Origin of the sequence: Pelomonas sp. Root1217 (assembly GCF_001425705.1) — a bacterium.
Classification (GTDB): Bacteria; Pseudomonadota; Gammaproteobacteria; order Burkholderiales; family Burkholderiaceae_C; genus Pelomonas.
In genome coordinates, this window is sequence record NZ_LMDC01000028.1 from 15,461 (window position 1) to 130,803 (window position 115,343).

Consider the following 115,343-nt stretch of genomic DNA (forward strand, 5'->3'; position numbering starts at 1 on the left):
CCATGACCGCGACGTCGCCCCGGAAGGCGCCACGCCGCGCGAGAGCCACGAGAACTTCCTGCGCATGGTCGACGTGCTCGGCGAGAAGCAGCAGGCCACGGGCTTGAAGCTGCTGTGGGGCACGGCCAATCTGTTCAGCCACCGCCGCTTCATGAGCGGTGCGGCCAGCAACCCCAACCCCGAGCTGTTCGCCATGGCCGCGCTGCAGGTGCGCGACGCGATGGACGCCACCAAGAAGCTCGGCGGCGAGAACTATGTGCTGTGGGGCGGCCGCGAGGGCTATGAGACGCTGTTGAACACGCGCCTGGGCCAGGAGCTGGACCAGCTCGGCCGCTTCCTGAACATGGTGGTGGAGTACAAGCACAAGATCGGCTTCAAGGGCNGAGACGCTGTTGAACACGCGCCTGGGCCAGGAGCTGGACCAGCTCGGCCGCTTCCTGAACATGGTGGTGGAGTACAAGCACAAGATCGGCTTCAAGGGCGCCATCCTCATCGAGCCCAAGCCGCGCGAGCCGTCCAAGCACCAGTACGACTTCGACACCGCCACCGTCTACGGCTTCCTGGTGCGCTACGGCCTGGAGAAGGAAGTCAAGGTCAACATCGAGGCCAACCACGCCACGCTGTCGGGCCACAGCTTCGAGCATGAGATCGCCACGGCCGGCGCCCTGGGCATCCTGGGCAGCCTGGACATGAACCGGGGTGATCCGCAGCTGGGCTGGGACACCGACCAGTTCCCCAACAACGTGCCGGAGACGGCGATCGCTCTGTACCACGTCATCCAGGCCGGCGGCCTGGGCTCGGGCGGGTTGAATTTCGACGCCAAGGTGCGCCGCCAGTCCATTGACGCCGAGGACCTGTTCCACGGTCACATCGGCGGCATGGACGTGTGCGCGCAGGCGCTGCTGATCGCCGAGAAGATGGTCAACGACGGGCGGCTGAAGGCTGCCGTGGACAGCCGCTACGCCGGCTGGGACGCGGCTGCCGGCCAGGACATCCTCAACGGCCGACGCTCGCTCAACGACCTGGCTGAGCAGGTGCTCATNCCACGGCCACATCGGCGGCATGGACGTGTGCGCGCAGGCGCTGCTGATCGCCGAGAAGATGATCAACGACGGACGGCTGAAAGCCGCCGTGGACAGCCGCTACGCCGGCTGGGACGCGGCTGCCGGCCAGGACATCCTCAACGGCCGACGCTCGCTCAACGACCTGGCTGAGCAGGTGCTCATTGCCAACACCGACGTGGCCCCCGTGTCCGGCCGCCAGGAGGTCTTCGAGAACCTGGTCAATCGCTTCTGTGGTTGAACCTCGCAAACCGGAGCCATCTCGATGACTTGCATCAGCCCGCATCTGACCGATTTCATTCGCGGCGTCGCGGCCTCCTGCCAGCAGCTCGGATTTGAAGAGCCCACGGAGTTGAATACCAGTTTCGCGGGCGGTCATTGCCGCCCAGGCGAACCGAAAACCGTCGTGACCACGCCGCCGCTCGTCGCATCGCCTGTCAGGGCGATGTCACTTTGAGCGCCCGCCCCGCTCCAAAACAGACCATGATGAAAAAGACTGTCCTCGTCGCTTCTCTGCTCGCCGCCATGCTGGCCCTGCCAGCCGGCGCTGCCGAGCTTCCTCGTCTGGTTCAGCGTGACGGGCACCATGCCTTGCTGGTGGACGGTAAGCCCTTCCTCATGCTCGGCGCCCAAGCGCACAACTCCAGCAACTACCCCCGCGCCCTCAGCAAGGTGTGGAACGCGGCCAAGGACGCACACACCAACACAGTGCTGATGCCCGTGGCCTGGGAGCAAGTCGAGCCTGAGGAAGGCCACTTCGACTTCAGCTTCGTCGACACCCTCGTCAAGGAGGCGCGTCAGAACAAGCAGCATCTCGTGCTGCTGTGGTTCGCAACCTGGAAGAACACCAGCGCCGCCTACACGCCCGCCTGGGTGAAGCTCAACCCGAAGCGCTTCCCGGCCATGCTGGACCGCGATGGCAAGCCGAGCTACTGCCTCAGCCCCTTCGGCGAGGAGACGCTCAGGGCCGACAAGCGCGCCTTCGTTGCGCTGATGACGCACCTGAAGAAGATCGACGCTGACAAGCACACCGTGCTGATGGTGCAGGTCGAGAACGAGGTTGGCACCTATGGCCTGGTGCGCGACTTCTCTCCCGTCGCGCAGGCCGCCTTCGAGCAGCCCGTGCCGGCCGCCGTGCTCGCCCGCCAGAAGCCGGTAGCGGCCGCTTCAGTCGCTACGTCAGGCACCTGGCGTGAGGTCTACGGCGACTATGCCGACGAGTACTTCCATGCCTGGGCCAAGGCCCGCTACATCGGCGACATCGCCAAAGCCGGGCGCGCCGTGTACGACCTGCCGATGTACGTCAACAACGCGCTGCGCGACGCGCTGGAACAACCACCCAAACCCTGGAAGAACAACTTCGCCAGCGGCGGACCGGGTTGGGACGTCATCGACATCTACAAGGCCGCCGCGCCCGCCATCGACATCGTCGCACCCGACATCTACACCTCGGGGTCCGAGGCGATCCTGGCCAATCTGCGACTCTTCCAGCGCAAGGACAACGCGCTGTGGATTCCCGAGATCGGCAATGCCGAGGGCTATGCGCGCTGGATCTACGCCGCCCTGGGTCGCGGTGCTCTCGGGGTAGCGCCCTTCGGCCTGGACTACTTCAACTACAGCAACTACCCGCTTGGCTCACCGCGCACCGACAAGGGCATGGCCGAGCCCTTCGCACGCGTCTTCGGCGCCTTCCAGCCGGTGCAGCGCCAGTGGGCGCAGTGGGCCTTCGAGGGCCGCACGCGCGGCGCTGCCGAGGGAGACGACCGTAAGCCGCAGACGCTGGAACTACCGGGCGGCTGGGTCGCCAAGCTCAACTACCGCCAATGGCAGTTCGGCGAGATCGCTATGGACAGCAACGAGAAGCGTCCGGCCGGCACAGAGCAGCCCGGCGGCGGCGTCGCCATTGCGCAGATCGCCGATGACGAGTTCCTTATCGTCGGCCAGCGCACCCGCGTTCGCATCGAGCCAGGCCCCGGCGTGAGCGGCTTCATGCTGCGCGCCGAGGAAGGCAGTTTCGACGACAAGGGCCGCTGGCAGATGGAGCGCGTCTGGAACGGCGACCAGGTGGACCACGGCCTGAACCTGACGCCAGAGCCCATCATGCTCAAGGTCAGAATGGCGCGCACGCGCTGAACGCTGACGCGGCATGAATGCCGCGTCAGCCTGGCCTCATCCCAGCATCTTTTGCAGGGTGAGATGGTGCAGCGGCATGCGCTCCACCGAGGCGGCGATCGCCTGCTGGCGGCTGCGCAGCGCTCGCCCTGCGCGCTCGCCCGGGATCTCTTCGCACACCGGATCGTGCCGCTCGGGCCAGTAGTCCATGCCGGCATAGATGGCCAGCCAGCTGGGTGCGTAGAAGGGGTCTTCGTCGTACTCGTGCAGCACGCCGAAGCGGCGCCACAGGTCCATCCTGAAGGTCAGCGTCTCAGGCAGTTCCATGGCCGCCACGTAGCGCCACAGTTCACTGTCACGGCGCCGGGTCAGGTGGTAATGCAGGATGATGAAGTCGCGCACTCGCGTGAAGCGCCGCATGACGAGTTCGTTGAACCGTGCGGGGTCCGACGCGTCGAGCGGGCGCCCGGCCGTCAGCGATGACATCAGCCGAAAGATGCCGTCCTGGATGAGAAAAATGCTGGTGGACTCCAGCGGCTCCAGGAAGCCCGCCGACAGGCCGATGGCCACGACGTTGTGCACCCAGAAGCGCTCGTGGTGGCCGGTGGTGAAGCGCAGCAGCCGCGGCTCGACCAGCGGCTTGCCGTCCAGCCGGGCCAGCAGTTGCTCGCGCGCGCGGTCCTCGTCGATGAAGCGGCTGGAAAAGACATGGCCATGGCCGGTACGGTTCTGCAATGGGATGCGCCAGGCCCAGCCCCCCTCCAGCGCCGTGGCTTGCGTGTAGGGCGTGAGTTCCTCGCCGGTGCGCTCGCAGGGGCAGGCCCAGGCGCGGTCCACGGGCAACCAGTGGCTGAAGTCGACGAAGGGCTCGCTCAGCGCACCGCCCAGCAGCAGCGAGCGAAAGCCCGAGCAGTCGACGAATAGATCGCCCTCGATGCGGCGGCCGTCGTCCAACTGCAAGGCGGCCACGCCGCCATCGGGGCGGCGCAGCACCTCGACAATCCGCCCCTGCGTGTGCCGTGCGCCGCGCTGCATGGCCAGCTTGCGCAGGAGGGCGCCGTACTGGATGGCATCGAAGTGGTAGGCGTATTTGAATTCCTCGCGCCCGTCTTCCTGCAGGCCAAAGCGGCCATTCATCGCCATCACCGTCGGCAGGCACTGCAGGCCCAGAGGCTCCGTCTGCCCCATGCGGCGGTGCTGGGCCCACAAGGTCTGCGCCCCGGTCAGATTGCCGAACTCGCCGAAGGTGTGGAAGTAGTCCTTGCCAGGCTCCAGCCAATCGCGGAAACGTGCGCCCAGCTTGTAGGCGCCGTTCGTTGCCCGCAGGAAATCGCGTTCGTCGATGCCGATGAGCTGGTTGTAATCGCGGATAGAGGGAAAGGTCGCTTCGCCGACACCGACGATGCCGATCTCTTCGGACTCGACGACCTCCACGATGGCACGTCCCTTCAACCCGGTGACCAGGGCCGCCGCCGTCATCCAGCCGGCGCTGCCGCCGCCCACGACGACGATGCGATCAAACTTCTGCGACATGGCAGACATCCTTCAGTGCATGAACACGGATCAACCCAGCACCTGCTTCAGCATGCGATGGTGCTGGGGCATGCGCTCCACCGAGGCGGCGATGGCGGCGCGGCGACGGCTCAGCACAAGCGCCGCGCGCTCGGCTGGGACCTCGGCGAACACCGGGTCGTCGCGTTCCGGCCAGTGGTCCATGCCGGCATGAATGGCCAGCCAGCTGGTCGCGTCGAAGCTCTCTTCGTCCTGCATGTGCAGCACGCCGCACTCGCGCCACAGCGCCAGCTTGTAGGCCAGCGTCTCGGGCAGCTCCATCGTCGCCACATGGCGCCACAGTTCGCTGTCGCGGCGGCGGGTCAGACAGTAGTGCAGGATGATGAAATCGCGGATGCGCGAGAAGCGGCGCGCGGAGCCGTCGTTGACAAGGGCCAGCTCGTCCTCGTGCAAAGGCCTGCCGGCCATGAGTGCCGTCATCAGCCGGTCGATGCCATCCTGGATGAGGTAGATGCTGGTCGACTCCAGCGGCTCCAGGAAGCCCGCTGACAGGCCGATGGCCACGACGTTGTGCACCCAGAAGCGCTCGCGGTGTCCCGTGGTGAAGCGCAGCAGCCGCGGCTCGACCAGCGGCTTGCCGTCTAGCCGGGCCAGCAGTTGCTCGCGCGCGCGGTCCTCGTCGATGAAGCGGCTGGAAAAGACGTGGCCATGGCCGGTGCGGTTCTGCAATGGGATGCGCCAGGCCCAGCCCGCCTCCAGCGCCGTGGCCTGGGTGTAGGGGGTGAGTTCCTCGCCGGTGCGCTCGCAGGGGCAGGCCCAGGCACGATCCACCGGCAACCAGTGGCTGAAGTCGACGAAGGGCTCACCCAGCGCACCGCCCAGCAGCAGCGAGCGAAAACCCGAGCAGTCAACGAACAGATCGCCCTCGATGCGGCGGCCGTCGTCCAGCTGCAATGCGGCCACCCCGCCATCGGGGCGGCGCAGCACCTCGACGATGCGCCCCTGCGTGTGCCGCGCGCCGCGCTGCATGGCCAGCTTGCGCAGGAAGGCGCCGTACTGGATGGCATCGAAGTGATAGGCGTACTTGAAATGCGCCTGCTCCTGGGGCAACACAAAGCGGCCCTTCATCGCCATCACCGTCGGCAAACACTGCACGCCCAGCGGCAGGCCCTTTTCCAGGCGCCGGTGCTGGGGCCAGAGCGTCTGCGACCCGAACAGGTTGCCGAAATGCCCGAAGGTGTGGAAGTAGTCGTGCCCCTGCGCCAGCCAATCGCAGAAGCGGATGCCCAGCTTGTAGGTGCCTTGGGTGGCGCGAAGGAACTCGGCCTCGTCGATGCCCACGCGCCGGTTGTAGTCGCGGATGGAGGGGAAGGTGGCTTCGCCGACGCCGATGATGCCGATGTCCTCCGACTCGACCACCTCCACGCCGGCGCGCCCCTTCAGCCCGGTGGCCAGGGCCGTGGCCGTCATCCAGCCGGCGCTGCCGCCGCCCACGACGACGATGCGGTCAAACTTTTGCGACATGGGAATGCTCCGGATCGTCAACGGGGGTGGGCATCACGGCGAGACGTCACTGCGCATCGAACTCGAGCACGGCCACCGAGTACGCCGGCAAGGTGATCACGAAGTCGCGCGAGATGCCCTTGAACTCGCTGGCCTTGGGGACGACGCGCGTGGGTTCGTCCAGCGAATTGCCGGCATCGGGATCGGCCGAACTGAGCACGGTCAGCGTGCCGCTGTGCGCCACCTTGCCAACGCCGCTGAGCAGTACCCGCACGGGCTGCTCGGTTGCGGCGCGGCTGGCGAATTTGATCTGGATGCGGCCGCCCTTGCCTGCGGCATCCTTGCGTGTGACGACCCAGTGCAACGACGGGAAGCTCTTGTTGTCCGTCGTCGTCCATTGCGGAATGGCGCTGCCCGTCGATTCCAGCACCACGTCGCCGCGGTGCTCGGAGAACAGCTTTTGCACGTAGTAGGTGGGCGTGCCATAAGCCCGCAGTGCGTCGTAGCCGATCATGTTGGTGGCCCACTGCAGCGAGCGTTCACGGCTGTGGCCGGTCACCTGGCTGAGGTTGGCCAGCAGCGGCGCATAGGCCGCCATCGCCACCACGTCGGCATTGCGCTCCAGGCTGGTGAGGTAGGCGGCGTCGGCCACGGCGGCCTTCATCGTGGGCATGGGCCAGCCCTGGTGCGTAGCCCATTCGCCCACGAAGACCTTGGACTCGCTGCGCGGCCGCTTGTCGTAGTCGTTCAGGTGCTCGTACATCTGCGCCTCGCCCCAGGCATAGGTGTGCTCGTCCACCATGTCGGGCCGCTGCGAGGGTGTAGCGCTCGGGGCCATCGTCGAGATCAGCTGCAGCTGCGGGTACTTGGCCCTGATGGCCTTGTGGAAGATGGCAAAGCGCTTGTCGTAGGAGCCCGACTTGTCAAAGAAGTCTTCGTTGCCAATCTCGACGTAGCGCAGCGGGAATGGGTCCGGGTGACCGTCCTTGGCGCGCTGCGCGCCCCAGGTGGTGTTGGCGTCACCAATGATGTATTCGATTTGGTCCAGTGCCTCCTGCACATAGGGCGCGAGGTCCTCGGCTGAAGACAGGCGTTCGCCGCCCAGTGCATAGCCGGCGAAGATGTTGAGCAGCGGCTCCATCTGCAGGTCCTCGCACCACAGCAGGAACTCCAGCATGCCCATGCCATCGGTGGACCAATAGTTCCAGGGGCTGCGGTGGCCGGGGCGCTGGGCCGGGTCGCCGATGGTCTTCTTCCACTCGAAACGCTGGGCGATGGTGTCGCCCTCGACGTAGTTGCCGCCGGGGAAACGCAGGAACTTGGGGCGCAGCGCGCCCATCATCTCCATCAGGTCGGGGCGCAGGCCGTTGGGGCGGTTCTTGTAGGTCGGCCCGAACATCGACACCTGCTGCAGCCACAGCTTGCCGGGCCGCGCCGCCGTGAGAGTGAAGACGTTGTCCCTGGACACCGCCACCCCGTCATCGGTGCGCAGCGTCAACTCGAACTTCTTCCAAACGGCGCCGACGCCCTGCACGCTGCCTGACACGATGGCCGCGCCGCTGGCCTTGGCCAGCGAAACAGTGAGCGGGCCGACATCGCCTTCGGCCTTGGCATAGAACGAGACCTTGTAGGTGGTGTCGGGCTTGACGGCGATACCCCAGTAGCCCGGGTTGCGCAGGCCGGCGGGCTGCTGCGCCGTGGCGCTCTTGATCGTCAGCGCCAGGCTCAGGTCCAGCGCATCGTTGAGTTTCTGCTTCTTGTCGAGCTCGATCTGCGCCGCGCCGATGGGGCTCCAGTACACCGGCTCCTCCGCCTGGTAGGCATAGCCGGCCTCGCCCTTGAAGCTGCGGTTGCGGATCAGCTCACCGTAGAGGCCGCCCTCGTAGGCGAAGTTGATCTCCTCGGTCATCAGACCGTACAAGTCGGGGTTGATGCGGGCCTTGACGCGGTCGGCCGCAATGGTGATCGTGGGCGTGGCCGCTGAAGGCTGCGCGGGCGTGGCGTTGGCGCATACGGCCAGCATCAGCAGACCGAGCGTGGATGGAAAGCGGATTTGCATGCAATGAGAAGAGGCGGCGGCGCCCTTGTGAGAAGAGTTCTTGAACAGGAGCAGATTCGCTCTCCTGATGGCAAAGCGGCCGGATGCGAGGGCACGCCCTTGCATCCGGCCTCAATGAGCCGGGGCCTGGGCCCCAGCGCAATCAGAACGAGTAGTTGCCGCTGAGGTAGTAGCTGCGGCCCGGAAACCTCCAGCGCGTGCCCATCTCACCAGAGGCCTGCTGCAGGGTCTCGCGCACCATCACCTTGTTGAGGTTGGAAACACTGAGCCCCATGCCGAACTTGTCGGTGAAGCTGTAGCTCAGGCCGCCGTCCCACTGTCCGTAGGCTTCCTGCCACTTCGGAATGCCGAACCACGTGTCGGTCTTGCCCACACGCGCCGGGTCGGAACTGCTGCCGTTGCCGCCGGTGTAGATGCCCAGCATCACGCGACTGTTCCAGTTGTACGCCAGACGCGCCGAGAAACGGCCCCTGTCGTAGCGCAGCGCAAAGTTGGCGGCGTGCTTAGTCACACCCTCCATCGGCAGCTTGCTGTAGGGCTGGCCATTCGTGTCGCAGCCGTAGGACTTCATTGCCGAGTTGGTGATAGACGACTCGGCGGGGCAATACGCCAATTGGGCATCACGGTAGAAGTGCTGGGCGCTGTCAACGTAGCTGTAGTTGGCCGACACGCCAAAACCCTTCACCCAATCGGGCAGCTTGTCCTTCAGGAAATCAAAGTGGTCAAGGTAGCTTGAGGCTGAGATTTCAAAACCGGCAGCCTCGGCCTTGGCCATGTTGGCGGGGCCGCTGATCGTGAAGATCTGCGGCGTGCCAGCCGCAGTGTTGAACGTGCGCGTGTAAGCAGAGTCATAGACGAGGTCCTTCACCTTCTTGTAGAAGACCCCGCCAGTGAGCGACTGGCCGTCTTTCGGATACCACTCCAGCGTCACGTCGAAGCTGTCAGCCGTCAGGGGCTTCAGCTTGGCGTTGCCGGAGTTTTTACCCGTGTAGGTGACCTGGTGGTTGGTGGTGTCGATCTTTTGTTCAAGGGTGATCGACTCCTGCATCTGCCTGAAGTCTGGCCTGTAGATGCTCCGCGCCATTGCGATGCGCCCTTGCAGGCGGTCGGTGAAACTGGCCTTCAGGTTGAGGGAAGGAAGCCAGTCGACGTGGCTGGCTGCCACATCCAGCGGCTGGGTGAACTTGTCGAACACCGGGACATCAGGCGGCGTGGTTGTGCTGTAGGAAGGATCGAAATTGATGTTGCCGTGGGAGACGGCTGAAACATAAGCGGCACGGACACCGATATTGCCTTCCACCGGAATCTTCCACTCGTCGAAGCCGAAGCGCAGATTGGTATAGATGGCATGCGTCGTCAGATTGGCCTTGCCAATCCGGTTGCCGTTCAGGCTTTGGCCATAGACCAGCGTGCCGTCGAAGGGCTTGCCGTAATTGGTGTTGCAGTCCTTGGTCGCCTGGACAGGGTCTGAATTTCCAAGCCCGTTCTTCACGCCGTCCAGACATTGCTGCAGCCGCACGTCTGTCATCAGCTTGTTGTAGGCGTTCGGATAATCCCTCATCAGGTCGTAGGTCGGGAACACCACGCTAGGCAAGTTGCCAAACTTGCCATTATTGATATTGGCGAAGCTGAACACCTCCGTCGGGTATTGATACTTAGGATCACTCAGATAAGCAAAATTGCCGCCCCGTTGCCAGGTCGCCTGGTCAGAGGGCTTGGGCACCTGACCAGGCGTGTGCGTTTGCCCGACGTTCCAAGGCTCGGCAATCGACTGCCAGCCGCCGCTGCTGGGATCCGTCAGGAACGTCGCCTGCTCACGGTACGAATTGCGATAACTGCTGCGCCAGCCCACGCGGACGTCGCGTAGCACCGGGTCATCAAACTTGAACTTCACGTCCAGCTTCGCGGCATACAGGTTAGAGTCGCCCTTCAGCCGCGTGGGTTGAATCAGGTTCCAGTAGTAATTGGCCGAATTGGCCAGGAAGTCCTGGGTTTTCTGGTCGTAACTGAATTGCACCGGATCGCCGCCATGGACGGCGATATCCATGCTGGGCATGAAGGTGGCCAACTGCACTTCGTGACCATTGGTCTCGAACTTTGAATTCACCCACTGCAGGTCGGTCTGGATACCCAGGCGATCGTTGACGGCCCATTTGAAGTTCCAAGCCAGCTCACCCGTCTGCGAATGGTGCTCGTTGAACGACCGACTGGTACCCATGGGGATGCCGCCATCGACGAAGTTGTTGGCGCCCTTGCCGGCGAAGTTGTAGTCGACCGAGCCGTCCGGATTGGTTCCCGTGCGGAATGGATAGCTGTAGTGGCCCGATACCACGGCGCCGTTTTCGTCGACCACCGCGTTGTCCACCTTCACATGGTAGATACTCGTCGCGAGGTTGCCGTCATAGCCCGTATACATGTTCGAGCCGGTATCCCGGTCCAGGCCCTTGGACAGGAAATAGCTCACGGACGACTGCTTGTCGTTCTTCTTCCACTGCAGCGCGCCGTAGAAGCCGTTGCGCTTGGAATCGCCCACATTGACCCCCCAGGAGGCGCCTCCGGGAATGTAGACGGTCTTATTCGGAACGATGTCCGTGCGTGGATAGTAGGGATTGAGACTCAGCGACTCCGACTCGTAGGTTGACTGGTTTCTGGCCAGATCGACAACCACGCCCCAGCGCCCAAAGTCGTTGTCCCATGAGGTGGCATACAGCCCCGAAACCTGCGGCGAGAACTTGCCGGTGCTTTCAATATAGCTGCTGCCAAACGAGACGCGGCGCGTGGTGCCGCTGCCGTAATCAAAAGGCAGGCCGGTGCGCAGGTTCACAATACCGCTGACTGCGCCTTCAATCTGCTCGGCCGATGGGTTCTTGTAGGTATCCACGCCGACCATCAGCTCGGGGGTCACCGCCCCCCAGCTCAGATCCTTGCCCGGCCAGCCCGCCGAGAAAATTTCCCGGCCATTAAGGTTGGACAAACCCCAACCCAGGCCGCGAATGCGAATGCCGGAGCCCTCTTCCGAGAAATGCGACGCATCGTTGTTGATCGTCCGCTGGCGTTGAACCGTCACGCCGACCACGCGCTGCAGCACCTCGGTGATCGACCGGTCTGGCAGTTTGCCAGCTTCATCGGCGACAACGGAATCTACGATTTCGTCTGCGTTGCGCTTGATTTCCTGCGCGGTCTGCAGCGCCCTGCGCTGGCCGGTGATGACCACGGTGTCGAGCGTTGCGGGCGCGGCGGGCGCAGCAGGTGCAGTCGCCTGCGCAAAAGCGGCCCCACCCGCACCCAGGAGGGCCAACTGGACCACGCCGCGATAGATTGCGGTGGTTCGGAACTGGTTTTTCATGGAAGTCTCCGTTTTCCTTAGATATCTCTGGCGGAGCAGCCTGATGTCGGCGCTACCGCTGGTTTTGGCAACACATGCCTTGGCGTCAAAAGTCGTGTGAGCGTCTGCTGGAGGCGAGTTGCCGCACATGCTTCAAGCCGGCAACCGCCATCGCGACCGAAGTGAGTCGCCTTGTTAAGCAGAACAATCACGCCTCGCAGGACGCTGGCAGGGTTACTGGATCAATATGGGCCCCTTGATCGTCACGTCGGTGACCGCAAAACCGTTTGCCCTCTTGTCCCAATTGGGATCCAGCACCCAGAAATGCGTTCGGACAATGCCGGACGATTTGAGAAGGGTGGTCGCCGATGCCCGCGCGGCGGCGTAGGCAGGTTTGTCCAATGCCGCTCGATACGCTGCCAACTTGTCATCGCCACCCCATGGCGTCGGTACGTTGCGGACATCGCCTTCGGATATCTTCGCAACGCCAAGCCCGCAGTCATCAGTAACCGCAAAATCACTGAGGCCGATGAAATAACTTTGCAATCCAGCCGCCATGGGCCAGAGCTGAGCACGGAGCTGGACATTGCAGCCGCCGCCGTTGCTCTTGCCCAGATCAATACCCACGAGCACGGGTTTTCCGGCCAGGTACAGCTCAAGATTCACGCCCAGCGTGAATCCCAACACCGTTTCGGTAGTTACCTGAAGCCCGCCCGTGGTGTCGCCACCCCAATTCAAGCCCGTGATCCCGGGCGTGAAAATGTCGATCTTGTTTTCGCCGGTCCACCACCCCGACAACTTCGATTCGGGAACGTGGAGCGCAGACGTCATGCCCGAGCCATCGGCGGAGACCGTCCGATAGCACCAGTCGCCGTTGCTCGAATCGCACGATTGCCAGCCCATGGTGTTTTGCCAGGGAATGGCCGCGACAGCGCCACCTTGCTTGGTGCGCATGGACGTCGACGAGCCCTTGCCCGCAGATTCCGGCGTAAAGCCATCCGCCACGATCAGCGGATCCACGGCAACGTAGCTCTGCGTCTTCAGCGCTGAATAGTCCGCGTCTCCCGGCTGGGTGGCCTCTACGAGGCACGCTCCCTTTTGCTTCAGTTGCAGGGTGGTGCCAGTGATGGCGCAGGTCTGCGGCGTACTGGTTGTGTACGTCATGGGCAGACCGGAGTCAGCAGTCGCAGGGAGTTGAGCGGATGTCGTCTGCGCACTGACCACATAGGCCGGCAAAGTCACAGCCTGGGGATGCTTCAGCACATTGAACACCTGAGCGGTCTCGTCGGCAGCCGCCCACTGCCTGCCATCTGCTGATTTACCCCCCGGCTGATTCGCGTAGACAAGGCACTCGCCCACTTTCACGAGGGTGACTTCGTCGCCAGAGACGGTGCAGACCTCCGGAGTCCCCGCCTTGAAGGCCACGGGCAGGCCCGAAGATGCCGTCGCCTTGAGCTTTACGGGGCCCGCTTTCAAGGTGCCGCCGCCTGGATAGTCAAAGCTGATGCTCTGAATGAGCCCGCCGGTGCCCCCGCCGCCTCCGCCGCATGCCGCAAGCGACATGCATGTCGCCAACAACGTCAATTTGAACCCGTGCCCACCGCGATCCTGTTTCACATTGGTCTCCTAGCTTTTGCGTATTTATCGATAAATTCATTAATCGCCTGACCGATTGAATCGGTAAGACCGGCGACCCTCGTCAGCGCCACGGTGGCGCCCCGCGCAGCAGCTATCGGTGCAGCACCGCCGATTGCAGGAAGTGCATGTGACAGAGGGTACGTGCTCTAATGTAATTTAACCCTCAATCACGCTCCACCTAGGGCAAACGAGGTGGTCTGACCAAATCAACACAAATGGAGTCTCTTTTTTGCGAAACGGCAACCTGCGCAAGATCGTGATCGTTGGAGGCGGTACCGCCGGCTGGATCACGGCCGCGCCCCTCGCACGCATGCTGTGTGGACAGGCAGAGGCCGGCCAGCACTGCCAAGTCACCCTGATCGAATCGTCCGAGATCGGCACAGTCGGTGTCGGCGAGGCCACGTTGCCTACCATCAGGTTCTACAACCAGATGTTGGGCATTGGCGAAGACGATTTCGTCCGCAAGACGCAGGCAAGCTTCAAGCTCGGTATCGAATTCCGCCACTGGGGCCGCCTCGGCAACCGCTTCTTCCATGGCTTTGGTGACTTCGGTCCGGCCATCCACAACCGACCGCTGTGGGCCTACTGGCTGCGCATGCGCGCTCAAGAGCCCACCCTGCCCTCCTACGAGGAGTGGTCGACCGCCACGATGATGGCTGCAGGCATGCGATTCACGACACCGCAGCCGGGTGAGCAGTCGCCCGCCAACGCCTTCAACTACGCCTACCACTTCGATGCCTCGTTGTATGGCGCCTATCTGCGCGAATACGCGCTGGGCCATGGCGCGCAGCGCATTGAGGGCACCATCGTGCGGGTGGAGACCTCGCCTGAAAACGGCTTCGTCGACGCTTTGCATCTGAGCGACGGCCGCCGCATCGAAGGTGATCTCTTCATCGACTGCTCCGGCTTTCGCGCGCTTCTGATCGACGGTGCCATGAACTCGCCCTACGAGGACTGGAGCCACTGGCTGCCCTGCGACCGGGCGCTGGCCGTTCCCTGCAAGCGCATGGATCCGATGACGCCCTACACCACGTCGACGGCACAGTCCGCCGGCTGGCAATGGCGAATTCCCCTGCAGCACCGCACTGGCAACGGTCTTGTGTATTGCAGCAGCTACCTTGATGACGACGCGGCGGCCAACGTGCTTCTCGGCAGCCTGGACGGCGAGCCGCTCGACCAACCGCGTCAGCAGCGTTTCACGACGGGTCGCCGCAAACAGGCTTGGGTGAAGAACGTCGTGGCCATCGGCCTGTCCTCCGGCTTCCTGGAGCCGCTGGAGTCCACCAGCATCCAGTTGATCATGGACGGCGTCAGCCGGCTAACCGCCCTGCTGCCGGATCGAAGCTTTCAGCCTGCTCTGGCTGCCGAATTCAACCGCCAGATGGCCTACCGCTACGAATCGGTCCGCGACTTCATCATCCTGCACTACAAGCTCGGTGAACGCGACGACAGCGAGTTCTGGCGCTACTGCTCAAACATGAGCATCCCGGATGATCTGGCGCATCAGATCACGCTGTTCCGGCAGACGGGCCGCGTGGCCATCCTGGAGCCCGAAGGTTTCGAGGAGCCATCCTGGGCCTCGATCCTGCTCGGGCTCAGCGTGGTGCCTCAGCGTCTCGACCCTTATCTCGACCTGGTGGACCCCAACCTCGTGCGGCGGCATTTGATGGGTGTGCATGATTCGATCAGCCGAACGGTGCGGTCCATGCCAACCCATGCCTCGTTTCTCGCGGAGATGGGCAGGCGCTGAAGACGCAATCGGGCATGCCGTGCATGCCAAGGTTCTCGGTCTGTCCCGCCTCAGGCGATCAACAGGTCACTTCGGCGCGGTCCCGCCAGCGTGGACCGATCGATGAGTTCCGTGGGCAACACTTCTTCTTCCACGCCTGTGTATGAGCCGCCGATGCGGCGCGCATCAATGAGCTTGAGCAGGGCCTGTACTGCGAGCCGACCCAGCTTGCCCAGTGGCTGCGCCATTGTGGAGAGCCGCGCGGCCCGCGCATAAAGCGTGTTGTCAAAGCCGACGATGGAGACATCCTCAGGAACGCGCAGTCCGCGCGCCTGCAATCTCTCGATGCAGCCCAGCGCGATCGCGTCGCTGGCCGCAAAGATGGCTTCGGGCAGGCGCTTGCCTCGGTGCAACTGCAGCCAGTCCTCGAGAGCACCGCTGCCGCCCGCCGCTGTGTAGGCGCCGCGAACGGCATGGTCAGGCGGCAACTCAATCCCGGCCTCCCGAAAGGCACGCTCATAGCCTTGCAGCCGCAGGTCGGCGCCCACGGAGCCCTCGGGCCCACCCACGTGCAAGATGCGACGGTGGCCCAACTGCAGCAAATGGCTCACGGCCAGAAACGCGCCCCCCTCGTCATCGGATCGAAAGTTCGGCACCCCAGGTACTTGGTAGTTGGGATGCACCGCCACAACGGGGGCGTGCTCTGGCAGCCACTCGCTGGCAGGCGCGTCGATGATGGGTGCAAGCAATATCAGACCGTCGACGCGGCCGTCGCAATACATCCGTACCTGGTGGTACGCGTCTTGCCAGCTTCCGACGTTGAACACGGTCACGTTCTGACCCCGTGACGCCGCTTCCTGAGAAATGCCGTTGAAGACTTCCAGGAAGTACAGGTTGGGCTCGTCGCCAGCCAGGATACCGACCAGACCTAACGTGTTCATCCGCCGGTCTGCAAGGCCGCGGGCCGTCTGATTGGGCCGATAGTTCAACTTCTGCGCCGCAGCGAGGACCCGCTCCCGGGTCTCGCCAGAGATGCGCGTTGAGGTTGTCGGAGCATTGAGTACAGCCGAGGCGGCCATCGCCGACACGCCGGCCTCTCGTCCAACATCCGCCAGCGTCGCCGCACGTCGTACGCGGCCCGAAGTTGGTGTGTCAGACATAAATCAAAGTAAAAGTGGATCGTCGTTGCTCCGGTATGCAGGGTTCCGCCCAATGGCAATTCAGACTTGGCGGTTGGCAACGGTTCATTTCGACGAGCGCCAAACAGGCCATGGAAGATTGCTATGCATAAGTTCGCACATTTAACGGGCAATCATATCAAAGGGCTACTAGGCAAAAAGTGGCTTCGCAATGTACGGCGGCCGCGCTTTGCGATGCCGTAGGTTGCAGGCGCGATCTCGGCTGGCCTATCCCTCTGGATGACAAAAGGTTCTGTGCAAACCCGCGGGACGACAAAAGAATCAACGTCACCTGGGACGGAAACCGTTTGTCATCCCTAGTTTTATTTTCAAATAAAAACATAGACTTAGCGTGTCATGCATGGAAAAGGAATGTCCATCCCACTCGGTTAAGGATGACCTTGCTGGGTTGAAGCCGTACAAACTGCTCCGCTGCACAAGCCCGGATCCGCAAGCCACTGCAGCATCGCCAGGCGGCTGCAGCTTAGGAAGGCCCAACCATGACTCCAGCAAGCGTGCCAAAGCAGTTGCCTGCTCGGGCGTCAGCAACCGACCGCCGGCCGGTGCAGCAGCCCAAGGACGCCTTGGCCGGCATCGTCGGCCCAAGCGCCTCGCTCAGCGCATTGCGGATGCGGCTCCCGATGCTGGCGCGATCGCAGTGCAGCGTGCTGGTCACCGGCGAAACGGGCACGGGCAAGGACTGCGTCGCCCGCGCCCTGCATGAACTTGGCGACAGGCGCGCCGGGCCCATGGTCAGCATCAACTGCGCTGCGCTGCCGGACACGCTGCTCGACAGCGAACTCTTCGGCTACGAGCGCGGCGCCTTCACCGGCGCCCATGCGGCGTATCCCGGCAAGATTTCGCTGGCAAGCGGCGGCACGCTCTTCCTCGACGAGATCGGCGACATGCCGCTGCATGCCCAGGCCAAGCTGCTGCGCGTGCTCGAGACGCGCGAGGTGTTTCCCATCGGCGCGCTACGCAGCCGCCACGTGGACGTGCGCATCGTCGCGGCGACGCATTGCGCACTGGAACAGGCGGTGCGCGGAGGTCTATTCCGAGCGGACCTGTTCTATCGGCTCAACGTGGCCCGCGTCGAGTTGCTGCCACTCAGGCAGCGGCCTGAAGATGTGGCGCCTTTGTTCGAGCATTTCGCGAGTCAACTGGATGACGGCAGCGGCGCCGGCCCAGTGCGCGTGACCGCTCCGGCGATGGTGCTGATGCAGCAGCACGGCTGGCCGGGTAATGCCCGCGAACTACGCAACCTGGTTGAGGCCGCAGGGCTGGTGTTCGACGGCCGGCCACTGGAGCCCGATGAACTGCCACTGTCCGGCGCGACGTCGTTGATCAACGATGAGTCGAGCCGCGTGATCGAAGCCCTCGAGCGTTGCGAATGGAACCGCACTCGCGCAGCCGAGATGCTGCATTGGTCCCGCATGACCCTGTATCGCAAGATGAAGCAGTTCCACATTGCGCCGGAGCCGGTCCGCAATGCACGTGCGCCGTAACACGCCGCTGTGACACCGCAAGTGCTTGATCCGCTGAGGTTTTCGTAGCGCAACGTCACATCGCTCATGTGACATCGTTCACGGCCGAACACGCAACTCCTTGATTCATAAGGGGCGGCGGCCACCGCCGAGCATGGCACGCCACTTGCGCAATACAGCGCATGAAGTCGCCAACCGACGTTCGACGTGACTGGGCCGCCGAGGGTTGCCCGGTCGCCGCCTCATCGGCCGGCTATCACTATGCCAACCAGTTCGAGGTCGGCTTCAGTCGCAGCGAAGTGCTGTTGCGCATGGCCCAGGCCTATGAGGGCGAGGCGCTGACGCACGGCATGCCGACCCGCGTGGTCATGACACCGTCCTATGCCATGGCCCTGCTGCAATTGCTGTCCGAAGCCATGCAGCGCTACGAGGCGGAGTACGGTCCGGTGGTCCCGGTCGGCAACGGCATCGTGGCGCAGGACTCCACGTTCTGACATGGCCAACGAATCCGCCCTCCTGTCCCTGGCCGAGTCGCTGGCCCGAAGGCTGGACAACGCCTGGACGCCCGAGCTGCGCGCGCGGCATGGCGACATGAGCTTCCAGGCCATCGGCAGCGGTGGGCTGCTGGCGGACCTCAACGTGCAGGGCGCGGTGCTGTCGGTCTGGCCCTATCGCGTCACCGTCAACGAGCAGATGCGCAATCTGAGTGCGAGCGATGCACGCCGCACACCGGGCTTGTCCAACCGCCCTCTTTCGCTGGACGTGCACCTGCTGCTGTCCATCTGGTCGGCCAACGCCGCGCTGGAGCTGGCCGCGTTTGCCTGGGTGCTGCGCGAGCTGCACCGCGAGCCCATCCTTGATGCGTCGACGCTGTCCAGCAACGGCGGCTGGTCGGCCGAGGAGGTCGTCCAGCTGATCCCCGCCGAGATCACGGTGGAAGACATGATGCGCATCTGGGACGCCATCACGCCCAGCTATCGGCTGAGCGCGCCCTATGTGGCCCGCATCGTGCAGCTCGACGTCGAGGCTCCAGACGCTTTGCCGGTCGTGGCGCGGCGCTTCGACTATGGGGGCGTGCCCGCATGAGTGCGGTCTTCCACGGCATCGAGGCGGACGTGCGCCGCGTCTGGGGCGCGTTGCGCTTCATCGACGCCATGTCGGGCCACACCATCGACAGCCCGTTGCGCGTCGACCTGCCGGGCGCCCGGCTGCAGCGCAACCGCAGTGGCTTTTTCGTCGTCACGGCGCTGGACGATGCTGCCAACCTCGAAACCCGGCGCGACTACGAAAACGCCTTCGATCCCATCCCGGCCGCCCCGGCGCTTTTCCTGCCCGGCACGGTGAGCGACCCGGCCGGCCGCTATCTGCCGCGTCGTTTCACGTTGGCATTGCCCCGTTCGCCACTCCCGGCCGCGCCGAGTGAAACGGCTCCGCTGTTCGAAGCCGCCACCATCATCCTTGACCCCACTACCGCCACCGCCCTCCTCCCCACCTGGGCCGCGCTGCGCCTGAGCGTGCGGCGCGCTGGCGCCCCCGCGGCGCAGGCGGCCATCCGCGTGCACCGCACCGGCAGCGAGGCTGTCCTTGGCCGCGGCCTGACGGATGCGCGCGGCGAAGCCCTGGTGGCCGTCGTCGGCGTCGCGCAGGTCACGCCCGGCGCCGAGGAACTGGTCGTCGAGACCGAGATCGCCGTCGACATCGTCGTCAGCGCCGACACCACCCTGCCGCCCGGCGCTCTTGTCGACCCCGACCTGCTGGCCGCACGCCCCCTGGGCGCCGGCCTCTCCCGGCTGATCGTGCCGCGCAACCTCGCCAGCGGCCGCATCGAAGTGATGACCCTGACGCTCCCCTGATTGAAGGAGGCAAACCATGCCCGAATACCTCGCCCCAGGCGTGTACGTGGAAGAAACCAGCTTTCGTGCCAAGTCCATCGAAGGCGTGGGCACCAGCACCACGGCATTCGCCGGCCCGACGCGCAAGGGCCCCATCGCCACGGCCGAGCTGTTGCCCGAGATCCTGACCAGCTTCGCCGACTTCGAGCGCATCTACGGCGGCACGGCCAATCTCGACCTGCAGGCCGACGCGATCAACTTCCTGGCGCATGCCGTGCGGGCCTATTTCAACGAGGGCGGTTCGCGGCTCTATGTGGCGCGCGTGTTCCTGGCGCGCGGCGCCAACGACTCCGGCCTCGCGAGTACCGCTGACCTGCGTCCGGCCGCCGTCTTGCCCGCCGTACTGCCGGCCGAGGACGACACCAACCGCATCCGCTTCGTCGCGCGCTTCCCTGGCGCCAGCGGCAACGGCGCAGTGCCCACCCGTGAGCAGCCCCAGCTGCGCGGCATCCAGACGCGCGAAATCATCGCGCCGGCCCCGCAGCGCGTGCTGGACAGCACGCCCATCGGTTCGCTGGCCCGCAGCGGTGTGGCCGCGCCTCACAGCTACTTCGTCAAGCGCGCCGATGGCTGGCATGCGCTCACCGACGCCGGCGATGGTGCCGTCACCGCACCCGACGCTGCCGCCCAGGCCGCCATCGCCGCCGCCGGCAACCAGGTCCAGCGCGACGCCGCGGCAGCCCTGCTCGCCTCCGTCTCGCTGATCACGCTGGCCGTCATTGCGACCGATGCCGATGGCGGCAGCCTGGCCATCGACGACCTCGGCTACGACCGCGGCCACCCACGCTGGCTCGGCACCGTGATGCCGCCGCAACCCAACCGCCGCGTCGACCAGATCGAGAACCTCTACGCCGCCAACCTCGGCAGCGCCGTCAACGCCTTCCAACTGCTCGCCGCCCTGTTCCCGACGGCCGCCAACGCCACCGGCCGCCGCGGCTCCTTCGCGCTGACCGGCGGCAACGACGGCGCCGAGCCCATGGACGCCAGCTACATCGGCGCCTTCGCCGCCCTGGCCAAACTCGACGACATCGCCATCGTCGCTGCCCCCGGCTCCAGCGCCTATGCCGCGCGCGACGCCATCCGCAACTCGCTGATCACCCACGCCGAAGGCCGGCGCATGTACCGCATCGCCGTGCTCGACACCAACACCGGCCTCAACGCCGGTGCCGCGCGCGAAGCCCGCGCCACCATCGACAGCAAATACGCCGCGATGTACTACCCCTGGGTCGTCATCGCCAACCCCAATGCGCGACCCGGGCGCGACGACATCCCGCGCGAGATCGCGCTGCCGCCTTCGGGTTTCGTCTGCGGCATCTACGCGCGCAACGACATCGAGCGCGGTGTCTTCAAGGCACCCGCCAACGAGATCGTGCGCGGCGCGCTGCGCTTCGAGCGCGACGTCAGCTTCGGCGAGCAGGAGGTGCTGAACCCGATCGGCGTCAACTGCCTGCGCTACTTCCCGGGCCGCGGCTATCGCGTCTGGGGCGCCCGCACGGCCAGCAGCGACCCCGAATGGAAATACGTCAATGTGCGGCGTTACTTCAACTACCTGGAAGCCTCCATCGACCGCAGCACCCAGTGGGCCGTGTTCGAGCCCAACGGCGAGCGCCTGTGGGCCAACATCCGCGAAACCATTGCGCAGTTCCTCTACAACGAATGGCGCAATGGCGCCCTGCTGGGCGGCAAGGCCGAGGAGGCCTATTTCGTGCGCTGTGACCGCTCGACGATGACGCAGAACGACCTGGACAACGGCCGCCTGGTCTGCCAGATCGGCGTGGCGGCACTCAAGCCCGCCGAGTTCGTGATCTTCCGCATCGGCCAGAAGACCGCCGACTCGCGTGATTGACCAGCAGCAGGAGCACTTCCATGGCACGCAAAGTCCCCTACGGCGCCTTCAACTTCCTCGTCAACTTCGACGGCGCGGAAGCCTTCGGCGGCTTCTCCGACGTCTCCGGCCTCGGCTCCGAAATCACCGTGGCCGAGTACCGCTACGGCAACGACGCGGAGAACCATGTGCGCAAGATCCCCGGCGTCCACAAGGTCGGCGACGTCACGCTCAAGCGCGGCATCATCAGCTCCAAGTCGCTGTGGGACTGGGTCAAGGAGACCCGCACCACCGGCGTCAATGCGCAGAAGAACATCTCCATCACCCTGCTCGACGAGGCCCGCAACCCGGTGCAGGTCTGGCTGCTGCGCAACGCCATCCCGCTCAAGTACACCGGCCCGACGCTGGCCGCCAAGGGCGGCGGCGACGTCGCCATGGAAGAGCTGGTGCTGTCGTCCGAAGGCCTGGAGATCGAGGCCGCGTGAGCGGGCCGCTTCCATGTACGGACTGAGCTTCGAGTCGACCCGCCCTGTCGAGCGCCCGCATCCGGCCCGCGCCGACATCGCGCTGTTCGTGGGCTGGACGACGCGCCGCGCCGGCGTGGCGCTGCCGCGGACGGTGTCGGACTGGCTCAACGCCAGGGGCTTCAAGGACGCCGCCGTGCGCGAGACCCTGCTCGGCATGCCGGCGCCCATCGACACCTGGGACGCCTTCGACAGCCTGTTCGACTGGCATGCCCGCGCCGTGCAGGGCCGCAGCGAACTCGCCGACGACTGGCTGGGCCTGGCGGTGCGCGACTTCTTCGCCAACGGCGGGCGCAAGGCCTATGTGCTCTGCCTGGGTCTGCCTTGGCCGCTGGGCTCGACACCCGCCGTGACGCTGTTCGACGCGCTGGATGTCGCCATGCAGCAGACCTGGACGCTGGAGGACGTCAGCTTCGTGCTGGCGCCCGACCTGCCCGAGCTGCACGCGAATCTGAACCAGCCTCCCATCCCCGGCGACCCAGGCGTGGCTGCCGTCGTGCCCGAAGTCTTTGTCGAATGCGGCACGCCCACCTTCGCCACGCCGCCCACAAACGGCGTGCGGCAACTTGCGGCGCCGCGGCTGTCCGACGCGGCCTTCGAACTCTGGAACAGCAATGTGCTGAGGCTGCGCAACACGCTCGCGCGACAGCGCCGCGACGTCATGCTGCTCGTCGCCATGCCTCTGGCTGCGCGCGACACCCGGGCGGCGCGCCAGCTCAGCGACGCCCTCACGCTGCAGACCAGCATGGTGGAGTGCGCCACACCCTGGCTGCTGCCGCTGCGCGAGGTGCGCACGCCCGAAGGCCTGATCCCACCCGACGGCGCGCTGGCCGGCCTGATCGCCGCCTCCGTGCTCGCCCATGGCCCGGTGCGGCCGGCAGCAGGCCAGGCGCCCCTGGGCGTGCTGGCCGTCGTGCCGCAACCGCGCGATGAAGAGCTGCGCTCGCCGCCGCGCGGGAAGTTCGCCGGCTATCTGTCCCGGCTCGACAGCCGCCGTATAGGCTGGCCGCTGGCCGAGACCTTTGCTCTTTTCGGCCCCACGGCCAACGGCATCCGCCTGCTCAGCGACCCGTCGCTGAGCGCCGTGCGCGAATGGCGCAGTGCCGGCGTCGTGCGCCTGCTCGGCCAGTTGCTGCGTACGGCCCGCATGGTCGGCGCGACCCTGGTCTTCGAGACCTCCGGCGAAGCGCTCTGGGCGCGGGTGCGCAGCCGCTTCGAAGACATGCTGGCCAGCTACTGGCAGGCCGGCGCCCTGCGGGGCAGCACTGCGACCGAAGCCTTCACCGTGCGCTGCGACCGCAGCGTGATGACCCAAAGCGACCTGGACGCCGGTCGCGTCATCGTGCTGGTGCAGTTCGCGCCGCAAGCCGCCATCGAGCACATCCGCATCGAGCTGGCCCTGGCCGAGGACGGCAGCGTCAACTGGCAGGACGCCGAACCCCTCGCCCACACCGCGGAGGCCGCATGAGCGCTGATGCACGTGGTGCCCCGATCGGCGTCTTCAATTTCCATGTGTCGTTCAGCCGCGACCCGGTGGACGGCAGCGGTGGCGATGACGCCACGCTCTGCCAGGGCGCCTTCAGCGAGCTGACCGGACTGGAGGCCACCATGGAGCCGCGCAGCATCCGCGAAGGCGGCCGTAACTGGGGCAGCGTGCAGCGCCCCGGCGGCGTCAACTTCGCCACCGTCGTGCTCAAGCGCGGTATTACCCGCTCGCGCGACCTCTGGCAGTGGTTCGAGCTGCTGGGCCAGGGGGGCTATGTGAACCGCCTCAAGGCCGAAATCGAGATCCGCAGCACGACCGGCGAACGCGTCATGGGCTGGACCCTGCGCCGCGCCATGCCCATCAAGTTCAAGGCCGCCGACCTCAATGCGCGCGGCACCGACGTGGGCGTAGAAGAGCTGCACATCGTCCACGAAGGCCTGGAGCACTCGACATCATGACCGCACCGAATGTGGTGAAGGCCAAGATCGTCCTGCAGCGCAATGGCCAGGACATCGACACCGTCGAGGTGCACTTCAACCCGGTGTCGCTGCAGGTCGAGATCACCAATTCCACCAGCCCGCAAAGCGGCAGCGGCAGCACCACGCAGACGGCCACGCAGTCCAGCGCCAAGCTCGGCCTGGACCTGCTGTTCGACACCACCCACACCGGCGAGGACGTGCGCACCATCACCCGCCGCCTGCGCGCCGCCGTGCGTTCGCCGGATGCCGCCGGCACGCAGAGCGCCGAGTCCAGCGCCGCCTTCACACCGCCCACGCTGCGCTTCGAGTGGGGCACCTTCACCTTCACCGGCATCTCGGACAGCTACCGCGAGACCCTGGACTTCTTCTCACCCGAGGGCGTGCCGCTGCGCTCCAGCGTCGCCCTGGCGCTGAAGGAGCAGCCCAACGAGTTCAGCGCCCTAGAGCGCGACAACCCGGCGGCCGCCAACGCATCGCGCGCCCGCAGCAGCGCCTTCGAGGTAGCGGGCGGGCTGGGTGGCGCGGCCGGCATCGCGGGCCTGGGTGGCGACCTGCGCGCCGCCCGCGCCATCGCCAGCATGAATGGCGAGGCCAGCCTGCGCTTCTCGGCGGGCGCGACGCTTGCGGTGGGCGCCAAGGTCGAGCTCAAAGCCGCGGTGTCATTCGCCGGTGGTGCAGGTGTGAGCATCGGTGCCGGCGTGGGTGCAGGAATCGGCGCGGGTGCCGGCATTGGCCTCTCCGCCTCCGCGCCGACGCTGCGTTTCGACGCCGGTCGCCTCGCCCCGCCACCAGCGGCCCAGCAACTCGCCACCGACGTCGGCGCCGGCTTCAGCATCGACGGCCGCGCCCTGCCCGCCGGCGCGGCCGGCCTGCGCGCCAATGTCGGCCAGGCCCCGCGCGCCTTGCGCTTCGACGACTGAAAAGGAGCACCGACATGCCCGTCTTCATCGATGAAATCGTCGTCGACGTTCCGCCGCCGGAGAGCACCGCCGGCCAGCAGTCCCGCGACGCCCAGGGTGCGGCCAACGCCACGCCCACGCCGGCCTGGACGCCCGAATTCGCTCACCAGCTGGACCAGCAGCTCAGCGTCGCCCTCGAGCGCCGCGCGCGCCTGCTGGCCGACTAGGACACACCGGTCATGCCTCCCGAAACCACCGAACGCCCCGTCTCCTCGCGCACCGCCTACAGCGCGCGGCCGACGCTGCGCGTGGACGGCCAGGCCCTGCCCGCGCTGGATGACCTCGTGCGCACCTTTGCCGTCACCGAGGCCGAGGGCGGCATGAGCAGCTTGTCTCTGGGCATGGGCAACTGGGGCATGGTGGACGGCAGCCTGGGCCTGGTCTTCGACGCCGGCAGCCCGATCAAGCTCGGCGCCCGTGTGCAGCTCTATGCCGGCGAGACCTCCGGCCCCACCGAGATCTTCGACGGCCAGATCCACGCCATCGAAGCCAGCGGCTCGGTCGGCGCGCCGCCGAGCCTGCTCGTACTGGCCGAAGACAAGCTTTTCGCCGCCCGCATGAAGCGCCGCAGCAAGAGCCATGTGGATTCGAGCCTGGAAGACGTCGTGCGGGCCATTGCTGGCGACCACGGCCTCACCGTCGACGCCAGCGGCCTGCCCGGCGGCACTGGACTGTGGGTGCAGTTGAACGAAAGCGACCTGTCCTTTTTGCGCCGCCTGCTGGGCCGTTGCGACTGCGAGATGCAGGTGATTGGCAGCACGCTGCAGGTACGCAGCAGCGCCGACATGGACCGCGGCACGCTGGACCTGACGCTCTACAGCCAGCTGCAGGAGGTGCGCGTCATCGCCGACCTGTCCAGCCAGGTCACCGAGGTCATGGCCCGCGGCTTCGACCCGGCCGCCGGCAGCGACTTCACCAAGACCAGCACCGGCGCTCAACCCGGGCCGGGAAGCGGCCGCACGGGCGCCTCGCTGTTGTCCGATATCGGCATCGAGCGCAGTGAGAACCTCGGCGCCCTGCCCTGCCGCAACGACACCGAAGCCCAGGCCCTCGCCGACGCCGCCTTCGACCAGCGCGCCCGCCAGTTCGTGCGCCTGCACGGCCGCACCGAGGGCAATGCCGGCCTGCGCGTGGGCAGCCGCGTGAACCTGCACGGCGTCGGCCGGCGCTTCGACAACTGCTATGCCGTGATCGAAGCGCGCCACCGCTTCGACCCCACCAGTGGCTATGTGACCGAGTTCGTCGCCCAGTCGGCCTTCATCGCCGACAACTGATATGGACCGCGCTCCCTTCAGCTTCGCCCCCGCTGGCAACCCGCCGGCCCTCGGCCCGGCTTGGCTGGGCGGCGGCGTCTTCATGGCCGACGTGACCGACATCAAGGATCCCGACAACCGTGGCCGCGTCAAGATGCGCGTCCATGGCGTCGACGAGCAAAGCGGCGACGCCGAGCTCTGGGCCATGCTGGTGGCTCCCTTCGCCGGCGACAACCGCGGCTCCTGGTGGGTGCCCGATGTCGGCGACCTCGTGGCCGTGGCCTTCGTGCAGGGCGACGCACGCATGCCCATCGTGCTGGGTGGCCTCTGGCACGGCGCCGCTTCACCGCCCGAGAGCATGGACGGCGCCGGCAACAACTATCTGAAGGTGCTGCGCTCGCGCAATGGCGTGAAGATCACCCTCGACGACCAGGACGGCCAGGAAAAACTCATCCTCGAAACGCCGGGCGGCCAGAAGCTGACGCTGAAGGACGGCCCCGGTTCCTGCGAGCTGGTCGACTCCAACGGCAACAGCATCAAGCTCGAGAGCAGCGGCATCACCGTCACCGCTTCGGCCACCGTCACCGTCAACGCGGCGACGGTCAAGGTCAGTGCCGGCATGGTGAATGTGGATGCCGGCATGTCCAAGTTCAGCGGCGTCGTCCAGTGCGACACGCTGATCACCAACGCCGTCGTGTCGTCGAGCTACACGCCCGGCGCCGGGAACATTTGGTGAGGCCGGCAATGGCAGCCGTCATGGACCCCCACACCCACCACGCCGTCGCCGTGGGCGGGCCGTCGCGCCAGCATCCGCATGCGCCGGCCGTCCTCGTCGACATCGAGGCCGGAGACTTCGTCGCTGCGCTCAGCGACGCGATCACCTCAACCACGTGGCCCCGCTTTGGCTGGCCGGCCTCGCTGCCCATCGCCCGCCTGCCCGACAAGGGTGCGCCGCGCGCGCTGTTCCAGCCCATCCACCGCCGCTTCAACCTGATCCTGTTCGACACCCACTGCGAAGTCTTCGGCGCGCCGCGCCTGGACCCGAAGAAGATCGAGTCCAGCGGCTTTGTCGTGCGCCGCTGGGCCGGGCCTGACGACCTGAACGGGCAAGCCATCGCCGATCCCCACAACTGGCAGGCCTGGCAGGCCGACGGCTGGCGCGCCCTGCCCAGCGCCGCCGCCTTCGACGCCGATCCCGACCCGGCACGTCGCCCCACGCCGCGCACCGGCAACCCCGGCGTCGATGCCCGCCTGGCGGCCCTGCGCGCCGTGCATCCGGCCGAGGCCGTGAACCCGCTGCATGCGCTGATGCCCGAGGTCTGCAACGCCGCCCGGCGCAGCCTGCTCTATGGTCTCGTGCCCACCAGCGAGGCCCTGCGCAAGCCCAACAACGCCGCCGTGGATTACAGCGCCGTGCGCACGCCGGGCTCGCCAGCGCGTGACAGCTTCATGGCCCATCTCTCGCCCTATCTGTCCCGCGCCAGCATCCGCCCCCTGCCCGGCGCAGACGCCCGCTTCGACGCCACCTGGCTGAACGGCAGCGAGCCGGTGGACGCGAGTGAGCCCGACAGCGGCGACAGCGCCGCCATGCGCGAGCAATTCGCCGCCTTCATCCGCCAACTGGCCTTCGAGTTCGACATCAACGGCCGCGGCACCAGCCTGCGGCTGCTGCTCGACGAGCTGCTCATCGGTCGCAACATCACCACCTTCGGCGTCACGACCCGCGTCGCCATCGGCGGCGCGGCCTTCCTGCAGGCCTGCGTGCACGTCGCCACCGACGTTGACGCCGGCGGCGTCGACATCCCCGATGACTTCGGCCCCGTGCCCGACGGCTGGCTGGACCGCTTCACCAACGCAGCACTCACCGTGCTCGAAGGCCGCGCCGCCGAAGCGCGCACGCTGGAGGGCCGCTTCGACGACGCCGAGGCGCTTTACGCCATCCGCGCCTTCGTGCGCGTGCGCGGCGAGCCTGGTTGCCCGACCCGGCTGGTATGGAGCGACATGACGCCGCTCTACCGCGTGGCACCCTGGTTCGCCTCCACCGGCACGCCCCAGGCTCGCATCGCCCTGCCCGCCTTCGACCGTGCTTCGCTGGCTGCCATGAAGCCCAACGTCGCCTTCGACGTGCCGCCGGGCCTGGCCAATCTGCTGATGCGCAACAAGCCCGAGGACTTCATGAAGAAGCCCAAGGCCGGCAGCGAGATCGGCCTCGGTTGGCTGTGCTCCTTCTCGATTCCCATCATCACGATCTGCGCCTTCATCCTGCTCAATGTCGTGCTGTCCCTGCTCAACCTCGTGTTCTTCTGGTTGCCGCTGGTGAAGATCTGCCTGCCCGTGCCCAAGAAGAAATAGAGAACAGCCATGGCCCGCAAGCTCGCCCCCGAACTCTCCCCGCCCATTGGTTTCCCGCTGCTCGGCCGGCCCGACGCCGACGGCCGCTGGGCCTGGCCGGGCCTGGCGCGCAGCGTGGCCGACGGCCTGCGCTGCGTGCTCGCCACGCGGCCTGGTGAGTTGCTGATGCACCCCGACTTCGGCGCCGGCGTGCAGGACTTCCTGAACCAGCCCAACAACCTCACCGTGCGCGCCCGCCTGCACGAGCGCATCGGTGGCGCCATCACCCGCCTCGAGCCGCGCGCCCAGGTGGAACGCATCGACGTGGACGAAGACCCCGAAGACCCGCGCGTCGTCCACATCGCCGTGCACTACCGCTTGCGCCGCACCGGTGAACCGCAGCGCATGGCGCTGGCCTTGACCTTGGGAAGCTGAAATGCCGCTGCCCATCCCCCTGCTCGACGACCGCCGCGCCGACGACCTCGTCGCCGACCTGTTGGCCCGCATCCCCGCACACACGCCGGAGTGGACCGACCCGCGCGTGGGCGACCCCGGCCGCACGCTGATCGAGCTGTTCGCCTTCCTCGGCGACGCCCTGCTCTACCGCGCCAACCAGGTGCCCGAGCTGCAGCGCCGCGTCTTCCTGAACCTGCTGGGCATGGGCCTCAAGCCCGCCCGCATGGCCCGCGGCCTGGTCACGCTGCGCCTGCCCGATGAAGCCCGCGAGGCGCTGGACCTGCGCGAGCGCGCCACCATCAGCCGCCCGGTGCCCTTCGAAACGGCCCAGGAGATCAGCGTCGCGCCGGTCACCGGCGAGGTCTACCTGAAGCAGCGCGTCACTGCCGACGACCACCCCGAGCTGGCCGACACCCTGGCCCAGCTCGGCGCCCTCTACGGCGGCCGCACGCTGGACGCCTACCAGACCCAGCCGCTGTTTGCCGACGGCGCGGTGGACGCCGGCGTGGACATCGTCGCCGACAGCGTCGACGGCTGCCTGTGGATCGCGCTGCTGGCGCCCAAGCCGGCGCGCGGCGAGTCCATCGCCGCACTGCGCGACCGCTGCGCCCAGCAGCTGGCCCGCAACACGGCCGGTGCGGCGCGCCTGCTCAACATCGGCCTGGTGCCGGCGCTGACCGTGCCCGACGACCAGGAGCTGGTCGGCGAGCGCGAGCGCATCGGCGTCAGCTGGGAGATCTCCGTCGGCGGTGCCCGCGCGACCGACTACCAGACCCTCGACCCCTCGGGCAACGACACGACTGACGGCCTGCGCCGCGCCGGCGTCGTGCGCGTGCTGATGCCCGGCCCCGAGTTGATCGGCGTCGGCGACTCGGCCCGCGGCATCGATGCCGTCTCCGGCGTGGACGAAGAGCCACCGCGCCTGGACGACCCCGACCGCGCCCAGCGCCTCGTCGCCTGGCTGCGCATGAAGCCTGCCGCCGGCGTGCAGCGCCTGCGGCTCAGCTGGGCCGGTCTGCACGCCGTGCAGATCGAACAGGGCGTGACCAGCCAGGGCCTCGTCGTCGCCCAGACTTCCGGCCGCCCCGGCGAAGTCATTGCCCTGCCGGTGCGCAATGTGCTGCCCGACAGCCTGCAGCTCGAGATCGCCGAACCTGGCATGCAGTACGCGGCCTGGACGCGCGTCGACGACCTGGCCCTGGTGTCTCACCGCGCCGAAGTGGCCCGCGATGCCCGCGCCTACGAGCTGGACGCCGAGTCCGGCCAGGTGCGCCTGGGCGATGGCATGCGCGGCCGTCTGCCGCCGGCGGGCTCGCGCGTGCGCATCGTGTCGGCCCGCTCCGGCGGCGGCCGTGCGGGCAATCTCGCACCCGGCACGCTGAAGGACATCGTCGCCAACAGCATCAACGCCAGCGGCCTGCCCGGCGCCGTGATCAACACGCTGAAACTGTCGCAGCCGGTCGGCACCCAGGGCGGCGAGGACGCCGAGGACGTCGACGCCGCCCAGCAGCGCATCCCCGCCATGCTGCGCCACCGCGAGCGCGCCGTCACGGCCGACGACTACGCCAGCCTGGCCCGCGAGACGCCGGGCATGGACATAGGCCGCGTCGAGGTGCTGCCGCGCTTTGCACCGCGCACGCGGGCCTTCGGCATCCCCGGCGTCGTCGCCGTCATGGTGCTGCCGGGCACGACCAGCGGCGAGGTCGGCACCGCGCCCAACCCGCGCGCCGACCGGCCGCTGATCGAGGCCGTCCACGCCTGGCTGGAACCGCGCCGGCCGCTGGCGACCGAGCTCAACGTCATCGGCTGCGAGTACGTGCCGCTGTCCGTCTCCGTCGCCGTGGGCCTGCGCGACGGCGCGCCGCGCGAGGAGACGCTGGCGGCGGTGCGCGGGGTGATCCGGCGTCTGCTGTGGCCGCTCGCTCCCGGTGGTTTCGACGGCAATGGCTGGCCGCTGGGACGCGCCTTGGCCGATCGTGAGCTGGAAGTCGAAGCCGCCCGCGTGCCCGGCGTGGCGACCGTCGCCGGCGTCAATCTCTTCACCGGTGGCCCCGGCGCCTGGGCCTTGGTCGGCCGGGATGGCAGCGGCCTGCAGCGGGCTGCCCTCGCGCCCTGGCAACTGCCGGAGTTGATGCAGGTGCTGGTGGAAGTGGGCAGCACGCCGGCCACCCGCGTCGGGCCGGACGCGGCTTCCGGCAGCGGCGCCAACGGCAGCAGCCGCGTCGCCGTGCCCGTCATCGTGGACCTTTGCTGAGATGAACAAGCCCCCACGCTCACTTCGCTCGCTGCCCCCCGAGGGGGCGCGTCAGTGCCTTCGGGCGGCCGGGCGGTACTGACATGGACGCCAACTCGCAACGCTTCTGGCTCTGGTCCCGTCCCGAGGACTGGGCGGTGGCGGAAGGCTGCGCGATCGCGTCGCGCGACGCCGAGCATGGCGGCGTCGCGCAAGTGCTGTCGCTGGCCTCGGAGCTGGGCGTGGCGCCGTTGATCGCCGGTGTCTCCCGCGTCACCAGCGCCGAGACCGAACTGGCCATGCTGCCTTTGCTGCGCGACCGCGTCGGCAGCTACGCCCGCTGGGACCCGCGGCCGACGCCTGAAGGCCCGGGCGGCTCACTGATGGGTTTTGGCGCCTTCCCCGGCGAGGTGCCGCGTTATGCGACCTCGGCGCCCGGCGCGCCCGCGGCGATGGCCCTCGATGCCGATGACCGCATCGTCTTCGCCTTTGCCGACCGCGTGGAACTCTTCGACCTGCGCGACCGCCACGAGCCGGTGCGCCTGGAACTGCCGCCGCTGTTCACGCCCCAGGCCGTCGCCTGTGACGCCCAGGGCGGGCGCTGGCTGCTGGACCGCGGCAACCGCCGCCTCGCCGTGCTGGCCGGCACGCCTTTCCCCGAACGCGGCGACGTGGTGCGCGATGCAGGCACCTTCCGCCCTCAGCCCGAGAACGCCGACGACGCGCGTCTCGAGCTGCTGCCCGAGGCCCTGCTGGATGCCGCCCTGCGCCCCATCGCGCTGGCCGCCAGCCCGCAAGGCCGGCTCGCGGTCATCGCCTGGGGTCCGGATGGCGAGCTGAACCTGATCGTCATCGACGGCGAAGCGCGCAAGAGCGCCATCCTCGAGGGCGCTGCCTACGCCCACGCCATTGCCTGGCTGGACGAGGCCGACGTCGCCCTGCGCGTGTCCGACCTGGCCGAGGCCCTGGTCTATCCGGCGGACGCAGCGCCCCGGCAGAAGCCCCTGGGTCGCCGCTACCCCAGTGCCGACGCGGCGCCTGGCGGCTTTGTCGCCTCGCAGGACTGGCCGCCGCATCTGCCGCTGGTGCGTCCGCAGGACGTGCCCGAGGCCGCGGAAAATGCGACCTTCAGCCGCACCCTCGTGCCGCTGTCCTGGCGCGGCTTTGCTGCCAGCGGCATGGCCGAAGGCCACACGGTCGACACGCAATCCATCGACCTGGTCTGGCACCGCCTCTACGTCGAAGCCGTCATCCCGCCCGGCTGCGGCGTGCGGGTGGAGTTGCGCGCCTCGGACGAGAACGGTTTCAGCGGCGCCTGGTGGCCGCACTGGTTCGGCGACGCCAGCGCCTTGCAGGCCGACCTGCAAGCCGGCACACCGCGCGCCGCCTGGCTGGCCTGCCCGAGCGAACTGCCCCATCACGCCAGCCTGCTCGGCTGCGCGCCGCTGGCGAATCGCGTCGGCCTGTTCGGTGCCCTGGTGCAGCGCGCCGGCATGCAGCTGCGCGAGCTGCGCGGCCGCCGCCTGCAACTGCGCCTGACGCTCTACGGCAACGGCCGCGCCACGCCGCAGGTGGCGGCCGTGCGGGTCTGGGGCGACCGCTTCTCCTATCTGCGCCGCTACCTGCCCGAGCTCTACCGCGACGACCCCGTCTTCGACCGGACTGCAAGCGGCGACGCGACGCGCCACGACTTCCTGGAGCGCTTCATCGGCCTGTTCGAAAGCGTGCTCACGCCGATGGAAGACCAGGTCGCCGACGCCCGCGTGCTGACGGCGCCCACCAGCACGCCGGCCGACGCGCTGGACTGGCTGGCCCGCTGGACCGGCGAGCGCTTCCCGTCCCGCCTGCCCACCGCGCAGAAGCGCGCCTGGCTGGCCAATGCACCCTTGCTGCGCCGGCTGCGCGGCACCCGCGGCGGCCTGGCCCTGGCGCTGGACATCGCCACCGACGGCGCGGTGAGCCTGGGTCGCATCATCGTGCTGGAAGACTTCCGCCTGCGCCGCACGTTGGCCACGCTGCTGGGCATAGACCTGGAGCGCAGCGACGACCCGCTGCTGCCCGGCCTCGTCGTCTCCGGCAATTCCTTCGTCGGCGACACGCTGACGCTGGGCGACGCAGACGACGACCAGGCGCGCCGCGAGTTCCTGGCCCTGTTCGGCGAGGAGATTGACTCCGGGGCCGAGCGCGAGACCGTGGCCAGCGTCTACGAGCGCACCGCCCATCGCGCCACCATCCTCGTTCACGAGGGGCTGGACGAAGACCTGATCGCCATGGTGCGCAACCTCGCCGAAGAGATCGCACCGGCCCATGTCCTCGTCAAGGTGATGGCCGCCCGCGAGCCCTTCATGGTCGGCATCGCGGCCCTGGTCGGTGTGGACAGCTATCTGCGCGCGCCGGTGCCGCTGGAAGTGGCGCGCATCAACCGCAGCGGCGTTGGCCGCGGCGACCGTATCACCGGCGGCGGCGCGCTGGACTGGCGGCTGGACGACAGCAGCGGCCTCGTCGCCTTCGACGGCGCACCCAAGGCCCATCTGGACGCCGTCGCCATCGCCAGCCCCGGCGGCAATCTGCTGCTCGACGGCCGCCGCTCCGAACCCCCGCCCGACGGCGTGATCGCGCGCTGGCGCTTCACGCGACTTCCCGATCCCGAGTAGACCTACCAAGGAGTGCCACCATGGCCAAGTTCGAAATCAATGTCCCCTTCGAAACCGACCAGCCGACCGTCGTCGTCGAGGTCGACCCGCGCAGCCCGCTGGCCCGCGGTCGGCACAAGTTCCAGCTCGAGGTCATCGACGACTCCGGCAATGTGTCCCTGCCCGACACCGTCGACGTCATCGTGGCCGACCGCGAGCGCCCCACGGCCGTGCTGGCCGGGCCACAGGTCGCCGACCTCGGCAAGAACTTCGAGCTCAACGGCTCCAAGTCCTTCGACATCGGCGGCGTCATCAAGAGCTACCGCTACACCTATCTCGGCCCCGTGCGGTGAGCGACGCCATGGCCGTGCTGCCTGTCGGCAAGACGCTGGAGCAGGAGAAGCCGGTGCTGCTGGTCGAGAACAAGCTCGCGGCCGGCAAGCACCGCTTCAGCCTCGTCGTCGTCAACGAAAGCGGCGTGGAGAGCGAGGCGGTGTCGCTGGATGTCAGCGTGACTGCCGGTCGGGTCCTGCCCGTCCGCCCCGTGACGCCCATTGATACAGGACTGATCCGATGAACGCCCTCGATGAAGTCGATGCCCTGGAAGCCGCCGATCGCCTGGACCGGCCGGATCGTCCCTTCTACGACACCGGCGTGCTGCTCGGCAGCGACGACTTCCGCGACGAGCAGACCTACCACCGCTCGCGCCTGGCCCGCGCGCTGGCCTATCTGGCCGGCGCCGGCACGCTGATCGGTCTCAAGGCCGAGGCGGTCGCCAACGAAGCAGGCACAGAGCACGAGCTCAAGGTCGGCGCGGGCTTGGCCATCGATCGCCTGGGCCGCCTCATCGAAGTGCCGCGCTCCTGGTGCGTGCGCCTGGAGCCCTGGTTCCTGGCGCAGCCGGCCGACGCCATACGCGCCGCCCATGGCGCGCAGGGCGTGGTGGCCGACCTCTTCCTGCGCTTCACGCCGCAGGCCCGCGGCCGCACGCCCAGCTTTGCCCAGGGCGCCTTCGACGCGACCGACGCGCTGGTGCCCAACCGCGTGCGCGATGCCTTCCGCTTCGAGCTCATCCTGCGGCCCGACGCCAGGGATGCACCGGCCACCGACTTCCTGCCCCGCTCGCGCTTCCAGGCCGTGCGGGCGCTGGCCCCAGCCGATCGGCCCGACGCCCTGCGCGACGCCTTGCTCGACGGCTGGAACGACGCGACCAACCCGCATGCCCGCGACCTGGCCCGCCCCGACGGCGAAGCCTTGCCACCCCTGCCCGAGCACGGCGCAGCGGCGGATGACTCGGACTCGCTGGCCGACCCGACCTCGCTTTTCATCGCGCGGCTGCTGATCCCGACCGTCGAAGCGCCGGCGGCCGTGCCCGCAGGTACGCGCCCCACGCCGATCTTCACGGCGCTGGACGCCGCCCACATCGACAACACCAGCCGCCGCTTCGCCTACCCGGCGGATGCCTTGGCAGCCGTCTTCGGCATCTGATCGGGAGACTCACCATGGCCATCCAGAAAGCCCCCCAGGTCTCATTCGGTGCCGCCAGCGGCACGCAGCGCACCGTCGTCAGCGCAGACACCGCGCGCACGTTGCGCGAGGCCAACCTGATGGTGGAGGAGTCGCATCGCGTGCGGCCGCGCTGGTTCGACGGCAAGTTCCTGGCCGCGCGCGACCTGACCCGCGAGCAGTCCTATTTCCTGGCCCGCCAGGCCGGCTTCGCGCGCGCCCTGGGTGCGGGCGTGGTCGAGGGGCTGGAAGTCTCGCAAGGCAGCGTGGCCACCGAGTTGCAGGTCAGCCCCGGCTTCGGCTACACGACGGCGGGTGAACTGGTTGCCCTGACCGGGCCGGTGCGCGTGTCCCTGGCCCAGCTCTTCCAGCTGCAGACGCTGGCCCAGCAGCTCAGCGGCAGGAAGAAGCTGCTCACGCCGCCGCTGCGCAACCGCACCGGCATCTTCGTGCTGGGCCTGCGCGCGCTGGAGTTCAGCGCCAACCCGGTCTCCAGCTATCCGACGGGCCTCGACGCCGAACGCACCGTCGAGCCGGGCGACATCGTCGAAGCCAGCGCGCTGACGCTGCATTACGTGGCCGACGCACCTGGCGACCGCGCCGACGCCCTGCGTGGCGAGCTGGCACGCCAGATCTTCGTGCAGCAGGCCGGCCCCAGCCTGCCCGCGGAGACGCTGGCCCTGGCCCTGGTGGCGCTGACCGGCGACACGGTGCGCTGGATCGACGTCCACCTGGCCCGCCGCACGGCCGGCCAATCGCATGCCGACGTGCTGGGCTTCGGCTTCGCACCACGCCTGCTGCGCGAGGCCCATCTGGCCCAGTACCAGGCGCAGCTCGACGATGTCATGAAGCGGCCGCTGGGCGCCCGGCCCAGCGCGGCCCAGTTCTTCTCCGCCCTGCCTGCCGCCGGCCCGCTGCCCGCCGCGGCCGTCAACACGGCGGACTTCAGCCAGAGCTGGCTGCCCGCCGGCATCGACGCCGAGCTGACGCTGGTGCCGCAGGACGAGATCGCCATGCTGGTGGAGGAGTCGCTGACGCTGCCGCCCATCGACCTGCAACTCGCCGCCGAAGCGCAGACCTCCACTTTCGTCAGCATCCTCGTCCCCGTGCCCCGCGAAGCCCTGGCCGCGCAGGCTCGCCTGCTGCGCCAGCGGCTCACACGTGCCCTCGTCGTGCCGGCCACGCGCCTGTCCGTCAAGCGCTCGCCGGCCGAATCGCTGCGCCTGCTCGAGAACACGCGGCTGGTGAAGACGGGCCTGTTCCCGCCGCCGGCCATCACCGACCCGGTCGACACGGCCTGGGCCAGCCTCGTCAATGCGCAGACCACGCTTTGGTATGCGCGGCGGCGCAATGTGGCGCTGCGGCCCGAGGTGGAGGGCGTGGCCGTCGCCGTCATCAACGAAGGTCCCAACCCCGACAACATCATCCTCGAGCGCTTCAAGGCCTTGGGTGAAACGGAACGCGTCGAGAAGCTGCTGGCCCGCTCCGACTCCCTTGCGCGGGCCGAGGCGGTGAAGCTGCTGTCGGCCGCCAAATTCTCCGAACCGCTGCTGGCGCATGCCGCGCTGGCGCAGCTGGAAGCGCGCAAGACCATGGACGAGACCGCGGTGGCCGAAGTCGCCACGGCGCTCAACACGCCCGGCGTGGCCGACGGCCTAGCCAAGCTGGCCGCGCAGCGCCCTGATCTGCTGGAGGACAAGGAGGCCCTGCACAAGCTCGCCGGCAGCGAACACCTGCTCGACATGGGCCGCACGCTGTCCCGCAGCAGCGGTCAGGAGGCGCAGCGCCTGTCGGCCGACATCAAGGTGCCGGTGCGCGGCAAGGCCAATCTCGACAAGGTTCTGGCGGCACGCTTCGCGCCGGCCAAGCCGCGTTGAACCGGAGCACATCACCATGGCCAGCGACCGCAGCACCCCCTCCCTGGACGGCGCGCGCATCGTCGCGCTGAACGTCACGCCGCCGGCCGGCACCGCGCGGAGTCAGCGCCTGGCGCTGGGCAGCGGCGAAGTGGCCGTGGCCGTGCAGCCGCGCCTGTCCAGCCGCACCGCAGCCGATGGCGAGCGGCGCATGAACGCCTTCGCCGGCCGCGCGCTGACGGCGCCGCTGCTGGAAGCCGAGCAGAACCAGCGCGCCCGCCGCATCGCCCTGCTCAACCGCGCGCTGAGTGCCGGCGTGGTCGAGGGCCTGGCCCTGGCCTTCGATGACGACGCCATCGCGGCGATTGACACCGCGGCCGCACCGCCGCCTGCTGCTGGCCTGGAGCTGGCCACCGCGCGCCGCATCACCATCGAGCCCGGCATGGCCCTGAGCGCCGGCGGCGAGGAGGTCATCGCTCCTGCTGCCTTCTCCTTCGACCTGCTGGACCTGCCCGTTGTCGCGCCACGCTGGCTGCTGTCCGACGCCGACCCGGCACCCGCCATGCCGGCGGACGCCGACGGCAGCGTGCTCTTCGCCCGCGCCACCGGCCGCAGCCTGCGCACGCTGCTGACCCTGGGCCGGCCCCTGCCCCGGGTCGGCATCGTCGTGCTGGAACCCATAGAGCACGGCGTCGTGCAGGGGGCCGACCCCTTCGACCAATGCGAACGCGACCTCGATGCCGAGGCCTTCGAGGACCAGGTGCGCCAGGACGCCGCCCGCCCTGTCTTCTACGTCTGGCCCGACGAATGGCTGCCCCTGCCCGCGCCGGGCAACACCTGGCGCAACGCGCTGGCCCATGCCGTCTTCGCCCGCGAGGCCGAGCTGGGCAACAGCCAGTCCATGCCCTGGCACGGCAGTGGGGTGCCGCTGGCGCTGGTGGCCGTCAACACCGCCTGGCAGCCGCTGTTCTCCGACCGCGCCGCCGTCGCGCGCCTGGGTGGCCGGCCGCGCGCCGAGGCCAATGCCCAGCTCGGCGCCGGCACCCGCTTCCTCTGGCAGGCCCGCATCGACCAGTTCACCGAACACCTGACAGAAGCAGCCGCCGCGGGCGATGACACGGTGGCCCTGGGCGACCAGATGCTGACGCTGCCGCCCGCGGGCCTGCTGCCGCGCGACGCCGTCAACGCTCGCGCCGCCCGGCAGGTCTTCTTCCCGTCGAGCATCGACGTGGCGGCCCTGCCCGTGCCCATCGAGCAGTTGGACCTGGTGCTGGAAGCCGCCGCCGGCCTGTCGCCCATCGACCTCGCCGTGCGCGACAGCATCTGCGTCTACGTGCCGGTGCCGCAGACCCTGTTCGACCCCAAGCTGCTGCTGACCGAAGTGGCCGATGTCGACCACAAGATCGCCGACGCCATCGAGCGCCATGTGGACGACCGCGCCGACTGGCTGCGGCGCCGCCAGCGCCAGCGCAAGCAGCGCGAGGCGCTGAGCATCGCCGCCGAAGGCCCCGACAACACCGACACCGTGCCCGACCCGCAGGACGACCCGCTGCGCGTCGAGGACGAACGCCTGCTGCCCCTGCTGCCCGCACCGGCCGGCCTGCTGCACCGCTCGGCCAATGTGCGCGGCCTGCACCAGCATTTCCTGGACCACGCCACCGAGACCCTGGCCGTGGGCAAGGGCGATGTGCTCTACGCCTGGGTACAGCTGGACCGCGAATTCCCGCCCCGCACGCTGATGCTGCAATGGCAGATCGGCGGCAGCTGGGAGCACCGCGCCTACTGGGGTGAAAACCTGATCGGCTGGGGCTTGGACGGCACGCCTTCGCGGCTGCAGCAGTCCACCGACGTGCCGCCCGCCGTGCCGACGCCGGGCCGCTGGCACCGGCTGGAGATCCCTGCTGCGGCGCTGGCACTGGAGGACACCAGCGTCGGCGGCGTGGCCTTCACGCTGTACGACGGCCAGGCCCTCTTCGGCCCCGTCGGCGTGCTGCGCAACGGCGCCGAGGCGGTCTGGCTCGACCAGAAGACACTGGACTCCGGCACGCTGCGCGGCGAAGGCGAGTCCTGGGACTTCGTCACCGCCGCCGACGCCGACACGGCCTTCGAGAGCGCCTACGACACCAGCGCCAACGCCAACGGCGAACGCGAGTCCACCGAGCTGACCGGCCTGCTGGCCGAGCCATTGATCGCCGGCCGCAAGCTCGCACCCATCACCGGCGACGACAGCAAGCTCACGCCCACCGAGGCCGACGCCGCCAAGCGCGGCTTCCAGACGCTGGCCGCGCTGATCCAGGCCAATGGCCTGCGCCAGACGGTCGCCGACCTGTCCAGCCGCATCGACGAGGCGGACGACGCCGTCAACCTGGGCTATCTGCGCGTGCAGACCGACATGTACCGGCTGCGCCAGACGGTGCTCAAGCAGTCGCAGGCCAGCCGCTTCGCCGTGTCGCCGGCGCTGACGCAGATCGCCGACCTCGACAACGCCAGCGCCACGCGCGAGCAGCTCTCGGACTTCTATGGCACGGTCAAGAGCGAGACGCAGCTGAAGCGCCCGGATGGTGCGACCGCGCCGCCGATCTTCCCCATCCGCACGCGCACCGGCGGCGTTGCGCCGGTACCCGTGCCGCGCGGCATCGCCCGGGCGGGCGCGGGCGTCGCCGAAAGCGCGGCGGCGCTGAATGTGACCAGCAATGTGGGCATTGGCAGGAGCGTCGGCGGCTTCATGACCCCCGCTCCATCGCCGATCCGGGTCATTGGCGCACCGATCTCGCCCATCTCGACCTTCACGCCGGCCGCGCCCAGCATCGTGGGCTCGATTGGCGTCATTGGCGGTTCGATCGGTGGCGTCATCGGCTCCGGCAACCTGGGCGGCATCGTCGGCGGTCAGGTTGCCTTGGACCCGCGCATCAATCTGGCGGGCCTGGTGCCGCTGGCCCCCGTGGCCACAGCGCCGCCGCCCAGCACCAAGGTCACCGACTCCTCGGCGCTCACCGGCAAGGCCGAGATCCGCACCACCTCCATCGCCTCACGGCTGGAGCGGCCGCGGGCCATCGAGGCCAAGGATTTCACCGTCGCCACGCGGCTCGAAGTCATCAGCAAGCTTGCTGCGCTGGGTCTGGACCTGGATGAACTGGAGGTGCCCGGCATCGCCGAGAAGCAGACCATCGGCGGCGTGCTCAAGGAGTTCGACCCCGGCGGCCAACCTCTGCGCGCCGCGCCGATCAAGCTCAGTGCGCTGCGCCTGCGCTTTGCCGACCTCAGCTTCGACCCCGACCCCGAGGACAAGGCCCGCGACGAATCGGCCTACTTCCTTGGCGGCGTGGACCTGTCCGACCACACCATCGCCGTGCTGCGCGCCGCCGAAGGCATCGTGCGCAAATACCGCGACGCACTGGCGCGCTGCCAGAAGTCGCTGGCGGCCATTGACGCCAGCCTCGGCGGCCTCGCCTCGCGCCTGGCCCTGGTCGAGCGCGAGCTGGCCGAGTCTCGCCAGGACGTGGCCACTGCCCGCGCCCTGCTTGCCGAAGACCAGCAGCGCGCCGCGGCGCTGAACGCCAGGCGCGACGCCATCATTGCCGAGCACGTGAAATTCCTCGCCTTCGCGCGGGCCCGCATCGGCAGCCGCACGGTGGCCCTGCCGTCGCGCCTGCTCGATTCGGCCCTGGAGCCCGACGCCGTGCCCGCCTGCCTGGCCGAGCACGACGACCCACCCGGCGACGTGGCCGCCATGATCGGCATCGTGCGCCAGGCCCCGGTCGACTGGTTCCCGGCCCTGCGCGCCCACCTGAGCCTGCTCGACACCCATTTCGTCGCCGACCGCGTGCTCACGGCCCTGCCGCTGACGGCCAGCGCCATCACCGCCACCAACGTCAGCGCCCTGACCCTGCTCAACGGCCTGGCCGGCGGCGCCAGCCAGCAGATCGCCTTCAACGCCGTGCGCGCCCAGGCCGAGAGCGTCAACCTGGCCCGCAGCGAAGCCCTGCCCTTCGCCGCCGTTGCCCTGTCTTCGGCCAGTCTCGGCCTGGTCGGCAAGATCGACCTCATCGCCCGGAGCGCATCGCTGGCCGACCTGGCGGCCGCCAATGCCGAACGCAATCTGCTGAACCGGCGCATGACCGAGGAGATCGCTCGCATCGCCCAGGTCGCGACCTGCCTGCATGCCCGCCTGTCGACGGTGCGTGCCGGCATCCGCCTCGACTGGGCCGAGCGCTTCAGCCAGTTCGACAGCGTGGGCGACCTGGGCAACCTGTCGACGCTGCCGCATTTCGGCGAGCTGGAGCGCGACGACCGCGAGGACATCCGCGACCTGGCGTCCTGGCTGCGCCGCCGTGTCGACGCGAACCAGCCGCGCGCCGTGGCGCTGATGGCGGCCCTGGTGCGCGTCTGCCTGCTGGCCGCCAGCCACAGCCCGGCGGGCCAGCTGCTGACCGGCCGGCTGGTGCGGCCGATTCCCATCCATCCCGGCGTGCGCTTCGAAGTGCAGCCTTCCCTGCCCGACCGTCTGCGTGTCGGCATGAAGGTGCAGCTGATGGACCCGGTGCTCAGTGCCTCCCTCGGCGTCAACCGCATCGCGGCGCACGCCGTGGTGGCCGACATCGTCGGCGGTATCGCGCATGTCAGCGTGACCCAGACCGTGCAGGCCGGCTTCACGCCGAGCGCGCGGTCCACCGTGAACTTCCTGCTGGGCTGATCGACCATGGCAACCGCCGAAGTCACCGTCCAACGCCTGCGGCTGAGGTCGCGGTTGGCGGTGCCCGGCCTGATGACTAAGGTGGAGGACGCGCTGCGCGTGTCGACCAAGCCGCCCGCGCTGTTGAATCGTCTCGTGCTGGTGCGCCGGCTGCGCCTGCGTACGGCCGCGGGCGCCAGTGCGCAGGCGCTCGCCGCGCAACTCGAGCGGGCCTGGCGGCAACTCGCGGCGCAGGCCTGTCCCATCGAGCAGGCGAGCGACACGGCCGAGGCGGTCTGGGCAACCAGCCTGGCGGTGGCGCACCAGGCCTTGCTGCGGCGCTGGCTACGGGGAGAGCCGACCGCGGCCTGGTTCTGGCAGCGGCTGCTTCCGCCCCAAGTGGACACGGCATGGCCGCAGCGGGCCGTGGCACTGATGCTGGCCACCGAAAAAGATATGCCGTCGACGGGTTCTGCCGTCGATCTGCGAAAGCAGGCTTTGCAGGCACGCCTGCTGCTCGAGTTGATCGCGGAACACCGGATGGCGGCGCAGTTCATCGCGGCCATCACCGACGTGCAGGTGCAGGCGGTGCTGAACTTGATCGAGAAGGCGCCGAGCGGAACGCCGGCATGGCGCCATCGGCGACTTCACGCCGCGGCGCGTGCACCTCTGGCGGCGTCACCCGCGCCCAGTGCCGAGACACCGCGCGCCCGTTTGTTTGAGGTGATGACGGGGATGCCCGTCGTCGCTGAAAACCCGGTCATCGAGTGCAGTCCCGCGCATCCAGCCGCGCTCTTGTCGGAGCGCGAACCGACGAAAATCCACACACCGAATCTGGACGGGCCGGCCGTGGCGGCGCCCCATTTCCGAGCGGCCATCGCCACAACGCCGCCTGCGACTCGGGCTGTCACGGCCTCGCAATCCCAGACCGTCCTCGACCCCGGCCTTGCCAGCCCCTGGTCCGGCCTGTGGCTGATGCTGCCCCTGTTGCTGCGCCACGGCCTGGACGATGCCGACGACCCGCTGGCCGCCTGGGCCGGCGCGATGCGAGCGGCGTGCCGGCGCTTTCGCATCCCCGACGACGACCTCATCCACACCGCTGTGGCAGGCCTGGACTTGCCGGCAGCGGAGAGCCCGTACTGGCTGCGCACCGCCCGCCTCGCCGCCGTCCACGACGCTGGCCTGCCGCTGCTGCGCATCGCCCGCCGCCACGGCGCGGCCTGGGTGTCGCCCGAGCGCATCGACATCGAGTTCCCGCCCACGGCGCTGGACCTGCGCATCCGCCGCGCCGGCTTCGACATCAACCCCGGCTTCGTTCCCTGGCTGGGCCGCATCGTGCACTTCCATTACCCGTCGTGAACCCCGCCGACTTGCCGCCCCAACTGACGATGCGCCCGCGCGACTTCGGCCTGGCGGCGCTGGGTGCCTTGCTCATTCATCCGAGCGAACCGACTGCTGCACCCGAGGAGCGTTTTTTGCGCGAGGCGCTGGCCGCCGCGGGCGGCGACGACTGGCGCAAGCACGCGCTGGCCAGCCTGGACAGAGACGCAGCCCTGGCTCGCGCTCGCGACGCCTTTGGTCTGAGCGCCATCGAGACTCTGGTGCTGGCACTGGTCGCCGCCGTGGAAGACGACCCGCTCGCCTGCCGCGTCATCGCCTGGATGCAGGCGCCCCAGGCCAGCCCGCGGCCCGCGCTGGCCCTGCTCGCCCGCGCCTTCGCGCCGCTGCACGAAAGCTTCTCCGACACAGACCCGCAACGCAGCGAGACCACGACCCTGCACGCCTTGGCCTATGGCCGCGCGATGCGCCACGGCCTGCTGCAAAGCGAGGAACCGAACGCCTCACGCCCGTTGTGCGAAACCGCGCTGCGCGTGCCCGCCCCCATCGCCGCCGCGCTGGCCGGCGTGGCTTGCGACTGGCCCGGCGCGCCGACACCCGCGCTCTGGCGCGTCGCCGCCGTCCCGCTGCTCGACACCGCGCTGGCCGACTGGGCCCGCGACCTGGCCGCCATGCCGCGTTCCGGCCTCGTCATCCGCAGCGCCGCGCCCCACGAAGCGCGCGGCCTGGCCGACGCACTCGTGCGCCGCCTCGGCGCCGAGCCGGCCTGGTTCGCCCATGCAGACGCTTTGCCGCCCGGCTCCGAAGCCTGGCTGGTGCTGACCGGCCGCGTGCCCGTCTTCGAGATCGACGGCGCCCCCGGCACCGTGGCCACGTTGCCGGCCCTGGCTGTCTACGACGGCCCGGCGCTGGTCGTCACCGGCCTGGACGGCGGCGTGCGTCGCGACGGCCCGATGGCCGACTGGCGCGTGCCCCTGCCCGACGCCGCCACACGCGCTGCGCTCTGGCATGAGGCCCTGGCCGACGACGTGCTCGCCGCGCAGGCCGCCCAGCGGTACCGCGCCGGCTATGCACAGATCGGCGACCACGCCCGCCTCGCCCGCCTGCTCGGTGCTGGTCAGGCGACGGTCGACAGCCTGCACCGCGCCGCGCTGATGACGCCCTCGGGCCGGGCCCTCGACGCGCTGGCCCAACCGCTGAGCGAATCCGTGCCCGACGCCGCCCTCGTCGCCAGCCCGCAGTTGCGCGTGGAGCTGGAGCGCATCGTGCAGCGCTGCATGCAGCGTGAGACGCTCCATGCCGGCCTGGGCGCCGCCGCGCGCACGCGGGCCTGCGATGGCGTACGCCTGCTGTTCACCGGCGGCTCGGGCACCGGCAAGTCGCTCGCCGGCCAATGGCTGGCCCAGCGCCTGGGCCTGCCGGTCTACCGCGTGGATCTGGCGGCCATGCTGAGCAAGTGGATAGGCGACACCGAGAAGAACCTCGCCGAGCTGCTGGCCCGTGCCGAGCATGCGGACGCCATCCTGCTCTTCGACGAGGCCGACACGCTGTTCGGTAAGCGCACCGAGGTGGCCAGCGCCAATGACCGCTTCGCCAATGCCCAGACCAACTACCTGCTGCAGCGCATCGAGACCCACAGCGGCATCGTCGTGCTGACGAGCAACAGCCGCGCCCGCTTCGACCCGGCCTTTGCGCGACGCCTTGACTTCATCGTCGATTTCGTCGCACCCGACGCCACTGCGCGGCGCAGCCTCTGGCAGGCCCACCTCGGCGAGGCCAGCGACTGCAGCGCCGCCGACCTGAACCGGCTGGCCGCGCTGGGCGACTTCGCCGGTGGCCATGTGCGCAATGCCGTGCTGGCCGCCGCCGCCCAGGCCCGCGCCCGCGGCGCTCGCATCGCCTACGCCGACATCGCCGACGGACTGCGCGCCGAGTACCGCAAGTTGGGGCGCAGCGCGCCTGCGGACCTGTAGCGACCATGCAGGCGCGCACCGCCACCGCACGCACGCCGCGAGGCGCCGCCAGCCGCGGACCGCCGCGAGCACGCGCCACTGCACCAACAACAGCCGCCGGCCTGCCACGCTATCTGCAGGACAAGGCTGGCCGCGGCCAACCCTTGCCGGCGCCGGTGCGCAACGAGATGGAAGGCCGCTTTGGTGCGCCGCTGGCCGACGTGCGCGTGCATACCGATGGCGCGGCAGCGGATTCCGCGGCGGGCATGGGCGCGCGGGCCTACACGGCCGGCAGCGACATCGTCTTTGGCGCCGCGCATTTCGCGCCAGAGAGTGCGGAGGGCCGCGGCCTGCTCGCGCATGAACTCACCCACGTGGTGCAGCAGCGCGGCGCTGGCGTGCCAGCCACCCAGCCCAGCGCGGCCGACGGCGGCGCCCACCACGACAAGGCCGAACGCGAAGCCGAGGCCAATGCGAAGAAAGTGGCCAGCAGCGCGCCGCTGACAGCCAAGGAACAACCCGCGACCGGCGTGCAGCGTTCGGGCGTGCTGGACACCCTCGGCGACGCCGCGGGCGCCGTGGCCGACTTCGGCGGCGATGTCGTGGATGCCGGCGTGGACGCAGCCGGCTCCGCCGTCGAGGCGGTCGGCGAGGCCATCGGCACCATCGCGATGCGCCTGGTGCGCGAAGTGGCGCCCAGCCTGGTGCCCGTCATCGAGCGCGGCCCGATGGCGCTGCTGCGCGACATGGTGTCTTCGGCGCTGGACGGCCTGGCCTCGGTACTCAATGCGCTGGACCCCAGCGGCACGCTGACGGCCATGCTGGGCGTCTTCACCGGCCTGGTCGAGCGCGCCGCTGGCATTGCCGCAGCCCTGCTTTCGGGCGACTGCCAGCCGCTGCTGAACGCCATCGACGAACTGAAGACCTTTGTCACGGAGGTGGCCGGCGAAGCCTGGGACCGCTTGACGACCTTCCTGCAGCCCATCGGCGACTTCTTCACCGACCTGTGGAACGGCTACGGCGCGCCGGCCATCGAGTGGCTGCGCAGCAAGGCCGGTGCCGTGTGGGCGCGCATCGAGGCCTTCGGCACCGACATCTGGAACTGGACCGAGCCGATACGCAGTGCGGTGGGTGACGCCTGGGGCTGGGTCAAGGAGCAGCTCTTCGGCCCGGAGGAGGCTGGCAGTGGCGACAGCTCGGGCGGCATCGTCGGCTGGATCACGACCAAGGCCGGCGAGGCCTGGGACTGGGTCAAGGAACAGACGGCGCCCGTCTGGCAGCCCATCGCCGCCACGGCCCAGAAGGTGGCCGACATGCTGCCGCCGCCCTGGATGCGCAACTTCGGCCAGCAGATGCAGCAGATGTCGACGCAGCTGAATGCCTCGGCCACGGCCATGGAAGGCGGCGACGGCGTGGCCGAGAACCGCGACACGCTGGCCGCCGTGCTGCCGTCGGTCACGCAGGTGATCGGCACGGTGCGCAACGTCATCGTCGACGCGGGCGGCTGGGTGTCGACCAAGGTGGGCGCCCTGGGCAACGCGGTGTCGTCGCTGATGGGCAGCCTGCGCTCCAGCAGCCTGATGGCCATGCTGGCCAATGCCCTGGGCTGGCTGGAGGACGCGGCGCTGCGCCTGGTCAGCTGGGCGGACGAGAAGGTGCGCGGCCTGTTCGACTGGCTGCTGCAAGGCTTCGACGCGCTGACGCCCTTCGTCGAGAACGCGGTGGGCGTGGTGCGCCGGCTGATCGGCGTGGTGGGCGATCTGATGCGCCTGCCCCAGCTCATCCTGTCCAGCGTCTGGGAAGCGATTCCCTGCTGCATCCGTGAGCCGATCAAGAACTTCGTCTTCAACCAGATCCTGGCGCGCATCCCCGTCTTCGGCCAGTTCTTCAGCGACCCGACATTGTGGCCGCGCGTACAGGCCACGGCACTGCGCATCCTGCGCCAGGTGTTCGTCGACGGCGACCTGGCCGGCGCAGCCTGGACCTTCTTCCAGTCGGTGCTGCGCGTGCTGGGCCTGCCGCCGGAGCTGGTGGTGCAGGTGCTGGCCAAGGCCGCCGCGGCCATCGGCGACATCCTGACCGACCCGGTGGGCTTTCTCGTCAACCTGCTGGGCGCCGTGAAGGCCGGCTTCGGCCGCTTCTTCGAGAACATCGGCACCCATCTGCTGAATGGCGTCAGCGGCTGGCTGTTCGGCCAGGCCGAGTCCGCCGGCATCACGCCGCCGCGCGACTTCTCCATCGGCTCCATCTTCGGCTTCGTGCTGCAGGTGCTGGGCATCACCGTCGAGCACATCTTCGAGCGGTTGGCGCTCAAGCTCGATGCCGCCACCGTGCGCCGCCTGCGCCAGATCATGAATCTGGCGACCGGCGCCTGGCACTTCCTGTCCATCCTCATCAACGAGGGGCCGGCAGGGCTGTGGGTGGAGATCCAGAACCAACTGTCCAACCTGTGGGACCGCGTGCTGGACGGCGTCATCAGCTGGGTGACCGACGCCATCATCGGCCGTGCCACGCGCTGGCTGATGAGCCTGCTGGACGTGACCGGCATCATGCCGGTCATCAACACGCTGGTGGCCGTCTACAACGCCATCGAGTCCTTCATGCAGTACCTGCGCGAGATGCTGGAGATCGTCTCGAAGGTGCTCGACGGCATCCTGGACATCGCCCACGGCGCCATCGACGGCGCGGCCGTCTTCCTGGAGGACGCGCTGGACCGCGCCATGCCGGTGGCCATCGGCTTCCTGGCCAACCAGTTCGGCCTGGGCCGCATCGGCGAGCGCATGCACGAGCTGCTGGAGACGGTGCGCGCGCTGGTCGACCAGGCCATCGACTGGCTGATCGACCGCGCCATCGAGCTGGGCCAGGCCTTCATCGCGATGGCGCGGCGCGGCGTGGCGGCGGTGCGCGACGCGGCCAGCGCCGTCGTCGGCTGGTGGCGGCGCCGCTTCGGCTTCACCGACGAAAACGGTGAAGGACATGAGCTCTACTTCACCGGCGAGGGCCCCACGGCGCAGCTGACCATCGCGTCGACCCCGCAGTCCTTCGGCGCCTTTCTCGATGCGCAGGCCGCCGGCGCCAGCGCCGCCAAGCAGACCAAGATCGCGCGGGCCCGCGGCCTGTATGCCGATCTGCTGCGCGTGCAGCGCACCGCGGCGCCCCCGGCGGCGGACGGTTCCACCACCACCCCCGGCGCCAACGCCGAGGCCGAGGTGGTGCTGCTGACGACCCAGCTGGTCGACCTCGCCAAGGAGATCATGGGCGGCGGTGCAGGCGCGTCCACGGCGCCGGAGTATGGCGACCTGGAGTCGGGCATGGGGCACTCGGTCACGGTGGAGAGGCTGAGTGCCGTGCACCCACCGGGCAGCGAACCCAGCGTGTCGGGCGGACTGTGGGAAGCGCTCGGACGGCGCCGCCACGGTGGCTCGACCTACTACATCATGGGCCATCTGCTGAACCACCACCTCGGCGGCACCGGGGCCTCCTGGGCGAACCTGACGCCGCTGACAAGGTCGGCGAACAGCAGCATGTCGGCCGGTTTCGAGGAGCACGCTAAGACCCGCGTGCATGGCTCGCCTGCTGTGCCGGTGCGTTTCGAGGTCAGGGCCACCTTCGGCCGAGATGCACGCGCCGCCGACCAGGCGCGCCTGCGCGCCACCGGCAACCCGGATGACGCCGTGATCGCCGACATCATCCAGGCGGAAAGGGCCGTGCCTCGCACCGTGACAGGTACGGCCACCGACCTGTCGACCGGCCAGCCCGGCTCGCAGGTGCCGCCGCTGAGCCTGACCAACACGGTGGACGAGAACGTGGACAACTACGCGCTGTCCGATGCGCCACGCGCGCCGGCCTATGTGAGCGAGATGTCCGCGGCCGAGCTGATGCGCCTGCCGGGCGTGGACGCGGCCATGGCCCAGCGCATCAACGCCGGCAAGCCCTACCGGACGCAGGCGCAATTCGACGCCGTCGCGGCGCCCAACAACTGGGACAACGTCGTCGCGACGACGGCATTCCGATTGCGCCTGTACCGGCGCTGAACCTGCCCTGGAGCTGGCCATGAATCCAAATTCCATCAGCCACCGCGCTCTGTCCGAACCCTGCAGCTTCGCGCTGCTGCAATGGCCGGCGCTGATCGGCCTGCTGGCCATCGACCAGCCCGGCCTGCCGTGGCTCGCGCTGCGCGTGCTGCTCGGCCTGTGGCTGGCGGCCATGCTCATCGCCAGCTACGCCGGCGGGCGTGGTGCGGGCTTTGGCAATGCGATGCTGCTGCAATGCGGCCTGGTCGTGGCGGCGTGGTGGATGCATCCGTCAGCGTGGGCCTATGCCTGGCTGGCGGCCATCCCACTGCTGCTGCTGGCGGCGCAAAGGCTGCGCCTGCGGCGGATGGCGCTGACGGCCTGAGACAATGGCCGGGCGCCAGCAAAGCGCACTTCGCCCCTAAGTGATTGTTTTTAAAAGGAATGCCTTGAATAAACGGCAGGAAACATCGTGGGCCTGAGGCTTCTTGTCGGTTTTGTCTGGCTGCTCAGCTGGCTGCCGTTCCGCGCTATCGCGGCCCTGGGCTGGCTGATTGGCAACGTCGTCGCATCGATGCCGTCGTCACGCCGGCACATCGGTGAAGTCAACCTCAAGCTCGCGCTGCCGGATTGGACACCGGCAGCTCGCCGCCGCCTGCTGCGCCAGAATTTCGTTGCCATGGTGCAGATGCTGCTGGAGTACGGCTATGGCTGGTTCGCTTCGCGCGAGCGCCTGAAGCGCCTGGTCCGCATTCAAGGCCTCGAGAACCTGCGCGCGTTGGACGGGCGCAATGTCATCCTGATGATGCCCCACTTCACCGGCCTGGACCTGGCCGGCCTGCGGGTGTCGCTGGAGACGCCGCTGGTCAGCATCTACTCGGTTCAGAAGGACCCCTGGCTGGACGCGTTCTTTCGCGCCAAGCGGCTGCGTTTTGGCACCGGCATCATCTTTGCGCGCCAGCAGGGCACGCGGCCGACGCTGCGGGCGCTGAAGGAGGGCTACCGCCTCTACTACCTGCCCGACCAGGACTTCGGTCACCGCGACTCGGTCTTCGTGCCCTTCTTCGGCGTGCCGGCGGCCACGATCGGCGGGCTGTCGCGCATGGCGGCCGTCACGAAGGCGGCGGTATTGCCCTGCTACCCGCGCCGGGAGGCCGACGGCTATACGCTGGTCATCGAGCCGCCGCTGGAGAATTTCCCGACCGACGACATCGTGGCGGACGCCACCCGCATGAATGCCGTCATCGAGGCCCAGGCGCGCCGACAATTGCACCAGTACTTCTGGCTGCACAAGCGCTTCAAGTCGCGCCCGCCCGGCGAGGCAGACTTCTACGCCAAATGACCCACGACATTCCCTATATCAAGCTGCTCATCGTGGCGGTCTTCATCGCCAGCACGATGTACGTGCATTTCCGCGGCCGGGTGCGGCTGCGCTTCTTCCGCCAGTTGATGGATCACTCCACCTTCATGGCGCCCATCAACTGCCTGATGTACCTGTTCTCCAGGCTGCCGGCCAAGCCCTATCTGCCGGTGGCCGGCTTCCCGGAGCTCAAGCTGCTGCAGGACCATTGGCAGGACATCCGCGCCGAAGCTCATCTGCTGGCCCAGGCCGGCGAGATCAAGAAGAGCGACAAGTACAACGACGCCGGCTTCAACAGCTTCTTCAAGACCGGCTGGACGCGTTTTCACCTGAAGTGGTATGGCGACGCGCATCCGTCGGCGCGCGAACTCTGCCCGGTGACGACCGGGCTGCTGCAGCGCATCCCGACGGTGAAGGCCGCGATGTTCGCGGCGCTGCCGCCGGGCGGGCGCCTCGTCACCCACCGCGACCCGTTTGCCGGCTCGGTGCGCTACCACCTCGGCCTGGTCACGCCCAACAGCGACAGCTGCTTCATCTCGGTCGACGGCGAGCGCTACAGCTGGCGCGACGGCCAGGGCGTCATCTTCGACGAGACCTACCTTCACTACGCCGAGAACCAGTCGGACGTGATGCGCATCATCCTGTTCTGCGACGTCGAGCGGCCGCTGAACAACCCGGTGGCGCGCTGGTTCAACCATTTCATCAGCCACACGCTGATCCGCGCCGCAGCCGCCCCCAACTCCGACACCGACAAGACCGGCGGCATCAACAAGCTGTTCGCCTATGTGCAGCAAGTGCGCATGTTCGGCAAGCGCATCAAGGCAAGGAGCCGCTTCGCCTACTACGGCCTGCAGTGGCTGATCTTTGGCGGCTTGTTCGTCTGGTGGCTGTTCTGAACCCATGCTCCGGCTGCGCCTGCTCGGTGGTTTCGAGATCGAGCGGGCCGGCCGCGTCGAGCTGACGCGCCTGCCCAGCCGCGCCAGCGTGCTGCTGCTGGCCCGCCTCGCGCTGGCGCCCAGGCGGCAGCATCCGCGCGAGGAGCTCGTCGAGCTGCTGTGGCCGGGTGTCGAACTGGACGTCGGCCGCAACCGGTTGCGCCAGACCCTGTCCACGCTGCGCGCCCTGCTCGAAACCGACGAGGCGCCGCTCTTCAACGCCGACCGTCTGCAGATCTCGCTGGTGCCCGGTTCGCTGGCTTCAGACGTGCACGACTTCGAGGCAACCCGTCTTACCTCCCACTACGGCGGTGAACTGCTGCCCGGCCATTTCGACGACTGGGTCGTCGCCGAGCGGCATCGGCTGGCGGCACTGGCTGACGACCTGCCCGCCGAGCCGCCGTCGGTGTTGCACTTCGTACCGCCCCCCGCGCTGGCTTCGTCCGCCACCAGCCTGCCGCGCTATCTGACGCGCTACTTCGCGCCACCGGGCCGGCTCGAGGCACTCGCCGCCCAGTGGCCTGAAGCGCGCCTGTTGACGCTTATTGGTCCCGGTGGCGTCGGCAAGACGCGGCTGGCGGTGGAGTTGGCCTGGCAGCAGTTCAAGCAGCTCGACTGGAGCTGCGGCATGGCAGCCCTGGCCGAGGTGCGTGACGAGGCCGGCCTGGTGGCCGCGCTTGAGCGTGCCCTGACCATCACGCGCGGCGGCGGCTGGCCGGCCATCGAGGCCGCACTGCAAGACCCCGGCGGCCTGCGGTTGCTGGTGCTGGACAACGCCGAGCAGGCCCTCGGCGTCGTCGCCCAGGCCGTGCAGCGGCTGCTGGCGCAGGCGCCCACGTTGTGCCTGCTCGTCACGTCCCGGCATGCGCTGGAGGTGGACGGCGAAACCCTCGTCGATGTAGCGCCGCTCGCAAGTGCTGAGAATTCGGCCCAGGACACCGCCCAGGCCCTCTTCATCGACCGCGCCCGCGCCGTGCGGGCCGACTTCCATGCCAGCCGCGACAACCAGGCCGCGCTGACCGAACTGATCCGCGAGCTTGAGGGCCTGCCGCTGGCGTTGGAGCTGGCGGCCGCCCGCGTGCGCAGCTTCTCGCCGGCGCAGATGCTGGCGCAGTGGCGCGACCCCGGCACGCAGGCCGCGCCACTGCCTGCCTGGCTCGCCAGTCCGACACGAGCGCCACGCCACGCCTCGGTGACGGGCCTGCTGGACTGGAGCCTGGCCCTGCTCGGCCCCGAGCCGCGTGCCCTGCTGCAGCGCCTGGCCGCCCTGCCCGGTGCTTTCGCCTGGGCCGACGTCGCAGCCCTCGGCGGCACACCGGCATTGCTCAATGAGCTGGCCAGCCATTCCCTGTTGCAGGCCGGCGGCGATGCCGAGCCTCGCTACCGCATGCTGGAATTGCTGCGCCGCGGGGTGCTCGCACGCGTGGACGCGGCCGAGCAGCGCGGTGCGCGCGGCACGCTGCGCGTGGCGTTGCGTGACTGGGCGCTGGCGCTGGGCCTGCAGGCGCCGATCACGGCCTGGGCGCCACGGCGCGAGCAGGCCCGCGCCCTCATCGCCAGTGCCGTCGACGATGGCGACGCCACCGCGGGTGTGCGCCTGGCGCTGGCCATGCGTCCCTGCTGGGAAAGCGATGGCGTGGACCGCGCGCTGGTGGACCAACTCGGCTTGCTGCTGCAACACGCACCCGCCTCCGCCGGCCATGAGCTGCGGGCGCAACTGGCCTTCACGCACGGCGACCGCGCCCTCGCGCTGGCCGAGGCCGAGCGTGCGCTGCAACTGGCTGGCAGCGATCCCGCCGCCCGCGCACCGGCCCTGGTACGCCGTGCCTGGGTGCTGCTGGCCGGCGACAACCGCGAACAGGGTCAGACCCGCCCACTTGAAGAAGCCATCGGCCTGGCCCGGCGCGTCGGCGACGTGGCCACCGAGGCACGTGCCTGGCAGCAGCTTGGGGCAATAGCCGTGTCGCGTGGCCAGCCCGCGCAGGCCGAGGCGCTGTACGCCCGCGCCCAGGAGCTGTGGGAGGCGGTCGGCCACTCGCGCCAGGCCGCCGCAAGGCTGCGCAACCGCGCCCAGTGCCTGATCGAGCTGGGCGACATCGCCACCGCGCTGGGCTGGATCACGGCCTGCCAGCGGCTGGCCGAGGCCGATGGCGACGGCGTGGGCCAGCTCGACGCGGCCATCTCGCTCGCCATGATCCACGAAGCCCGCCGCGACTGGCCGGCCACGCTCGCGGCGGCTCGCCAGGCCTTGCGCATCGCGCATGGGCGTCAGCATCTGCACGCGCGGGCCTTGGCGCTGCAGCTCTTCCCCCGGCCGCTGGCACGGCTGCGCCAGCCCGAGCAGGCGCTGCAGCTGGCGGCCTTTGCCGAGCAGTACTGGCAGCACCATCTGGGCGCCCTGGGCTCGCGCGAAGCCCGCGCGCTGGCGCGTGTGCGCCGCCTGGCCGGCGCCCAACTCAGCCGCGATGGCGCCAAGTTGGCCTGGGCCTCCGGGCAAACCCTGAACCTCGCAGAAGCCCTGGCCTTGGCTGGGGCGTGACGAACGGGCGGGCAAGCCACCCTTCGCTAGCATCGAAGGTTTTGGTCTTCCCAACACCTGCCTCCATGCACCGTCTGAACGCCGCCCCCGCCCTGCTGCTGGCCGCAGCCCTGGCCGCGCACGCGCAAGAAGCGCCCAAGCCTGCCGCGCCGGCCGCGTCCGCGGTCTGGAATGTCAACACGCCGCCTGGCGTGGCCAGGACGGCCAACATCGATGTGAAGACGGGCACTTGGATGAGCGTGGACGTCAGCCCCGACGGCAAGACGGTCGTCTTCGACCTGCTCGGCGACCTCTACACCCTGCCCATCGGCGGCGGCGAGGCCAAGGCCCTGACGCATTCGATCGCCTGGGAACACCAGGCCCGCTTCTCGCCGGACGGCAAGCAGATTGCCTTCCTCAGTGACGCCGGCGGCGGCGACAACATCTGGGTCATGAACGCCGACGGCAGCGGCACCCGCGCCGTGACCAAGGAAGACTTCCGCCTGCTGAACAACCCGGTCTGGCACCCCAGCGGCAAATACCTGCTGGCGCGCAAGCACTACACCGGCACGCGCAGTGCGGGCTCGGGCGAGATCTGGCTCTTCCACGTCGACGGCGACGCGGCCAAGAACAAGGGCGTGCAGCTCAACGAGAAGCCCAACTGGCAGAAGGACCTGGGCGAACCGGCGGTGTCGCCGGACGGCAAATACCTGTACTACTCGCAGGACACGACACCCGGAAAAACGTTCGAATACAACAAGGACAGCAATGGCGAGATCTACAAGATCTACCGCCAGGACCTGAACGACGGCTCGGTCGAGGCCTTCGTGCAAGGCGCGGGTGGCGCGGTGCGGCCCACGCCCTCGCCGGACGGCAAATACCTGGCCTTCGTGCGCCGCGTGCGCAACCAGAGCACGCTGTTCCTGAAAGACCTGAGCACCGGTGTCGAGCGCCCGGCCTGGAGCGGTTTGTCGCGCGATCTGCAGGAGATCTGGGCGATGTGGGGCGTGTATCCCAGCTTTGCGTGGATGCCCGGCAGCAAGGAGATGGTCGTCTGGGCCGAGGGCAAGATCTGGCGTGTCGACCCCTTCAAGGGCACGGCAGCCGACATTCCCTTCCACGTGAAGGACACGCGTGAGTTGCGCGAGCCGATGCGCTTTGCGCAGGCCGTCGCACCCGAGAAGTTCGCCGTGCACCAGCTGCGCGGCGCCCAAGTCTCGCCGGACGGCAGGCGCGTCGTCTACTCGGCGCTGGGCTCGCTCTACGTCAAGGATCTGCCGGACGGCACACCTCGTCGGCTGACCAGGCAGGACGGGTCGTTTGAATTCGCCCCGAACTGGGCGCGCGACGGCAAGAGCCTGGTCTATGCCACCTGGCGCGACGACACCCAGGGCACGATTCGCCGCCTGGACATCGCCTCCGGCAAGGAGACCATCCTCGTCAAGGAGCCGGGCAAGTACCTGGAGCCGCGCCTGTCGCCGGACGGCAGGCAGGTGGTCTACCGCAAGGTCAAGGGCGGCGGCCTGACCAGCCCCTGGCACAGCCTGGACACCGGCCTCTACCTCGCCGTGGCCGATGGCTCCGGCAAGCCCGAGCGCATCAGCAAGGAGGGCAGCGGCGCGCAGTTCGGTGCGAAGAGCGACGAGCTCTTCTTCACCAAGACGAGCAGCACGAGCGAGGTCGAACAGCGCTTCTCGCTGACGCGCCTGAACCTGCGCGACCGCAGCGAAACCGAGGTGGCGCGCAGTGACGCGGCGGCCGAGTACAGCGTGTCGCCCGACGGCCAGTGGCTGGGCTTTGTCGAGCGTTACCACGCCTACGTGATGCCGCTGCCGAATGTGCAGGGCCAGTCCGGCAAGACCATCACCGTCGGCGCCAAGATGGACGCGCTGCCGGTGCGCCAGCTCGACGTCAACGCCGGCTCGGCGCTGCACTGGAGCGGCGACAGCAGGAAGCTGCATTTCACGCTGGGCAACGAGCTCTTCACCGCCAATGCCGAAGGCAAGGACAAGACCACTGCGCAGAAGATCGGCTTTGAGCAGGCCAGCGACAAGCCCAGCGGCAAGATCGCGCTGACTGGCGCCCGCATCGTCACGATGAAGGGTGATGAAGTCATCGAGGGCGGCACGGTCCTGGTCGACGGCAACCGCATCGTGGCGGTCGGCAAGGGCGTCGCGATTCCCGCGGACGCCAAGCGCATCGACGCCAGCGGCAAGACCATCGTGCCCGGCTTCATCGATGCCCACTGGCATGGTTCCATGAATGACTCGGGCCTGATCCCGCAGCAGAGCTGGGTCAACCTCGCCTCGCTGGCCTTCGGCGTGACGACGCTGCACGACCCGTCCAACCTCAGCTCGGCCATCTTCACGCAGGCCGAGATGCAGCGCGCCGGCGTCGTGCTGGGCCCGCGCATCTACTCGACCGGCACCATCCTCTACGGTGCCCGCACGCCCTTCTATTCCAACGTCAACAGCCTGGACGACGCGCTGACCCATCTGAACCGCCAGAAGGCCGAAGGCGCTATCAGCGTCAAGAGCTACCAGCAGCCGCGCCGCGACCAGCGCCAGCAGGTGCTGGAGGCCGCACGCCAGACCGGCATGATGGTGGTGCCCGAAGGCGGCTCGCTATTTCAGCTGAACATGAGCATGATCGTCGACGGCCACACGACGGTGGAGCATGCGCTGCCGGTGGCCGAGGTCTGGGACGACGTCAAGCAGCTGTGGAGCCAGACGGCAGTGGGCTACACGCCGACGCTGAACGTCGGCTACGGCGGCCTGGACGGAGAGCACTATTGGTACGCCCGCACCGACGTCTGGAAGCACCCGTTGCTGAGCCGCTATGTGCCGCGCACGGTGCTGGAGCCGCGCTCCGTGCGCCGCGAGACCGCGCCCGAGGAGGACTTCAACGTGATCCGCGTGGCCCGCACGGCGACCCAGCTGTCACGCGCCGGCGTCAACACCTCCATTGGCGCCCACGGCCAGCGCGAGGGCCTGGGCACGCATTGGGAGATGTGGATGTTCGTGCTCGGCGGCATGACCCCGCATGAAGCCCTGCGCACTGCGACCATCAACCCGGCACGCAACTTCGGCTTCGACAAGGACCTGGGCTCCATCGAACCCGGCAAGCTGGCCGACCTGGTCGTCATCAACGGCAACCCGCTGGCCGACATCCGCCAGAGCGACCGCATCGCCCAGGTCATGCAGAACGGCCGCCTGTTCGACGCGATGACGATGAACCAGGTCGCGCCTATTGCCAAGGCGCGCAAGCCACTGTTCTTCGAAGGCGCCGATGGCCAGACCATGCCCATCGACAGCGAGGCCCTGGAGTCGGGCCACCTCGGCGACTGAAATGGCGCCCCTCGCCCGGTCTGGCCGCGCTGAACGCGTGTCCGCCCGGGCGGTCTTGCAGACCGCGCTGCGGCAGTGCCGCAGCTCTTCGGCAGGCACACCGCGCCCACTGGGCGCGCCATGTCCGGCCTCAGCCCCCAAGGGGACGGCGATGCTTGGCGGATTGACCGCCAAGCACATCGCCAGCGCGGGCCGGCTAGGGAGCGGCCCGGCGCTCGGCCCGCCGGAAAGAACATCTCAGGACTGGCGCATCCTTCTCGCCAGCAGGACTGAAGCGCCGCACAGCGCCAGCACCAGCGTGCCCGGTTCGGGCACGGGGGCCGCCTGCAGGTAGTTGAAGCCCGAGCCCGAGGTCAGCGTCACCTGGCTTTGCGGCACGCCGTTCAGCGAGACCGTCATGCCGCCCCAGCGCAGCGTGTGCCCCAGGTCGAAGGCCGCCGTGGCCAGGGCGCCGCCCTGACCGTTGTATGAGGTCTGGGCCGAGGCTTCCAGCTCCACATACAGAGGCAGCATCTGGCCGGTGTTGATGGTGGCCATGCCGTGCAAAGTGCCGATGGGGTCCCCCACATAGCCGTGGATGGCCAGCGTTGGGGAGTTGTTGTACAGATGCCCCCCGGCACCCAGGTCGAAGGCGCCGCCACCCATGTCGGCGCGCACCTGCCAGTTCGCCGCAGCCTCATTGGACGCGCCGACACTGAAGCTGCCACTCAGCAGCAGATCGAATTGCACGACCACCTGGGTGCCCGCGGCAACCCCGGCCAGATCCAGCTTGAAATCGTCGCGGAAGGTCGCCCGGGCCAGGCTGTTCAGGCTGCCCGTCGAGGTGCCGTCCATCTTCAGGGTGCCGGCCTGTGCGAAGGCATGGGCGGCGCCGCTGGAATTGAAGCCGCCGGTCACGAGGCCGCTGCTCAATTCAGCGGTGCTGGGCTGGGTCAGCAAGGTATTCACCGGGCCGGTGCCGCCGAAGAAATTCGGGTTCACACCCAGCTGCACCGTGACACTGGTGACGGCTCCTGCGGGGGCCGCCAAGGAGGCAATCGCTAGGGCAAGCGCGGCGCGAATGGGCAACATGGCGGTCTCCTCATAAATGATGGCCGCGAGTCTGCCCCTAGCTGCTTGCGCGGACAGCCCCCTAGATGTGCATAGAATCCTCACTCGTCAGGAGAGCGCCCCGCTGAAGTTGGGGGCCGCCGAAGGCGCAGGGTCTAGCGATCCGAACGCTCAGGCAAAAGGACTGACAAACGTCTTGAGTGGGCGCCACCAGTGGCAGACACTCCCGACGTTCCTCACTGGAGAGAAGCCGGCCCTGGAGCCGGCTCACCGAAGGGGCAAGCTTGCGCGGGACTGCCAACCGCCTTGTCAATCTCTCAGGTACCAGGGACAGCGAGGACATCCAAACCCGAATTTCGTCGGAGCACTTGATGTCCTCTTTGCTGCAAACGCCCCTGCACGCCCTTCACGTCGAACTCGGCGCCAAGATGGTGCCCTTCGCCGGCTACGACATGCCGGTGCAATACCCCGCCGGCGTGATGGCCGAGCACAAGCACACGCGGGCCGCCGCCGGCCTGTTCGATGTGTCGCACATGGGCCAGGTGCGCCTGGTCGGCTCGGATGCCGCCGCTGCGCTCGAGACCCTGGTGCCGGTCGATATCGTCGACCTCGGCGTCTTCAAGCAGCGTTATGCCCTCTTCACGAACGACCAGGGCGGCCTGCTGGACGACCTGATGGTCTGCAAGCGCCCCGACGACCTGTTCGTGGTGGTGAACGCCGGCTGCAAGGAGCAGGACATTGCTCACATGCAAAAGCACATCGGCTCGCGCTGCGAGGTCATTCCTGTGCCTGAGCGCGCGCTGCTGGCGCTGCAAGGCCCGCTGGCCGTCGACGCGCTCAGCCGCCTGATTCCCGGTGTCGAAAAGCTGACCTTCATGACCGGCGGCTTCTTCTATGTCGACGGCATTGACTTCTTCCTGACCCGCTCTGGCTACACCGGCGAGGATGGCTTCGAAATCTCGGTCCACCAGGATCACGCGATCGCCTTCGCCCGCAAGCTGCTGGCGCAACCCGAGGTCAAGCCCATCGGCCTGGGTGCGCGCGACTCGCTGCGCCTGGAAGCGGGCCTGTGCCTCTACGGCCACGACATCAACGAGACGACCACGCCGGTCGAAGCGTCCATCACCTGGGCCATCCAGAAGGTGCGCCGCGCCGGTGGCGCGCGTGCCGGCGGCTACCCCGGTGCAGCCGTCATTGATGAACAGCTCGCCAACGGCGCCGCCCGCAAGCGCGTGGGCCTGGTGGGCAAGGAGCGCATGCCCGTGCGCGAGGGCGCCAAGATCGTGTCGGCAGACGGTACCGAGATCGGCGCCGTCACCAGCGGCACACTGGGCCCCACGGTCAACCAGCCGGTGGCGCTCGCCTACCTCGACAAGGCCCACACCACCGTCGGCACCGAAGTCTTCGCCGTCGTGCGCGACAAGCGCACGCCGATGGTTGTTTCCGCCACCCCCTTCACCCCCAACCGCTACTACCGAGGCTGAACGATGAGCATCAAGTACACCCCCGACCACGAATGGCTTAACGTCCACGGCGACGGAACGGCGACCGTCGGTATCACCGTGCATGCGCAGGATGCGCTGGGCGACGTGGTCTTCGTGGACCTGCCTGAAGTGGGCAAGACCTATGCCGAGAAGGAAGTCGCCGGCGTCGTCGAGTCCGTCAAGGCTGCGGCCGACGTCTACATGCCGGTGGACGGCGAGATTACCGAGGTCAACGAAGCCCTGCGCGATGACCCGGCCCTGGCCAACACCGACCCGCTGAAGGCTGGCTGGTTCTTCAAGGTCCGCTTGAGCAACCCCGCCCAGCTTGACGCGTTGATGGACTCGACCGCCTACGACGCGCTGTTGAAGACGCTGTAGCCCTCCGCAGTTCAATAAATGCAACCACAGAGGCACGGAGGCACAGAGCAACGCCAGAGATGAGTTCTCTGTGTCTCTGTGCCTCTGTGGTTGCATCTGGTTTTCCCTCTGCCAAAAGATCCGCCATGCCGACGCCGCTTTCCCATCTCGAAGACGCCTCCGAATTCCACGCCCGCCACATCGGGCCGGATGCCGTCGATGAATCCTTGATGTGCGCCGCCGTCGGCGTGGCCGGCCGCACGGCGCTGATCGACGCGGTCGTGCCCAAGTCCATCCGCCGCGCCCAGGACATGAAGCTGCCTGCGCCGATCACCGAGGCAGGCGCGCTGGCTGAGCTGAAAGCGATCGCCAGCAAGAACAAGGTCTACAAGAGCTTCATCGGCCAGGGCTACTACGGCACCCACACGCCGGGCGTCATCCTGCGCAACATCCTCGAGAACCCCGCCTGGTACACGGCCTACACGCCCTACCAGGCCGAGATCTCGCAGGGCCGCATGGAAGCCATCCTGAACTTCCAGACGATGGTGACCGACCTGACCGGCATGGACATCGCCAACGGCTCCATGCTGGACGAGGCGACCTCGGCCGCCGAAGCCGTCACGCTGGCCAAGCGCGGCGTGAAGAGCAAGAGCAACACGCTGATCGTCGCTGGCGACGTGCACCCGCAGACCATCGAGGTCATCCAGACGCGCTGTGCGCCGCTGGGCATCGAGGTCAAGGTCGGCATGGCGCCCACGCTGATGGCCGAGAACGACTACTTCGCCGTCGTCTGCCAGTACCCCAGCACCACCGGACTCATCCACGACCTGAAGGCATTTGCCGACCAGGCCCATGCCAAGCAGGCCGCCTTCATCGTCTGCACCGACCTGCTCGCGCTGACCCTACTGGTGTCGCCCGGCGAGTTCGGCGCCGACATCGTCGCCGGCAACAGCCAGCGCTTCGGCATGCCCATGGGCGCTGGCGGCCCGCACGCCGCCTTCCTGGCCTGCAAGGACGAATTCAAGCGCTCCATGCCGGGTCGCCTCGTCGGCGTGAGCAAGGACGCGCAAGGCCACCCCGCCATGCGCCTGGCGCTGCAGACCCGCGAGCAGCACATCCGCCGCGAGAAGGCCACCTCCAACATCTGCACGGCCCAGGTGCTGCCGGCCGTCGTGGCCAGCATGTACGCCGTCTATCACGGCCCGCAAGGCCTCAAGCGCATCGCCGAGCGCGTGGCCAGCTACACGGCCATCCTGCACGCCGGCCTGACCCGCATGGGCGTCAAGGTCGTCACGCCGCATGTCTTCGACACGCTGCTGGTCGAGTGCGATCCCACCCCCGTCATGGCCAAGGCCGTGGCCGCCCAGGCCAATCTGCGCAAGATCAGCGACAAGCATGTCGGCATCGCGCTGGACGAGACGACGACGCGTGCGGACATCGAGGCCATCTGGAGCTGGTTCGCGCCTGCTGGCGCCACCGTGCCGACGGTGGCCGAATTCGCTGCCGGTGTCGACAGCCTGATCCCTACCCAGCTGCGCCGCAGCAGCGCCTACCTGACCCACCCTGTCTTCAACACCCACCACAGCGAAACCGAGATGCTGCGCTACATCCGCAGCCTCTCGGACAAGGACCTGGCGCTGGACCGCAGCATGATCCCGCTGGGCTCCTGCACGATGAAGCTCAACGCCACGGCCGAGATGATTCCCATCACCTGGCCGGAGTTCGCGGGCGTGCACCCCTTCGCGCCGCAGGACCAGCTGGCCGGCTACACCGAGCTGGACCAGCTGCTGCAGAACTGGCTGACCGAGTGCACCGGCTACGCCGGCATCAGCCTGCAGCCCAACGCCGGCTCGCAGGGCGAGTACGCCGGCCTGCTGGCCATCAAGGCCTGGCATGAGTCGCGTGGTGAAGCGCATCGCAACATCTGCCTGATCCCCGAGAGCGCCCACGGCACCAACCCGGCCTCCGCGCAGATGTGCGGCATGCAGGTCGTCGTCACCAAGTGCGACAAGGAAGGCAACATCGACCTCGCCGACCTGAAGGCCAAGTGCGAGCAGCACGCCGCCAAACTGGCCGCGATCATGATCACCTACCCCTCCACGTATGGCGTGTTCGACACCCACGTGAAGGAGATCTGCGCGATGGTGAAGGCCCATGGCGGCCGCGTCTACGTGGACGGCGCCAACATGAACGCCTTGGTCGGCGTGGCGGCGCCCGGCGAGTTCGGCGGCGATGTGTCGCACCTGAACCTGCACAAGACCTTTTGCATCCCCCACGGCGGCGGCGGCCCGGGCGTCGGCCCAGTCTGCGTCGTCGATGACCTCGTGCCCTTCCTGCCCGCGCACCGCACCGCGGGGCTTGGCAAGGCGACCAACATCGGCGCCGTCTCCGCCGCGCCGCTGGGCAATGCGGCCGTGCTGCCCATCTCGTGGATGTACATCCGCATGATGGGCGCCGAGGGGCTGAAGAAGGCCACCGAGGTCGCCATCCTGTCGGCCAACTACGTCGCGGCCCGACTGTCGGACCACTACGACATCCACTTCAGCGGCAACATCGATGGCGTCAAGGGCGGCGGCGTGGCCCACGAGTGCATCCTGGACCTGCGCCCGCTGAAGGACAGCTCCGGCGTCAGCGCCGAGGACGTCGCCAAGCGTCTCATCGACTACGGCTTCCACGCGCCGACGCTGAGCTTCCCGGTCGCCGGCACGCTGATGGTCGAGCCGACCGAGAGCGAGAGCCGCGCCGAGCTGGACCGCTTCATCGACGCGATGATCCAGATCCGCCACGAGATCGCCGACGTCGAGTCCGGCAAGCTGGCCCGAGAGGACAACCCGCTGGTCAACGCGCCGCACACCTCGATGGTGGTCAGCGCCACGGAATGGGCCCACGGCTACAGCCGCGAAGCCGCCGCCTTCCCGCTGCCCTCGCTGCGCCGCCAGAAATACTGGTCGCCAGTGGGCCGCGTGGACAACGTGTGGGGCGACCGCAACCTGTTCTGCAGCTGCGTGCCGCTGAGCGAGTACGAAGAGGCCTGAGGCTCAGGCCATGCGGGTTCGCTGGTATCGGAAGACAGACGACGACCAGGTCCCCGTTCTAGCCCTCGTGCGCCAGCTGCACCCGATCGCGGCCGGCTGCCTTGGCGGCATAGAGTGCCGTATCGGCGGTCTGCACCAGCAGCTCCGGGCGGCGATCGGAACCGGGCACTTCGGCCGCCAGCCCGATACTGGCCGTGACATGACCCGTGGGGCTGGCCGGATGCGGCAGTGCCCGCGCTCGCAACGCGGCGACGATGCGCTCCCCAAGCGCCTGCATCCGATCGCCGTCGGCACCGGGCACGATGAAGGCGAACTCCTCGCCGCCGTAGCGGGCCACCAACTCACCGCTGCGGCGGCCGATGGTGTCGATCAGCACGGCCGCGATCTGGCGCAGGCAGTCGTCGCCAGCGACATGACCCATGGAGTCGTTGTAGGCCTTGAACAGGTCGGCGTCGAGCAGCCCCAGGCCGAGCGGCTGGCCGGCCCGCTGGGCGCGCGCCCATTCGGCAGCCAGCACCGCGTCGAAATGCCGGCGGTTCGCCAGGCCGGTCAGGCCGTCGGTCTGGCTCATCAGTTCGAGCTGTCGGTTGGCCGCCTCCAGCGCAGCGGTGCGCTCCAGCACGCGCGCTTCCAGCACACGCTCGCTGTCGGTCAATGCCTGCACGCGGGCCTGCTCGGCCTGCAGCGCGCGCGCCTGGGCCTGCTCCTTGTCGGCGCGCATGTGCGCATAGCGGTCGGCCAGCGCCAACGACAGCAGCAGCAGGTCAACCGCCGAGCCGATCTGGGTGCCTGCACTGGTGATCAGGTTGCTGGGCAGCACGCCCAGGTTGCGCATGTGGCCCAGCAGCACGGCCACCAGCAGCACGCTGAAGGCCACGACGAAGAAATAGGCACTGCGCTGGCGCTGCAGCGTGCCGGTGATGCCGCAGGCCAGCAGCAGCGCGGCCGTCGTGGCGCTGCAGATGGCCCAGAACGGCGCCGTCTGCGCGAACCAGGCCATCAGCAACGGGATGAGCAGCACATTCAGCCCGATCAGCGCGCGCAGCCCGAGGTCCAGCCGTGGCATGGTCTGCGGCGTGCGCAGCATGCGGCGCGAGAACATCATCAGCGCGATGGCCGCCACCGAGCCGGGCACGTTCACGCCGCGCTGCTGCCAGTAGGCTGCGTCCGGCCACAGGAAGTTGGTGCCGATGCCGGTGAAGCAGGCCAGCGCTGCCGCGATGCTCCCGGCGAACAGCACATACCAACCGAACGACGCGTCGCGCAGCAGCAGGAAGATCACCAGGTTGTAGAGGCCTACGGCCAGCGCCAGCCCGAAGTACAGCATCTGTACGGCCAGCCGGCGCTGGTCGAAGTGCGGGAAGGCGTCGGCGCGCCACAGCCGGGCCGGCACGATCAGGGAGTTGGCCGACGCCACCCGCAGCACCAGCGTCCGGGTCTCGCCCGGGGCCAGCGTGATTGGCACCGCGAAGTTGCCGCCCGGCCAGAGCCGCTGCGCAAAGGGGCGTTGGTAGCCGAGCTCATGCCTGATGGCGGTGCCGTCCGGCGCGAGCAGCATCACATCGAGGTATTGCAGCAGCGGGTAGCTGATATCCAGCATGGCCTGTGCCGGCTGGCTGCCGTCGTTGCGCAGCGGCAGGCGCAGCCAGACCGCGGCCCCGGTGTAGCCGAACGACACGGCCTCGCCGCTGGACGTGCTGGGCTGCCAGTCGCTGCGGGCCGCGGCCGCGAGGTCCAGCTCACGGCCCGGGTCCTGCAGCACCTCCCAGTGCAGCCCGAGCGCCAGCCCATCGGCCGGCAGCGCCTGCAGGTCGACGCCACCCGCCCAGGCGGCTCCCGACAGCAGCCACACCATTCCCGCCGCCCACCACCGCCAGGCTCGCTGGCGCCCACCCAAACACCTCTTCAGCATGGGGCGGGAGTGTAGGCAGCGCCTGCACCCGCTTCGCTGAGAGGCTTCCACCCATTGCCCGAAAGGCCTCCCATGGCAGTCTCCGTCTTCGACCTCTTCAAGATCGGCATCGGCCCGAGCAGTTCGCACACGGTCGGCCCGATGCGCGCGGCGCGGCTGTTCGGCCTGCGGTTGCAGCACGACGGCTTGTTGGACAAGGTGGCGCGCGTGCAGGTCATCCTGTACGGCAGCCTGGGCGCCACGGGCAAGGGCCACGGCAGCGACAAGGCGGTGCTGCTGGGCCTGGCCGGGCATGAGCCGGACACGGTGGACGTGGAGGCCATTCCGGCATTGCTCGATGCGATCCGTGCCGGCGACCTGAACGTCATCGGCCAGCACAAGGTGGCCTTCGACGAAGCCAAGGACCTCATCTTCAAGCGCCGCGAGACGCTGCCCTTCCACGCCAACGGCATGCGCTGCATCGCCTTCGACGCCGAGGGCCAAGAAACGGCCAACCGCGTCTACTACTCGGTCGGCGGCGGCTTCATCGTCAGCGATGAGGTGGCGGCCGACGGCAGCAAGCAGAAGGTCATCGCGCCCGACGTGACCGTGCTGCCCTACCCCTTCAAGAGCGGCGACGAACTGCTGGCGCAGACCAAGCGCCACGGCCTGTCCATCGCCGAGCTGATGCGCCGCAACGAGTGCCATTGGCGCAGCGAGGCCGAGATCGACGCCGGCCTGATGAAGATCTGGGACGTCATGCAGGCCTGCGTCACGCGCGGCTGCAAGACCGAGGGCGTGCTGCCCGGCGGCTTCAAGGTCAAGCGCCGTGCGGCCCAGCTGCACCGCGACCTGACGGCCAACCCCGAGGCCGCGCTGCGCGACCCGCTGCAGGTGATGGACTGGGTCAACCTCTACGCGCTGGCCGTCAACGAAGAGAACGCCGCTGGCGGCCGCGTCGTCACGGCGCCCACCAATGGCGCGGCCGGCATCATTCCCGCGGTGCTGCATTACTACACGCGCTTCGTGCACGGCAGCACGCAAAAGGGCGTCGTCGACTTCCTGCTGACGGCGGCGGCCATTGGCATCCTCTACAAGGAAAACGCCTCCATCAGCGGCGCCGAGGTGGGCTGCCAGGGTGAGGTCGGCGTGGCCTGCTCAATGGCGGCGGGGGCCCTCTGCCAGGTGATGGGCGGCACGCCCGAGCAAGTCGAGAACGCGGCCGAGATCGGCATGGAGCACCACCTGGGCCTGACCTGCGATCCCGTCGGCGGCCTGGTGCAGATCCCCTGCATTGAGCGCAACGCAATCGCTTCGGTCAAGGCCATCAACGCGGCGCGCATGGCGCTGCGCGGCGATGGCACGCACTTCGTCAGCCTCGACAAAGTCATCAAGACCATGCGCGATACCGGCGCCGACATGATGACCAAATACAAGGAAACGGCCCGTGGCGGCCTCGCGGTGAATATCGTCGAGTGCTGAAGCGGCCATGTGCCTCGCCGCCTTCGCGCTGAACGCCCACCCACGCTTCCCCCTCGTCATCGCCGCCAACCGCGACGAGTTCTTCGCCCGTGCTGCGGCGCCCATGGCCTGGTGGCCAGATCGGCCCGACATCCTCGCCGGCCGCGATCTCAGCGCCGGCGGCACCTGGTTCGGCCTGACGCGCGCCGGGCGCCTCGCGCTGCTGACCAATGTGCGCGAGCCCGGCCGGCAGGTCATCGATGCGCCGTCGCGCGGCGCCCTGGTCGTTGATTGGCTGGGCTCGTCCAGCGACGCAGACGATTTCGCGGCAGGTCTGGCTGGCGACTACAACGGTTTCAATCTGGTCACTGCCGATCTGGCCCGCAACGCCTGGCACTGGATCAGCAACCGCGCATCCGCGCCGCTTGAACTGCGGCCCGGCATTCATGCGCTGTCCAACGCCTCGCTGGACACGCCCTGGCCCAAGACCCTGGGCCTGTCGGAAGCGCTCGCCGAGGCGCTCGGCCGCTCAGCCTCGGCGCAGCAACTGGCAAGCCGGCTCTTCGCCGCGCTGGCCGACGCCACGCCGGCTCCGGATGCAGCTCTGCCCGACACCGGCGTTGGCCTGGCCCGCGAACGCCTGCTGTCGCCCCGCTTCGTGCGCATGCTCGATCCGGAGCGGCCTGACAGGGCTGTCTACGGCACCCGCTGCGCGACGGTGCTGATCCGTGAGGCCAATGGTGCTACCCAGGTCATCGAGCGCAGCATCACGGCCGACGGCATCTGGCTGGCATCCGTCCACCACGAATTGACCCGTTGGCCTTGACCCAGGCGTCGCTCAAGCTGATATACAACGGTCATAGCCGTCCTTCGCCGCCCGATGACACCCTTGCCTCGCCTGTCGACCGCCCGCTGGACCGCGCTGGCCTGCATGCTCGTCGCCGGCTTTGTCGCTGTGCGCTGGTGCCTGCAACTGGATTTGGGAAATTTTCTGCCCGGGCTGGCCGAGATCGGCATCGTGTCGTCGGTGCTGCTGCTGCTCGGCGGCGCCACGGCCTGGGTCATGGCCGGCTGGCGCAGCGGGCAAGCGCCAAGCGCTGCCGCAAGGCGCGCCGTACAAGGCCTGGCACTGCTGCTGGCCGTGTTGCCAGCCTTGATGCTCATCGAAGCCGTGGGCGGCCTGTCACTGGGCATCGACATCACCCGCCCAGGTGTGCTGCCAACGGCCCTGAACCCCCACCCCGGCCGCATCTCACCCAATGGCTGCGTGGCCCTGCTGCTGCTGTTCGGCAGCTTGGGACTGCTGGCCGGCCCGCCACGCACCCTGGCCCGGCGTTTGAGCGCGGCCGGCATCTTCGCCGCGGCCGGCATCGCCCTCCTGGGCATCCTGGGCTATCTGCTGGATCTGGAGCGGCTCTACCACTGGGGTTCATACAACCGCCTGACGCTGCCGACGGCCGCGGGCCTGGCGCTACTGGCCCTGTCGACCTGGGAGTTGCGCCTGGGCTGGAGCGGCCTGCGTGAGCGCATCGACCTGCATGAGCAGCGCATCACGCGGCGCTCGCTGGCCGTGCTGGCCCTGGTCGCCGTGGCGGCCGGCGCGGGCGGCTTCGCGGCGCTGGAATCGGAGTTCGAGCACACGCGCAAGGAGGACGTGCGCTCCACGGCAGTGCTCACCGCCGAGGCACTGGTCAGCGCCGTCGACAGCGGCGTCTGGCTTGCGCAGACCATCGCCACCCGCCCCATCGTCGTCGAGCAACTCACCGCGCTGGCCAGCAGCTCGGCCGATATCGCCCGGCGCGAGCGTCTGCGCACGATCACGCGCAGCCTGCTGACGGCCGGCGTCACTGCGGCCCGCTTCGTCGATGCCACCGGCGCGCCGCTGGCCGAGGCAGGCGCCTTCGCGGCCCAGGTCGGCACGCCGTCGCTGGCGCTGGCGCCCGACTACACCGCCACGAGTCGTCTCGCCTGGACCAGCGGTTTCCTCCTTGCAACCGATGTTCCGGTCATGGACAGGGGTGAGGTGGTGGGCCGCTTCCAGAGTGAGCAGCGCCTGGCATTGATGGACCGCCTGGTCATGCGCATCCGCGACACCGACGCCTCCTCCGACGTGCTGATCTGCAACCGCGTCGACAAGGTCGCGTCCTGCGTGCCGTCCAAGCTCTACCCGCAGGCCTTCACCATCCCGATGTTCGACGCGAGCGGCAACGTCAACCTGCCGATCAACCGCGCCCTGCTCGGCGAGACGGGCGTCATGCTGACGCCCGACCTGCGCGGCGTGCCCGTCGTCGCGGCCTATGTGCCGCTTGGGCGCACCGGTTTGGCGATGGTCGTCAAGGCCGACATCGACGCCGTCTTCGCCGTCATCCGCCAGCGCCTGGGCTGGTTGGCCCTGCTGCTGACCGTGCTGACCCTGCTCGGCACCTGGGTGCTCAGGCAGCACGTGCGGCCCTTGGTGAAACAGCTCGCCGGCGAGCAGGCGCGCTGCCGCGCCATCCTCGACAACTCCAGCGACGCCTTCATCGGCCTGGACAGCGAAGGCCTCATCACCGACTGGAACCTGCAGGCCGAGCGCCTGTTCGGCTACACGGCGGCCGAGGCGAGGGGCCAGCGCGTTGCCGAACTCATCATCCCGCCCGAGTCTCGCGCCGCCCACGAGGCCGGCATGGCGCATTTCCGGCGCACCGGCCAGGGTCGCGTCGTCAACCAGCGCGTCGAACTCATGGCCCAGCACCGCGATGGCCGGCAGTTGGACGTGGAGCTGTCCGTTGCCGCCGTGGCCGCAGGCGATGGCTACGCCGCGCATGCCTTCGTTCGCGATGTCAGCCAGCGCAAGGCCACCGCGCGCCAGCTCGCCGCCAGCGAGCAACGCATGCGCGACGTGACCAACGCCATCCCCGCCATGGTCGGCGTCTTCGATGCCCAGGAGCGCTGCGTCTTTGCCAATGACCTGGCGCTCAAGGTCCACAACGTCGACCGCGACAAGGCCATCGGCCTGCCCATGCGCGACGGCCTGGGTGAGGCCAGCTATGCCCTGCATGAGGCCCATGTGAAGGCCGTGTTGCAAGGCCAGCGCCAGACCTTCGAGGGCTCGCTGCCCTGGCGCGACGGCACCGGCTATTTCCAGATCCACCTGGTGCCGATGCGCGACGCCCAAACCGACGCCGTCAGCGGCTTCTACCTGATGACCTTCGACATCACGGCCCTGCGCAGCGCCCAGTTGAAGCAGGAACGCAGCGAGCGACGCCTGCGCTCCATCACCGACAACCTGCCGGCCCTGATCTCCCACCTGGATACCGACGGCCGCTACCTGTTCGCCAACCGCCAGTTCGAGACCCTGCTCAAGCTCAATCCCGAGCAACTGCTCGGCCAGCGCATTGACGAAGTGCGCGACGCAGACTACGTCGCGCAAGTGCGCCCCTGGCTGGCCAAGGCCATGGCGGGCCAGACGGTCGTCTTCGAATCCGAGACCGGCCCCAGTGAGGGCCAGGCCCGCCAATACCAGCAGACCTATGTGCCGGAGTTCGACACCGCGGGCCTGGTCGTCGGTGTCTTCGCGGTGACCTTCGACATCACCGACCGCAAGCTCGCGGCACAGCGTCTCAGCGACGCCCAGGCCCACCTCAAGGCCATCGCCGACAACCTGCCGGTGCTGATCTCCTATATCGACCGCCGCCATCGCATGACCTTCGTCAACAAGACGTTCGAGGAATGGATGGGCGTGGACCCCGAACTGGCCGTCGGCAGCCATCTGAAGGCGCTGATCGGTCCCGACCTCTATGCTCAGCGCCAGCCGGCCCTGGAGCAAGCGCTGCGCGGCGAACGCATCGAGTTCGAAGTCGTGTCGCAGGCCCTGGGCCTGACCCGGCACCTGCACACCGTCTACATCCCCGACCGGCGCGCCGACGGCAATGTCGCCGGCGTCTACACCCTGTCCACCGACGTGACGGCCACCAAGGACGTCGAGCGCCGGCTGCAGGAGCTGGCGCGCATCGACCCGCTCACCCGTCTGCCCAACCGCCGCGAATTCGAGGAAAGGCTGACCCTGGCATTGGCGCGCGCCCGCCGCAGCCAGAAGGCCCTGGCCCTGATCTTCATGGACATCGACCACTTCAAGCGCATCAACGACGGCCATGGCCATGCCGCTGGCGATGCAGTGCTCAAGGAATTCGCCACGCGCATCCGCGGCGCCGTGCGCAGCACTGACACTGCGGCGCGCCTGGCTGGCGACGAGTTCGTCGTCATCCTGGAAAGCCTGCAGGGCGACGTCGAGGCCTCCCAGGTGGCGGCCAAGCTGGTCGATGCCATCCGCCCGCCGATGCCGCTGCCCGGGGGCGGCGAGATCCTCGTGACGACCAGCGTCGGCATGGCCTGCTGGGGTGGTGTCGGAGAAGGCGCTGAGGACCTTCTCGACCGCGCCGATCGGGCCCTGTACCGCGCCAAGGCCGCCGGGCGTGACACCTTCGCGCAAACCATCTTCTGATCGCCGGAGCTGGTAACAATCTGGGCGCGGCGCCGGGCCAAAATGCGCCCGCAGTGACTGTCGCCGTCGCCCTTCCCCGCCGTTTGCCGCCCGACCCCAAGCAGCTGCAGCGCTGCCTGCTGCTGGCGGTGCTGCTGCATGTGTGGCTGGTGCTCGTCTTCGGCAACGCCAGCGGCACGGCCGCCCCGGGCCAGGGTGTCTGGGGCAGCCTGACCGTCAAGCTGCTGGGCCGCAGCGGCAGTGAAGCCGGCGCGCCGCCGAACGACAGCAGCACGGCCGACTCCGGCGGACAGCGTGGGCCAACGCCCGCCGTTACCGAAGCTGGCGCCGCCAGGCTGGGCCGCACGAACCCGCAGGAAGTGCCACCCGAAGCCGCCCGCACCGAGGAGCCCTCGCCCGCGCCGCCGAGCGCGGCGACGCTGGAGCTGCCCGAGGGCTTCAAACCCGTGGAGCGCGAGAACCTCAGTGCACCGCCGCGCACCGCGCCGCTGCAAACGCCCTCGGCGGAACTGCCCGCCGCCGTTGGCCGCCTGGAAGCCAGGCCCGAGGCCGCCGTGGCGCCATTGCCGTCCGCCACCAGCCTGCGCGCGCCGAGCCGCCCGACCGAATTGCCCACCCTGCCTGCCGATCTGCCATCGGCGGTGCGCCGCCTGGAGGCTGCACCCGCCGCCCCTGCGGCCGCCTTGCCCCGGCCGGCTGAGCTGCGTGCTGCGCCTGCGCCGGCCACCACCGCCACGCCGAGCATCGAGCTGCCGGCTCCGGTGCGCCGCCTCGAGGCGCCAGCCGAGGCGGGTGTGAGCCGGGCACCGCCACGCGCTGCCGAGCTGCGTGCCGCGCCGCCGAGCACCGTCGCCCAGCCTGAACCGAGCACCGCCCTGCCCTCCGCCGTACAGCGGCTGGAGGCGCCGACAGCCGAAGGCGGCGCCGTCACGCCGCTGACGCGCTCCAGCGAACTGCGCGCACCAGCGGCAGCCGCCACGGCCACGGCGCCGGCGCTGAACAGCCAGGACCTGCCGGCACCGGTGCGCCGCCTGGAGTCGGCCGATGGCGGTGCTGCAGTCACACCGCTGCAAAGCACCGCCACCCCGCGAACCGCCGCGGCCGCACCTGGCGCGTCGGCGCTGAACGAGCTGTCAGGCAACGTGCCCGGCGAGGTCAACGCCCCGGCCGGCCCGGCGAAAGGCGATCCCAACGCCAGCCCTTATGCCGCACCCAAAGCTGCCGCAGGCTCGCCCGATGCCGGCTCACGCCTGGGCCCCGACCTGCCCATGCCGCCGTCGGCCGCGGCAAGCGCGCCGCGCGCGCCGCTGAACCTGTCACTGCCGCGCGGTGACATTGCCGCCCGCCGCGGCCCGGGCCTGGTCGACATGCTGCCGCAACCACCGGAGCGCAAGTCCAAGCTCGAGCAGTCCATCGAAGATGCTGCCAACAAGGACTGCCGCAAGGCCTACGCGAACGCTGGCATCCTGGCCGCCCTGCCGCTGGCCGTGGACGCGGCGCGTGGCAAGGGCTGCAAGTGGTGAGCCGGGTTCACAGCAGGGCCTGAAGCCGCAGCGCATCCTGCAGCGCCGCACCGGACGCCGTGTTGTCGAAGACGCACCAGCAGGGCACGTCTCGCGGCAGCGCCTCGGCGCGCCGCTGCAACCAAGCCTCCTCATAGGGTGACCAGTAGATGCGCGGTGAGCCGTGCCAGCGGAAATAGTGCATGCCCGGCCACCCGCCCGGCTCGCTGGAACCGGGCCATTTGGCGGGGTCGACCCCGGCACGCGCCACCTCGCAGCCGCACAGCAGCTGCTCGGCCTCGGCCGTGAACCAGCTCAGATGACGGGGCTCGCAGACGACGGCTCCCCGGAACGCCGCATGAACCTGCTTGAAGAAGCGGCGCGCCACGCGGGCATCGAAAGGCAGGGAAGGCGGCAGTTGCACCAGCAGCACGGCCCACTTGTCGCCGAGCGCGCCAGCCTCGCCGGCAAAGCGCGCCAGCAAGTCGTCCACGCCCTCGAGCCTGGCCTCATGCGTGATCTGCTTAGGGCATTTGACGGCGAAGCGGAAATGCTCGGGCGTGCTGGCCGCCCAGCGCTCGTAGGTCTGCGGCCGGTGCGGGCGGTAGAAGGAGGAGTTGATCTCGACGCCGTTCACGACGGCGGCATAACGCTCCAGCTGCGAGCCCTGCGCGGGGAAGGCGGCGGCCGCCCTGGCGGGGATGGACCACCCCGCGGTGGCGACGTAGATGGCGTCACCGGAATCCATGCGACGTTCGGGCATGGGCACGCCGCCAGCCGCTCAGCCCCGCGTTACGCCGTGCGCTTCAAACGATGCCTGGCCGCGCGGCCATCCCTCTTCAACCTGCAGGTCGGAGCGCAGCATGGCCTTCAACCGCAGCGCATTGCGCAGCGCCGCACCGCCGGCGGTGTTGCCGAAGATGCACCAGCAGGCCTGGTGCTGCGACTGCGCCCGCAGCCACAGCGCGCGCTCCCGCAGCCAGCCCTCGTCGTAGGACGACCAGTATTCCCGCGGCGAACCATGCCAGCGGCAATACAGCGGCGGGGCATGGTCCATCGCCAGGACTTGGCTCCAGCCGCCCGGCTCGTCAGCGCCCGGCCACTTCGCGGGGTCGACCGCTGCACGCGACACCTCAAGGTCTCGCATCAGGCGCTCGGCCGGCAGCGTGAACCAGCTCGGATGCCTGGGTTCACAGACGATGGTGCCGCCAAAGCGGGCGTGCACCTGCTCGAAGAAGTGGCCGGCGACGAGATCGTCATACGCCAGCGTGGTGGGCAGTTGCACAAGCAGCACACACCATTTTGGGCCGAGGGCCGCGGCGGCATCGACGAAGCGCGTCAGCGGCTCATTCACGCCCTCCAGCCGACAATGGTGCGAGATCTGCTTCGGGCATTTGACGGCGAAACGAAAGTCCGGCGGCGCGCGATCGGCCCAGCGCTCGTAGGTGCTGGCGCGATGGCTGCGGTAGAAGGACGAGTTGATCTCCACGCAGCCCATCAGGGCCGAATAGCGCTGCAGGTCGAAGTCACCCGCACGGAAGGCGGCCGCGCCTTCGGCCGCAATGCCCCAGTCCGACGTACCGATGAAGATCGTCATGTCCCCAGCCTAGGCAGGCTGGCAGGGGGCGGGCGTCAGACAAGGGCGCAGCGCGGGCCCGCCGCTGTCCGACGCGGCTCAGAAGCCGCTGAGGACGATCTTGCCGCGCATGCGGCCCGATTCGACGAGTTCATGCGCCCGCCGCAGGTTCGCCGCATTGATCGGGCGCAGCTGCTCGCTGACCGTGGTGCGCACACGACCCGCGTCGACCAGGGCGGCGATGCGCGCCAACAGGCGGCCCTGCTCCGCGACGTCCGCCGTGCCGAACATCGGTCGCGTGAACATCATTTCCCAGTGCAGGGACAGGGCCTTGCGCTTGAGCGTCATCACATCGATGGGGCCCGAGAGGTCGTCGATGAGGCCCAGACGGCCCTGGGGCGCGGCGGCATCGATGAGGGTGTCCCAGTGCTGCTCGGTATGGGTGAGGCTGGCGATGAACTCGACCTCTGCGACGCCGGCGGCCACCAGTTGCGGCCGCAATGGCTGGCTGTGATCGATGACGATGTGGGCGCCGAGTTGCTTCACCCAGCCCTGCGTTTCGGGCCGGCTGGCCGTGCCGATGACGCGCAGCTGGGTCAGCTCCCTGGCCAGTTGCACGAGGATGGAGCCTACGCCGCCGGCCGCGCCGATGATGAGCAGGCTCTGACCCGCGCCGCCGCCCTCGGCCACGCCGAGGCGGTCGAACAGCAGTTCCCAGGCCGTGATGGCGGTCAGCGGCAGGGCGGCGGCCTCCGCATCGGTGAGGCTTTTGGGCGCCAGCGCCGCAATGCGATGGTCGACCAGATGCAACTCGGCATTCGAGCCCGGGCGATTGATGGCGCCGGCGTAGTACACGCGGTCACCGATGGCAAAGCCACTGACGTCCTGGCCCAGCGCCTCCACGGTGCCCACGGCGTCCCAGCCGAGAACCTCGGGCTGGAATGCCGTGGGCGCGCGGTTGCGTCGCACCTTGGTGTCGACGGGGTTGACCGACACGGCCGCGACGCGAACCAGCAGGTCCAGCGGGCCGGGCGCCGGCGCGCGCAGTTCGAGATCGATCAGGGATTCGGGGTGATCGATGGGCAGGGATTGCAGATAGCCGACGGCTTTCATGGGGCGTCCTTTCTGAGACGAATCAGTGATGGCTGTCATGGTGGCGTCCGGCATTCAAATCAGAAAGACTAGGATCGGCGAATCAGTTTCATCACAACAATGAAGATGGATCGCTTTTCACCGCTGCAGCTCTTTGTCTGCGCAGCAGAGGCTGGCAGCTTCTCGGCGGCCGCGCGACGGCTGGACCTCGGCCCTGTACAGGCCAGCGCCACCATTGCGAGGCTGGAGCGTGAGCTTGGCGTGCGGCTGTTCGAGCGCTCGACGCGCCGGCTGCGCCTGACCGAGGCGGGCGAGCAATGGCTGCCGCATGCACGGCAGCTGCTGGCGGCCTGGGAGGGTGGCCAAGCCGCACTGCGCGGCATCACGGCCGAGGACCAGCCCCTCAGCGGCCGCCTGCGGGTGAGCCTGCCCAGCGACATCGGGCGCCAGCACCTGTGGCGCTGGATCGAGGATTTCATCGCCAGCGATGGCAGCTCGGCGCTGCAACTGGAGCTGCGACTCAGCGACCGGGTGGCCGATCTTGTGCAGGAGCCCGTCGACTACGCCGTGCGCTACGGCGAGCCGCCGGACTCCAGTCTCATCGCCCTGCCCTTGGCGCCGGACAACCGTCGCGTGCTGTGCGCCAGCCCGGCCTATGTCGCTCGCCACGGGCAACCGCCGACGCCCGCTGACCTGCGCGGCCACAACTGCCTGCGCTGGATGCTCGGAGACAGCCTGCACGGCCGCTGGCGCTTCACGTCACCCGATGGCGAGGCTTGCGCGGTCGAGGTCAGCGGAGACCGCACCGTGGACGACGGCGGCCTGGTGCGCGAATGGGCGGTGGCCGGGCTGGGCATCGCCTACAAGAGCCGGCTCGACGTGGCCGCCGACCTGGCGGCTGGCCGGCTGGTGGCGCTGCTGCCGGAATGGCTCGGCGAGCCCGCGCCCCTGCACTGGATGGCGGTGGGACGACACCGCCTGACGCCGGCCCTGAGGCGGCTCGCAGAAAGCATCAGGGCCCACTGTGGGGCCCTGGATGGAAGCGAAGTGCGGCGCTGAGCCGCGACGTTCAGTGGGCGCGGCGGCGCATTGCGCCGAGGCCGAGCAAAGCGAGACCGGTTAGCGCCAGGCTGGCGGGTTCAGGCAGGCGGTTGGGATCACGCACTGTGAAATTCAGCGGGCCGCTGGTGAAGCTGCAACCGTAGTTCTGAAGATTGGAATTCAGGCACTGGGAATTGGTAGCGATGAACCCCGAACCCGCGGCAACGGCCGTGTAATCCATGATGAACAGCGACGGATCGAGATTCCACTGCACACCATTGCCCAGGGTACCGATGACGATGTTTGTCAGGTTAAGGGCGGGCGAGCCATCGGCAGTGAAACCACCGCCGCCGGAGCCACCGGCATCCACCTCGCCGGCCGAACCGCCTTGGACGATCACTTCGACTTGGAAGGTCTGGCCGATGAGCAGGTTGTTCAGATCCACGCCACCGACACCCTGCATGATGAGGACGGGTGCAGCATGGGTCACCAAGGCAGATGCTGCGAGGGCGACACCAGCAAGGACGGTACGGAAGTTCATCTTGTTCTCCAGGCGATTGAAGCCACTGAAGCAATCTCCGGGCCATCACTGGTTTCTCCTATGAAGCGCACATTATTTGTAACAGGCGCTGTAAAGCCTACCGACACCGAAATCGGGTTCAGCCCTCTCCATCAGGCTTGACGGGCAGGCCGGGGAGCGGCCAGTGGGAAGCGGCGAAAGGCAGCGCAGCACATCCATCGCGCCACGCCTGTTGCCAGGCTTGCGGCGGGTGGGTCGCCCCGGGTGCAAGCCCACGCACGACGCAGCCAGCGCTGGCACCACTGGCGGCGATCTCGGCGAGACGCTGCAGCTCCAGCACGCCGCCAATGCCGACCACCGGCGCCGGCGCCATGGCCACCCACCAGGCCAGGTTGTGAAGCCCTTGCGCTCGCCAGGGCATGGCCTTGGTCAACGTTGGCCAGACGGGACCGCAGGCGATGTAGTCGGGCGACCAGGCCACGGCGCGGGCCAACTCCCACAGGCTGTGCGAACTCAGCCCCAGGCGCAGACCACGAGTTCGTGCCTCGGCAAGGTCACGTCGATCGGCAGAGGAAAGCGCCAGCAGATCTTCCTGGCCCAGATGGATGAAGTCGACGCCCGAGGCCAGCGCCTCGCGCCAGTGGTCGTTGACGATGAGGACTGCGCCCGGGCGGCGCGCAGCCTTGATTTCAGCGCGCAAGCGGGCTGTCCAGGCGGAGTCAGCCTCGCCCGGGGCTCGCTTGACCCGCAATTGAACGGCTTGCAGGCCGCCCTCAAAAAGGCAGACGGCATGGGCGCCGCTGTCGGTGATGGCGTAGACCCCTTCAAGGGCCGGTGCCCCGCGGCGCGGTGCCGGCCAGGCCTCGGGCGGCGCCTCGTCGTCGAACAGCGCGGGCAGCAGGCCGGCATCGCCGATGAAGCCCGACTCTGGCTGCACCGGCCCGGCGCCAGCGCCAGGCGGCTGAAGGTCGGCACGCAGGCCGGAGGTCGTCAGCATCTTGGCGATGACGGCCGCATCGGCAGCGACGAAACCGCGGGCCGATGCCGCAGCCAGAGCGGTCGCGAAGGTGCAGCCAGTACCGTGGTTGTTGCCAGCGGCGCGGCGCGGCAAGGCCAGCCAGCCGGTTGCGTGTTCGGCCGCCAGCCAATCCAGCGCGAGCGAGCCGCCGGCATCGCCGCCCGTGATGCAGACAGCGCGGGCTCCCAGGGCCTGCAGCGCGCGCGCCTGCGCAGGCAGGCTGCCCTCGCCCACCAGGTGCGTGGCCTCGCGCTGGTTGGGCGTGACGACGCTGGCCCGCGGCAGCAGCTCCTCGCGATAAGCGCGCAGCAGCGCTTCGTCGACAAAGCTGGCGCCGGTGGAGGCCCGCAACACCGGGTCAACGACGAGAGTGACGGGAGCGCGCTCGCGCAGCCGGTCAACCCAGCGTGCAACAACCCGCAGTTGCTCGACACCGCCGAGCAGGCCCGTCTTGATCGCAGCAGGCGGCAGGTCATCGGCCAGCGCGGCGAGTTGGGCGTCGAGCTGCTCAGGCGGCACGGGGAAGACGGCCTCGACGGCGACGCTGTTCTGCGCCGTCAATGCGGCAGCCACGGGGCAAAGGTGCACGCCCGCCGCATCGGCAGCGCGCTGGTCGGCCGACAGGCCGGCACCGCCACCGCTGTCCAGCCCGGCAATGCTCCAGATGATGGGTGCGTTGCTCATGGAATCAGAAAGGGCCTGCCACCCACCGGCGTGCTCGCAACGGCCATGTCCTGCTTGCTCATGACGCCGGCCTCGAAGCCGGTTCGCCCGGCCGCGATGGACTGGCCGAACGCCGCGGCCATGCGGATGGGGTCGCCGGCCTGGGCTATCGCCGAGTTCAGGAGCACGCCGTCCAAGCCCAGCTCCATCGCCTGGGCCGCGTGCGAGGGCGCACCGATGCCGGCGTCCACGATCAGCGGCACGCCGGGCAGGCGCTCGCGGAGCGTGCGCAGTGCGAACGGGTTGAGCAGGCCTTGGCCCGAGCCGATGGGTGCGCCCCAGGGCATCAGCACCTGGCAGCCGGCGTCCAGCAGGCGGCGGCAGGTGACGAGGTCGTCGGTGCAGTAGGGGAAGACCTCGAAACCGTCCTTCACGAGCTGCTCGGCGGCCGTGACCAGCTCCCAGGGGTCGGGTTGCAGCGTGTGCTCGTCGCCGACGACTTCCAGCTTGACCCACGGCGTGTCGTAGAGCTCGCGCGCCATGTGCGCCAGCGTGACGGCCTCCTGCGCGGTGCGGCACCCGGCGGTGTTGGGCAGCAGGTGGCCGCCGGTCTCGCGCAGGGTCTCGCGGATGGCGGCGACAAAGCCGTTGTCGCCGGCCGCCGCGAGCGTGCGCTTGAGGCCGACGGTCAACACCTGGGCGCCGCTGGCCAGCACGGCCCGGCGAAGGATCTCGGGCGAGGGGTAGCCGGCGGTGCCGAGCAGGAAGCGGCTGGTGAGCTGGCGGCCGTAAAGGGTCCAAGACATGCTCAGCCTCCGGTGATGGGTTGAATGAGGGTCAGTTCGTCGCCGGGCTGGATCAGCGTCACCTCACGCCGGCCGCGCGGCACGAAGGCGCCGTTGAGCGCGGTGGCAACGGCGTCGTCTGCCCTGCCCTGCTCGGCTAGCAAGGCCGCGACGCTGAGCCCCTCGCGCCAGGGCTGAGGCTGGTGGTTGAGCGTGAACTCAGACATGGTGCTGAAGTGCCTTCTCCGCCAGCGCCGGTGCCAGCAACCAGCCATGGCGGAACAGGCCGTTGATGCGCAGCAGGCCCGGTTTTTGATCAATGCGCGGGCGGTGGTCCGGCAAGGCCGGGCGCAGGTTGGTTTCCATGTGCACGATGCGCGCCTCTGCCAGCGCCGGCAGCACGCTGTGGGCCGCGGCCATCAGCTCCACGGCGCTGCGCAGGCTGACGGGCGAGCGGTCTTCGCTCTCAACCTCCGACGCGCCAACGACGATGACGTCGCCCGGCCGCGGCACGAGGTAGACGCGGTGGCGTGGATGCAGCAGCCGCACGGGGCGGTTGAACACGACGCCCGGCGCGTGCAACCACAGGATCTCGCCGCGCACGCCGCGCAGCGTCGGCATGTCAGGCTTGGCGCCCAGGCCACGGGTGTCGATGACGAGGTCGGCATCGAGACGACGGCCGTCATCAAGCTCAAGCACCTTGGGTTGAATGGCGACGGCGCGACGGCCCCAGAGCCAGTCGACGCCGGGCGCCTGCTCGGCCAATGCCAGCAGCAGTTCGCGCGGCAGCAGCTGCCCCTCGCCGGGCAGCCACCAGGCCTTGAGGTCGGGCGCGAGTGCCGGCTCCAGCACCTGCAGCGCGGCGCGGTTCAGCGGCTCGGGGCCGTCGTCCAGCCGGGCCAGCACGCGCTGCGCCGCGCCCAAGTCGTTGCCATGCGCGAGCAACAGGCTGCCCTCCGTCTTCACGAGGCCGGGCTGACCCAGCGCGGCGGCAATCTCGGGCCACAGCGCCAGCGACCGCCAGCCCAGCGCCACGACGTCGGGCTCGGCATGCTCGCGCTCGGCCAGCGGGCTCAGCATGCCCGCCGCCGAGAAGGCTGCGGCGCCCGGCTGCGCCGGCCCGGCGGCGGGGTCGACGACGCACACGTGATGCCCGGCCCGCGCCAGCTGCCAGGCCAGCAGCCGGCCCATGACGCCAGCGCCTGCAATTGCAACGTTGGTCACGCCTGCGGCTTGATGGGGATGTAGAGCTCGCCACCGGCCTTGCGGAACTCGGCCGACTTCTGCGCCATGCCGTCAGCCACCACGTCCGCCGCTTCGAGCCCCTTGGCCGCCGCGTACTCGCGCACGTCCTGCGTGATCTTCATCGAGCAGAACTTCGGGCCGCACATGGAGCAGAAGTGCGCCTCCTTGGACGAGTCCTTGGGCAGGGTCTCGTCGTGATAGTCGCGCGCCGTGTCCGGGTCCAGGCCAAGCGCGAACTGGTCGTTCCAGCGGAACTCGAAGCGCGCCTTGCTCATCGCGTCGTCACGTGCGCGGGCACCGGGGTGGCCCTTGGCGATGTCGGCCGCGTGGGCCGCGATCTTGTAGGCGATCAGCCCCTGCTTCACGTCGTCGCGGTCGGGCAGGCCCAGGTGCTCCTTGGGCGTCACGTAGCAGAGCATGGCCGTGCCCATCCAGCCGATCATGGCTGCGCCGATGGCGCTGGCGATGTGGTCGTAGCCCGGCGCGATGTCGATGGTCAGCGGGCCCAGCGTGTAGAACGGCGCCTCGTCGCAGTGCTTGAGCTGCTCCGTCATGTTGGCCTGGATGAGGTGCATGGGCACGTGGCCGGGGCCCTCGATCATGGTCTGCACGTCGTGCTTCCACGCCACCTTCGTCAGCTCGCCCAGCGTCTTCAGCTCGGCGAACTGGGCCTCGTCGTTGGCATCGGCGCCGCTGCCGGGGCGCAGGCCGTCGCCGAGCGAGAAGGTCACGTCGTAGGCCTTCATGATTTCGCAGATCTCTTCGAAGTGCGTGTACAGGAAGTTCTCGCGGTGATGCGTGATGCACCACTTGGCGAGTATTGAGCCGCCGCGCGACACGATGCCCGTGCGGCGCTTGGTCGTCAGGTGGATGAACGGCAGGCGCAGGCCGGCGTGGATGGTGAAGTAGTCGATGCCCTGCTCGGCCTGCTCGATGAGCGTGTCGCGGAAGATGGCCCAGGAGAGGTCTTCGGCGATGCCGCCCACCTTCTCCAGCGCCTGGTAGATGGGCACGGTGCCGATGGGCACGGGCGAGTTGCGCACGATCCAGTCGCGCGTGGTGTGGATGTTGCGGCCGGTGGAGAGGTCCATCACCGTGTCCGCACCCCAGCGGATGGACCAGACCAGCTTCTCGACCTCTTCCTCGATGCTGGACGTGACGGCCGAGTTGCCGATGTTGGCGTTGACCTTGACCAGGAAGTTGCGGCCGATGATGGTCGGCTCCAGCTCGGTGTGATTGATGTTGGCCGGGATGACCGCGCGGCCGCGGGCCACCTCCTGGCGGACGAATTCGGGGGTGATGATCTCGGGGATGGCCGCACCGAGCGAGTCGCCACGCAGGCGCTGCTCGCGCTCGGCGTCGCCCATGTACTCGCGCATCCACTCGCGCTTGCCGTTCTCGCGCAGCGCGACGAACTCCATCTCCGGCGTGACGATGCCGCGGCGGGCGTAGTGCATCTGGCTGACGTTGGCGCCGGCCTGGGCGCGGCGCGGCTGGCGCTGCAGCGCGGCGGCTTCGGCGCGCAGCGCGGCGATGCGCTCGTTGTCCTCCTTGCCGCCGTCGTCAAGCGCCACGCGCGTGCGGCCCGTGTAGGCCTCGGTATCGGCGCGGTCACCGACCCAGCTGGAGCGGATGGGCGGCAGGCCCCGGCGCACGTCGATCTGCGCCTTGGGGTCGGTGTAGGGGCCGGAGGTGTCGTGCAGCACCACGCGCTCGCCGTTGGTCAACGCGATCTCGCGCATGGGCACGGCCACGTCGGGCCGGCTGCCGGTCACGTAGACCTTGCTTGATGCCGGGAAGGGCTCGCGCGTCAGCGACAGGCGCTCATCGAGCGAGAGGTTCTTTTCAGGGGCGTTCATGGCGGCGGTCTCCTGGAGCAGTGGGTTCGGTGCTCCAAGGCCGCCCGTGGGTGAGGTCCGGCCCGAAGGCCACACCTGCACGCCGCGAGGCATGCGCTCTCCTTACGCCGGTATTAGCCGGTTCAAGTTCACGGGTTCGGTCTTCTCTGACCGTCTCAGCGTCTGGGCTCGGCTTTCGCCAGGCCCGGGCACCCCGGAGCGGGGGCGATTGTGCTTGTCAATTCGCGCGCCTGGCAAGCCCCAGGGCGACGGCAACCAAAGCTGTCGCGATGACGAAGCTCAGGACCAGGCCGCCAGCGGCGAAGACGGCGCCCATCGCCGAAGCACCGGTGATGAGACCGAGATTGCGCGACAACGTCAGCAGGCCGCTGATGACGCCGCGCTGTTCGGCCGGCACCTCGGCCATGACCCCTGTGTTGTTGGCGGCCTGGAAGAGTGCATAGCCTGGCGTGACGATGGCGAGTGGGCCCACATAGGCAATGACGCCAAGCGACGCGGGCAGCAGCGCGATCAGCGCGCAGCCAACCGCCATGGCGGCAAGGCCCAGTTGGCTCGTTCGCCGTGTGCCGAAGCGGTCCACCAGCCGGCCGGCCGGAATGCCGCTGCCGGCCGAAAGGAGGGGGCCGATGGACATCAGCACACCCACCGTGGCAGCGCCAAGGCCGAGCGCGCCGCTGAGGTGAAAGGGGCCAACGACCAGGGTGGCCATCATGACGGCAGACACCAGGGCGTTCATTGCCAAGGCTGCGCGCAGGGCGGGGTCGCGCAACCGGTCCAGCCGCACGAGGGGCGACGCGGCGCGAGCCTCGGTACGCAGGAACAGCAGCAGGCCCACCGCCGCAAGAGCCATCAGGCCAAGATGCCATGTCATCGCAAGGGCATAGGCCGCCAGCGTCAGCGCCAGCCAAAACGTGCCGGGCAGGTCGAAGCCGGCAGCGCCCTGCCCTCGGTCAGCCGGCAGATACCGCCAGGCCAGCGCAATGGCCAGCAAGCCCAGGGGCAGGTTGACGACAAATACGGCCTGCCAGCCCAAAGCACCGATCAGCGCGCCGCCCAGCGACGGGCCAAGGGCTGTGCCGACTGCCGACATCGTGCCCAGCAGGCCCATCGCGCTGCCCGTGCGTGCCTTGGGCAGCGCCGCGCCCACCATGGCCATCGTCAAGGCCATCATGGCGGCAGCGCCGATGCCCTGTAGCGCACGGGCCGCGATCAGCAATGGCAGCGCAGGTGCCAGCGCACAGAGAGTCGACGCGGCCGTGAACAGCGCGATGCCGGCCAGCAGCAGGCGGCGCTTACCCGTCAGGTCACCCAACCGACCGGCACTGACGATGAGGGTCGTGATCGCCAGCAGATAGGCCAGCACGACCCATTGCACCTCGGCGAAGCCAGCACCGAAGGCGGCCGTCAGCGTGGGCAGCGCGACATTGGCGCTGCTGACGGCCAGCGAAGGCAGCAGGGTGCAAAGGGCCAGGCCGGCAAGCACGCCGGTGACGGGCGTTGCAGCGGGGTGAGCGACGGTCGTGGTGTTCATGCCCAGACATTAGGCGTTTGCTGGACATGGCGGAAGACGCATCATCTGCACTTCATCAATGCGCGAGACGCCATGTCAGACCCTGACCTCAACCTGCTGCTGACACTGGACGCCCTGCTGGCCGAGGGCAGCGTCGCCGGCGCCGCCCGGCGCCTACGGCTGAGCCCGTCGGCGATGAGCCGCTCGCTGGCGCGGCTGCGTGAGGCGACGGGCGACCCCCTGCTCGTGCGCGCCGGACGTGGCCTGGTGGCATCGCCACGGGCGCTGGAACTGCGCGAGCGCATCGGGCCGCTGGTGCAAGAGGCGCAGGCCGCGCTGAGGCCGGCGGCGGCGTTGCGGCTGGACAAGCTCGAGCGTGAGTTCACGCTGCGTACGCGCGAGGGCTTTGTCGAGAACTTCGGCGCGGCTCTGCTCGCCCGCGTGAGTTCGGAGGCGCCGGGCGTGCGGCTGCGCTTCGTGCCGAAGCCGGATCGGGACAGCACGCCGCTGCGCGACGGCAGCGTCGACCTGGAGACCGGCATCGTCACAGCGTCCAGCGGGCCGGAGCTGCGGGCGCAGGCGCTGTTTCGCGATCGTTTTGTGGCCGTCGTCCGCCAAGGTCATGGGCTGGCGAGCGGCAAGCTGACGGCGAGGCGCTACGCGGCGGGCCGGCACGTCGCCATCTCCCGACGCGGCACGGCGACGGGGCCCATCGACGAAGCGTTGTCCGCGCTAAACCTTGGCCGCGACATCGTCGTCACGGTGGCGGGGTTTTCGGAGGCATTGGCGTTGGCGCGCGGCACGGACCTGATTGCCACGGTGCCCGAGCGGCACACCGGGCATCTGCGCGACGGCTTGCTGGCTGTTGATCTACCGCTGGCACTGGCGCCGTTCACCGTCTCGCTGCTGTGGCATCCAAGGATGGATGGAGACGCGGCGCATCGCTGGTTGCGGAGCTGCCTGCGGGAGGTCTGCGCGGCCTGACCTACGGCACGTCGCGGTCGAGTGCACAAGCTGCTGTGCTCGCCTCGGGCTGAGCTGGCGTCAGCTCTTGACCAGCAGTTGCGCGCCGTTCACCCGCGCGGCGCCTTTGTCGAAAGTCCACAGCGGCTGCTCGCCGGCCTGGGCGGCCAGCGCGATGTGCAGGCAGTCGGCGAAGTCTGCCGGGCCTTGGCGGAGCAGCTGCAGCGCCACCTCCAGCGCACGCTCCGATTCGATGCTCAGCTCGGCCGCCGAGAACAGCGATGACAGGGCTTGCAGCAGAACGACGGTGACCGGCACGAAGAGCGTGGCACCTTCACCCGTCAGCCGCGCCAGCAGCTGGCGCACCGCTGCGGCCTGCGCGGCGTCGTCCTGGACAAGGTAGCGCACCAGGACGTTGGTATCGAGCGCGGGTACGCCTCAGCGCCAGGGGTTCATCTCGTCGATGCCGATGCGCTTGCCCTTGGGGGGCTTGAGCATGCCGGCCATGTCGAGGATGGACTTGCTCTTGACCCGCACGATCAGAGTGCCATCGGGCATGGCCGACCACACCAGGCGCGTGCCCGGCTTGGCATCCACGAGCGCCCGGATTTCCGCGGGCATGGTGGTCTGGCCCTTGGCGGTGACGGTCGATTCGGACATGGCGGCTCCTTACTCTCGGCAGGATAGCAATTCGGCCAGTAAAAAGGGCCGGCCACTTGACGTGACCGGCCCAGCGCCGAGGCGATCGAGGGATCTCTTGCTTATTCCTTGTCCGCCGGCATCGCCCCCGGCATGCCGTGCAGCGGCATCGACGAGGCACCGCCCTGCTCCGCCTTCTTCTTGGCGGGCTTCTTTTCGCGCACCAGATAGCTGTACAGCACCGGCACCACCACCAGCGTCAGCAGCGTCGACGTGATGACGCCGCCAATGATGGCGCGGCCCATGGGCGCCTGGATCTCGCCGCCGTCGTTGAGCGCGATGGCCATCGGCAGCATGCCGAAGATCATCGCCGCCGTCGTCATGATGATGGGGCGCATGCGGATCAGGCCGGCCTCGCGCAACGCTTCGGCGACGGTCGCACCCGCCTTGCGGGCATGGTTGGCGAAATCCACCAGCAGGATGGCGTTCTTGGTGACCAGACCCATCAGCATGACCAGACCGATCATCGAGAACACATTCAGCGTCGAGCGCCACAGCAGCAGGGCCAGCATCACGCCGATGAGGGCGAGAGGCAGTGAGGCCATGATGGCGATGGGCTGCAGGAAGCTGCCGAACTGGCTGGCCAGCACGATGTAGATGAAGATGCCGGCCAGCGCCATCGCCGCCAGCAGGCCGTTGAAGGCCTCGGCCTGCTGCTTGCCGGCGCCGTCCACCTTGAAGCTGGTGCCCGGGGGCAGCTGGGTGGCCTTGATCAGCTTCTGCACATCGGCATTCACGTCGCCGCCCGGGCGGCCCTGGACGCCGGCGAACACGGCCTCGCGGCGCTGCAGGTTTTCGCGGCGGATCACCTCGGGGTTGAACACCGGCTCGATGGTCGCGACCTGGTCCAGCGTGATGGGCGCACCGTCCTTGGAGAAGGCCACGGGCAGCTTGCTCATCTGCTCGATGCGCTCGCGCTGTTCACGCGGCAGGCGCAGCAGCACCTCGACCTGGTTGCCGTCGGGCGTCGTCCAGTAGGTCGCGATCTCGCCGTTCACGTAGGCACGCAGGCTGGAGGCGATCTGCGGCGCCGTCAGGCCCAGCTCGCGGATGGCCGAATCCTTCAGGCGCACGGCAAAGGCCGGCAGGCCGGGCTTGACGGTCGTGTCCACATCGACGGCGCCGGGAATCTTCTTGATCTTCTCGACCAGGTCGGTGGCGGCCTGGGTCAGCACCTCGGGGTCGCTGCCGAGGATGGTGATCCAGATCGGGCGGTTGAAACCGACACTGACCTCGATGCCGGGGATCTTGGCAATGTCGGCGCGGATGGCGTCCTCGATCTCCTTTTGCGTGCGCTTGCGCTCGCTGCGGTCGGTCAGCGTGATATTCAGCGCCGCCTGGTTGCGGCCGGTGGACAGGCCTTCGCCGGTGCTGCCAACCACGGTCGAGACGGTCTTGATCTCGGGGTAATTCTTGAGGATCTCCTCGATCTGGGCGACCTTGGCGCTGCCGCGCTCGATGCTGCTGGCCACCGGCATGCGCAGGTTGACCTGCGTGAAGCCGTTGTCCGTCTCGGGCACGAATTCGCTGCCGACCATGGGCGCCAGGGCCAGTGCGGCGACGAAGCTGGCGAACGCACCCCACATGACGAGGCCCCGCGGCGTCAGCGTCGCGAAGCGGAACACGCGCTTCGCGGCCTTGTCGCGCTTGCCGTCCGCGCTGAACGGATGTCCATAGGCGGGAATGGGCGGCACGAAGACGCGGTAGCGGCGGCCGGAGAAGGCCCAGTCGATCGTCCTGGCATAGAGGTCGTGCAGGCGGTCCATGCTCCAGTCGGTCGCGCGGATGAGATGACCGATGACAGGCCAGTGCTTGATGCGCGTGCCCGGCGGATCTGGCCAGACCGACGACAGCATCGGGTCGAGCGTGAAACTGACGAACAGGCTGACCAGCACCGCCACCGCGACGGTGATGCCGAAGGGGTAGAAGAACTTGCCGATGATGCCGCCCATGAAGGCGACGGGCACGAACACCGCGCAGATGGCAAAGGTCGTCGCCATGACGGCCAGGCCGATCTCGTTGGTGCCATCGAACGACGCCTGGCGGTGGTCCTTGCCCATGGCCACATGGCGCACGATGTTCTCGCGCACGACGATGGCGTCGTCGATCAGCAGGCCGATGCACAGGCTCAAGGCCATCATCGTCATGAAGTTCAGCGTGAAGCCGAAGGCCTGCACGGCGATGAAGCTGGAGATGACGGCGATGGGCAGCGTGAGGCCGGTGATGATGGTCGAGCGCCAGCTGTGCAGGAACAGGAAGACGATGGCCACCGTCAGCAGCGCGCCTTCAATCAGCGTGTGCTGCAGACCGGTCAGCGAGCCCTTGACGAAGTCGCTGGCGGCGTAGATGAGGCGCAGCTCGACGTCCTTGGGCAGCGTCTTGCGCAGCTCGTCCATCGCCTCCTTCACGGACTCGCCGGTCTTGACGATGTTGGCGTCCTGCTGCTTGAAGATGTTGAAGCTGACGGCCGGCTGGCCGTTGATGCGGGCGATGCTGTCCTGCTCGCGCTCGCGCTCGACCAGGGTGCCGAGGTCGTTCAGCGTCAGCGCCAGGTTGCCGCGGCGGGCGACGATCATGTTGCCGAAAGCCTTGGGGTCCTTCACGCGACCTTCCACGCGCAGGATGGCGTCGGAGGTGGAGTCGGACAGCAGGCCCACCGGCTGATCGGCGTTGGCCTCAGCCAGCGCCTTGGCGATCTCGGCCGGCGTCACGCTGTAGGCGCGCAGCCGCATCGGGTCGAGGTCGATACGCACCTCGCGGGTGGTCAGGCCGCCCACGTCCACCTTGGCCACACCTTCCACACGACCCAGGCGCTTGGAGACGATCAGGTCGGCCATCATGGACAGCTCGCGCGAGCCGCGTGTGGGGCTCAGCAGCGCCATGACGACGACGGGCTGCGAGTTGTCGTTCTCGAAGCGCTGCACCGTCGGCGGCTTGGCGTCACGCGGGAATCGGGCCTGCGCGGCGGCGACGCGGTCGCGCAGGTCCTGCATCGCGCGGCCCATGTCGGCGTTCAGCGAGAACTCAACGCTGGCCTGCACACGGCCCTCGAAGCTGCGCGACTGGATGCGTTCCACGCCGGCAATCGTGTTCAGCGCCTCTTCCAGGGGTTTGGCGATCTCGCGCTCGACGGCCTCGGGCGAGGCGCCGGGATAGCGCACATCCACCTGCGCGCCGGGGAAGGAAATGTCGGGCATCTGCTCGACACCCAGCTTGGCATAGGAAAACAGGCCCAGCACGCACAGGGCCACCATCACCATGGTCGCGAAGACCGGGTTCTGGATGGAAACGCGGGTCATCCACATGCTGCGGCCCTCACTGTTGAGTCGTGGCTGCGGAGGCGGCCGAGCTGGCCACCTTGGCCTTGGTGGCCACGATGGTGGCCTTGTCGCCTTCACGCAGGTTGTCGAAGCGCGCGGCCAGCACCTGGGCCTCGGGCTTGAGGCCGTTCAGCACTTCGACGCGGCCCTCGCGGGCATCGCTGCGGCCGGTCGTCACGATGCGGCGTACCAGCGCCCCGCTCTCGATCATCCAGACCTGCTCCTGGCCGGCATTGCGGCTGATGGCAGCGATGGGCACGGTCAGGCGCTGGGTGTCGTCGGGCAGCACCACCTTGGCGACGGCGTACTGGCCGGCACGGTAGAGCTCCTTGGAGTTGTTCAGCACCAGCGTCACGCCGATGGAGCGCGTGCCCGGCTCGGCGCTGGGCGCGATGCGGTCGATCTTGGCCTCGACCGGTTCGTCCACGCCTTCGACGTTCACCTGCACCGTCATGCCGGGCTTCAGGCGGCTCACCTCGTGGGTACCGACCAGGCCGGCCAGCTCCAGCTTGGAGAGGTCGACGATGGTCAGGATCTGTTGTTCAGCGGCCACTTTTTCGCCGGGCACCACGTGGCGCTTGGAAACGACGCCGCTGATGGGCGCCACCAGGGCGGCCTGGCGCATGGTCACCTGGCTGGTATCGAGCTGGGCCTTGGCAGCGTTCCAGTTGGCGCGGGCCGATTCATACGCGGCACGGGAGTTGTCGAGCGCCGTCTGGGCGATGAAGTTCTTGGCAGCCAAGCCTTCGTTGGCCTTGAAGCTGCGCTCGGCTTGTTCCATCTGGGCGCGCATGGCTTCGACACTGGCGCCGCGCTCGGCGATGCGATAGCGCAGCTCTTCCAGGTCGACCTGGCCGAGAGCCTGGCCGGCCTTGACCCGGCTGCCTTCGCCGACAGCGAGGTTGAGCAGGGTGCCGTTGGACTTGGCACGCACCATGGCCGTACCTGGTGCGACCAGTGGGCCGCTGAATTCGATCTGGGCCGGCATGGCGGTCAGCGTCGGCTTGACGACTTCGCTGGGCACGAACTCCAGCACGGTCTTGGCCTTCTCGTCACCCGGCTTCTTGGGGCCATCGCCCTTGCTCGCCATGACGGCCACCCCGGCACCGCCCACCAACAACACGGCTGCGACGACGCTACCGATCTTCCAAGACTTGCGCATGGCTCCCCCAGTCACTCACTGATTTCACGACCTTTACAGTCTAGAAACCGGCGCGAGGCGGCGCAGCGGACTTGTGACGAAACGCGGTTTGCGAGGGTTGAGCTGCACCGGCCAGCGATCAGGCTGGCGGCCCGGCGGATGAACTGACGGTCAGACCGGACGAGCTGCGGGAATGGGGTCGGTCGGCAGGGCCACGTCGCCACACTGCGCCCTATGACGAAGGGCATGGTCCATCAGCACCAGGGCCAGCATGGCCTCGGCGATGGGCGTGGCGCGGATGCCGACGCAGGGATCGTGGCGACCGAAGGTTTCCACCACGGACGGGTTGCCGGCACGGTCGATGCTCGCCTTGGGCGAACGGATGGAACTGGTCGGCTTGATGGCAATGCTGGCGACGATGTCCTGGCCGGTGGAGATGCCGCCCAGCATGCCGCCCGAGTTGTTGCTGGCAAAGCCTTCGCGGGTCAGCTCGTCGCCATGCTCGGTGCCCTTCTGGGCGACGACGCCGAAGCCGGCGCCGATCTCCACGCCCTTGACGGCGTTGATGCCCATCAGCGCGTAGGCGATGTCGGCGTCGAGCTTGTCGAACAGCGGCTCGCCCAAGCCGACCGGCACGCCGGTGGCCTCGACGCGGATGCGCGCGCCGACCGAGTCACCGGCCTTGCGCAGGGCGTCCATGTAAGCCTCCAGCTCAGCGATCTTGCTGGCGTTGGCGGCGAAGAAGGGGTTGGCGCCGACGTGTTGCCAGCCCTCGAAAGGAATCTCGATCTCGCCGAGCTGTGTCATGCAGCCCCGGAACTCGGTGCCATAGGCCTCGCGCAGCCATTTGCGGGCCACCGCGCCGGCGCCGACCATGGGTGCCGTCAGCCGCGCCGACGAACGGCCGCCGCCGCGCGGGTCGCGCAGGCCGTATTTGCGCCAGTAGGTGTAGTCGGCGTGGCCGGGGCGGAAGGTGTCGAGGATGTTGCCGTAGTCCTTGCTGCGCTGGTCGGTGTTCTTGATCAGCAGGCAGATCGGCGTACCGGTGGTCAGGCCCTCGTAGACGCCGGACAGGATCTCGACCGCGTCCGGCTCGTTGCGCTGGGTGACGTGGCGGCTGGTGCCGGGGCGGCGGCGGTCCAGCTCGGGCTGGATGTCGGCCTCGCTCAAGCGCATGCCCGGCGGACAGCCGTCGATGACGCAGCCGATGGCCGGGCCGTGGCTTTCGCCGAAATTGGTGACGCGAAAGAGTTCGCCGAAGGTGCTGCCTGCCATGCCGTCATTCTAGGAGGCGGCCCAAATGAAAAGCGGCCTGCAAAGGCCGCCTTCATGGACCACGAACCAAGTCGGCTCAGCCGGTCTTGGCCGGGTCTTCGATGGGTTCCTCGACCGGCCAGTCGCGGATATAGGCCTTGAGCATGCGGTTCTCGAAGTCCTGGCTGTCCACCACCGCCTTGGCCACGTCGTAGAACGAGATGACGCCCATCAGCGTCTTGCCGTTCATCACCGGCATGTAGCGCGCGTGGCGGCCCAGCATCATGCGGCGCACCTCGTCGATCTCGGTCTCGGGCGTGCAGGTCAGCGGCGCGTCGTCCATCACCGTGCGCACGATGGTCGTGCCGACCGTGCCCTGGTTCTTCACGATGGCCTGGATGACCTCGCGGAAGGTCAGCATGCCCACCAGGTCGCCATGCTCCATGACGACCAGCGAACCAATGTCGCGCTCTGCCATGACGGCCAGTGAATCCTTCAGCGGCTCGTCGGGCGTGACAGTGAACAAGGTGCCACCTTTGACACGCAGGATATCGACGACTTTCATAGGAAACTCCGTGGCAAAACCCATGGGCAACATAGCACACAATGCCCGCGACTCCACCCCATGAAAATCACCATGCCGGGCTTTGACACCCTAGCTTTGCATGCCGGCGCCACGCCCGATCCGGGCACCGGCGCGCGGTCGACACCGCTGCACCTCAGCACCTCCTTCGTCTTCGAGAACAGCGAGCACGCGGCCTCCCTGTTCAACATGGAGCGCTCGGGCCACGTCTACAGCCGGCTGTCCAACCCGACGACGGCCGTATTCGAAGAGCGCATGGCGGCGCTGGACGGCGGCATTGGCGCCATCGCGACGGCCAGCGGCCAGGCGGCCCTGCACCTGGCCATCTGCACGCTGATGGGCGCCGGCAGCCACATCGTCGCCAGCACGGCGCTGTATGGCGGCAGCCACAACCTGCTGCACTACACGCTGCGTCGTTTCGGCATCGAGACGACCTTCGTCAACCCACGCGACCTGGATGCCTGGCGCGCGGCCATCCGGCCCGAGACCCGGCTGCTGTTCGGCGAATCGCTGGGCAACCCCGGGCTGGACGTGCTGGACATCCCGGCGGTGTCGGCCCTGGCGCATGACGCCGGCCTGCCGCTGCTCGTCGACGCGACCTTCACGACGCCCTATCTGCAGCGCCCGGCCGAACTGGGCGCCGATCTGGTCTATCACTCGGCCACCAAGTTTCTGTGCGGCCATGGCACCGTGATTGGCGGCGTGCTGGTGGATGCGGGCTCCTTCGACTGGCAGGCCGCGCATGATCGCCACGGCCGATTCGAGACCTTGTGCGAGCCGTATGAAGGCTTCCACGGCATGGTGTTCTCAGAGGAAAGCACCGTCGGCGCCTTCCTGTTGCGCGCCCGCCGCGAGGGTCTGCGCGACTTCGGCGCCTGCATGAGCCCGCATACCGCCTGGCTGATGCTGCAGGGGCTGGAGACATTGCCGCTTCGCATGGCCCGGCATGTGGCCAACGCGCAGGCGGTGGCCGAGTTCCTGCAGGCACACGACCTGGTCGAGAAGGTGGCCTACCCCGGCCTGGCCTCCCATCCCGACCACGCCCTGGCCAAGAAGCTCATGCCGCGTGGCGCTGGCGCGGTGTTCTCCTTCGACTTGAAGGGCACGCGGGAACAGGGCCGCGCCTTCATCGAGGCGCTCAAGCTCTTCTCCCACCTGGCCAACGTTGGCGACGCCAAGTCCCTGGTCATCCACCCCGCCAGCACCACCCACTTCCGCATGGATGACGCGGCGCTCAAGAGTGCGGGCATCGGCCCGGGCACCATCCGCCTGTCCGTCGGGCTGGAGGACCCGGCCGACCTCATCGACGACCTGAAGCGGGCGCTCAAGGTGGCAGGCAAGGCATGAAGTTCATCGTCGACAACCAAGAGGCCTATGCGTACACGGGCGGCAAGACGTTTGACCCCGCCCTGCCCTGCGTCGTTTTCATCCACGGCGCGCAGAACGACCACAGCGTCTGGACCCTGCTGGCGCGCTGGTGTGCCCACCACGGCTACGGCGTGCTCGCCGTCGACCTGCCGGGCCATGGCCGCAGCGCTGGCACGCCTTTGAAGAGCGTCGAGGACATCGCCTCCTGGCTGCACCGTCTGCTCGACGCGGCCGGCGTGCAAAAGGCCGCCCTCGTCGGCCACAGCATGGGCTCGCTGATCGCACTCGAAGCGGCTGAACGAGCGTCCACTCTCGTCATGGTCGGTACGGCCTACCCGATGAAGGTCTCGGAGGCTCTTTTGACGACGGCGCGCGACAAGCCCGAGGCCGCGATGGCCATGGTCACGGCCTTTTCGCATTCGCTGGCCAGCGCCAAGCCAGGCTACCCGGGCCCGGGCGCCTGGCTGCGCGGCGGCTCGATGGCGCTGATGCGCCGGCTGCAGTCGGGCCAGACGACCGTCAATTTGTTCGAGAACGACTTCCAGGTCTGCGACCACTATGCCGGCGGCGAGGCTGCGGCTGCTCGCGTAGCCTGCCCGGTGCATTTCATTCTCGGCACGCTGGATCAGATGACCTCGCCCAGGCAGAACGCCGTGCTCGGCGGCCTGCTCAAGCCGCGAGTCCACACGGTGCCCGCGGGACACGCGCTGATGGCCGAAGCACCGGACGCCGTGCTGGTCGCGCTGAGGGCGGCGCTTCAGCCCAGCTCATAGGCTGCTTCGTCGGGCCGCCGCACGGCACGGTCATATTCGCCGGTGAAGCCCGGCCAGATCGCGATGATGCGGCCGCTGTCGTTGCGGTACCAGGAACTGCACCGGCTCCAGACCGAACCGGCGAGCCTCCGTTGGACGTTGGCGTCCTGGGCTGCAAACGCTTCGGGGCGCACGTCTATCCATCGCTTGCCCGATTGCTTGACTCGGCGCATGCAGGCCAGCGCGTGCTGAACCTGGGGCTCGATGAAAAGCAGTGTCGACGTATGGCCTGTGCCGGTGTTGGGCCCGAGCGTCAGGAAGAGGTTGGGGAATCCCGGCACCGTCAAGCCGAAGTAGGCGCTCGGATTGACACGCCAGGTCTCTCCCAGCGTGCGCCCGTCGAGACCTGTGATGGGCAGCTCCGCCAGGAGTTGCGTCGTGTCGAAGCCGGTGGCACAGATGAGCGCGTCCAACTGGTGCTCGCGGCCGTCCAGGGTCAGCACGCCTCTTTCCGTCACACCGGTGATGGCCTCCGTGACGAGTTCGGACTGCGGCAGCGCCAGCGCGCCGAAGTAGTCGTTGGAGTAGATGATGCGCTTGCATCCCAGCGGATAGCGGGGTGTCAGCCGCTCGCGCAGCCCAGCGTCGGGCACCTGGCGCCGCAGATGACCACGGGCCGCGGCCGTCATGGCGCGCCGGGCCAGCGTGCCCTCGTCGAAGCCGCGCCGTCCCAGCTCCAGGAACTGCACCCAGGCCAGGCGGGCCAGCGCGGCATAGGGCGGGAAGCGCGCCAGCCAGCGGTCGAGGGCGCCGTAACGCCGGTCCAGCCGCGGCATCACCCAGTTGGGCGTGCGTTGGAACAGCGTGAGCCGTGCGGCCGTGGGCGCCAAGGCCGGCACAAGCTGAGACGCCGTCGAACCCGTGCCGATGACGCCGATGCGCTTGTCGCCCAAGTCCACGCCAGCCGGCCAGCGCGCCGAGTGCAGCAGCTGCCCTTTGAAAGAGGCCAGATCGGGGATGTCAGGCCAGCGCGGCCGGCTCAGCGGGCCGGTGCTGCAGACGAAGAAGCGCGCGCTCAAGGCGCTGCCATCGTCCAGGCTCAGCTGCCAACGGCCGGCCTGGGCGTCGAAGCGCGCCTCGGTGATGGCCACGCCCAGACGCATGCGTGCCGCCAGGCCATGCTGCTCGGCCAGGCGCTGCTGGTAGCGATGGATCTCCGCAGCGTCGGCGAAGCGGTGCGTCCACTCGGGGTTGGGCGCGAAGCTGAAGCTGTAGGCCGGTGCCGGCACATCGACCTGGGCGCCGGGATAGCGGTTGTCCCACCAGGTGCCGCCCAGCCCATGAGACTTCTCGACGATGAGGTAGTCGTCGATGCCCGAGCGCTGCAGCTGGATGGCCATGCACAGGCCGGACATGCCTGCACCGAGGATGACAACCTCCAAATCGGTGGGCCTGGCGTGCATCGGCGCATTATTGCGAGGGCATCCCCGCTTGCCGCTCGGGCGCAACCCGCGCTTGAATCAGGGCCTGCCAGCACTGACCTTCCATGAGCACCGAACGCTTCTCCCGCTTCGCCGATTTCTATCCCTTCTATCTCAGCGAGCACGGCAACACCATCTGCCGCCGGCTGCACTTCGTCGGCTCGACACTGGTGCTGGTCTGTCTGTGGCAGCTGTTCAGGACGGGCGCGCTGGTGTGGCTGCTTTACGGCCTGCTGTGCGGCTATGGATTCGCCTGGGTCGGGCATTTCTTCTTCGAGAAGAACCGGCCGGCAACCTTCAAATATCCGCTTTACAGCTTCATCGGCGACTGGGTCATGTACGCCGACATCTGGCGGGGTCGCGTGAAGCTCTAGTTCCGCCAGGCCAGGCCGATGCCCACCGACGAGCCGGTGCGTTTCTCGACCAGCGGGCTGTCGGCGACCGGGCCGAGGAGGCGGCTCGCGCCGGCATTGCCGTAGACGAGCCAATGCTTGGTCAGCGGCCGGATGAAGCCGACGCCGACGTGGACATCGCGCAGGCCGGCACCGGGGTCGTAGGCCGGTTTGCCGCTGGCCGCGACGGCCGACTCGGGCACGCCGAAATAGCTGCGTAGGTTCTGGGCACTGCCGGCCGAGATGCCGAAGCCGCTGGTCCACTCCAGCGTCGGGCTGCGGTAGAAGCGCCAGCCCAGGTCGGCGCCCAGCGTCATGCCGCCTTGCCGGCCGAGCAGGTCCTGCGACAGCGTCGCGCCGATGGTCAGATCCTTGGTGAGGCTGTAGTTGGTATAGAGGCGCGCCCTCAGCGTGCGCCGGACGTCGGGCAAGCCATGCGTGGTGCTGGCGTCGCTGCTGCTGCGGCCGCTGTCCATGCGCAGTGACACACCCACGCGCAGCTTGTCGGTGTCAATGAACTGGGTACTGGCGCCGCCGGCCGCCTCCTCGCGCCCGAAGCCCATCAGGCTGCCCGCGCCGGAAGTGCTGATGCGCACGCGGCCGAACTTGAATGCCCACAAAGGCTTGAGCTTGATGCGACGGCCGCTCGCGCCGTCGTACTCCGGCTGAGAGGCCACCGCGGCCCCCAGCAGGTAGCGGGCTGACGGACTCTCGACTTCGGGCTGCTCGGCATGGGCCAAGGTCGCCACCGACAGAGCCAGGAAAGTAGTCAACACGACTCTCATACGAGCAAGCGTACCAGCCAGACCTGGCACCGCCTGTCAGCCAACGCGTAGTTCTCGCGTCAGCTCAGTCAGCATGTCGTCAACCATGGCATCGAGGTCGTACTGCAGCTTCCAGCCCCAATCGGCCTGGGCGGCTGCATCGTCGATGCGTTGCGGCCAGCTCGCGGCGATGGCCTGGCGGAAGTCGGGCACGCAGTCCATCGTGAACGCCGGCAGGCGGCGGCGGATGGAGGCGGCGATGCCTTCCGGCGTGAAGCTGACGCCGGCGAGGTTGTAGCTGCCGCGCTGCCTGACCTGGTCGGCCGGCGCGTTCATCAGCTCGATGGTGGCGCGCAGCGCATCGGGCATGTACATCATCGGCAGGGCCTGATCTTGCTCGAGGAAGCAGGTGTAGCGGCCTTCCTTGATCGCCGAATGGAAGATCTCCACGGCGTAGTCTGTCGTGCCGCCGCCCGGCGGCGTCTTCCAGCTGATGAGACCGGGGTAGCGCAGGCTGCGCACGTCCACGCCATGCTTGGCGTGATACCAGTCGCACCAGCGTTCGCCGGCGAGCTTGGAGATGCCATAGACCGTGGTCGGATCCATCACCGTCGTCTGCGGCGTGTCCACCGCCGGCGTGTTGGGGCCGAAGGCGGCGATCGAGCTGGGCCAGAAGATCTTGTCCAGCTTTTCGTGGCGGGCCAGCTCCAGCACATTGAGCAGGCCCTTCATGTTCAGGTCCCAGGCCCACATCGGGTGCTTCTCGCCATTCGCCGACAGGGCGGCGGCGAGATGGTAGACCTGCGTGATGTGATGGCGCTTGACGACGGTGGCCAGGGCACTGGCGTCGGTCACATCCAATGCCTCGTGCTGGAGGCTGGGCACGCGGCCCTTGGGGCTGAGGTCGCTGGTGACGACGGCTTCGTTGCCATGCAGCTCCGCCAGCTCGGTCGCCAGCTCGGTGCCGATCTGGCCATTCGCTCCAATGATGAGGATCTTCATTTGACGATCCCGAGCTCGCGGCCAGCCTGCGTGAAGGCGGCAACAGCCTTCTCCAGATGCTTGCGCTCATGCACGGCCGAGACCTGCACACGGATGCGCGCCTGGCCCTTGGGCACGACGGGGAAGAAGAAGCCGACCGCGTAGATGCCCAGTTCCAGGATGCGCTTGCTCAGCGCCTGCGCCTTCACCGCGTCGTAGACCATGATGGGCACGATGGGGTGGGTGCCGGGCTTGATCTCGAAGCCGGCAGCCTGGATGGCCTCCCGGAACCAGGCGGTATTGGCTTCCAGCTTGTCGCGCAGCGCGGTCGAGCCTTCCAACAGGTCCAGCACCGCCAGCGAAGCGCCGGCGATGCTGGGGGCCAGCGTGTTGCTGAACAGATAGGGGCGCGAGCGTTGGCGCAGCAGCTCGACGACTTCCTTGCGCGCGGCCGTGAAGCCGCCCGATGCACCGCCCAGCGCCTTGCCGAAGGTGCCGGTGATGATGTCGATCTTGCCAAACACGCCGCGGTGTTCAGCGGTGCCGCGACCCGTCTTGCCCATGAAGCCTGACGCATGGCATTCGTCGATGCCCAGCAGCGCGTCGTAGCGGTCGCAGAGGGCTCGGATCTTGTCGAGCTGGGCGATGGTGCCGTCCATCGAGAACACGCCGTCGGTGAACACCAGCGTGAAGCGGGCGCCCTTCTCTTTCGCTTCCTTCAGGCAGCGCTCGAGGTCGTCGAGGTTGTTGTGCTCATAGCGGTAGCGCTGCGCCTTGCACAGGCGGATGCCATCGATGATGGAGGCGTGGTTGAGCGCGTCGCTGATGACGGCGTCCTGCTCGCCCAGCAGCGGCTCGAACAGGCCGCCGTTCGCGTCGAAGGCGGCAGCATAGAGGATGGCGTCCTCGCAGCCGACGAAGCGGGCGATGCGGTGTTCCAGCTCCTTGTGCAGGTCCTGCGTGCCGCAGATGAAGCGCACCGACGACAGGCCGAAGCCATGGGTGCGCAGCGCCTCGTGCGCGGCCTCGATGACCTGGGGATGCGACGACAAGCCAAGATAGTTGTTGGCGCACAGGTTGATGACCTCGCGGCCGTCGGCTGTCTTCACGACGGCGCCCTGGGGTGTCGTGATGATGCGTTCGGACTTGAACAGCCCGGCGGCGCGGATACCGTCCAGCTCGGTCTGCAGGTGTTGGTAGAAGGCCTGGCTCATGGCGCTGCTCCTGATGCACAATCCGGTTTAGTGAACTTGTTCGATATATCGAACTTTTGTGCAGTATCTGAAAATCATCTATCCAGGTCAAGCATGAACATGGACAACACCGAACCGCCCCGCGTCGGCGCCGCCCTGCAGGCGCTGCGCAGCAGCCGTGGCCTGTCGCTGGATGATCTCTCCAAGCGGGCCGGCGTCAGTAAGTCGATGTTGTCGCAGATCGAGCGCAACCAGGCCAATCCCACGGTGGCCGTGGTGTGGCGGCTGGCCAATGCGCTCGGGGTGGACATGGGCGAGCTGCTGGGCAGCGAGCGTGCAGCGGCGCCAGCCATCGAGACGGTGCCTGCGCATGCCACGCCAGGGCTGACCAGCCCGGACGGGCTGTGCAAGCTGCGCATCCTCGGCCCTATCGAGCTGGCCGGGCAGTTCGAGTGGTACGAGCTGAGCATCCAACCCGGCGGCGTGCTGGACAGCCAGGCCCATGAGCCAGGTTCGCGCGAACACCTGAGTGTGCTGACGGGCAGCCTGGAGGTCAGCGCCCAGGGCATGACCAACAAGCTCAAGGCCGGCGAGACGGCGCGTTATGCCGTGGACGGGCCGCACACCATCCGCAACAACGCGAAGTCGGCTGCGACTGCGCTGCTGGTGGTCCTTCATCCGTAGACTGCAGCCTCCGCTCAAGGAGGCATGCATGCAGATCACCCGTCGCGCGACCCTGGCCACGCTGGCCGCCCTGCCTTTAGTGGCGCAAGCGCAGGACAAGCCCATTCGCCTCCTCGTCGGCTTTCCGGCCGGCGGCGGCACCGACGCGATTGCGCGATTGCTTGGTGAGGCCTTGCAGGCATCATTGGGCACGCCGGTCGTCGTCGAGAACAAGCCCGGGGCCGGCGGCCAGATCGCGGCGCAGGCGCTGAAGGTAGCGCCGCCCGACGGCACCACCTTCTTCGTCAGCCACGACCACACCATCTCCATCCTGCCGCTGGTGCTGAAGAACCCTGGCTTTGACCCGGCCAGGGACTTCGTGCCGGTGGCAGGCTTTGCGACCTTCGCCAACGCGCTGGCGCTGTCGGGCGGCACGCCGGCTTCAAGCCTGCCCGAGTACGTCGCCTGGGTGAAGAAGCAAGGCGGCCAGGGCAGCGTGGGCGTGCCGGCGCCGGCCTCGGTGCCGGAGTTCCTCGTCAAGCTGCTCGGCGAGAAGAATGGCCTGAACCTGCTGGCCGTGCCCTACCGCGGCAGCGCGCCGATGATTGCCGACATGCTGGGCAACCAGATCAGCGCCGGCGTCGGCTCGGTGCCCGACCTGATCACCAACCACCAGCAGAAGAAGCTAAAGATCGTCGCCGTCATGGGCCAACAACGCCAGGCCGTGCTGCCCGAGGTGCCGACCTTTGCCGAGCTGGGCATCACCGGCTTCGAGGACCTGCCCTATTACGGCGTCTTCGCCCCCGCGGGCACTTCGCCGGCCGTCGTCGAGCGCTTCTCGAATGCGCTGGCCGGCGTCATCAATCAGCCCGTCGTGAAGGCCCGGCTCACCGAGCTTGGCCTGTCGGTGGGCATGATGACCTCGGCCCAACTGGCCACCCGCGAGCGCGCCTACGCGGCGGCCTGGGCCAGGATCATCAAGGCCGGGGGCTTCCAGCCTCAGTGAGCAGCAGGCGGTCGAGGGTCAGCTTTGACCATTCACCCTGCACCCACAGATTGGTCAGCAGCCCCTGGCGCTCGGCCAGGAAGGCGCTGAGCAGAGGCTCGGCCAGCGCTCGCTCGGGCGCGCACAGCAGTACCAGCCGCTGGGCGCCCTCCTCTTCAAGCCGGCCGATCCAGTCCAGGGCCAGCAGCTTGTCGATGACGGGGCTGAGCTGCAGCGGGTCCACGCGCAGCGCGCCCGCCAGGGCCAGGTGGGACAACCCCTGCTGGCCGGCCTCGCGCACGCGCCAGAGCTCGCGCAGCGTCTCCAGTGCCAGCGCCATGGGCTGGCCGGGCGCGTCGGGACGCAGATGCAGCCGACCTGTCAGGCTGGGCGTGTTGGCGGCCAGGATGGCGCCCAGCAGCACGATGACCCAGCCCAGGTAGATCCAGATCAGGAAGATGGGCACGGTCGCGAAAGCGCCATACAGCGTCGAATAGGTCGGCACCTGCTTGACGTACCAGGCCAGCAAACCTTTTGCCAGCGAGAAGCCCACGGACACGAAGGCGCCGCCGATGAGGGCGTGCCGCCAGCGCACATGGGTGTTGGGCACGTAATGGAAGAGCCCGGCCATCGCCAGGCCGAACAACACCACGTCGGCACTGCCCAGCGCCGTGGACATGCTCGGCGGCATGGCTGTGAAATAACCCTGGCCGACACTGATGGCATAGCTTGTCAGCGTCAGGCTGCCGCCGAGCAGCAGCGGGCCCAGCGTCAGTGCGGCCCAGTAGACCAGCACGCGCTGCGCCATGGGCCGTGGGCGCTTCACGCGCCAGATGGCATTCAGCGTGCGGTCGATGGTCAGCATAAGCGCCAGCGCCGTGATGCCGAGAAAGATCAGGCCCACCACACCGAGCTTGTTGGCCTTGGCCGCAAACTGCGTGAGCGAGGCCAGCACCGGCTTGGCGATGTTGGGCGGGATCAGGCTCTTCAGGAAGTACTGCTCCAGCGCGGACTGGAAGCTGGAGAACATCGGGAAGGCCGTGAAGATGGCCAGCATCACCGTCAGCAGCGGCACCAGCGAGATCAGCGTCGTGAAGGTCAGGCTGCCGGCGGTGAGGCCGAGCTTTTCCTCGCGGAAACGTTGGCGGAAAGTGTGCAGGGTCTGCAGCCAGGGCCAGGCCAGCAGCTCGGTGATGAAGTCGCTGGCGAAGGCGATGGGGTTGTGGGCCAGTGGCGCGTCCGGGTTGTCGGTATTGGCGGGCGCGGCGGGCGGAACGGGCGGGATCGGCGGAATCGGCGTCAAGGACATGGCTTCTATGATGCCGCAGCTATGTCCCCTGCCCTTGAAAGAACCGAACCCACAGCCGTCGAACGGCTGACGCGCAATCTGGCGCTGGCTGCCACCGTGGTCTTGATCCTACTGTGCCTGGCCTGGGAACTGTGGCTGGCGCCGACCGGCCGCGGGACGCTGGCCGTGAAGGCACTGCCGCTGCTGGCGGCACCCGTCGGCCTGTGGCGCTACCGCATGTACACCTACCGCTGGCTGGCCCTGGCCATCTGGCTCTATGTGATGGAGGGCCTGGTGCGCTCGACCAGCGAAGGTGGCCTCGGGCAATGGCTGGCGCTGGGTGAAGTGCTGCTGGGCGTCGTCATCTTCACGGCCTGCACGGCCCAGATCCGCCAGCGGCTGGCGGCGGCCAAAGCCACATGAACGCCTTTCTCGCTGCGCTGCGTGAACAGCTTGGCGAGGCGGGCCTGCTGGTGGGTGGCGATCTGGCGGCCTATGAAAACGACTGGCGCAAGCGCTATGTCGGCAAAGCGTTGGCGGTCGCGCGGCCGGCGTCGACCGAGGAGGTCGCGGCGGTGATGCGCCTGTGCCACGAGCATCGCGTGGCCGTCGTGCCGCAGGGCGGCAACACCGGCCTTGTCGGCGGCTCGACACCCGATGACAGCTGCCGTCAACTCGTGCTGAGCCTGTCGCGTATGAAGCGTGTGCGCGGCATAGATATCGCGAACGCCAGCCTGACCGCCGAGGCCGGCTGCGTGCTGGCCGAGGTGCAGGCCGCCGCCTCCCAGGCCGGCCTGCTCTTCCCGCTCAGCCTGGCAGCGGAAGGCTCGTGCACGCTGGGTGGCAACCTGGCGACGAATGCCGGAGGCACGCAGGTGCTGCGTTATGGCAATGCGCGCGAACTCTGCCTGGGGCTGGAAGTCGTCACGGCAACGGGCGAGGTCTGGCATGGCCTGTCGGGGCTGCGCAAGGACAACACCGGTTATGACCTGCGCGACCTGTTCATCGGCAGCGAGGGCACGCTGGGCGTCATCACCGCGGCGACGATGAAGCTGTACCCGCAGCCGAAGGAGCGGCTGACCGCGCTGGCGGCATGCGCTTCGCTGGAAGATGCGGTCGCCCTGCTCGGCCTGGCGCGCCAGCGCGCGGGTGATGCGCTGACCGGCTTCGAGGTAATGAACCAAGCCTCACTGACGCTGGTGGCACGCGAACTGCCGCAACTCGCCCAGCCCTTGGCCCCGGCTGCATGGACCGTGTTGCTTGAGCTGTCCGACGCTGAAAGCGCCGAGCATGCGCGCGGCGTTTTCGAAGGTCTGCTTGAAACCGCGCTCGAAGGCGGATGGGTTCAGGACGCCGCCATTGCCCAGAACATCCAACAGGCCAAGTCCTTCTGGCATCTGCGCGAATCCATCCCGCTGGCGCAGGCGCAGGCGGGGCTGAACATCAAGCACGACATCTCGCTGCCGGTGTCCGCCATTCCCGGCTTCGTCGCCGAGATGGATGCGGTGCTGGCGGCTTATCTGCCCGGCATCGAGGTCATCGACTTCGGCCATCTGGGCGACGGCAACCTGCACTACAACGTGCAGGCGCCGGCTGACGTGGCGCCGGCCGAGTTCCTGGCCGCCCATGAAGCAGCAATCAACGAACGGGTCTACCACGCCGTGCAGCAGCGCGGCGGCTCGATCTCGGCCGAGCACGGCATCGGCCGGCTCAAGCGCGATGAGCTGGCTCAGCGCAAGGATCCGACAGCCCTGGCGCTGATGCGGGCGATCAAGCGGGCCCTGGACCCGCTCGATCTGCTCAACCCTGGGCGGCTGGTGTAACGGCCACGCGGCGGCCGGTCGCGAACCGGCCGGCCTTGACGATCAGGCGGAACACGAACCGCACCATCACCAGCGCCAGCACCGCTTCGATCAGCGTCAACACGAAGGCGCCGACCACGGTGAAGCGCGGCACGCGGCGCTGGAACTTGGCCAGCGCGTGGTCACGGGCCAGCTCGATGCTGTCGTAGAAGGTCGGCACGATGAGCAGTGTCAGCAGCGTCGACGTGATGGTGCCACCGATGATGGCCACGGCCATCGGGCGGTAGAACTCGCCGCCCTCGCCGATGCCGATGGCGACCGGCATCATGCCGGCGATCAGCGCCAGCGTCGTCATCAGGATGGGACGGAAGCGCTTGCGACCCGCGTGCATCAAAGCCTCTTCGCGATCGATGCCGGCCTTCTCCTCCTGACGCGTCGCGTCCAGCAGCAGGATGGCGTTCTTGGCCACCAGTCCCATCAGCATGATGACGCCGATCAGGCTCATCAGGTTCAGCGTGCCACGGGTCAGGATCAGCGCCAGCACGACGCCGATCAGGCTCAGGGGCAGCGACAGCATGACCGCGAAGGGCGCCGTGAAGCTGTTGAACTGGATGACGAGCACGAAGTACATCAGCGCGATGCCCGACAGCAGCGCCGTGATCATTGCCGTGAAGACGACCTGCTGGTCACGTGCCGCGCCCGCCAGCTCGATGCCGAAGCCAGGCGGGAAGTCGATCTTCTCGGCCAGCTTCTTGGCCTCGGCCGTGATCTCGCCGGACGAGCGGCCCTGTGCATTGGCGCTGACCGTGATGGTGCGCTTGCCGTCGCCGTGCTGGATCTGGCCCGGGCCCTTGCCCATGGTGACGGTGGCGATCTGGTCCAGCGGCACCATGCGGTTGGTGCCGGTCACGGCGATCGGCAGGCGCTCGATGTTGGCGGCGTCGACGCGGTCGGCAGGGTGCAGGCGGATGGACACGTCACGCGCCTCGCCCGTCGGGTCGATCCAGTCGCCGGCCTCGACGCCGGCGAAGGCCACACGCAGCGCCTGGGCCGCGTCGTTGACCGAGATGCCCATCTGGTTGGCCAGGCTGCGGTCGAGCTCGATCTGCAGCTCGTTCTGCGGGTCCTGCTCGGAGTAGCCGATGTCGACCGCACCCTTGATACCCGCCATGGTCTTTTGGAAGTCCTGCGTGATCTGCTGCAGCCGGCGCGTGTCGGTGCCGTAAAAGCGGATCTGCACGGGCTTCTGGGCGCCGTTGTTCAGGTCGTCGAGCACCACGTACTCGGCACCGACCAGGCGGGCGACCTTCTCGCGCAATTCCTTGGCGACGTCGGCGGCCGAGCGCTGGCGCTCGGTGCTCTTGCCGATGTCGACGTAGATGCGCCCGCCGCTGGCATTGGGGTAGGAGGTGGTCGCCTTGGTCTCCTTCATCGTCGAGGCCAGGGCAGCGGCGGCATCGAGCTTGAGCTTGGAATAGTCGAGGCTGCTGGAGGCGGGGCTGCGCACCTCGATGGCCAGGAAGCCCGCATCGGCCTGCGGCAGGAAGCTGGAGCCGCCGAACGTCACCTGCAGGAAGATGGCGCCGACAAGGCTGAGGACCGCGAAGGCGGTCATCCAGCGGCGGTGGTGCAGCGCCCAGGCGATGACATGGCCATAGCCGTTGGCCACGCCGTCGAACCAGTGATTGAAGCGTTCCAGCAGCCGGCCGAAGCCCTTCTTGGGCTGCTCGTGGTAGCCCACGGGGTCGCCCCAGTAGGCCGACAGCATCGGGTCGAGCGTGAAGCTGATGATCAGCGACACGACGACCGAGGCCACGACGGTCAGCGCGAAGGGCTTGAACCACTGGCCGGGGCCGTTGCCCATGAAGGCGACCGGCACGAAGACCGCGACGATGGCGAAGGTGGTGGCGGCGACGGCCAGGCCGATCTCGGCCGTGCCTTCGCGCGCCGCGGTGACGCGGTCGCTGCCGCGCTCCATGTGGCGCACGATGTTCTCCCGCACGACGATGGCGTCGTCGATGAGCACGCCGATGGCCAGTGACAGGCCCAGCAGGCTCATGAAGTTCAGCGAGAAGCCCATCAGCCAGACGGCGATGAAGGCAGCCAGCACGGACGTGGGCAGCGACAGCGCGGTGATCAGCGTCGAGCGCCAGCTGTTCAGGAAGGCGTAGACGACGAAGATGGTCAGCGCGGCGCCGAACACGAGCGCGTCGGTGACGTTGTGCAGGCTGTTCTCGGCATCCTTGCCGCCGTCCTGCGTGATCTCGAGCGTCGTGCCCTTGGGCAGCTCCTTCTCGATCTCCTTCAAAAGCTCCCGTGCGCCGTTGGCGACGCTGACGGTGGAGGCGTCACGCGAGCGTGTGATCGAAATGCCGACGTTGGGACGGCCATTGCGCAGGGAATAGCCCGTCATCTCGGCGAAGCCGTCCTGCACTTCGGCCACCTGACCCAGGCGCACGACCTGGCCGGCGTTGCGCTTGATGATCATCTGCTCGAACTCGGCCGGTGACTCCAGGCGGCCGAGCAGGCGGATGCTCTGGTCTTCCAGCGCGCCGCGCACCTTGCCGACGGGCGCGGTGGTGTTCTGCACCCTCACCGCATTCAGCACCTCGGTGACGGAGACGCCGAACTCGCGCAGCTTCTCGGCGCGCAGCAGGATGGACAGCTCGCGCTTGAGGGCGCCGTTCACGCCGACGGTCGACACGCCGGAGATGCCGCGGAAGCGCTCGGCGAGCTTGTCCTCGGCCAGGCGGCTGAGCTGGGCGTGGGTCAGCGTCGTGCTGGACAGCGACAGCTGCAGGATGGGCTGGGCGCCGGGATCGGCCCGCGTGATGATGGGCTCGCGGATCTCGGTCGGCAGCTTGTAGCGCACCGAGGCGATCGCGTTGCGCACCTCGTCGGCGGCCTCGATCATGTTCTTCGAGAAGTCGAAGACCAGCACGATGGTGGCGCTGCCTTCGCGCGACGTGGAGTTGGAGCGGTCCACGCCCGAGATGCTCTGCAAAGCTTTCTCGATGCGGTTGACGACCTCGCGCTCCACGGTCTCGGGTGAGGCGCCCGGGTAGGGGATGTTGATGACGAGCACCGGCGGCTCGACCTCGGGGAACTGGTTGACCTTGAGCTTTGACAGCGCCAGCAGGCCCACCAGCATCAGCCCGATGACCATGACGACGGTCGCGACGGGCCTGCTGATGCTGAAGTTGGAGAGGAACATGAGGGACCTCCTGGTTTACTTGCTGGCCGCCGGGGCCGGCGCCACGGCGGAGGCGGCACCGGCGCCTGCGGCGACCCGCTGTGCCGGAGCCCCGTCGACCAGATTGCCGGTGGGCGCGCGCAGGACTTCGTCACCCAGGGCCAGACCCGAGGCGATGACGATCTCGCCACGCCGGTCGTCGCGCTCGCCCAGCATCACCGGGACCTTCTTCAACTGGTTGCCGGCCACCTTCCAGACGAAGGCGGCATCGCCCTGGCGTTGCACCGAGCCTTCGGGCAGCACCAGCGCCTTGCGCTCCGCGCTTTCCACCCGGCCTTCGGCATAGAGGCCGGACACCTGGGGGGCCTTGGCGCGGTCGTTGAACTCGGCGATGACCTCGACCTGGCGGGTCGTCGCGTTGGCGGCCGCGTCGATGCGGGCCAGCTTGCCGCGGAACTCCGCGTCGCCGAAGCCGTTGATGCGAAAGGACACCGGCTGGCCGAGCCTGAGTTCGCCCAGGCGGTCGGCCGAGACCTGCCCCTCGAAGCGCATGGAGGCCGGGTCGATGACCTTGATGAGTTCCCGGCCGATCTGCACGGTGTCGCCGACGGAGATCTTGCGCTCGCTGACGACGCCGTCGAAGGGCGCGCGGACCTCGGTGCGCGAGACCTGCTGGCGGGCCGTGACGGCGCGCGCCTTGGCCGCGGCCAGCTCGCTCTGGGCGGAATTGCGCCTCACCTCGGCGTCCTCCAGGCCTTGCATGGAGATCATGCCCTGCTGGTTCAGCGTGCGCTGGCGGGTCAGCACGCGCTCGGTCTGCTCGAAGCTTTGCTGGGCGGCGCGCAGGGCCTCCTCCGCGGAGGTCAGGCCGTCGCGGATGGAGGTCGGGTCGAGCCGAATGATGAGATCACCCGCGCGCACGCGCTCGCCATTGTCCTTGGCCACCTGCAGCACGACGGCGGCCACTTCGGCACGCAGGTCGGCGCGACGGGCTGGCTGGATGGCGCCCGTGATGACGGGGGCGCCGATCAGACCGCTCTGGCCGACCTGGCGCAGGTCCTCGGGCGCGAGCAGCAGCGGTGCGGCCGACTTGGTGGCGGAACCCTTGGCCTCATCGGGCTTGCCACCCTTGCCGCAAGCGGTCAGCAACAGGGCCAAAGTCAATGCGGTCAGGGTCAGCGTTGCACGCGTCATGGAGAGAAGCTTTCTACGATGGAAAGGTTTTCGGGCGGCTCAAACGGCTGAGCTTAACGGTCTGGCAACACGGCGCCAGAGGTCATGTACGGAGAAATCTCAGGGGCGTCGCCAGTCCAGCGACCAAGCACCCTGTTGCCAGCGCTGCAGCCACAACAGGCCGATCAGCGTCTTGGCGTCCGTCAGCTCACCTTGAGCGGCGAGGCGATCGAGATCGTCGACCGTGTGCGTGACAAGCTCAAGAAACTCGCCCTCGTCCAGCTTCTGCTCACCCTTGTTCAGGCCGCGTGCGAAGTAGATGTGGATGCCTTCGTCCGAGTAGGCGATGGCGTTGTGGAGCACGCCGGCGTAGGCCCACTCGGCAGCGCTGTAGCCGGTCTCCTCGAGCAGCTCGCGCCGGCCGCAGACCAGCGGGTCTTCGCCGGCGTCGAGCTTGCCGGCGGGGAACTCCAGCATCACGCGGCCCATCGGGTAGCGGTACTGGCGCTCCATCAACAACCGGCCGTCGTCCAGGAGCGGGATGACCATGACGGCGCCGGGATGGCGGATGTATTCGCGGTGCGCGGCCGTGCCGTCCGGCAGCGCGACACGATCGCGGCGCACGTCGAGGAAGTGGCCGGCGTAGACCTGCGTGCTTTCGAGCAGGCGTTCGACGAGATGGGGGTCTTCGCTGTCAGAGGTGGCCACGGCGCAGATACCTCCAGACAAAGCCGGGAAAGCCCAGCGTGATGAAGAGGCAGGTCGCCGCGGCATAGAACTCCCACCCTTGCGCATGGCGCTGGCCGATGCGGGCCTCCAGCAGCGAGCCGAGGCCGAAGGTCAGCACGGCCATCAGCAGCAGCTCCAGCAACCGCCACCAGGCCGATTTAGGCGCTTGGCGCGGGCCGACGAGCAGCAGCCTCTCGTTGAAATAGGGCAGGTTCGCTGCGATGACGGCCGCGACGAGGACCAGCCAGACGGCGGCGGACTGGTCCATGGAGCGTTCAGGTGGCGAGGGCCTGACGGATCGCGACCTTGCACAGCTCGAGCAGGCCGCCCGGCAGCAGGCCGAAGACCAGCACGGCGGCGCCGTTGAGCGTCATGACAAAGCGCACGTCGGCCGGCGCAGCCAGCGGGGCCGTGTCGGTCGGGGCGTCGAAGAACATGACCTTGACGATGCGCAGGTAGTAGAAGGCGCCGACCAGCGACACGACGACGGCGAAGCCGGCCAGCCACAGGTAGAACGGCATTTGTGTGGCCACCAGGGCTTGCAGCACGGCCAGCTTGGCGTAGAAACCCACGGTGGGCGGCACGCCGGCCAGCGAGAACATGAACAGCGTCATGACCAGGGCGAACCAGGGGCTGCGCTTGCCCAGGCCGGCCAGATCCTTGATCTCCTCGGCCTCATGGCCCTGGCGCGACAGCAGGATGACCATGCCGAAGGTGCCCAGCGTCGTCAGCACATAGGTGACGACGTAGAACATGGCCGAGCTGTAGGCGTTGGCACCCCAGGTCGTGCTGTCGTTGACAACGCCGGCGGTCATGCCCAAGAGCATGAAGCCCATGTTGGCGATGGTCGAGTAGGCCAGCATGCGCTTCAGATTGCTCTGCGCGATCGCCGCCAGATTGCCGATCAGCAGCGACATGACCGACAGCACCACCAGCATCTGCTGCCAGTCCACGGCCAGGCCGCTCATGCCCTCGACCAGCAGGCGCACGGTGATCGCGAACGCAGCGAGCTTCGGCGCGCCGCCGATCAGCAGCGTGACAGCCGTCGGTGCGCCCTGGTAAACATCAGGCACCCACATGTGGAAGGGCGCGGCGCCGAGCTTGAAGGCCAGGCCGGCGACGACGAAGACGGTGCCGAAGATCAGCACGCTCTTGTTCGGGATGCCCTGGGAGATGACGCCAAAGACTTCGGGAATGGTCAGCGAACCGGTAGCACCGTACATCATCGACAGGCCGTACAGCAGGAAGCCGCTGGCCAGCGCCCCGAGGACGAAGTACTTCATCGCCGCCTCGGTGGACACAGCGTGGTCGCGGCGCAGCGCGACCAGCGCGTACAGCGAAAGGCTCATCAGCTCCAGCCCGAGGTAGACGACCAGGAAGTTGTTCGCCGACAGCATCACGTTGATGCCCAGCAGCGCAAACAGGCTGAGGATGAAGAGTTCGCCCTTGAGCATCTCCCGCGAGGCCGCGTAGGGACGTGCATAGACCAGCGTGATCAGCGTCGCGACGCAGGCGAAGCCGGCCAGCAGGTGGCCCATCGGATCGGCGACGACCATGTCCTGCATGGCATAGGTGGTCAGGCCGGCGTTGAAGTAGCTGAAGTGCATGCCACCCACGACGATCAGGGTCAGCTGGGTCAGCCAGTAGGTCGGGCGACGCTGCTCGTCGGTGACCCACAGGTCGACCAGGGCGACCACGCAGCCCATCGCCAGCAGCAGGATTTCGGGGTAGATCGCCAGCCAGTTCATGTCGTTCATTGTTCTTGCCTCTGCTCGAAATCAGGCCGGGATCTTGCTGAGCGCGACATGCTTGAGCAGCTCGGTGACCGAGTTGTGCATCACGTCGGTGAAGGGCTTGGGATACAGGCCCATGTACAGCGTCGCCACCGCCAGCAGAGCGAGCATGAGGAATTCGCGGGTATTGATGTCGGTCAGCGCGCGCACGTTGTCGTTGGCGATGTCGCCGAAATAGACGCGCTTGATCATCCACAGCGTGTAGGCCGCGCCGAAGATCAGGGCGGTGGCGGCGATGCCGCCCAGCCAGAAGTTGGCTTTGACGGTGCCAAGGATGACCATCCATTCGCCGACGAAGCCGGCCGTGGCGGGCAGTCCGCAGTTGGCCATGCCGAAGAAGACGGCAAAGGCAGCGAACTTGGGCATGGTGTTGACGACACCGCCGTAGGAGGCGATCTCACGCGAGTGCACGCGGTCGTAGAGCACGCCGATGCACAGGAACATCGCACCCGACACGAAGCCGTGCGAGATCATCTGTACCAGGCCGCCGGAGACGCCGAGCTCGTTGAAGATGAAGAAGCCCAGCGTCACGAAACCCATGTGGGCGATGGACGAATAGGCCACCAGCTTCTTCATGTCCTTCTGCACCAGGGCCACCAGGCCGATGTAGACGACGGCGATCAGCGACAGCGCGATGATCAGCCAGGCCCAGTGGCGGGCGGCGTCCGGCGCGATCGGCAGCGAGAAACGCAGGAAGCCGTAGCAACCCAGCTTCAGCATGATGGCGGCCAGCACGACGGAGCCGCCCGTGGGTGCCTCGACGTGGGCGTCGGGCAGCCAGGTGTGCACCGGCCACATCGGCACCTTGACCGAGAAAGCAGCCAGGAAGGCGAAGAACAGCCAGGTCTGGGCGCCACCGGTCAGGGGCAGCTTGTGCCAGGTCTGGATGTCGAAGCTGCCACCGGGAACCTGCGAGTACAGGTAGAGCAGCGCGATCAGCATCAAGAGCGAGCCGGCCAACGTATAGAGGAAGAACTTGAAGGCCGCATAGACGCGGTTCGGACCGCCCCAGACGCCGATGATGATGTACATCGGGATCAGCGTGGCCTCGAAGAACACGTAGAACAGCATGCCGTCCAGCGCGCTGAACACGCCCACCATCAGGCCCGACAGGATCAGGAAGGCGCCCATGTACTGGTTGACGCGGGTCTCGATGACCTCCCAGGCCGAGATCACCACGATGATGGTGATGAAGGCCGTCAGCGGCACGAACCACATCGAGATGCCGTCCACGCCAAGGTGGTAGCTGATGTTGAAGCGCTCGATCCAGGGCTGGTTCTCGACGAACTGCATGGCAGCCGTCGTGGTGTCGAAGCCCGTGATCAGCGGGATGGTGACGAGGAAGCTCGCCACGGCGGCGACCAGGGCGAGCCAGCGCACCGCGTGCGCCTGCTCGTCGCGCCCGAGCGCCAGCAGCAGTGCACCGCAGGCGATGGGCAGAAAAATCGCAAGACTCAGCAACATTCTTGTTCTCCGCCTCTCGCTCAGAACCCGAACAGGGCGCTGAACTGGGGCTTGATATAGGGCCAGAGCTGCCAGGTCATCAGGCCCGTGACGCCAAGGATCATGACGAGGGCGTACCAGTACAGATAGCCTGTCTGGAAGCGTCGCACCAGGCCCGCGATGCCGCCGACGGCACGTGCCGAGCCATTGATGATGAGGCCGTCGATCAGGCCGGCATCGCCGCCCTTCCACAGGCCAACGCCGATCAGGCGCGCAGCACGGGCGAGGACGTTCTCGTTGAACCAGTCCATGAAGTACTTGTTCTCCAGGACGATGATCAGCGGACGCAGCACCTTGGCCAGCGTGGCCGGGATGCTGGGCGCGACCATGTAGAACACATAGGCCGTGACCACACCGGACAGCGCCAGCCAGAACGGCAGCGAGGTCAGTCCGTGCAGGGCCATCGCTGCGGCGCCATGGAACTCCTCGGCCAGTTCCTCCATCGCCGGGTGGGCGTGCAGGTTGACGAAGATGGCGTCCTTGAAGAAGTCGCCGAACAGCATCGGTTGGATGGTCATGAAGCCGATGACGACCGACGGAATGGCCAGCAGAACCAGCGGCGCCGTGACGACCCAGGGCGACTCGTGCGGCACATGGGCGTGGTGGTCGCCGTGGTCGTCATGACCGTGCTGCTCGTCGTCTTCCGGCGGGAACGGCTTGTGGTGGAAGTGCTCCTTGCCATGGAAGACCAGGAAGTACATCCGGAACGAATAGAAGGCCGTCACGAACACGCCGACGATGACGGCGAAGTAGGCGAAATGTGCGCCTGGCAGATGGCTGGCATGCACGGCCTCGATGATCGAGTCCTTGGAGTAGAAGCCCGAGAACAGCGGCGTGCCGATCAGCGCCAGAGAACCCAGCAGAGACGTGATCCACGTGATGGGCATGTACTTGCGCAGGCCGCCCATGTTGCGGATGTCCTGGTCGTGGTGCATGCCGATGATGACCGAGCCGGCACCGAGGAACAGCAGGGCCTTGAAGAAGGCGTGCGTCATCAGGTGGAAGACGGCGACCGAGTAGGCCGAGGCGCCCAGGGCGACCGTCATGTAACCCAGCTGCGACAGCGTCGAGTAGGCGACGACGCGCTTGATGTCGTTCTGGATGATGCCCAGGAACCCCATGAACAGCGCCGTGATCGCACCGATCACCATGACGAAGTTCAGCGCCGTGTCGCTCAGCTCGAACAGCGGCGACATGCGCGCCACCATGAAGATGCCAGCCGTCACCATCGTCGCGGCGTGGATCAGCGCGGAGATCGGCGTCGGGCCTTCCATCGAGTCGGGCAGCCAGACGTGCAGCGGGAACTGCGCGCTCTTGCCCATGGCACCGATGAACAGGCAGATGCAGGCGACGGTCATCAGCGACCAATCGGTGCCTGGGAAGACCATCTGGGACAGGATCTCGGACTTGGCGAAGGTCTCGACGTAGTTCAGTGAACCGCCGAAAGCCACCAGTAGGCCGATGCCGAGGATGAAGCCGAAGTCGCCGACCCGGTTGACCAGGAAGGCCTTCATGTTGGCGAAGATGGCCGTCGGCTTCTTGTACCAGAAGCCGATCAGCAGGTAGGACACCAGGCCCACCGCTTCCCAGCCGAAGAACAGCTGGAGCATGTTGTTGCTCATGACGAGCATCAGCATGCTGAAGGTGAACAGCGAGATGTAGGAGAAGAAGCGCTGGTAGCCGTCGTCCTCTTCCATATAGCCGATGGTGTAGATGTGCACCATCAGCGACACGAAGGTCACGACGACCATCATCATCGCGGTCAGGCCGTCGATGAGGAAGCCGACCTCCATCTTCAGTGCGCCGAGGTTCATCCATTCGTAGATGGTGGCGTTGAAGCGCGCACCATCTACGGCCACGCTGTACAGCGTCATCGCCGACAGGATGAAAGCGATCAGCACACCGAGGATGGTGACCATGTGCGAGCCGCGGCGGCCCACCGCCTTGCCAAAGAAGCCGGCGACGATGGCGCCCGCGAGCGGCGCCAGTGGCACCGTCAGCAACAGGTTCTGGGAGAGTTGTGCAGACATCTTTTTCTCAACCCTTCAGCGCGTCGAGTTCCTCGACGTTGATGCTGGCGCGGTTGCGGAACAGCACAACCAGGATGGCCAGGCCGATGGCCGACTCGGCCGCCGCGACGGTCAGGATGAAGAACACGAAGACCTGACCACCCATGTCGCCCAGGTAGTGCGAGAAGGCGACAAAGTTCAGGTTGACCGCCAGCAGCATCAGCTCGATGGCCATCAGCAGCACGATCAGGTTCTTGCGGTTCAGGAAGATGCCGATCACCGACAGCGCGAACAGCATCGCGCCGAGCGTCAGGAAGTGGCCGAGCGTGAGGCCACCCAGTCCAGTAATGGCGGTCATGCCTGGCCTCCTTCAGTGGGTGCGACGGGCGGAGCCGGCGGCGTGGCAACGGTCGGCGCCATCTTGATGATCTTCAGGCGCTGGGCCTTGGTGACCTTGACCTGTTCGGATGCGTCCATGGCGCGCGAGTCCTTGCGCCGGCGCAGCGTCAGCGCGATGGCCGCGACGATGGCGACCAGCAGCAACACGGCGGCGATCTGCAGCGGATAGAGGTAGGCCGTGTAGATCTCGATGCCGAGCAGCTTGGTGTTGCCCATCTTCAGCTGCTCCGCGGTGGCCACCGGCGCGTCGGACAACTGGAAGCCGCCCATCAGCACGATGCCCATCTCGAAGGCGATCAGCGCGCCAACGACGGCCGCCAGCGGCAGGTGCTTCCAGAAGCCCTCACGCAGGCTGTCCGTGTTCAGGTCCAGCATCATGACGACGAACAGGAACAGCACCATGACGGCGCCGATGTAGACGAGCACCAGCGCGATGGCCAGGAACTCGGCCTTCAGCAGCATCCAGATGCAGGATGCCGTGAAGAACGACAGGATGAGGAACAGCGCCGCATGCACGGTGCTGCGCGCCGTGATGACGCGGAACGACGACACCAGCAGGATGCCGGAGAAGACGTAGAAGAGGATGGTCGTGATATCCATGCGTATCCAGGCCAGGCGGCTGGACCGTTGAACGCGCCAGGGCGCGTCAACGATCAGCGGTACTTGGCGTCCGCCTCCTTTTGGGCCGCGATTTGGGGCTCGTACTTGTCACCGACGGCCAGCAGCATGTCCTTGGTGAAGTACAGGTCGCCGCGCTTTTCGCCGTGGTATTCGAAGATGTTCGTCTCGACGATGGAGTCCACCGGGCAGCTCTCTTCGCAGAAGCCGCAGAAGATGCACTTGGTCAGGTCGATGTCGTAGCGCGTCGTTCGGCGGCTGCCGTCGGCACGCACATCGCTTTCGATGGTGATGGCCAGCGCCGGGCAGACGGCCTCGCAGAGCTTGCAGGCGATGCAGCGCTCTTCGCCGTTCTCGTAGCGGCGCAAAGCATGCAGGCCGCGGAAGCGCGGGCTCAGCGGCGTCTTTTCTTCGGGGAACTGGACGGTGATGTTGCGCGAGAGGAAGTGCCTCCCGGTGAGCTTCATCCCCTTGAGCAGTTCCCAGAGGAAGAAGGTCTTCGCGAAATTCGTGATTGCAGTCATGGGCGCCGCCTCACTTCCAGATGTTGAACGGT

Annotated in this window: 88 protein-coding genes, 2 pseudogenes and 3 riboswitches (1 of these 93 cut by a window edge); of the genes and pseudogenes, 50 read left to right on the forward strand and 40 right to left on the reverse strand. The window is 68.1% G+C overall.

Features of this window, described 5'->3' with window-relative positions:
• The 4 genes and pseudogenes from ASC95_RS32030 to ASC95_RS20245 all read left to right on the forward strand — a co-directional run.
• Positions 1–382: pseudogene (locus ASC95_RS32030) on the forward strand (xylose isomerase); the annotation flags it as partial.
• Position 383: 1 nt separating this feature from the next.
• Positions 384–1,042, forward strand: a pseudogene (locus ASC95_RS31505) (xylose isomerase); the annotation flags it as partial.
• Positions 1,043–1,326: 284 nt separating this feature from the next.
• On the forward strand, positions 1,327–1,518 hold the full coding sequence (locus tag ASC95_RS30865) for a hypothetical protein (RefSeq protein WP_157256429.1): 192 nt from the start codon (positions 1,327–1,329) through the stop codon (positions 1,516–1,518).
• Between the two features lie 29 nt (positions 1,519–1,547).
• Complete coding sequence (locus tag ASC95_RS20245) at positions 1,548–3,194, forward strand: DUF5597 domain-containing protein (protein ID WP_057299532.1); 1,647 nt, start codon at positions 1,548–1,550, stop codon at positions 3,192–3,194.
• Between the two features lie 36 nt (positions 3,195–3,230).
• Here the strand turns inward: ASC95_RS20245 and ASC95_RS20250 are convergent, their stop codons facing one another.
• The 5 genes from ASC95_RS20250 to ASC95_RS20270 form a co-directional block, all read right to left on the reverse strand.
• On the reverse strand, positions 3,231–4,706 hold the full coding sequence (locus tag ASC95_RS20250) for a tryptophan halogenase family protein (RefSeq protein WP_057299533.1): 1,476 nt from the start codon (positions 4,704–4,706) through the stop codon (positions 3,231–3,233).
• A 30-nt stretch (positions 4,707–4,736) separates the two neighbouring features.
• Positions 4,737–6,209 (reverse strand): tryptophan halogenase family protein, encoded by a 1,473-nt coding sequence (locus tag ASC95_RS20255; RefSeq protein WP_057299534.1) that lies wholly within the window; start codon positions 6,207–6,209, stop codon positions 4,737–4,739.
• A gap of 46 nt (positions 6,210–6,255) precedes the next feature.
• Positions 6,256–8,247, reverse strand: coding sequence for an alpha-L-arabinofuranosidase C-terminal domain-containing protein (locus ASC95_RS20260; RefSeq protein ID WP_057299535.1), 1,992 nt, complete (start codon positions 8,245–8,247; stop codon positions 6,256–6,258).
• 142 nt (positions 8,248–8,389) lie between these two features.
• Positions 8,390–11,593, reverse strand: a complete 3,204-nt coding sequence (locus tag ASC95_RS20265; RefSeq protein WP_057299536.1) for a TonB-dependent receptor — start codon at positions 11,591–11,593, stop codon at positions 8,390–8,392.
• A gap of 213 nt (positions 11,594–11,806) precedes the next feature.
• On the reverse strand, positions 11,807–13,189 hold the full coding sequence (locus tag ASC95_RS20270; RefSeq protein ID WP_057299537.1) for a hypothetical protein: 1,383 nt from the start codon (positions 13,187–13,189) through the stop codon (positions 11,807–11,809).
• Positions 13,190–13,439: 250 nt separating this feature from the next.
• Between ASC95_RS20270 and ASC95_RS20275 the strand changes: the two genes are divergently transcribed.
• Positions 13,440–14,960 carry a tryptophan halogenase family protein gene (locus ASC95_RS20275; RefSeq protein ID WP_057299538.1) on the forward strand — a complete coding sequence of 507 codons (1,521 nt, stop codon included), beginning with the start codon at positions 13,440–13,442 and terminating at the stop codon, positions 14,958–14,960.
• Positions 14,961–15,010: 50 nt separating this feature from the next.
• Here the strand turns inward: ASC95_RS20275 and ASC95_RS20280 are convergent, their stop codons facing one another.
• A complete protein-coding gene (locus ASC95_RS20280; protein WP_082567975.1) occupies positions 15,011–16,099 on the reverse strand; it encodes a LacI family DNA-binding transcriptional regulator in 1,089 nt (362 codons plus the stop codon).
• Between the two features lie 602 nt (positions 16,100–16,701).
• On the opposite strand from ASC95_RS20280, the gene ASC95_RS20285 reads away from it, so the two are divergent.
• The 29 genes from ASC95_RS20285 to ASC95_RS20425 all read left to right on the forward strand — a co-directional run bounded on the left by ASC95_RS20285 (position 16,702) and on the right by ASC95_RS20425 (position 57,169).
• The gene (locus tag ASC95_RS20285) at positions 16,702–17,622 is read left to right on the forward strand and encodes a sigma-54-dependent Fis family transcriptional regulator (protein ID WP_235537994.1); all 921 of its coding nucleotides are present in this window, start codon (positions 16,702–16,704) and stop codon (positions 17,620–17,622) included.
• 161 nt (positions 17,623–17,783) lie between these two features.
• Positions 17,784–18,095, forward strand: coding sequence for a DUF3467 domain-containing protein (locus ASC95_RS20290; protein ID WP_057299541.1), 312 nt, complete (start codon positions 17,784–17,786; stop codon positions 18,093–18,095).
• A 1-nt stretch (position 18,096) separates the two neighbouring features.
• The gene (locus ASC95_RS20295; protein WP_057299542.1) at positions 18,097–18,687 is read left to right on the forward strand and encodes a DUF4255 domain-containing protein; all 591 of its coding nucleotides are present in this window, start codon (positions 18,097–18,099) and stop codon (positions 18,685–18,687) included.
• Positions 18,684–19,454, forward strand: a complete 771-nt coding sequence (locus ASC95_RS20300; protein ID WP_057299543.1) for a hypothetical protein — start codon at positions 18,684–18,686, stop codon at positions 19,452–19,454. Before ASC95_RS20295 ends, ASC95_RS20300 begins: the two co-directional genes overlap by 4 nt.
• Positions 19,455–19,470: 16 nt before the next feature.
• On the forward strand, positions 19,471–21,339 hold the full coding sequence (locus tag ASC95_RS20305; RefSeq protein ID WP_057299544.1) for a phage tail sheath subtilisin-like domain-containing protein: 1,869 nt from the start codon (positions 19,471–19,473) through the stop codon (positions 21,337–21,339).
• 20 nt (positions 21,340–21,359) lie between these two features.
• On the forward strand, positions 21,360–21,803 hold the full coding sequence (locus ASC95_RS20310; RefSeq protein ID WP_056197049.1) for a phage tail protein: 444 nt from the start codon (positions 21,360–21,362) through the stop codon (positions 21,801–21,803).
• A gap of 13 nt (positions 21,804–21,816) precedes the next feature.
• Positions 21,817–23,310 carry a hypothetical protein gene (locus ASC95_RS20315; RefSeq protein ID WP_057299545.1) on the forward strand — a complete coding sequence of 498 codons (1,494 nt, stop codon included), beginning with the start codon at positions 21,817–21,819 and terminating at the stop codon, positions 23,308–23,310.
• Positions 23,307–23,786, forward strand: a complete 480-nt coding sequence (locus ASC95_RS20320) for a phage tail protein (protein ID WP_057299546.1) — start codon at positions 23,307–23,309, stop codon at positions 23,784–23,786. The genes ASC95_RS20315 and ASC95_RS20320 overlap by 4 nt, the downstream gene beginning before the upstream one ends.
• Positions 23,783–24,727 carry a hypothetical protein gene (locus tag ASC95_RS20325; protein ID WP_057299547.1) on the forward strand — a complete coding sequence of 315 codons (945 nt, stop codon included), beginning with the start codon at positions 23,783–23,785 and terminating at the stop codon, positions 24,725–24,727. The genes ASC95_RS20320 and ASC95_RS20325 overlap by 4 nt, the downstream gene beginning before the upstream one ends.
• 14 nt (positions 24,728–24,741) lie before the next feature.
• Positions 24,742–24,933 (forward strand): hypothetical protein, encoded by a 192-nt coding sequence (locus ASC95_RS20330; RefSeq protein WP_057299548.1) that lies wholly within the window; start codon positions 24,742–24,744, stop codon positions 24,931–24,933.
• Between the two features lie 12 nt (positions 24,934–24,945).
• Complete coding sequence (locus ASC95_RS20335; RefSeq protein WP_057299549.1) at positions 24,946–26,040, forward strand: phage late control D family protein; 1,095 nt, start codon at positions 24,946–24,948, stop codon at positions 26,038–26,040.
• 1 nt (position 26,041) lies between these two features.
• Positions 26,042–26,755, forward strand: a complete 714-nt coding sequence (locus ASC95_RS20340; RefSeq protein ID WP_057299550.1) for a phage baseplate assembly protein V — start codon at positions 26,042–26,044, stop codon at positions 26,753–26,755.
• A 20-nt stretch (positions 26,756–26,775) separates the two neighbouring features.
• A complete protein-coding gene (locus ASC95_RS20345; RefSeq protein ID WP_157256430.1) occupies positions 26,776–28,371 on the forward strand; it encodes a hypothetical protein in 1,596 nt (531 codons plus the stop codon).
• A gap of 9 nt (positions 28,372–28,380) precedes the next feature.
• Positions 28,381–28,785 carry a GPW/gp25 family protein gene (locus tag ASC95_RS20350; protein WP_057299552.1) on the forward strand — a complete coding sequence of 135 codons (405 nt, stop codon included), beginning with the start codon at positions 28,381–28,383 and terminating at the stop codon, positions 28,783–28,785.
• A gap of 1 nt (position 28,786) precedes the next feature.
• Positions 28,787–31,060 carry a putative baseplate assembly protein gene (locus ASC95_RS20355; RefSeq protein WP_057299553.1) on the forward strand — a complete coding sequence of 758 codons (2,274 nt, stop codon included), beginning with the start codon at positions 28,787–28,789 and terminating at the stop codon, positions 31,058–31,060.
• An 83-nt stretch (positions 31,061–31,143) separates the two neighbouring features.
• A complete protein-coding gene (locus ASC95_RS20360; protein ID WP_057299554.1) occupies positions 31,144–33,693 on the forward strand; it encodes a phage tail protein in 2,550 nt (849 codons plus the stop codon).
• Between the two features lie 20 nt (positions 33,694–33,713).
• Positions 33,714–34,025, forward strand: coding sequence for a hypothetical protein (locus ASC95_RS20365; RefSeq protein WP_057299555.1), 312 nt, complete (start codon positions 33,714–33,716; stop codon positions 34,023–34,025).
• A gap of 8 nt (positions 34,026–34,033) precedes the next feature.
• On the forward strand, positions 34,034–34,249 hold the full coding sequence (locus tag ASC95_RS20370; RefSeq protein ID WP_157256431.1) for a hypothetical protein: 216 nt from the start codon (positions 34,034–34,036) through the stop codon (positions 34,247–34,249).
• The gene (locus ASC95_RS20375) at positions 34,246–35,160 is read left to right on the forward strand and encodes a hypothetical protein (protein WP_057299557.1); all 915 of its coding nucleotides are present in this window, start codon (positions 34,246–34,248) and stop codon (positions 35,158–35,160) included. Before ASC95_RS20370 ends, ASC95_RS20375 begins: the two co-directional genes overlap by 4 nt.
• A 14-nt stretch (positions 35,161–35,174) precedes the next feature.
• A complete protein-coding gene (locus tag ASC95_RS20380; RefSeq protein WP_057299558.1) occupies positions 35,175–37,055 on the forward strand; it encodes a hypothetical protein in 1,881 nt (626 codons plus the stop codon).
• A 16-nt stretch (positions 37,056–37,071) separates the two neighbouring features.
• On the forward strand, positions 37,072–41,727 hold the full coding sequence (locus tag ASC95_RS20385; RefSeq protein WP_057299559.1) for a hypothetical protein: 4,656 nt from the start codon (positions 37,072–37,074) through the stop codon (positions 41,725–41,727).
• A gap of 6 nt (positions 41,728–41,733) precedes the next feature.
• On the forward strand, positions 41,734–43,065 hold the full coding sequence (locus ASC95_RS20390; RefSeq protein WP_057299560.1) for a hypothetical protein: 1,332 nt from the start codon (positions 41,734–41,736) through the stop codon (positions 43,063–43,065).
• Positions 43,062–45,017 carry an ATP-binding protein gene (locus ASC95_RS20395; RefSeq protein ID WP_057299561.1) on the forward strand — a complete coding sequence of 652 codons (1,956 nt, stop codon included), beginning with the start codon at positions 43,062–43,064 and terminating at the stop codon, positions 45,015–45,017. Before ASC95_RS20390 ends, ASC95_RS20395 begins: the two co-directional genes overlap by 4 nt.
• 5 nt (positions 45,018–45,022) lie before the next feature.
• Positions 45,023–49,030, forward strand: a complete 4,008-nt coding sequence (locus ASC95_RS31510; protein WP_057299562.1) for a DUF4157 domain-containing protein — start codon at positions 45,023–45,025, stop codon at positions 49,028–49,030.
• Between the two features lie 19 nt (positions 49,031–49,049).
• The gene (locus ASC95_RS20405; RefSeq protein ID WP_057299563.1) at positions 49,050–49,394 is read left to right on the forward strand and encodes a hypothetical protein; all 345 of its coding nucleotides are present in this window, start codon (positions 49,050–49,052) and stop codon (positions 49,392–49,394) included.
• A gap of 87 nt (positions 49,395–49,481) precedes the next feature.
• On the forward strand, positions 49,482–50,351 hold the full coding sequence (locus ASC95_RS20410; RefSeq protein WP_057299564.1) for a lysophospholipid acyltransferase family protein: 870 nt from the start codon (positions 49,482–49,484) through the stop codon (positions 50,349–50,351).
• Complete coding sequence (locus tag ASC95_RS20415; RefSeq protein WP_235537995.1) at positions 50,348–51,265, forward strand: aspartyl/asparaginyl beta-hydroxylase domain-containing protein; 918 nt, start codon at positions 50,348–50,350, stop codon at positions 51,263–51,265. The genes ASC95_RS20410 and ASC95_RS20415 overlap by 4 nt, the downstream gene beginning before the upstream one ends.
• A 4-nt stretch (positions 51,266–51,269) precedes the next feature.
• Positions 51,270–53,843, forward strand: a complete 2,574-nt coding sequence (locus ASC95_RS20420; RefSeq protein ID WP_057299565.1) for a hypothetical protein — start codon at positions 51,270–51,272, stop codon at positions 53,841–53,843.
• Positions 53,844–53,908: 65 nt separating this feature from the next.
• Entirely contained in the window at positions 53,909–57,169 is a 3,261-nt protein-coding gene (locus ASC95_RS20425) for an amidohydrolase family protein (RefSeq protein WP_057299566.1), read from the forward strand.
• A 237-nt stretch (positions 57,170–57,406) separates the two neighbouring features.
• Here the strand turns inward: ASC95_RS20425 and ASC95_RS20430 are convergent, their stop codons facing one another.
• The gene (locus tag ASC95_RS20430) at positions 57,407–58,240 is read right to left on the reverse strand and encodes a hypothetical protein (protein ID WP_057299567.1); all 834 of its coding nucleotides are present in this window, start codon (positions 58,238–58,240) and stop codon (positions 57,407–57,409) included.
• Between the two features lie 78 nt (positions 58,241–58,318).
• A riboswitch (glycine riboswitch) is annotated at positions 58,319–58,416 on the forward strand.
• Positions 58,417–58,448: 32 nt separating this feature from the next.
• Positions 58,449–58,563, forward strand: a riboswitch (glycine riboswitch).
• 27 nt (positions 58,564–58,590) lie between these two features.
• Between ASC95_RS20430 and gcvT the strand changes: the two genes are divergently transcribed.
• From gcvT to gcvP, 3 genes are all read left to right on the forward strand, one after another.
• Positions 58,591–59,703, forward strand: a complete 1,113-nt coding sequence (gene gcvT / locus ASC95_RS20435) for a glycine cleavage system aminomethyltransferase GcvT (protein ID WP_082568098.1) — start codon at positions 58,591–58,593, stop codon at positions 59,701–59,703.
• Positions 59,704–59,706: 3 nt separating this feature from the next.
• Positions 59,707–60,081, forward strand: a complete 375-nt coding sequence (gene gcvH, locus ASC95_RS20440; RefSeq protein ID WP_057299568.1) for a glycine cleavage system protein GcvH — start codon at positions 59,707–59,709, stop codon at positions 60,079–60,081.
• A 125-nt stretch (positions 60,082–60,206) separates the two neighbouring features.
• Entirely contained in the window at positions 60,207–63,095 is a 2,889-nt protein-coding gene (gene gcvP / locus ASC95_RS20445; RefSeq protein WP_057299569.1) for an aminomethyl-transferring glycine dehydrogenase, read from the forward strand.
• A 58-nt stretch (positions 63,096–63,153) separates the two neighbouring features.
• On the opposite strand, the gene ASC95_RS20450 is transcribed toward gcvP, so the two are convergent.
• Positions 63,154–65,007 (reverse strand): diguanylate cyclase, encoded by a 1,854-nt coding sequence (locus tag ASC95_RS20450; protein WP_082567979.1) that lies wholly within the window; start codon positions 65,005–65,007, stop codon positions 63,154–63,156.
• A gap of 72 nt (positions 65,008–65,079) precedes the next feature.
• Between ASC95_RS20450 and ASC95_RS20455 the strand changes: the two genes are divergently transcribed.
• The 4 genes from ASC95_RS20455 to ASC95_RS20470 are packed head-to-tail and all read left to right on the forward strand — an operon-like array spanning position 65,080 to position 72,453.
• The gene (locus tag ASC95_RS20455; RefSeq protein ID WP_057299571.1) at positions 65,080–66,468 is read left to right on the forward strand and encodes an L-serine ammonia-lyase; all 1,389 of its coding nucleotides are present in this window, start codon (positions 65,080–65,082) and stop codon (positions 66,466–66,468) included.
• A 7-nt stretch (positions 66,469–66,475) separates the two neighbouring features.
• Complete coding sequence (locus ASC95_RS20460; RefSeq protein ID WP_057299572.1) at positions 66,476–67,273, forward strand: NRDE family protein; 798 nt, start codon at positions 66,476–66,478, stop codon at positions 67,271–67,273.
• 54 nt (positions 67,274–67,327) lie between these two features.
• The gene (locus tag ASC95_RS20465) at positions 67,328–70,930 is read left to right on the forward strand and encodes a PAS domain-containing protein (protein ID WP_057299573.1); all 3,603 of its coding nucleotides are present in this window, start codon (positions 67,328–67,330) and stop codon (positions 70,928–70,930) included.
• A 53-nt stretch (positions 70,931–70,983) separates the two neighbouring features.
• The gene (locus ASC95_RS20470; protein WP_057299574.1) at positions 70,984–72,453 is read left to right on the forward strand and encodes a hypothetical protein; all 1,470 of its coding nucleotides are present in this window, start codon (positions 70,984–70,986) and stop codon (positions 72,451–72,453) included.
• A 7-nt stretch (positions 72,454–72,460) separates the two neighbouring features.
• Here the strand turns inward: ASC95_RS20470 and ASC95_RS20475 are convergent, their stop codons facing one another.
• The 3 genes from ASC95_RS20475 to ASC95_RS20485 all read right to left on the reverse strand — a co-directional run bounded on the left by ASC95_RS20475 (position 72,461) and on the right by ASC95_RS20485 (position 75,121).
• Entirely contained in the window at positions 72,461–73,195 is a 735-nt protein-coding gene (locus ASC95_RS20475) for a DUF72 domain-containing protein (RefSeq protein WP_200960183.1), read from the reverse strand.
• Between the two features lie 18 nt (positions 73,196–73,213).
• Complete coding sequence (locus ASC95_RS20480; RefSeq protein WP_057299576.1) at positions 73,214–74,029, reverse strand: DUF72 domain-containing protein; 816 nt, start codon at positions 74,027–74,029, stop codon at positions 73,214–73,216.
• Positions 74,030–74,107: 78 nt separating this feature from the next.
• Complete coding sequence (locus tag ASC95_RS20485) at positions 74,108–75,121, reverse strand: zinc-binding alcohol dehydrogenase family protein (protein ID WP_057299577.1); 1,014 nt, start codon at positions 75,119–75,121, stop codon at positions 74,108–74,110.
• A gap of 105 nt (positions 75,122–75,226) precedes the next feature.
• Between ASC95_RS20485 and ASC95_RS20490 the strand changes: the two genes are divergently transcribed.
• Positions 75,227–76,159 (forward strand): LysR family transcriptional regulator, encoded by a 933-nt coding sequence (locus ASC95_RS20490; RefSeq protein WP_057300437.1) that lies wholly within the window; start codon positions 75,227–75,229, stop codon positions 76,157–76,159.
• A 10-nt stretch (positions 76,160–76,169) separates the two neighbouring features.
• Here ASC95_RS20490 and ASC95_RS20495 read toward each other — a convergent pair whose 3' ends face one another.
• From ASC95_RS20495 to ASC95_RS20525, 7 genes are all read right to left on the reverse strand, one after another.
• Positions 76,170–76,682: a PEP-CTERM sorting domain-containing protein gene (locus ASC95_RS20495; RefSeq protein WP_157256432.1), complete on the reverse strand. Its 513-nt coding sequence runs from the start codon at positions 76,680–76,682 to the stop codon at positions 76,170–76,172.
• A 118-nt stretch (positions 76,683–76,800) separates the two neighbouring features.
• Positions 76,801–78,363 carry a bifunctional hydroxymethylpyrimidine kinase/phosphomethylpyrimidine kinase gene (locus tag ASC95_RS20500; protein ID WP_057299579.1) on the reverse strand — a complete coding sequence of 521 codons (1,563 nt, stop codon included), beginning with the start codon at positions 78,361–78,363 and terminating at the stop codon, positions 76,801–76,803.
• Positions 78,360–79,148: a thiazole synthase gene (locus tag ASC95_RS20505; RefSeq protein WP_057299580.1), complete on the reverse strand. Its 789-nt coding sequence runs from the start codon at positions 79,146–79,148 to the stop codon at positions 78,360–78,362. Before ASC95_RS20505 ends, ASC95_RS20500 begins: the two co-directional genes overlap by 4 nt.
• 2 nt (positions 79,149–79,150) lie before the next feature.
• Positions 79,151–79,354, reverse strand: coding sequence for a sulfur carrier protein ThiS (gene thiS, locus ASC95_RS20510; protein ID WP_057299581.1), 204 nt, complete (start codon positions 79,352–79,354; stop codon positions 79,151–79,153).
• Entirely contained in the window at positions 79,347–80,351 is a 1,005-nt protein-coding gene (locus ASC95_RS20515) for an FAD-dependent oxidoreductase (protein WP_157256433.1), read from the reverse strand. The genes thiS and ASC95_RS20515 overlap by 8 nt, the downstream gene beginning before the upstream one ends.
• On the reverse strand, positions 80,348–82,231 hold the full coding sequence (gene thiC, locus ASC95_RS20520; protein WP_057299583.1) for a phosphomethylpyrimidine synthase ThiC: 1,884 nt from the start codon (positions 82,229–82,231) through the stop codon (positions 80,348–80,350). The genes ASC95_RS20515 and thiC overlap by 4 nt, the downstream gene beginning before the upstream one ends.
• Positions 82,232–82,313: 82 nt before the next feature.
• Positions 82,314–82,437: riboswitch (TPP riboswitch) on the reverse strand.
• A gap of 11 nt (positions 82,438–82,448) precedes the next feature.
• Positions 82,449–83,762 carry an MFS transporter gene (locus ASC95_RS20525; RefSeq protein ID WP_057299584.1) on the reverse strand — a complete coding sequence of 438 codons (1,314 nt, stop codon included), beginning with the start codon at positions 83,760–83,762 and terminating at the stop codon, positions 82,449–82,451.
• Between the two features lie 72 nt (positions 83,763–83,834).
• Between ASC95_RS20525 and ASC95_RS20530 the strand changes: the two genes are divergently transcribed.
• Positions 83,835–84,725 (forward strand): LysR family transcriptional regulator, encoded by an 891-nt coding sequence (locus ASC95_RS20530; protein WP_057299585.1) that lies wholly within the window; start codon positions 83,835–83,837, stop codon positions 84,723–84,725.
• 60 nt (positions 84,726–84,785) lie between these two features.
• Here ASC95_RS20530 and ASC95_RS20535 read toward each other — a convergent pair whose 3' ends face one another.
• The 6 genes from ASC95_RS20535 to ASC95_RS20560 all read right to left on the reverse strand — a co-directional run bounded on the left by ASC95_RS20535 (position 84,786) and on the right by ASC95_RS20560 (position 91,683).
• Entirely contained in the window at positions 84,786–85,112 is a 327-nt protein-coding gene (locus ASC95_RS20535; RefSeq protein ID WP_235537996.1) for a PIN domain-containing protein, read from the reverse strand.
• A 30-nt stretch (positions 85,113–85,142) separates the two neighbouring features.
• Positions 85,143–85,364 (reverse strand): AbrB/MazE/SpoVT family DNA-binding domain-containing protein, encoded by a 222-nt coding sequence (locus ASC95_RS20540; RefSeq protein ID WP_057299587.1) that lies wholly within the window; start codon positions 85,362–85,364, stop codon positions 85,143–85,145.
• Positions 85,365–85,465: 101 nt separating this feature from the next.
• A complete protein-coding gene (locus tag ASC95_RS20545; protein ID WP_235537997.1) occupies positions 85,466–88,702 on the reverse strand; it encodes an efflux RND transporter permease subunit in 3,237 nt (1,078 codons plus the stop codon).
• A gap of 16 nt (positions 88,703–88,718) precedes the next feature.
• Positions 88,719–89,885, reverse strand: coding sequence for an efflux RND transporter periplasmic adaptor subunit (locus tag ASC95_RS20550; RefSeq protein WP_057299589.1), 1,167 nt, complete (start codon positions 89,883–89,885; stop codon positions 88,719–88,721).
• Between the two features lie 150 nt (positions 89,886–90,035).
• Positions 90,036–91,139: a chorismate synthase gene (gene aroC / locus ASC95_RS20555; RefSeq protein WP_057299590.1), complete on the reverse strand. Its 1,104-nt coding sequence runs from the start codon at positions 91,137–91,139 to the stop codon at positions 90,036–90,038.
• Between the two features lie 76 nt (positions 91,140–91,215).
• A complete protein-coding gene (locus ASC95_RS20560; protein ID WP_057300438.1) occupies positions 91,216–91,683 on the reverse strand; it encodes a CBS domain-containing protein in 468 nt (155 codons plus the stop codon).
• 60 nt (positions 91,684–91,743) lie between these two features.
• On the opposite strand from ASC95_RS20560, the gene ASC95_RS20565 reads away from it, so the two are divergent.
• Positions 91,744–93,048, forward strand: a complete 1,305-nt coding sequence (locus ASC95_RS20565; protein ID WP_157256434.1) for an O-acetylhomoserine aminocarboxypropyltransferase — start codon at positions 91,744–91,746, stop codon at positions 93,046–93,048.
• Positions 93,045–93,842 (forward strand): alpha/beta fold hydrolase, encoded by a 798-nt coding sequence (locus ASC95_RS20570; RefSeq protein WP_057299591.1) that lies wholly within the window; start codon positions 93,045–93,047, stop codon positions 93,840–93,842. Before ASC95_RS20565 ends, ASC95_RS20570 begins: the two co-directional genes overlap by 4 nt.
• Here the strand turns inward: ASC95_RS20570 and ASC95_RS20575 are convergent.
• Positions 93,827–95,284 carry an NAD(P)/FAD-dependent oxidoreductase gene (locus ASC95_RS20575; RefSeq protein WP_057299592.1) on the reverse strand — a complete coding sequence of 486 codons (1,458 nt, stop codon included), beginning with the start codon at positions 95,282–95,284 and terminating at the stop codon, positions 93,827–93,829. The genes ASC95_RS20570 and ASC95_RS20575 overlap by 16 nt on opposite strands.
• A gap of 83 nt (positions 95,285–95,367) precedes the next feature.
• Between ASC95_RS20575 and ASC95_RS20580 the strand changes: the two genes are divergently transcribed.
• Positions 95,368–95,676: an Mpo1-like protein gene (locus ASC95_RS20580; protein ID WP_057299593.1), complete on the forward strand. Its 309-nt coding sequence runs from the start codon at positions 95,368–95,370 to the stop codon at positions 95,674–95,676.
• Here ASC95_RS20580 and ASC95_RS20585 read toward each other — a convergent pair.
• From ASC95_RS20585 to kbl, 3 genes are read right to left on the reverse strand one after another with little or no spacing between them, the layout of a single operon-like run.
• Positions 95,673–96,467: a MipA/OmpV family protein gene (locus tag ASC95_RS20585; RefSeq protein WP_162250820.1), complete on the reverse strand. Its 795-nt coding sequence runs from the start codon at positions 96,465–96,467 to the stop codon at positions 95,673–95,675. The two genes, ASC95_RS20580 and ASC95_RS20585, sit on opposite strands and share 4 nt — an antisense overlap.
• Positions 96,468–96,515: 48 nt before the next feature.
• Positions 96,516–97,460, reverse strand: a complete 945-nt coding sequence (locus ASC95_RS20590) for an NAD-dependent epimerase/dehydratase family protein (protein WP_057299595.1) — start codon at positions 97,458–97,460, stop codon at positions 96,516–96,518.
• Positions 97,457–98,653, reverse strand: a complete 1,197-nt coding sequence (gene kbl, locus ASC95_RS20595) for a glycine C-acetyltransferase (protein ID WP_057299596.1) — start codon at positions 98,651–98,653, stop codon at positions 97,457–97,459. Before kbl ends, ASC95_RS20590 begins: the two co-directional genes overlap by 4 nt.
• A gap of 99 nt (positions 98,654–98,752) precedes the next feature.
• Here kbl and ASC95_RS20600 point away from each other — a divergent pair, with 99 nt between their 5' ends.
• Both ASC95_RS20600 and ASC95_RS20605 read left to right on the forward strand, forming a co-directional pair.
• The gene (locus tag ASC95_RS20600; RefSeq protein WP_057300440.1) at positions 98,753–99,316 is read left to right on the forward strand and encodes a helix-turn-helix domain-containing protein; all 564 of its coding nucleotides are present in this window, start codon (positions 98,753–98,755) and stop codon (positions 99,314–99,316) included.
• Positions 99,317–99,344: 28 nt separating this feature from the next.
• Positions 99,345–100,301 carry a Bug family tripartite tricarboxylate transporter substrate binding protein gene (locus ASC95_RS20605; RefSeq protein WP_057299597.1) on the forward strand — a complete coding sequence of 319 codons (957 nt, stop codon included), beginning with the start codon at positions 99,345–99,347 and terminating at the stop codon, positions 100,299–100,301.
• Here the strand turns inward: ASC95_RS20605 and ASC95_RS20610 are convergent.
• Positions 100,273–101,589 carry a YihY family inner membrane protein gene (locus ASC95_RS20610; RefSeq protein ID WP_082567980.1) on the reverse strand — a complete coding sequence of 439 codons (1,317 nt, stop codon included), beginning with the start codon at positions 101,587–101,589 and terminating at the stop codon, positions 100,273–100,275. The two genes, ASC95_RS20605 and ASC95_RS20610, sit on opposite strands and share 29 nt — an antisense overlap.
• 21 nt (positions 101,590–101,610) lie before the next feature.
• Here ASC95_RS20610 and ASC95_RS20615 point away from each other — a divergent pair, with 21 nt between their 5' ends.
• Together ASC95_RS20615 and ASC95_RS20620 are read left to right on the forward strand one after the other, a co-directional pair.
• Positions 101,611–101,991 (forward strand): DUF2069 domain-containing protein, encoded by a 381-nt coding sequence (locus ASC95_RS20615; protein ID WP_057299598.1) that lies wholly within the window; start codon positions 101,611–101,613, stop codon positions 101,989–101,991.
• Positions 101,988–103,391, forward strand: coding sequence for an FAD-binding oxidoreductase (locus tag ASC95_RS20620; RefSeq protein WP_057299599.1), 1,404 nt, complete (start codon positions 101,988–101,990; stop codon positions 103,389–103,391). The genes ASC95_RS20615 and ASC95_RS20620 overlap by 4 nt, the downstream gene beginning before the upstream one ends.
• Here the strand turns inward: ASC95_RS20620 and ASC95_RS20625 are convergent.
• The 11 genes from ASC95_RS20625 to nuoH all read right to left on the reverse strand — a co-directional run.
• Entirely contained in the window at positions 103,369–106,584 is a 3,216-nt protein-coding gene (locus ASC95_RS20625; protein WP_057299600.1) for an efflux RND transporter permease subunit, read from the reverse strand. The two genes, ASC95_RS20620 and ASC95_RS20625, sit on opposite strands and share 23 nt — an antisense overlap.
• Before the next feature lie 15 nt (positions 106,585–106,599).
• Positions 106,600–107,757: an efflux RND transporter periplasmic adaptor subunit gene (locus tag ASC95_RS20630; protein ID WP_057299601.1), complete on the reverse strand. Its 1,158-nt coding sequence runs from the start codon at positions 107,755–107,757 to the stop codon at positions 106,600–106,602.
• A 99-nt stretch (positions 107,758–107,856) separates the two neighbouring features.
• Positions 107,857–108,444, reverse strand: coding sequence for an NUDIX domain-containing protein (locus ASC95_RS20635; protein ID WP_057299602.1), 588 nt, complete (start codon positions 108,442–108,444; stop codon positions 107,857–107,859).
• Positions 108,431–108,733 (reverse strand): DUF2818 family protein, encoded by a 303-nt coding sequence (locus tag ASC95_RS20640; protein WP_057299603.1) that lies wholly within the window; start codon positions 108,731–108,733, stop codon positions 108,431–108,433. Before ASC95_RS20640 ends, ASC95_RS20635 begins: the two co-directional genes overlap by 14 nt.
• Positions 108,734–108,740: 7 nt before the next feature.
• Complete coding sequence (gene nuoN / locus ASC95_RS20645) at positions 108,741–110,222, reverse strand: NADH-quinone oxidoreductase subunit NuoN (RefSeq protein WP_057299604.1); 1,482 nt, start codon at positions 110,220–110,222, stop codon at positions 108,741–108,743.
• 21 nt (positions 110,223–110,243) lie between these two features.
• Positions 110,244–111,722 (reverse strand): NADH-quinone oxidoreductase subunit M, encoded by a 1,479-nt coding sequence (locus ASC95_RS20650; RefSeq protein ID WP_057299605.1) that lies wholly within the window; start codon positions 111,720–111,722, stop codon positions 110,244–110,246.
• A 20-nt stretch (positions 111,723–111,742) separates the two neighbouring features.
• On the reverse strand, positions 111,743–113,791 hold the full coding sequence (nuoL, locus tag ASC95_RS20655; protein WP_057299606.1) for an NADH-quinone oxidoreductase subunit L: 2,049 nt from the start codon (positions 113,789–113,791) through the stop codon (positions 111,743–111,745).
• Between the two features lie 7 nt (positions 113,792–113,798).
• Complete coding sequence (nuoK, locus tag ASC95_RS20660; RefSeq protein ID WP_057299607.1) at positions 113,799–114,128, reverse strand: NADH-quinone oxidoreductase subunit NuoK; 330 nt, start codon at positions 114,126–114,128, stop codon at positions 113,799–113,801.
• Positions 114,125–114,769 carry an NADH-quinone oxidoreductase subunit J gene (locus ASC95_RS20665; protein WP_057299608.1) on the reverse strand — a complete coding sequence of 215 codons (645 nt, stop codon included), beginning with the start codon at positions 114,767–114,769 and terminating at the stop codon, positions 114,125–114,127. The genes nuoK and ASC95_RS20665 overlap by 4 nt, the downstream gene beginning before the upstream one ends.
• A 53-nt stretch (positions 114,770–114,822) precedes the next feature.
• Positions 114,823–115,311 carry an NADH-quinone oxidoreductase subunit NuoI gene (nuoI, locus tag ASC95_RS20670; protein ID WP_057299609.1) on the reverse strand — a complete coding sequence of 163 codons (489 nt, stop codon included), beginning with the start codon at positions 115,309–115,311 and terminating at the stop codon, positions 114,823–114,825.
• Positions 115,312–115,321: 10 nt separating this feature from the next.
• Positions 115,322–115,343, reverse strand: the final stretch of a protein-coding gene (nuoH, locus tag ASC95_RS20675) for an NADH-quinone oxidoreductase subunit NuoH (RefSeq protein ID WP_057299610.1). Its footprint extends 1,076 nt past the window's final position; the window shows 22 of its 1,098 coding nt (coding positions 1,077–1,098); its start codon lies off the right edge, out of view; it ends in the stop codon at positions 115,322–115,324.

Excerpts from the sequence above, each read along its gene's own strand:
- ASC95_RS30865 (WP_157256429.1), top strand. The coding sequence starts at position 1,327 with ATGACTTGCATCAGCCCGCATCTGACCGATTTCATTCGCGGCGTCGCG.
- ASC95_RS20245 (WP_057299532.1), top strand. The coding sequence starts at position 1,548 with ATGAAAAAGACTGTCCTCGTCGCTTCTCTGCTCGCCGCCATGCTGGCC.
- ASC95_RS20250 (WP_057299533.1), bottom strand. The coding sequence starts at position 4,706 with ATGTCGCAGAAGTTTGATCGCATCGTCGTCGTGGGCGGCGGCAGCGCC.
- ASC95_RS20255 (WP_057299534.1), bottom strand. The coding sequence starts at position 6,209 with ATGTCGCAAAAGTTTGACCGCATCGTCGTCGTGGGCGGCGGCAGCGCC.
- ASC95_RS20260 (WP_057299535.1), bottom strand. The coding sequence starts at position 8,247 with ATGCAAATCCGCTTTCCATCCACGCTCGGTCTGCTGATGCTGGCCGTA.
- ASC95_RS20265 (WP_057299536.1), bottom strand. The coding sequence starts at position 11,593 with ATGAAAAACCAGTTCCGAACCACCGCAATCTATCGCGGCGTGGTCCAG.
- ASC95_RS20280 (WP_082567975.1), bottom strand. The coding sequence starts at position 16,099 with ATGTCTGACACACCAACTTCGGGCCGCGTACGACGTGCGGCGACGCTG.
- ASC95_RS20290 (WP_057299541.1), top strand. The coding sequence starts at position 17,784 with ATGAAGTCGCCAACCGACGTTCGACGTGACTGGGCCGCCGAGGGTTGC.
- ASC95_RS20295 (WP_057299542.1), top strand. The coding sequence starts at position 18,097 with ATGGCCAACGAATCCGCCCTCCTGTCCCTGGCCGAGTCGCTGGCCCGA.
- ASC95_RS20300 (WP_057299543.1), top strand. The coding sequence starts at position 18,684 with ATGAGTGCGGTCTTCCACGGCATCGAGGCGGACGTGCGCCGCGTCTGG.
- ASC95_RS20305 (WP_057299544.1), top strand. The coding sequence starts at position 19,471 with ATGCCCGAATACCTCGCCCCAGGCGTGTACGTGGAAGAAACCAGCTTT.
- ASC95_RS20310 (WP_056197049.1), top strand. The coding sequence starts at position 21,360 with ATGGCACGCAAAGTCCCCTACGGCGCCTTCAACTTCCTCGTCAACTTC.
- ASC95_RS20315 (WP_057299545.1), top strand. The coding sequence starts at position 21,817 with ATGTACGGACTGAGCTTCGAGTCGACCCGCCCTGTCGAGCGCCCGCAT.
- ASC95_RS20320 (WP_057299546.1), top strand. The coding sequence starts at position 23,307 with ATGAGCGCTGATGCACGTGGTGCCCCGATCGGCGTCTTCAATTTCCAT.
- ASC95_RS20325 (WP_057299547.1), top strand. The coding sequence starts at position 23,783 with ATGACCGCACCGAATGTGGTGAAGGCCAAGATCGTCCTGCAGCGCAAT.
- ASC95_RS20330 (WP_057299548.1), top strand. The coding sequence starts at position 24,742 with ATGCCCGTCTTCATCGATGAAATCGTCGTCGACGTTCCGCCGCCGGAG.
- ASC95_RS20335 (WP_057299549.1), top strand. The coding sequence starts at position 24,946 with ATGCCTCCCGAAACCACCGAACGCCCCGTCTCCTCGCGCACCGCCTAC.
- ASC95_RS20340 (WP_057299550.1), top strand. The coding sequence starts at position 26,042 with ATGGACCGCGCTCCCTTCAGCTTCGCCCCCGCTGGCAACCCGCCGGCC.
- ASC95_RS20345 (WP_157256430.1), top strand. The coding sequence starts at position 26,776 with ATGGACCCCCACACCCACCACGCCGTCGCCGTGGGCGGGCCGTCGCGC.
- ASC95_RS20350 (WP_057299552.1), top strand. The coding sequence starts at position 28,381 with ATGGCCCGCAAGCTCGCCCCCGAACTCTCCCCGCCCATTGGTTTCCCG.
- ASC95_RS20355 (WP_057299553.1), top strand. The coding sequence starts at position 28,787 with ATGCCGCTGCCCATCCCCCTGCTCGACGACCGCCGCGCCGACGACCTC.
- ASC95_RS20360 (WP_057299554.1), top strand. The coding sequence starts at position 31,144 with ATGGACGCCAACTCGCAACGCTTCTGGCTCTGGTCCCGTCCCGAGGAC.
- ASC95_RS20365 (WP_057299555.1), top strand. The coding sequence starts at position 33,714 with ATGGCCAAGTTCGAAATCAATGTCCCCTTCGAAACCGACCAGCCGACC.
- ASC95_RS20370 (WP_157256431.1), top strand. The coding sequence starts at position 34,034 with ATGGCCGTGCTGCCTGTCGGCAAGACGCTGGAGCAGGAGAAGCCGGTG.
- ASC95_RS20375 (WP_057299557.1), top strand. The coding sequence starts at position 34,246 with ATGAACGCCCTCGATGAAGTCGATGCCCTGGAAGCCGCCGATCGCCTG.
- ASC95_RS20380 (WP_057299558.1), top strand. The coding sequence starts at position 35,175 with ATGGCCATCCAGAAAGCCCCCCAGGTCTCATTCGGTGCCGCCAGCGGC.
- ASC95_RS20385 (WP_057299559.1), top strand. The coding sequence starts at position 37,072 with ATGGCCAGCGACCGCAGCACCCCCTCCCTGGACGGCGCGCGCATCGTC.
- ASC95_RS20390 (WP_057299560.1), top strand. The coding sequence starts at position 41,734 with ATGGCAACCGCCGAAGTCACCGTCCAACGCCTGCGGCTGAGGTCGCGG.
- ASC95_RS31510 (WP_057299562.1), top strand. The coding sequence starts at position 45,023 with ATGCAGGCGCGCACCGCCACCGCACGCACGCCGCGAGGCGCCGCCAGC.
- ASC95_RS20405 (WP_057299563.1), top strand. The coding sequence starts at position 49,050 with ATGAATCCAAATTCCATCAGCCACCGCGCTCTGTCCGAACCCTGCAGC.
- ASC95_RS20415 (WP_235537995.1), top strand. The coding sequence starts at position 50,348 with ATGACCCACGACATTCCCTATATCAAGCTGCTCATCGTGGCGGTCTTC.
- ASC95_RS20420 (WP_057299565.1), top strand. The coding sequence starts at position 51,270 with ATGCTCCGGCTGCGCCTGCTCGGTGGTTTCGAGATCGAGCGGGCCGGC.
- ASC95_RS20425 (WP_057299566.1), top strand. The coding sequence starts at position 53,909 with ATGCACCGTCTGAACGCCGCCCCCGCCCTGCTGCTGGCCGCAGCCCTG.
- ASC95_RS20430 (WP_057299567.1), bottom strand. The coding sequence starts at position 58,240 with ATGTTGCCCATTCGCGCCGCGCTTGCCCTAGCGATTGCCTCCTTGGCG.
- gcvT (WP_082568098.1), top strand. The coding sequence starts at position 58,591 with ATGTCCTCTTTGCTGCAAACGCCCCTGCACGCCCTTCACGTCGAACTC.
- gcvH (WP_057299568.1), top strand. The coding sequence starts at position 59,707 with ATGAGCATCAAGTACACCCCCGACCACGAATGGCTTAACGTCCACGGC.
- gcvP (WP_057299569.1), top strand. The coding sequence starts at position 60,207 with ATGCCGACGCCGCTTTCCCATCTCGAAGACGCCTCCGAATTCCACGCC.
- ASC95_RS20450 (WP_082567979.1), bottom strand. The coding sequence starts at position 65,007 with ATGCTGAAGAGGTGTTTGGGTGGGCGCCAGCGAGCCTGGCGGTGGTGG.
- ASC95_RS20455 (WP_057299571.1), top strand. The coding sequence starts at position 65,080 with ATGGCAGTCTCCGTCTTCGACCTCTTCAAGATCGGCATCGGCCCGAGC.
- ASC95_RS20460 (WP_057299572.1), top strand. The coding sequence starts at position 66,476 with ATGTGCCTCGCCGCCTTCGCGCTGAACGCCCACCCACGCTTCCCCCTC.
- ASC95_RS20465 (WP_057299573.1), top strand. The coding sequence starts at position 67,328 with ATGACACCCTTGCCTCGCCTGTCGACCGCCCGCTGGACCGCGCTGGCC.
- ASC95_RS20475 (WP_200960183.1), bottom strand. The coding sequence starts at position 73,195 with ATGCCCGAACGTCGCATGGATTCCGGTGACGCCATCTACGTCGCCACC.
- ASC95_RS20480 (WP_057299576.1), bottom strand. The coding sequence starts at position 74,029 with ATGACGATCTTCATCGGTACGTCGGACTGGGGCATTGCGGCCGAAGGC.
- ASC95_RS20485 (WP_057299577.1), bottom strand. The coding sequence starts at position 75,121 with ATGAAAGCCGTCGGCTATCTGCAATCCCTGCCCATCGATCACCCCGAA.
- ASC95_RS20490 (WP_057300437.1), top strand. The coding sequence starts at position 75,227 with ATGGATCGCTTTTCACCGCTGCAGCTCTTTGTCTGCGCAGCAGAGGCT.
- ASC95_RS20495 (WP_157256432.1), bottom strand. The coding sequence starts at position 76,682 with ATGAACTTCCGTACCGTCCTTGCTGGTGTCGCCCTCGCAGCATCTGCC.
- ASC95_RS20500 (WP_057299579.1), bottom strand. The coding sequence starts at position 78,363 with ATGAGCAACGCACCCATCATCTGGAGCATTGCCGGGCTGGACAGCGGT.
- ASC95_RS20505 (WP_057299580.1), bottom strand. The coding sequence starts at position 79,148 with ATGTCTTGGACCCTTTACGGCCGCCAGCTCACCAGCCGCTTCCTGCTC.
- thiS (WP_057299581.1), bottom strand. The coding sequence starts at position 79,354 with ATGTCTGAGTTCACGCTCAACCACCAGCCTCAGCCCTGGCGCGAGGGG.
- thiC (WP_057299583.1), bottom strand. The coding sequence starts at position 82,231 with ATGAACGCCCCTGAAAAGAACCTCTCGCTCGATGAGCGCCTGTCGCTG.
- ASC95_RS20525 (WP_057299584.1), bottom strand. The coding sequence starts at position 83,762 with ATGAACACCACGACCGTCGCTCACCCCGCTGCAACGCCCGTCACCGGC.
- ASC95_RS20530 (WP_057299585.1), top strand. The coding sequence starts at position 83,835 with ATGTCAGACCCTGACCTCAACCTGCTGCTGACACTGGACGCCCTGCTG.
- ASC95_RS20540 (WP_057299587.1), bottom strand. The coding sequence starts at position 85,364 with ATGTCCGAATCGACCGTCACCGCCAAGGGCCAGACCACCATGCCCGCG.
- ASC95_RS20545 (WP_235537997.1), bottom strand. The coding sequence starts at position 88,702 with ATGACCCGCGTTTCCATCCAGAACCCGGTCTTCGCGACCATGGTGATG.
- ASC95_RS20550 (WP_057299589.1), bottom strand. The coding sequence starts at position 89,885 with ATGCGCAAGTCTTGGAAGATCGGTAGCGTCGTCGCAGCCGTGTTGTTG.
- aroC (WP_057299590.1), bottom strand. The coding sequence starts at position 91,139 with ATGGCAGGCAGCACCTTCGGCGAACTCTTTCGCGTCACCAATTTCGGC.
- ASC95_RS20560 (WP_057300438.1), bottom strand. The coding sequence starts at position 91,683 with ATGAAAGTCGTCGATATCCTGCGTGTCAAAGGTGGCACCTTGTTCACT.
- ASC95_RS20565 (WP_157256434.1), top strand. The coding sequence starts at position 91,744 with ATGAAAATCACCATGCCGGGCTTTGACACCCTAGCTTTGCATGCCGGC.
- ASC95_RS20570 (WP_057299591.1), top strand. The coding sequence starts at position 93,045 with ATGAAGTTCATCGTCGACAACCAAGAGGCCTATGCGTACACGGGCGGC.
- ASC95_RS20575 (WP_057299592.1), bottom strand. The coding sequence starts at position 95,284 with ATGCACGCCAGGCCCACCGATTTGGAGGTTGTCATCCTCGGTGCAGGC.
- ASC95_RS20580 (WP_057299593.1), top strand. The coding sequence starts at position 95,368 with ATGAGCACCGAACGCTTCTCCCGCTTCGCCGATTTCTATCCCTTCTAT.
- ASC95_RS20590 (WP_057299595.1), bottom strand. The coding sequence starts at position 97,460 with ATGAAGATCCTCATCATTGGAGCGAATGGCCAGATCGGCACCGAGCTG.
- kbl (WP_057299596.1), bottom strand. The coding sequence starts at position 98,653 with ATGAGCCAGGCCTTCTACCAACACCTGCAGACCGAGCTGGACGGTATC.
- ASC95_RS20600 (WP_057300440.1), top strand. The coding sequence starts at position 98,753 with ATGGACAACACCGAACCGCCCCGCGTCGGCGCCGCCCTGCAGGCGCTG.
- ASC95_RS20605 (WP_057299597.1), top strand. The coding sequence starts at position 99,345 with ATGCAGATCACCCGTCGCGCGACCCTGGCCACGCTGGCCGCCCTGCCT.
- ASC95_RS20610 (WP_082567980.1), bottom strand. The coding sequence starts at position 101,589 with ATGTCCTTGACGCCGATTCCGCCGATCCCGCCCGTTCCGCCCGCCGCG.
- ASC95_RS20615 (WP_057299598.1), top strand. The coding sequence starts at position 101,611 with ATGTCCCCTGCCCTTGAAAGAACCGAACCCACAGCCGTCGAACGGCTG.
- ASC95_RS20620 (WP_057299599.1), top strand. The coding sequence starts at position 101,988 with ATGAACGCCTTTCTCGCTGCGCTGCGTGAACAGCTTGGCGAGGCGGGC.
- ASC95_RS20625 (WP_057299600.1), bottom strand. The coding sequence starts at position 106,584 with ATGTTCCTCTCCAACTTCAGCATCAGCAGGCCCGTCGCGACCGTCGTC.
- ASC95_RS20630 (WP_057299601.1), bottom strand. The coding sequence starts at position 107,757 with ATGACGCGTGCAACGCTGACCCTGACCGCATTGACTTTGGCCCTGTTG.
- ASC95_RS20640 (WP_057299603.1), bottom strand. The coding sequence starts at position 108,733 with ATGGACCAGTCCGCCGCCGTCTGGCTGGTCCTCGTCGCGGCCGTCATC.
- nuoN (WP_057299604.1), bottom strand. The coding sequence starts at position 110,222 with ATGAACGACATGAACTGGCTGGCGATCTACCCCGAAATCCTGCTGCTG.
- ASC95_RS20650 (WP_057299605.1), bottom strand. The coding sequence starts at position 111,722 with ATGTTGCTGAGTCTTGCGATTTTTCTGCCCATCGCCTGCGGTGCACTG.
- nuoL (WP_057299606.1), bottom strand. The coding sequence starts at position 113,791 with ATGTCTGCACAACTCTCCCAGAACCTGTTGCTGACGGTGCCACTGGCG.
- nuoK (WP_057299607.1), bottom strand. The coding sequence starts at position 114,128 with ATGACCGCCATTACTGGACTGGGTGGCCTCACGCTCGGCCACTTCCTG.
- ASC95_RS20665 (WP_057299608.1), bottom strand. The coding sequence starts at position 114,769 with ATGGATATCACGACCATCCTCTTCTACGTCTTCTCCGGCATCCTGCTG.
- nuoI (WP_057299609.1), bottom strand. The coding sequence starts at position 115,311 with ATGACTGCAATCACGAATTTCGCGAAGACCTTCTTCCTCTGGGAACTG.